This is a genomic window from Thioclava sp. JE_KL1, assembly GCF_009296265.1.
GTDB lineage: Bacteria > Pseudomonadota > Alphaproteobacteria > Rhodobacterales > Rhodobacteraceae > Thioclava.
In genome coordinates, this window is the sequence record NZ_WBJS01000007.1 from 56,990 (window position 1) to 167,527 (window position 110,538).

115 protein-coding genes (2 of these 115 only partly in view) are annotated in these 110,538 nt (G+C 64.2%); 57 read left to right on the forward strand and 58 right to left on the reverse strand.

Annotated elements, in window-relative coordinates:
• The 6 genes from F8R15_RS14305 to F8R15_RS14330 form a co-directional block, all read right to left on the reverse strand.
• A protein-coding gene (locus tag F8R15_RS14305; RefSeq protein WP_216644131.1) for a YcjF family protein crosses the window boundary here: on the reverse strand, positions 1–9 show its 5' portion. It extends 990 nt beyond the left edge of the window; the window shows 9 of its 999 coding nt (coding positions 1–9); its start codon is at positions 7–9; its stop codon lies off the left edge, out of view.
• Positions 6–1,409 carry a YcjX family protein gene (locus tag F8R15_RS14310; protein WP_152845045.1) on the reverse strand — a complete coding sequence of 468 codons (1,404 nt, stop codon included), beginning with the start codon at positions 1,407–1,409 and terminating at the stop codon, positions 6–8. Before F8R15_RS14310 ends, F8R15_RS14305 begins: the two co-directional genes overlap by 4 nt.
• Positions 1,410–1,521: 112 nt before the next feature.
• Positions 1,522–3,000 (reverse strand): NAD-dependent succinate-semialdehyde dehydrogenase, encoded by a 1,479-nt coding sequence (locus F8R15_RS14315; protein ID WP_152845046.1) that lies wholly within the window; start codon positions 2,998–3,000, stop codon positions 1,522–1,524.
• Positions 3,001–3,033: 33 nt separating this feature from the next.
• A complete protein-coding gene (locus tag F8R15_RS14320; RefSeq protein ID WP_152845047.1) occupies positions 3,034–4,044 on the reverse strand; it encodes a P1 family peptidase in 1,011 nt (336 codons plus the stop codon).
• A 63-nt stretch (positions 4,045–4,107) separates the two neighbouring features.
• On the reverse strand, positions 4,108–4,848 hold the full coding sequence (locus F8R15_RS14325; protein WP_152845048.1) for an SDR family oxidoreductase: 741 nt from the start codon (positions 4,846–4,848) through the stop codon (positions 4,108–4,110).
• Between the two features lie 175 nt (positions 4,849–5,023).
• On the reverse strand, positions 5,024–6,469 hold the full coding sequence (locus F8R15_RS14330) for an aldehyde dehydrogenase family protein (protein WP_152845049.1): 1,446 nt from the start codon (positions 6,467–6,469) through the stop codon (positions 5,024–5,026).
• Between the two features lie 199 nt (positions 6,470–6,668).
• Between F8R15_RS14330 and F8R15_RS14335 the strand changes: the two genes are divergently transcribed.
• The 3 genes from F8R15_RS14335 (at position 6,669) to panC (ending at position 9,456) form a co-directional block, all read left to right on the forward strand.
• Positions 6,669–7,601, forward strand: coding sequence for a L,D-transpeptidase (locus F8R15_RS14335; RefSeq protein ID WP_338113658.1), 933 nt, complete (start codon positions 6,669–6,671; stop codon positions 7,599–7,601).
• Positions 7,602–7,795: 194 nt separating this feature from the next.
• Entirely contained in the window at positions 7,796–8,620 is an 825-nt protein-coding gene (gene panB / locus F8R15_RS14340; protein ID WP_083079068.1) for a 3-methyl-2-oxobutanoate hydroxymethyltransferase, read from the forward strand.
• The gene (gene panC / locus F8R15_RS14345) at positions 8,617–9,456 is read left to right on the forward strand and encodes a pantoate--beta-alanine ligase (RefSeq protein WP_152845050.1); all 840 of its coding nucleotides are present in this window, start codon (positions 8,617–8,619) and stop codon (positions 9,454–9,456) included. Before panB ends, panC begins: the two co-directional genes overlap by 4 nt.
• 137 nt (positions 9,457–9,593) lie before the next feature.
• Here the strand turns inward: panC and F8R15_RS14350 are convergent, their stop codons facing one another.
• Positions 9,594–10,874 carry an acetylornithine deacetylase/succinyl-diaminopimelate desuccinylase family protein gene (locus F8R15_RS14350; RefSeq protein WP_152845232.1) on the reverse strand — a complete coding sequence of 427 codons (1,281 nt, stop codon included), beginning with the start codon at positions 10,872–10,874 and terminating at the stop codon, positions 9,594–9,596.
• Between the two features lie 116 nt (positions 10,875–10,990).
• Here F8R15_RS14350 and F8R15_RS14355 point away from each other — a divergent pair, with 116 nt between their 5' ends.
• The 3 genes from F8R15_RS14355 (at position 10,991) to F8R15_RS14365 (ending at position 12,267) form a co-directional block, all read left to right on the forward strand.
• Complete coding sequence (locus F8R15_RS14355) at positions 10,991–11,299, forward strand: hypothetical protein (protein WP_078522055.1); 309 nt, start codon at positions 10,991–10,993, stop codon at positions 11,297–11,299.
• 61 nt (positions 11,300–11,360) lie between these two features.
• Positions 11,361–11,639 carry a hypothetical protein gene (locus F8R15_RS14360; protein WP_134330208.1) on the forward strand — a complete coding sequence of 93 codons (279 nt, stop codon included), beginning with the start codon at positions 11,361–11,363 and terminating at the stop codon, positions 11,637–11,639.
• Between the two features lie 7 nt (positions 11,640–11,646).
• Complete coding sequence (locus F8R15_RS14365) at positions 11,647–12,267, forward strand: DUF1523 family protein (RefSeq protein ID WP_152845051.1); 621 nt, start codon at positions 11,647–11,649, stop codon at positions 12,265–12,267.
• A 105-nt stretch (positions 12,268–12,372) separates the two neighbouring features.
• On the opposite strand, the gene grxD is transcribed toward F8R15_RS14365, so the two are convergent.
• The 6 genes from grxD to F8R15_RS14395 form a co-directional block, all read right to left on the reverse strand.
• Positions 12,373–12,732, reverse strand: a complete 360-nt coding sequence (gene grxD / locus F8R15_RS14370) for a Grx4 family monothiol glutaredoxin (protein ID WP_078522053.1) — start codon at positions 12,730–12,732, stop codon at positions 12,373–12,375.
• Positions 12,733–12,887: 155 nt separating this feature from the next.
• Positions 12,888–13,130: a BolA/IbaG family iron-sulfur metabolism protein gene (locus F8R15_RS14375; protein ID WP_075775791.1), complete on the reverse strand. Its 243-nt coding sequence runs from the start codon at positions 13,128–13,130 to the stop codon at positions 12,888–12,890.
• 78 nt (positions 13,131–13,208) lie between these two features.
• Entirely contained in the window at positions 13,209–14,201 is a 993-nt protein-coding gene (locus F8R15_RS14380; protein WP_172976233.1) for an FUSC family protein, read from the reverse strand.
• Between the two features lie 101 nt (positions 14,202–14,302).
• Complete coding sequence (gene purL / locus F8R15_RS14385) at positions 14,303–16,465, reverse strand: phosphoribosylformylglycinamidine synthase subunit PurL (RefSeq protein ID WP_152845053.1); 2,163 nt, start codon at positions 16,463–16,465, stop codon at positions 14,303–14,305.
• Between the two features lie 141 nt (positions 16,466–16,606).
• Positions 16,607–17,203 carry a hypothetical protein gene (locus F8R15_RS14390; protein WP_078571559.1) on the reverse strand — a complete coding sequence of 199 codons (597 nt, stop codon included), beginning with the start codon at positions 17,201–17,203 and terminating at the stop codon, positions 16,607–16,609.
• A 426-nt stretch (positions 17,204–17,629) separates the two neighbouring features.
• Positions 17,630–18,532, reverse strand: a complete 903-nt coding sequence (locus F8R15_RS14395; RefSeq protein WP_078522049.1) for a LysR family transcriptional regulator — start codon at positions 18,530–18,532, stop codon at positions 17,630–17,632.
• Between the two features lie 157 nt (positions 18,533–18,689).
• On the opposite strand from F8R15_RS14395, the gene F8R15_RS14400 reads away from it, so the two are divergent.
• The 3 genes from F8R15_RS14400 to murI all read left to right on the forward strand — a co-directional run bounded on the left by F8R15_RS14400 (position 18,690) and on the right by murI (position 23,933).
• Positions 18,690–22,100 carry an indolepyruvate ferredoxin oxidoreductase family protein gene (locus F8R15_RS14400; RefSeq protein ID WP_152845054.1) on the forward strand — a complete coding sequence of 1,137 codons (3,411 nt, stop codon included), beginning with the start codon at positions 18,690–18,692 and terminating at the stop codon, positions 22,098–22,100.
• Positions 22,101–22,177: 77 nt separating this feature from the next.
• The gene (locus F8R15_RS14405; RefSeq protein WP_152845055.1) at positions 22,178–23,080 is read left to right on the forward strand and encodes a lysophospholipid acyltransferase family protein; all 903 of its coding nucleotides are present in this window, start codon (positions 22,178–22,180) and stop codon (positions 23,078–23,080) included.
• Positions 23,081–23,120: 40 nt separating this feature from the next.
• Entirely contained in the window at positions 23,121–23,933 is an 813-nt protein-coding gene (murI, locus tag F8R15_RS14410) for a glutamate racemase (RefSeq protein WP_078545045.1), read from the forward strand.
• A gap of 18 nt (positions 23,934–23,951) precedes the next feature.
• On the opposite strand, the gene F8R15_RS21950 is transcribed toward murI, so the two are convergent.
• Positions 23,952–24,767 carry a DUF805 domain-containing protein gene (locus tag F8R15_RS21950; protein ID WP_152845056.1) on the reverse strand — a complete coding sequence of 272 codons (816 nt, stop codon included), beginning with the start codon at positions 24,765–24,767 and terminating at the stop codon, positions 23,952–23,954.
• Positions 24,768–24,870: 103 nt separating this feature from the next.
• Here F8R15_RS21950 and argC point away from each other — a divergent pair, with 103 nt between their 5' ends.
• The 4 genes from argC to F8R15_RS14435 all read left to right on the forward strand — a co-directional run bounded on the left by argC (position 24,871) and on the right by F8R15_RS14435 (position 27,588).
• Positions 24,871–25,899: an N-acetyl-gamma-glutamyl-phosphate reductase gene (gene argC / locus F8R15_RS14420; RefSeq protein WP_152845057.1), complete on the forward strand. Its 1,029-nt coding sequence runs from the start codon at positions 24,871–24,873 to the stop codon at positions 25,897–25,899.
• Between the two features lie 63 nt (positions 25,900–25,962).
• Positions 25,963–26,406 carry a cytochrome c maturation protein CcmE gene (gene ccmE, locus F8R15_RS14425; RefSeq protein ID WP_078522044.1) on the forward strand — a complete coding sequence of 148 codons (444 nt, stop codon included), beginning with the start codon at positions 25,963–25,965 and terminating at the stop codon, positions 26,404–26,406.
• Between the two features lie 85 nt (positions 26,407–26,491).
• Complete coding sequence (locus F8R15_RS14430; RefSeq protein WP_152845058.1) at positions 26,492–27,103, forward strand: holin-associated N-acetylmuramidase; 612 nt, start codon at positions 26,492–26,494, stop codon at positions 27,101–27,103.
• Positions 27,094–27,588, forward strand: coding sequence for a holin family protein (locus F8R15_RS14435; RefSeq protein WP_152845059.1), 495 nt, complete (start codon positions 27,094–27,096; stop codon positions 27,586–27,588). Before F8R15_RS14430 ends, F8R15_RS14435 begins: the two co-directional genes overlap by 10 nt.
• 141 nt (positions 27,589–27,729) lie before the next feature.
• On the opposite strand, the gene metG is transcribed toward F8R15_RS14435, so the two are convergent.
• Positions 27,730–29,439 carry a methionine--tRNA ligase gene (metG, locus tag F8R15_RS14440; RefSeq protein WP_152845060.1) on the reverse strand — a complete coding sequence of 570 codons (1,710 nt, stop codon included), beginning with the start codon at positions 29,437–29,439 and terminating at the stop codon, positions 27,730–27,732.
• A gap of 101 nt (positions 29,440–29,540) precedes the next feature.
• Entirely contained in the window at positions 29,541–30,002 is a 462-nt protein-coding gene (locus tag F8R15_RS14445; protein ID WP_368731054.1) for an N-acetyltransferase family protein, read from the reverse strand.
• Positions 30,003–30,168: 166 nt separating this feature from the next.
• On the opposite strand from F8R15_RS14445, the gene F8R15_RS14450 reads away from it, so the two are divergent.
• Positions 30,169–30,879 (forward strand): YoaK family protein, encoded by a 711-nt coding sequence (locus tag F8R15_RS14450; RefSeq protein WP_172976234.1) that lies wholly within the window; start codon positions 30,169–30,171, stop codon positions 30,877–30,879.
• An 84-nt stretch (positions 30,880–30,963) separates the two neighbouring features.
• Here the strand turns inward: F8R15_RS14450 and rpmE are convergent, their stop codons facing one another.
• Entirely contained in the window at positions 30,964–31,185 is a 222-nt protein-coding gene (gene rpmE, locus F8R15_RS14455) for a 50S ribosomal protein L31 (RefSeq protein ID WP_078522037.1), read from the reverse strand.
• An 11-nt stretch (positions 31,186–31,196) separates the two neighbouring features.
• Positions 31,197–31,574, reverse strand: a complete 378-nt coding sequence (gene rplS / locus F8R15_RS14460; RefSeq protein ID WP_075775806.1) for a 50S ribosomal protein L19 — start codon at positions 31,572–31,574, stop codon at positions 31,197–31,199.
• Positions 31,575–32,033: 459 nt separating this feature from the next.
• Between rplS and F8R15_RS14465 the strand changes: the two genes are divergently transcribed.
• Positions 32,034–32,573, forward strand: coding sequence for a lysozyme inhibitor LprI family protein (locus tag F8R15_RS14465; RefSeq protein ID WP_172976235.1), 540 nt, complete (start codon positions 32,034–32,036; stop codon positions 32,571–32,573).
• Positions 32,574–32,722: 149 nt separating this feature from the next.
• On the opposite strand, the gene trmD is transcribed toward F8R15_RS14465, so the two are convergent.
• The 8 genes from trmD to F8R15_RS14505 all read right to left on the reverse strand — a co-directional run bounded on the left by trmD (position 32,723) and on the right by F8R15_RS14505 (position 38,469).
• A complete protein-coding gene (gene trmD, locus F8R15_RS14470) occupies positions 32,723–33,532 on the reverse strand; it encodes a tRNA (guanosine(37)-N1)-methyltransferase TrmD (RefSeq protein ID WP_152845063.1) in 810 nt (269 codons plus the stop codon).
• Positions 33,525–34,340 (reverse strand): hypothetical protein, encoded by an 816-nt coding sequence (locus F8R15_RS14475; protein WP_152845064.1) that lies wholly within the window; start codon positions 34,338–34,340, stop codon positions 33,525–33,527. Before F8R15_RS14475 ends, trmD begins: the two co-directional genes overlap by 8 nt.
• Before the next feature lie 4 nt (positions 34,341–34,344).
• Positions 34,345–34,851 carry a ribosome maturation factor RimM gene (gene rimM / locus F8R15_RS14480; RefSeq protein ID WP_078522034.1) on the reverse strand — a complete coding sequence of 169 codons (507 nt, stop codon included), beginning with the start codon at positions 34,849–34,851 and terminating at the stop codon, positions 34,345–34,347.
• Between the two features lie 83 nt (positions 34,852–34,934).
• Complete coding sequence (gene rpsP / locus F8R15_RS14485; protein ID WP_078545070.1) at positions 34,935–35,306, reverse strand: 30S ribosomal protein S16; 372 nt, start codon at positions 35,304–35,306, stop codon at positions 34,935–34,937.
• A 45-nt stretch (positions 35,307–35,351) separates the two neighbouring features.
• On the reverse strand, positions 35,352–35,648 hold the full coding sequence (locus F8R15_RS14490; RefSeq protein WP_078522032.1) for a chorismate mutase: 297 nt from the start codon (positions 35,646–35,648) through the stop codon (positions 35,352–35,354).
• The gene (locus F8R15_RS14495; RefSeq protein WP_152845065.1) at positions 35,645–36,187 is read right to left on the reverse strand and encodes a GNAT family N-acetyltransferase; all 543 of its coding nucleotides are present in this window, start codon (positions 36,185–36,187) and stop codon (positions 35,645–35,647) included. The genes F8R15_RS14490 and F8R15_RS14495 overlap by 4 nt, the downstream gene beginning before the upstream one ends.
• Before the next feature lie 4 nt (positions 36,188–36,191).
• Positions 36,192–37,691, reverse strand: coding sequence for a signal recognition particle protein (gene ffh, locus F8R15_RS14500; protein ID WP_152845066.1), 1,500 nt, complete (start codon positions 37,689–37,691; stop codon positions 36,192–36,194).
• Positions 37,692–37,896: 205 nt separating this feature from the next.
• Positions 37,897–38,469: an FMN-dependent NADH-azoreductase gene (locus F8R15_RS14505; RefSeq protein ID WP_152845067.1), complete on the reverse strand. Its 573-nt coding sequence runs from the start codon at positions 38,467–38,469 to the stop codon at positions 37,897–37,899.
• 123 nt (positions 38,470–38,592) lie between these two features.
• Here F8R15_RS14505 and F8R15_RS14510 point away from each other — a divergent pair, with 123 nt between their 5' ends.
• Entirely contained in the window at positions 38,593–39,489 is an 897-nt protein-coding gene (locus tag F8R15_RS14510) for a LysR family transcriptional regulator (protein WP_078540305.1), read from the forward strand.
• A 13-nt stretch (positions 39,490–39,502) separates the two neighbouring features.
• On the opposite strand, the gene F8R15_RS14515 is transcribed toward F8R15_RS14510, so the two are convergent.
• Genes F8R15_RS14515 through F8R15_RS14530 form a run of 4 tightly spaced genes read right to left on the reverse strand, consistent with a single transcriptional unit; the run spans position 39,503 to position 44,369 of the window.
• Complete coding sequence (locus F8R15_RS14515) at positions 39,503–40,699, reverse strand: OpgC family protein (RefSeq protein ID WP_172976236.1); 1,197 nt, start codon at positions 40,697–40,699, stop codon at positions 39,503–39,505.
• On the reverse strand, positions 40,692–42,506 hold the full coding sequence (gene mdoH / locus F8R15_RS14520; RefSeq protein ID WP_152845069.1) for a glucans biosynthesis glucosyltransferase MdoH: 1,815 nt from the start codon (positions 42,504–42,506) through the stop codon (positions 40,692–40,694). The genes F8R15_RS14515 and mdoH overlap by 8 nt, the downstream gene beginning before the upstream one ends.
• 1 nt (position 42,507) lies before the next feature.
• Positions 42,508–42,720 carry a hypothetical protein gene (locus F8R15_RS14525; RefSeq protein WP_078540302.1) on the reverse strand — a complete coding sequence of 71 codons (213 nt, stop codon included), beginning with the start codon at positions 42,718–42,720 and terminating at the stop codon, positions 42,508–42,510.
• Positions 42,717–44,369, reverse strand: a complete 1,653-nt coding sequence (locus tag F8R15_RS14530; protein WP_152845070.1) for a glucan biosynthesis protein — start codon at positions 44,367–44,369, stop codon at positions 42,717–42,719. Before F8R15_RS14530 ends, F8R15_RS14525 begins: the two co-directional genes overlap by 4 nt.
• Before the next feature lie 416 nt (positions 44,370–44,785).
• Here F8R15_RS14530 and F8R15_RS14535 point away from each other — a divergent pair, with 416 nt between their 5' ends.
• From F8R15_RS14535 to F8R15_RS14565, 7 genes are all read left to right on the forward strand, one after another.
• Positions 44,786–47,782, forward strand: coding sequence for a monovalent cation/H+ antiporter subunit A (locus F8R15_RS14535; protein ID WP_152845071.1), 2,997 nt, complete (start codon positions 44,786–44,788; stop codon positions 47,780–47,782).
• Complete coding sequence (locus tag F8R15_RS14540) at positions 47,782–48,120, forward strand: Na+/H+ antiporter subunit C (RefSeq protein WP_078522021.1); 339 nt, start codon at positions 47,782–47,784, stop codon at positions 48,118–48,120. The genes F8R15_RS14535 and F8R15_RS14540 overlap by 1 nt, the downstream gene beginning before the upstream one ends.
• On the forward strand, positions 48,120–49,835 hold the full coding sequence (locus F8R15_RS14545; RefSeq protein WP_152845234.1) for a monovalent cation/H+ antiporter subunit D: 1,716 nt from the start codon (positions 48,120–48,122) through the stop codon (positions 49,833–49,835). The genes F8R15_RS14540 and F8R15_RS14545 overlap by 1 nt, the downstream gene beginning before the upstream one ends.
• 13 nt (positions 49,836–49,848) lie before the next feature.
• Complete coding sequence (locus F8R15_RS14550; RefSeq protein WP_078522020.1) at positions 49,849–50,340, forward strand: Na+/H+ antiporter subunit E; 492 nt, start codon at positions 49,849–49,851, stop codon at positions 50,338–50,340.
• Positions 50,337–50,606 carry a K+/H+ antiporter subunit F gene (locus F8R15_RS14555; RefSeq protein ID WP_078522019.1) on the forward strand — a complete coding sequence of 90 codons (270 nt, stop codon included), beginning with the start codon at positions 50,337–50,339 and terminating at the stop codon, positions 50,604–50,606. The genes F8R15_RS14550 and F8R15_RS14555 overlap by 4 nt, the downstream gene beginning before the upstream one ends.
• 7 nt (positions 50,607–50,613) lie before the next feature.
• Entirely contained in the window at positions 50,614–51,030 is a 417-nt protein-coding gene (locus F8R15_RS14560; protein ID WP_078545094.1) for a Na+/H+ antiporter subunit G, read from the forward strand.
• 101 nt (positions 51,031–51,131) lie between these two features.
• Positions 51,132–51,875, forward strand: coding sequence for a sterol desaturase family protein (locus F8R15_RS14565; protein ID WP_152845072.1), 744 nt, complete (start codon positions 51,132–51,134; stop codon positions 51,873–51,875).
• A gap of 212 nt (positions 51,876–52,087) precedes the next feature.
• On the opposite strand, the gene F8R15_RS14570 is transcribed toward F8R15_RS14565, so the two are convergent.
• Positions 52,088–53,137: an FAD-binding oxidoreductase gene (locus tag F8R15_RS14570; protein WP_152845073.1), complete on the reverse strand. Its 1,050-nt coding sequence runs from the start codon at positions 53,135–53,137 to the stop codon at positions 52,088–52,090.
• 49 nt (positions 53,138–53,186) lie between these two features.
• On the opposite strand from F8R15_RS14570, the gene mnmD reads away from it, so the two are divergent.
• Together mnmD and F8R15_RS14580 are read left to right on the forward strand one after the other, a co-directional pair.
• Positions 53,187–53,861, forward strand: coding sequence for a tRNA (5-methylaminomethyl-2-thiouridine)(34)-methyltransferase MnmD (mnmD, locus tag F8R15_RS14575; RefSeq protein ID WP_152845074.1), 675 nt, complete (start codon positions 53,187–53,189; stop codon positions 53,859–53,861).
• A complete protein-coding gene (locus tag F8R15_RS14580) occupies positions 53,854–54,726 on the forward strand; it encodes a DMT family transporter (protein WP_078604361.1) in 873 nt (290 codons plus the stop codon). The genes mnmD and F8R15_RS14580 overlap by 8 nt, the downstream gene beginning before the upstream one ends.
• 111 nt (positions 54,727–54,837) lie before the next feature.
• On the opposite strand, the gene F8R15_RS14585 is transcribed toward F8R15_RS14580, so the two are convergent.
• Entirely contained in the window at positions 54,838–56,784 is a 1,947-nt protein-coding gene (locus tag F8R15_RS14585; RefSeq protein WP_152845075.1) for a lytic transglycosylase domain-containing protein, read from the reverse strand.
• A 153-nt stretch (positions 56,785–56,937) separates the two neighbouring features.
• On the opposite strand from F8R15_RS14585, the gene dapA reads away from it, so the two are divergent.
• The gene (gene dapA / locus F8R15_RS14590) at positions 56,938–57,810 is read left to right on the forward strand and encodes a 4-hydroxy-tetrahydrodipicolinate synthase (protein ID WP_078522012.1); all 873 of its coding nucleotides are present in this window, start codon (positions 56,938–56,940) and stop codon (positions 57,808–57,810) included.
• Positions 57,811–57,886: 76 nt separating this feature from the next.
• On the opposite strand, the gene F8R15_RS14595 is transcribed toward dapA, so the two are convergent.
• The 3 genes from F8R15_RS14595 to F8R15_RS14605 form a co-directional block, all read right to left on the reverse strand.
• Complete coding sequence (locus F8R15_RS14595; protein WP_152845076.1) at positions 57,887–59,053, reverse strand: flagellar motor protein MotB; 1,167 nt, start codon at positions 59,051–59,053, stop codon at positions 57,887–57,889.
• 199 nt (positions 59,054–59,252) lie between these two features.
• Positions 59,253–59,717, reverse strand: a complete 465-nt coding sequence (locus F8R15_RS14600) for a MucR family transcriptional regulator (protein WP_152845077.1) — start codon at positions 59,715–59,717, stop codon at positions 59,253–59,255.
• A gap of 169 nt (positions 59,718–59,886) precedes the next feature.
• Complete coding sequence (locus tag F8R15_RS14605) at positions 59,887–60,156, reverse strand: MucR family transcriptional regulator (RefSeq protein ID WP_152845078.1); 270 nt, start codon at positions 60,154–60,156, stop codon at positions 59,887–59,889.
• Between the two features lie 321 nt (positions 60,157–60,477).
• On the opposite strand from F8R15_RS14605, the gene F8R15_RS14610 reads away from it, so the two are divergent.
• The 6 genes from F8R15_RS14610 to F8R15_RS14635 all read left to right on the forward strand — a co-directional run bounded on the left by F8R15_RS14610 (position 60,478) and on the right by F8R15_RS14635 (position 65,811).
• Positions 60,478–61,227: a winged helix-turn-helix domain-containing protein gene (locus F8R15_RS14610; protein ID WP_152845079.1), complete on the forward strand. Its 750-nt coding sequence runs from the start codon at positions 60,478–60,480 to the stop codon at positions 61,225–61,227.
• Positions 61,228–61,722: 495 nt separating this feature from the next.
• Positions 61,723–61,983, forward strand: a complete 261-nt coding sequence (locus tag F8R15_RS14615) for a hypothetical protein (RefSeq protein WP_152845080.1) — start codon at positions 61,723–61,725, stop codon at positions 61,981–61,983.
• Positions 61,984–62,223: 240 nt separating this feature from the next.
• Complete coding sequence (locus F8R15_RS14620; protein ID WP_152845081.1) at positions 62,224–62,967, forward strand: sigma-70 family RNA polymerase sigma factor; 744 nt, start codon at positions 62,224–62,226, stop codon at positions 62,965–62,967.
• Positions 62,968–62,977: 10 nt separating this feature from the next.
• Positions 62,978–63,742, forward strand: a complete 765-nt coding sequence (locus F8R15_RS14625; protein ID WP_152845082.1) for a hypothetical protein — start codon at positions 62,978–62,980, stop codon at positions 63,740–63,742.
• Positions 63,743–63,755: 13 nt separating this feature from the next.
• Positions 63,756–65,126, forward strand: coding sequence for a flagellar hook-length control protein FliK (locus F8R15_RS14630; protein ID WP_152845083.1), 1,371 nt, complete (start codon positions 63,756–63,758; stop codon positions 65,124–65,126).
• 10 nt (positions 65,127–65,136) lie between these two features.
• Positions 65,137–65,811: a flagellar hook assembly protein FlgD gene (locus F8R15_RS14635; RefSeq protein ID WP_172976237.1), complete on the forward strand. Its 675-nt coding sequence runs from the start codon at positions 65,137–65,139 to the stop codon at positions 65,809–65,811.
• Between the two features lie 39 nt (positions 65,812–65,850).
• Here F8R15_RS14635 and F8R15_RS14640 read toward each other — a convergent pair whose 3' ends face one another.
• Genes F8R15_RS14640 through flgF form a run of 5 tightly spaced genes read right to left on the reverse strand, consistent with a single transcriptional unit; the run spans position 65,851 to position 69,275 of the window.
• Positions 65,851–66,285, reverse strand: a complete 435-nt coding sequence (locus F8R15_RS14640; RefSeq protein WP_152845085.1) for a hypothetical protein — start codon at positions 66,283–66,285, stop codon at positions 65,851–65,853.
• Between the two features lie 9 nt (positions 66,286–66,294).
• A complete protein-coding gene (gene flgH, locus F8R15_RS14645) occupies positions 66,295–67,050 on the reverse strand; it encodes a flagellar basal body L-ring protein FlgH (RefSeq protein WP_368731055.1) in 756 nt (251 codons plus the stop codon).
• Positions 67,047–67,724 carry a flagellar basal body P-ring formation chaperone FlgA gene (flgA, locus tag F8R15_RS14650; RefSeq protein WP_152845086.1) on the reverse strand — a complete coding sequence of 226 codons (678 nt, stop codon included), beginning with the start codon at positions 67,722–67,724 and terminating at the stop codon, positions 67,047–67,049. Before flgA ends, flgH begins: the two co-directional genes overlap by 4 nt.
• Positions 67,725–67,728: 4 nt before the next feature.
• Positions 67,729–68,514 carry a flagellar basal-body rod protein FlgG gene (flgG, locus tag F8R15_RS14655; RefSeq protein WP_078522000.1) on the reverse strand — a complete coding sequence of 262 codons (786 nt, stop codon included), beginning with the start codon at positions 68,512–68,514 and terminating at the stop codon, positions 67,729–67,731.
• Between the two features lie 23 nt (positions 68,515–68,537).
• Entirely contained in the window at positions 68,538–69,275 is a 738-nt protein-coding gene (gene flgF, locus F8R15_RS14660; RefSeq protein WP_152845087.1) for a flagellar basal-body rod protein FlgF, read from the reverse strand.
• Positions 69,276–69,418: 143 nt separating this feature from the next.
• Between flgF and F8R15_RS14665 the strand changes: the two genes are divergently transcribed.
• The 4 genes from F8R15_RS14665 (at position 69,419) to F8R15_RS14680 (ending at position 75,153) form a co-directional block, all read left to right on the forward strand.
• Entirely contained in the window at positions 69,419–71,200 is a 1,782-nt protein-coding gene (locus F8R15_RS14665; protein ID WP_152845088.1) for a lipopolysaccharide assembly protein LapB, read from the forward strand.
• Between the two features lie 134 nt (positions 71,201–71,334).
• Entirely contained in the window at positions 71,335–72,633 is a 1,299-nt protein-coding gene (locus tag F8R15_RS14670; RefSeq protein ID WP_152845089.1) for a flagellar hook protein FlgE, read from the forward strand.
• Between the two features lie 27 nt (positions 72,634–72,660).
• The gene (gene flgK / locus F8R15_RS14675; RefSeq protein ID WP_152845090.1) at positions 72,661–74,073 is read left to right on the forward strand and encodes a flagellar hook-associated protein FlgK; all 1,413 of its coding nucleotides are present in this window, start codon (positions 72,661–72,663) and stop codon (positions 74,071–74,073) included.
• 12 nt (positions 74,074–74,085) lie between these two features.
• Complete coding sequence (locus F8R15_RS14680) at positions 74,086–75,153, forward strand: flagellin (RefSeq protein ID WP_152845091.1); 1,068 nt, start codon at positions 74,086–74,088, stop codon at positions 75,151–75,153.
• 9 nt (positions 75,154–75,162) lie between these two features.
• Here the strand turns inward: F8R15_RS14680 and F8R15_RS14685 are convergent, their stop codons facing one another.
• A complete protein-coding gene (locus tag F8R15_RS14685; RefSeq protein ID WP_152845092.1) occupies positions 75,163–75,915 on the reverse strand; it encodes a response regulator transcription factor in 753 nt (250 codons plus the stop codon).
• A gap of 152 nt (positions 75,916–76,067) precedes the next feature.
• Here F8R15_RS14685 and F8R15_RS14690 point away from each other — a divergent pair, with 152 nt between their 5' ends.
• The 7 genes from F8R15_RS14690 (at position 76,068) to F8R15_RS14720 (ending at position 80,808) form a co-directional block, all read left to right on the forward strand.
• Positions 76,068–77,225 (forward strand): flagellar basal body P-ring protein FlgI, encoded by a 1,158-nt coding sequence (locus F8R15_RS14690; protein ID WP_152845093.1) that lies wholly within the window; start codon positions 76,068–76,070, stop codon positions 77,223–77,225.
• Positions 77,225–77,542, forward strand: coding sequence for a rod-binding protein (locus F8R15_RS14695; protein WP_134330260.1), 318 nt, complete (start codon positions 77,225–77,227; stop codon positions 77,540–77,542). The genes F8R15_RS14690 and F8R15_RS14695 overlap by 1 nt, the downstream gene beginning before the upstream one ends.
• Complete coding sequence (locus tag F8R15_RS14700; protein ID WP_152845094.1) at positions 77,535–78,029, forward strand: hypothetical protein; 495 nt, start codon at positions 77,535–77,537, stop codon at positions 78,027–78,029. Before F8R15_RS14695 ends, F8R15_RS14700 begins: the two co-directional genes overlap by 8 nt.
• 119 nt (positions 78,030–78,148) lie before the next feature.
• Entirely contained in the window at positions 78,149–78,976 is an 828-nt protein-coding gene (locus F8R15_RS14705; RefSeq protein WP_078521982.1) for a flagellin, read from the forward strand.
• 159 nt (positions 78,977–79,135) lie between these two features.
• Positions 79,136–79,537, forward strand: a complete 402-nt coding sequence (locus F8R15_RS14710) for a flagellar biosynthesis regulator FlaF (RefSeq protein ID WP_152845095.1) — start codon at positions 79,136–79,138, stop codon at positions 79,535–79,537.
• Between the two features lie 15 nt (positions 79,538–79,552).
• Positions 79,553–79,987, forward strand: a complete 435-nt coding sequence (locus F8R15_RS14715) for a flagellar biosynthesis repressor FlbT (RefSeq protein WP_152845096.1) — start codon at positions 79,553–79,555, stop codon at positions 79,985–79,987.
• Positions 79,981–80,808 (forward strand): DUF1217 domain-containing protein, encoded by an 828-nt coding sequence (locus F8R15_RS14720; RefSeq protein WP_152845097.1) that lies wholly within the window; start codon positions 79,981–79,983, stop codon positions 80,806–80,808. The genes F8R15_RS14715 and F8R15_RS14720 overlap by 7 nt, the downstream gene beginning before the upstream one ends.
• 24 nt (positions 80,809–80,832) lie before the next feature.
• Here the strand turns inward: F8R15_RS14720 and F8R15_RS14725 are convergent, their stop codons facing one another.
• The 5 genes from F8R15_RS14725 to fliF all read right to left on the reverse strand — a co-directional run bounded on the left by F8R15_RS14725 (position 80,833) and on the right by fliF (position 85,579).
• Entirely contained in the window at positions 80,833–81,849 is a 1,017-nt protein-coding gene (locus F8R15_RS14725) for a flagellar motor switch protein FliG (RefSeq protein WP_078521974.1), read from the reverse strand.
• A 124-nt stretch (positions 81,850–81,973) separates the two neighbouring features.
• On the reverse strand, positions 81,974–82,795 hold the full coding sequence (gene fliP / locus F8R15_RS14730) for a flagellar type III secretion system pore protein FliP (RefSeq protein WP_253732665.1): 822 nt from the start codon (positions 82,793–82,795) through the stop codon (positions 81,974–81,976).
• Between the two features lie 38 nt (positions 82,796–82,833).
• Entirely contained in the window at positions 82,834–83,235 is a 402-nt protein-coding gene (locus F8R15_RS14735; protein ID WP_152845099.1) for a FliM/FliN family flagellar motor switch protein, read from the reverse strand.
• Positions 83,236–83,886, reverse strand: coding sequence for a FliH/SctL family protein (locus tag F8R15_RS14740; protein ID WP_152845100.1), 651 nt, complete (start codon positions 83,884–83,886; stop codon positions 83,236–83,238). It abuts the gene before it with no gap.
• A gap of 1 nt (position 83,887) precedes the next feature.
• Complete coding sequence (fliF, locus tag F8R15_RS14745) at positions 83,888–85,579, reverse strand: flagellar basal-body MS-ring/collar protein FliF (RefSeq protein ID WP_306461404.1); 1,692 nt, start codon at positions 85,577–85,579, stop codon at positions 83,888–83,890.
• Between the two features lie 156 nt (positions 85,580–85,735).
• Here fliF and fliL point away from each other — a divergent pair, with 156 nt between their 5' ends.
• The 4 genes from fliL to F8R15_RS14765 are packed head-to-tail and all read left to right on the forward strand — an operon-like array spanning position 85,736 to position 88,215.
• On the forward strand, positions 85,736–86,272 hold the full coding sequence (fliL, locus tag F8R15_RS14750) for a flagellar basal body-associated protein FliL (protein WP_152845102.1): 537 nt from the start codon (positions 85,736–85,738) through the stop codon (positions 86,270–86,272).
• A 2-nt stretch (positions 86,273–86,274) separates the two neighbouring features.
• The gene (locus F8R15_RS14755) at positions 86,275–87,228 is read left to right on the forward strand and encodes a flagellar motor switch protein FliM (RefSeq protein ID WP_152845103.1); all 954 of its coding nucleotides are present in this window, start codon (positions 86,275–86,277) and stop codon (positions 87,226–87,228) included.
• Entirely contained in the window at positions 87,212–87,589 is a 378-nt protein-coding gene (locus F8R15_RS14760; RefSeq protein ID WP_152845104.1) for a flagellar motor switch protein, read from the forward strand. Before F8R15_RS14755 ends, F8R15_RS14760 begins: the two co-directional genes overlap by 17 nt.
• Complete coding sequence (locus tag F8R15_RS14765) at positions 87,583–88,215, forward strand: MotE family protein (protein ID WP_152845105.1); 633 nt, start codon at positions 87,583–87,585, stop codon at positions 88,213–88,215. The genes F8R15_RS14760 and F8R15_RS14765 overlap by 7 nt, the downstream gene beginning before the upstream one ends.
• Positions 88,216–88,292: 77 nt before the next feature.
• Here F8R15_RS14765 and flhB read toward each other — a convergent pair whose 3' ends face one another.
• Genes flhB through F8R15_RS14805 form a run of 8 tightly spaced genes read right to left on the reverse strand, consistent with a single transcriptional unit; the run spans position 88,293 to position 94,529 of the window.
• Positions 88,293–89,426, reverse strand: coding sequence for a flagellar biosynthesis protein FlhB (gene flhB, locus F8R15_RS14770; RefSeq protein ID WP_368731056.1), 1,134 nt, complete (start codon positions 89,424–89,426; stop codon positions 88,293–88,295).
• Between the two features lie 10 nt (positions 89,427–89,436).
• Positions 89,437–90,198 (reverse strand): flagellar biosynthetic protein FliR, encoded by a 762-nt coding sequence (locus tag F8R15_RS14775; RefSeq protein ID WP_368731057.1) that lies wholly within the window; start codon positions 90,196–90,198, stop codon positions 89,437–89,439.
• A 3-nt stretch (positions 90,199–90,201) separates the two neighbouring features.
• Complete coding sequence (gene flhA / locus F8R15_RS14780) at positions 90,202–92,292, reverse strand: flagellar biosynthesis protein FlhA (RefSeq protein WP_152845107.1); 2,091 nt, start codon at positions 92,290–92,292, stop codon at positions 90,202–90,204.
• Positions 92,293–92,299: 7 nt separating this feature from the next.
• Positions 92,300–93,112, reverse strand: coding sequence for a lytic transglycosylase domain-containing protein (locus F8R15_RS14785; protein WP_152845108.1), 813 nt, complete (start codon positions 93,110–93,112; stop codon positions 92,300–92,302).
• A complete protein-coding gene (gene fliQ / locus F8R15_RS14790; protein WP_078521954.1) occupies positions 93,112–93,381 on the reverse strand; it encodes a flagellar biosynthesis protein FliQ in 270 nt (89 codons plus the stop codon). Before fliQ ends, F8R15_RS14785 begins: the two co-directional genes overlap by 1 nt.
• A gap of 16 nt (positions 93,382–93,397) precedes the next feature.
• On the reverse strand, positions 93,398–93,718 hold the full coding sequence (locus F8R15_RS14795) for a flagellar hook-basal body complex protein FliE (protein WP_078604329.1): 321 nt from the start codon (positions 93,716–93,718) through the stop codon (positions 93,398–93,400).
• Positions 93,719–93,725: 7 nt separating this feature from the next.
• A complete protein-coding gene (flgC, locus tag F8R15_RS14800) occupies positions 93,726–94,136 on the reverse strand; it encodes a flagellar basal body rod protein FlgC (protein ID WP_078522122.1) in 411 nt (136 codons plus the stop codon).
• Between the two features lie 21 nt (positions 94,137–94,157).
• Positions 94,158–94,529, reverse strand: coding sequence for a flagellar basal body protein (locus tag F8R15_RS14805; RefSeq protein ID WP_198453236.1), 372 nt, complete (start codon positions 94,527–94,529; stop codon positions 94,158–94,160).
• Positions 94,530–94,615: 86 nt separating this feature from the next.
• On the opposite strand from F8R15_RS14805, the gene F8R15_RS14810 reads away from it, so the two are divergent.
• On the forward strand, positions 94,616–95,965 hold the full coding sequence (locus F8R15_RS14810; RefSeq protein ID WP_152845109.1) for a FliI/YscN family ATPase: 1,350 nt from the start codon (positions 94,616–94,618) through the stop codon (positions 95,963–95,965).
• A gap of 21 nt (positions 95,966–95,986) precedes the next feature.
• Here the strand turns inward: F8R15_RS14810 and F8R15_RS14815 are convergent, their stop codons facing one another.
• The 3 genes from F8R15_RS14815 to F8R15_RS14825 are packed head-to-tail and all read right to left on the reverse strand — an operon-like array spanning position 95,987 to position 100,326.
• Entirely contained in the window at positions 95,987–97,843 is a 1,857-nt protein-coding gene (locus tag F8R15_RS14815) for a hypothetical protein (protein ID WP_152845110.1), read from the reverse strand.
• Positions 97,840–99,186 carry an FkbM family methyltransferase gene (locus tag F8R15_RS14820; protein ID WP_152845111.1) on the reverse strand — a complete coding sequence of 449 codons (1,347 nt, stop codon included), beginning with the start codon at positions 99,184–99,186 and terminating at the stop codon, positions 97,840–97,842. The genes F8R15_RS14815 and F8R15_RS14820 overlap by 4 nt, the downstream gene beginning before the upstream one ends.
• A gap of 3 nt (positions 99,187–99,189) precedes the next feature.
• On the reverse strand, positions 99,190–100,326 hold the full coding sequence (locus F8R15_RS14825) for a hypothetical protein (protein ID WP_152845112.1): 1,137 nt from the start codon (positions 100,324–100,326) through the stop codon (positions 99,190–99,192).
• A gap of 231 nt (positions 100,327–100,557) precedes the next feature.
• Between F8R15_RS14825 and motA the strand changes: the two genes are divergently transcribed.
• From motA to F8R15_RS14840, 3 genes are all read left to right on the forward strand, one after another.
• Positions 100,558–101,427: a flagellar motor stator protein MotA gene (gene motA / locus F8R15_RS14830; RefSeq protein ID WP_078545191.1), complete on the forward strand. Its 870-nt coding sequence runs from the start codon at positions 100,558–100,560 to the stop codon at positions 101,425–101,427.
• 7 nt (positions 101,428–101,434) lie between these two features.
• Complete coding sequence (locus F8R15_RS14835) at positions 101,435–101,866, forward strand: flagellar FliJ family protein (RefSeq protein ID WP_078540255.1); 432 nt, start codon at positions 101,435–101,437, stop codon at positions 101,864–101,866.
• A gap of 79 nt (positions 101,867–101,945) precedes the next feature.
• Positions 101,946–102,338: a DUF805 domain-containing protein gene (locus F8R15_RS14840; RefSeq protein WP_152845113.1), complete on the forward strand. Its 393-nt coding sequence runs from the start codon at positions 101,946–101,948 to the stop codon at positions 102,336–102,338.
• Between the two features lie 62 nt (positions 102,339–102,400).
• On the opposite strand, the gene ileS is transcribed toward F8R15_RS14840, so the two are convergent.
• Positions 102,401–105,385 carry an isoleucine--tRNA ligase gene (gene ileS / locus F8R15_RS14845; RefSeq protein WP_152845114.1) on the reverse strand — a complete coding sequence of 995 codons (2,985 nt, stop codon included), beginning with the start codon at positions 105,383–105,385 and terminating at the stop codon, positions 102,401–102,403.
• A gap of 413 nt (positions 105,386–105,798) precedes the next feature.
• Here ileS and F8R15_RS14850 point away from each other — a divergent pair, with 413 nt between their 5' ends.
• The 6 genes from F8R15_RS14850 to tolB all read left to right on the forward strand — a co-directional run.
• Complete coding sequence (locus F8R15_RS14850; RefSeq protein ID WP_244176581.1) at positions 105,799–106,494, forward strand: hypothetical protein; 696 nt, start codon at positions 105,799–105,801, stop codon at positions 106,492–106,494.
• A complete protein-coding gene (ybgC, locus tag F8R15_RS14855) occupies positions 106,484–106,885 on the forward strand; it encodes a tol-pal system-associated acyl-CoA thioesterase (RefSeq protein WP_078521933.1) in 402 nt (133 codons plus the stop codon). Before F8R15_RS14850 ends, ybgC begins: the two co-directional genes overlap by 11 nt.
• A gap of 115 nt (positions 106,886–107,000) precedes the next feature.
• Entirely contained in the window at positions 107,001–107,696 is a 696-nt protein-coding gene (gene tolQ, locus F8R15_RS14860) for a protein TolQ (protein ID WP_078521931.1), read from the forward strand.
• A 2-nt stretch (positions 107,697–107,698) separates the two neighbouring features.
• Positions 107,699–108,178 carry a protein TolR gene (gene tolR, locus F8R15_RS14865; RefSeq protein WP_078540251.1) on the forward strand — a complete coding sequence of 160 codons (480 nt, stop codon included), beginning with the start codon at positions 107,699–107,701 and terminating at the stop codon, positions 108,176–108,178.
• A gap of 19 nt (positions 108,179–108,197) precedes the next feature.
• On the forward strand, positions 108,198–109,427 hold the full coding sequence (locus F8R15_RS14870) for a cell envelope biogenesis protein TolA (RefSeq protein ID WP_152845115.1): 1,230 nt from the start codon (positions 108,198–108,200) through the stop codon (positions 109,425–109,427).
• 102 nt (positions 109,428–109,529) lie between these two features.
• Positions 109,530–110,538, forward strand: partial view of a Tol-Pal system beta propeller repeat protein TolB gene (gene tolB / locus F8R15_RS14875; RefSeq protein WP_152845116.1) — the 5' portion only. It continues 314 nt past the right edge of the window; only the first 1,009 of its 1,323 coding nucleotides appear in the window; its start codon is at positions 109,530–109,532; its stop codon lies off the right edge, out of view.

Here is a 110,538-nt window from a genome sequence, read left to right on the forward strand (position 1 = left end):
TTTTTTCATAGCTTGTCCCCGATCAGGAAATCGGCCGCGCGGTCGAGCCGGATATGCGGTGGGCCTTCGCCGGGTCGCAGGATCACCGGGGCAGGGGCGAAGTTCATGATCGAATAGTCTTCGTCGAGCCACGCGGAGGCCCCTTGCGCCGCGGGCGAGAGAAGCTGCGCCGGGTCGGCGGGCAATTCGCCGGGATAGAGCGCGACCGATTTGCCACTCTCCAGCCGCCCGCGCACCGCCTGCAACTCCGCCCCGTCATGCGAGAGGGTTTCTTCCGTGGTGCTGCGCAGCGCCGCGATCGACAGTGCGAGAGTCTTCGCGCCCGCGAAATCGGCGCGGTCCTTGGCTTCGCGCAGAAGCGCGCCGGTGATCGCGGTCAGGCGGGCGTGTTGGGTGTGGTGCAGGTGATCGGCCTTGGTCGCGGCGAAGAGGATTTTCTCGACCCGCTTGCCGCCGATCAGCGAGGTCAGCCAGCTTGCGCGTCCCGGGCGGAAGGCCGCCAGAATATCGGCCATCGCCTGACGCAGATCGTCGAGCGCGGCCGGGCCGGAATGGATCGCGCCCAGTACGTCGACCAGCACCACCTGCCGGTCGATTTTGGCGAAATGGTCGCGGAAGAAAGGGCGCACCACCTCGCGTTTATAGGCGTCATAGCGGCGCTCCATTTCGCGTCGCAGCGAGCCACGCGGGGCCTCACCCTCGGGCAGCGGCGCGAAGGTCAGCGCGGGCGATCCGGCCATCTCGCCGGGCAGCAGGAAGCGCCCCGGTGTGCAGTCGGAAAACCCCGCATCGCGCGCCTCGGTGAGGTATCGGGTGAAGCCTGCCGCCAGCGCCTTGGCCTGCGGCTCGGTGAACTCCGCCGTGCCATCCGTCGCCTCGGACTGCGCCAGATACTCCGCGCCTTGCGGACGGCTCGGCAGACGTGCCAGCGCCTCCGCCGACCACTCGGCATAGCTTTTGTCCATCAGCCCGAGATCGAGTAGCCACTCGCCGGGGTAATCCACGATGTCGAGATGCACGACGCGCGGCCCGCGCACCGCGCCCAGCATCCCGCGCGGCTGGATGCGGAAGGACAGCCGCAGCTCCGAGACGGCGCGCGTGCCGTCCGGCCAATGCGGCGAAGGGCCGGTCAGCGCGGCGAGGTGGCTCTCATAGTCGAAGCGCGGGACGGTGTCGTCGGGCTGCGGCTGCAGGTAAGCGGCGGTGATATCCGACGCAGACCCGAGCGCAGGCATCCGACCGCGATCCAGCAGGTTCGCGACCAGCGAGGTGATGAACACGGTCTTGCCCGCGCGCGACAGACCCGTCACGCCGAGCCGGATCACCGGTTCGAACAGCGCCTCCGAGACCGAATGGCCCATGCCCTCGATCCCGCGCGTGATCCCGTCCGCAATGTCGGAAATGCCCAAAGCTCGGCCCCTCACTCTCGTTCACGGACAAGATAAGCAGCGGAGAGTGTTAATGAAAGAGAGGGCGGACACGCGGCCCGCCCTCTGCGTTATTATCGGCTCTGGATCGGCCTCAGACCGACAGGCAGATATATTTCATCTCAAGGTAATCCTCGATCCCGTGATGCGAACCCTCGCGGCCCAGGCCGGACTGCTTCACGCCGCCGAACGGAGCGAGCTCGGTCGAGATCAAGCCGGTGTTCACGCCGACGATCCCGTATTCCAGACCTTCCTGCACGCGGGTGATGCGCCCCACGTCGCGGGCGTAGAAATAGCTCGCAAGGCCGAAGATCGTGTCATTGGCCTTGGCGATCGCCTCCTGCTCGGTCTCGAACTTGAAGAGCGGGGCGACGGGGCCGAAGGTTTCCTCATGCGAGACCTTGGCTTCCTGCGTGACCCCGGTCAGCACGGTCGGCTGGAAGAAGGTGCCGCCCATCTCGTGCCGCGCGCCGCCGGTGACGATCGAGCCGCCATGATCGAGCACGTCCTGAATATGTTCCTGCACTTTCTTGACCGCGTCCTCGTTGATCAGCGGGCCGGCCTCGACGCCTTCCTTCAGACCGTCGCCCACCTTGAGAGCGTTGACGGCCTTGGCCAGCTTCTCGGCGAAGGCGTCATAGACCCCGGATTGCACATAGATGCGATTGGCGCAGACGCAGGTCTGACCGTTATTGCGGAATTTCGACGCCATCGCGCCTTCGACCGCCGCGTCGAGATCGGCGTCGTCGAACACGATGAAGGGCGCGTTGCCGCCCAGTTCCATCGAGCATTTCATCACTTGATCCGCGGCCTGACGCAGCAGGATGCGCCCCACCTCGGTCGAGCCGGTGAAGGTCAGCTTGCGCACGCTGTGGTTCTCGCAGAATTCCTTCCCGATATCGGAGGCTTTCGCGGAGGTGATGACCGAGAGAATGCCTTTGGGCAGGCCCGCCCGTTCGCCCAGCACCGCCATCGCCAGCGCCGAGAGCGGCGTCTCCGAGGCCGGACGGCAGACGAAACCGCAGCCCACGGCGAGCGCCGGGCCCGCTTTGCGCGCGATCATCGCGTTGGGGAAGTTCCACGGCGTGATCGAGGCGGCGACCCCGATCGGCTGCTTGATCACGGTGATCCGCTTGTCGCGCTGATGGCCCGGGATCGTCTCGCCATAGACCCGCTTGGCCTCTTCGCCGAACCACTCGATGAAGCCCGCGCCATAGGCGATCTCGCCCTTCGCCTCGGCGAGCGGCTTGCCCATCTCGGCGGTCAGGATCGCGCCGAGATCGTCCTGGTTCTCCATCATCAGGTCGTACCATTTGCGCATGATCTGCGCGCGTTCCTTGCCGGTGCGCGCGGCCCAGTCCTTCATCGCCTCGTCAGCGGCAGCGATGGCGCGGGCGGTTTCGGCGCGGCCCAGATCGGGCACGGTGCAGATCACGTCGCCCCGCGCGGGGTTGGTCACGTCGAAGGTGGTGCCGTCATCGGCATCGACCCATTCGCCCGCGACGAGGGCCTTGGTCACCAGAAGCGAGGGATCCTTGAGGATGGATTTGAGGTCGGTCTTGTCGTCGAGCATGATGTCCTCCGAAGGGCTGGATGGGTCGTCCGGTCAATGCGCCGGGCTTTTCGATGTTCCGTAACGGCTGCGCCAGCAGGGCTGCAGATCGCCGGGGTGTTCTTTGGCTTCATAGATGGCGCGGGCGATGGCGCGGGCAAGCACGCAAGACGCCGCATGGCCAAGCTGGAACGGATCGCGGACCGGATCGGCCAAGGGCTTCTCGCCGGTCGCGGCAGCGAAGATCAGATCGCCGTCCATCGGCGTATGCGACGGCACGATGGCCCGCGCCATGCCGTCATGGGCGGCCGTGGCCATGCGCTGCGCCTGCGCCTGGGTGAGGGCGGCATCGGTCGCGACGATGGCGATGGTGGTGGCTTCGCCTTGGCGTTTCATCGGTTCGGGTTCGGCGGTGGAATGGTAACGATGTGCGACACCCAACCCGCCGAACTCGCCCGCGACTTCCCAAGGCGCGGCCCAGAAATGCGGACCCTCGCCGACGGTCACCGAGCCAAGCGCGTTCACCGCCACCAGCGCGCCGACGGTAAAGCCGCTCTCCAGCACGGCCGAGGCCGACCCGAGCCCGCCTTTGAAAGTCCCGGTCATCGCGCCAAAGCCCGCCCCGACGCTGCCGAGCGCGAACCGCTCCGTGGCCGCCTCGAGCGCCGCGCGCCCGAGCCCGGGATAGGGCGTCTCGGTCCAACTCTTGTCGCCACCGTTGAGCAGATCGAACAGGATCGCGCCGGGCACGATCGGCACGCGCTGATCGCCCACCGCGAATCCGCGCCCTTGCGCGCGCAGCCCTGCCATCACCCCGTCGCAGGCGCCCAGCCCGAAGGCCGAGCCGCCCGAGAGCACCAGCGCATCGACCTCCTGCACCAGCTTGTCCGGCGCGAGCAGGTCCGTCTCGCGCGTCCCCGGCGCGCCGCCCATCACCTGCACCGCCGCCGTGAAGGGGCGCTCGCCCAGCAGAACGCTCACACCCGAGCGCAGGCCCGCATCCTCGGCATTGCCCACGCGCAGCCCGGCGATATCGGTGATCAGATTGTTCGGCCCTGCCTTCATCTTCCTCTTGGTCCAAATATCCTGGGGGTTTGGGGGCAACGCCCCCAACTCAATGCTCTGCGCTCAGATACACCGCCCGCCATCGACCTCCATCGCGACGCCGGTGATCATGCTCGCCTCGTCGGAGCACAGGAACAGCGCCGCATTCGCCATGTCCTCGGGCGTCGAGAACCGCCCCAGCGGGATGGTCGAGAGAAACTTCGCGCGGATCTCCGGCGTGTCCTCGCCCATGAAGCTTTTCAGAAGCGGGGTCTCCCCGGCGACCGGGTTGATCGCGTTGACGCGCACGCCGGAGGGCGCAAGCTCCACCGCCATCGCGCGGGTCGCGGTGATCATCCAGCCCTTCGAGGCATTGTACCAGCTCAGGTTCGGTCGCGGGCTGATGCCGGCGGTGGAGGCCACGTTCAGGATCGCGCCCGCGCCGCGCGCTTTCATCCCCGGCACGATGTGGCGTGCGGTCAGGTAGACCGATTTCGCGTTCACGCTGAGGACGCGGTCGAACTCCTCCTCGGTCACCTCCTCCATCGGCTTGGGCAGATGGGTGGTCCCTGCGTTGTTCACGAGAATGTCGATCTGCCCGAACGCCTCGCGCGCCGCCTGCGCCAGTGCGGCGACATCCGCATCGCGGCTGACATCCACGGTGCAGGCCACGCCGCCGATCTCGTCGGCGATGGCCTGCGCGGCCTCGGCGTTGAGATCTGCGACCAGAACCCGCGCACCCTCGGCGGCGAAGCGGCGCGCGATCCCCGCGCCGAAGCCCGAGCCCGCGCCGGTGACGATCGCGCTTTTGCCTTCCAGTCTCATCGGTGCTCCTCCTCGGGGCCTACTGTTGTCGCAGGACACATCGGGTGCAAGGGGGCTCTGCCCCCCCGGTCTGCCAGCCCTTCGCTTGCGCTTCGGGCGTTCGCCGGGGTGTCCTTCCACTGGAAGGCCGCTGATCCCGGCTCACCCCCGGGATATTTCCGCCAAGCCGAAACCCTTAGCCATGCCAGGCGGCGACGGTTTTCAGGGTGGAGAAGCCGTAGAGCGCCTCGAACCCTTTCTCGCGCCCGTGCCCGGATTTGCCGATGCCGCCGAAGGGCAGCTCCACGCCGCCGCCTGCGCCGTAATTGTTCAGGAAGACCTGCCCCGCGCGCAGGCGACGGGCGAGCCGCATCGTTCGTCCGCCATTCTCGGACCAGACCGAGGCGACGAGCCCGTAGTCCGTGCCGTTCGCGATGGCGACGGCCTCTTCTTCGTCCTCGAAGGGAATGACGATCTGCGCCGGGCCGAAGATTTCCTCCTGCGCGAGTCGATGCGCGCCGTGACCACCGCCGATCAGGGTCGGCGCGACGTAATGACCGCCTGCGGGGACATCCTCGGCGATCCGGCCTTGCGCCGCGATAGTGAGGTCGGAGGCGAGCGCCAGATAGCCCTCGACGATCTGTTTCTGCCGCCCCGAGATCAGCGGGCCGAGGTCGTGATCGCCGAGCGCGGGCCCCGCCGTCAGGCTCCGATAGCGCGCGGCCATTTTCTCCAGCACCTCGTCATAGCGCGAGCGCTGCACGAGGATGCGCGACGAGGCCGAGCAGGTCTGCCCGGCGTTCTGGATGCCTGCATTCACGAGGAAGGGCAGCGCGCGGTCGAGATCGGCATCGGTGAAGACGAGCTGCGGGGATTTGCCGCCAAGCTCCAGCGTGACGGGCACGGCATTCACTGCGGCGGCGGCCTGAATGCGCTGGCCGACCGCGACCGATCCGGTGAAGGAAATATGCTGGATGCCGGGATGGGCCGAGAGCGCGGCCCCGGCCTCCTCTCCCAGACCCGGCACGATATTGAGCGCCCCGGCTGGCATCCCCGCTTCTTGCGCGATCCGCCCGAAGGCCAGCGCGGTGAGCGAAGCTTCCTCGGCAGGTTTCACGACCGCCGCATTGCCCATCGCCAAGGCGGCTGCGACCGAGCGCCCTATGATCTGCATCGGGTAATTCCACGGCACGATATGCGCGGTCACGCCATGCGGCTCGCGCAGCGTGTAGGCGGTGTAGCCGTTGAGATAGGGGATCGTCTCGCCCATCACCTTGTCGGCGGCGCCGCCATAGAATTCGAGATAACGCGCCAGTGCCGCCACATCGGCACGCGCCTGCGTCAGCGGTTTGCCGACATCGAGCGCCTCGATCACGGCCAGATCCTCGGCATGGGCCAGCACGAGGCCGGACATCTTCATCAGGAGCCGCCCGCGCTCTGCCGCGCTCATCTGTCCCCAGTCGCCTGCAAACGCCGCCTGAGCGGCCTCGACCGCCGCATCGATCTCCGGCTTGCCGCCCCGGGCGATCTGCGCCATCTCGCGCCCATCCGAGGGGCATTCCACGGAAAGGCGCGCATCGGGCTTGCGCCAGACGCCTCCGATCAACATCTCCTCGGGGTCGAACCAAAGCGGCAAACTCATGCGCGGCACCTCCTCTTGTCACGCGATTTCGCAGCACGCTCGGCGCGCGCGCGCGGAAAATCAAGAGGGCAGGAATCTGCCGGGGCGAGCCTGATCACATTCATGTGAGTGTGAGTGGAGGGAACTTTCCCCTATCTAGCCCCTTGAATGACGGAACCGGGCCGAAGGCCCACCGGAAAAAGAGACAGGAAAATTGCAAGTGACCGCGAGTTATTCGACGCTCAAACGCGCAATCCGCCCGGCCATGCTCTTCGGGCTGGCTGGCATCTTGGCTGCCTGCGCGAGTGCGCCGGAACAGCGCTATGCGCAACCGACCCAGTCGACGAAGGCCGTGCCCGCCGAATATCAGGCGCGCGAAGATGACGGGAAAACCATCCCGGCGATCAGTCCGAAATATCTGGTGGAGCGCAACCGCCGCCAGGTCGTGCCCTATCACGGGCCCGAGGCTGTCGGGACGATCGTCGTCGATCCCTATGCGCGTTTCCTCTACTACATCACCGCGCCGGGCAAGGCAGAGCGCTACGGCGTCGCAGTCGGTCGCGATGGCAAGACCTTCTCGGGGGATGCCACGATCAAGCGCAAGCAGGAATATCCGAGCTGGACGCCGACGCAGAACATGATCCAGGAAGATCCCGACCTCTACGGGCCACTGAAAGACGGTCTGCCGGGTGGTCTGGACAACCCACTGGGCGCGCGTGCGCTCTATCTCTACCAGGGTAACCGGGATACCTATTACCGCATCCACGGCACGATGGATCCGTCCTCGATCGGGCGTGCGACCTCGGCTGGCTGTATCCGTCTGTTCAATCAGGACATCATCGACCTGTTCGCGAAAGTGCCGAAGGGCACGCCGGTGAAGGTGCGCAGCCGCGCCGAGAGCCTCGAGATGGAAGGTCCGGTCGTGCAGCTGCATTCGGGCTATGTGGTCTCCGCCTATAATCAGGTGGCGATCAACGAGGACGAGGCCGCGTGGAAAGCGGGCCAGATCCCCGATCAACAGAAGGTCGAAGAAGAGCAGCATCAGGCTTCGGTCGCGATGGCCCAAGAGGTCGGCGGCTCGGGCGAGACTGCCAGCTCCACCGTCGATTGCGGCTATTCCGGCACCGGCACCTGCGTCGATACCACCAACTGATCGAGCCGATCTTTTCGGAAAAAAATTCACGGCGCGGGGGCAACCTTGCGCCGTTTTTCTTGGGTCGCGACGCCTCCAGAACCGCGCCAAATGACGCGATACGCGCCCCGATGCCGCAGCGTTTGCGCGTTCACGTCTTTCCTTGCGGGCCGGGTGACGCTAGGACTCGCGCGCAAGCAGATCAGGAGGATGCCATGAGCGTCACCGGAACCACGCGGCAGAAAATGCCCGCAGATATTCTCGCGATGAAGGGCGGCGCGCCGATCGTTTGCCTGACCGCCTACACCACGCCGATTGCGAAGCTGGTCGACAGCCATTGCGATCTCGTGCTGGTCGGCGACTCGGTGGGCATGGTGCTCCACGGGCTGCCCTCGACGCTGGGCGTCACGATGGAGATGATGATCCTCCATGGCCAAGCGGTCGCACGCGGCCTCTCGAATGCGCTGATGGTGATCGACATGCCGTTCGGGTCGTATGAGGAAAGCCCGGCGCAGGCGTTCCGCAGTGCTTCGCGTCTGATGGCCGAGACTGGCGCGGGGGCGGTGAAGCTCGAAGGTGGGGCGCATATGGCCGAGACCATCGCTTTCCTGACCGCGCGCGGTATCCCGGTGCAGGCCCATATCGGGCTGACCCCGCAATCGGTGAACACGCTGGGCGGTTACAAGGTGCAGGGCCGCGGCGACAGCCGGGCGCGTCTGGTCAAGGATGCGAAAGCGGTGGCCGAGGCCGGTGCGTTCTCGGTGGTGCTGGAGAAGGTGCCGCAGGGGCTGGCCGACGAGATCACCGCAATGGTCGCTATCCCCACCGTCGGCATCGGCGCGGGCGCGGGCTGCGACGGGCAGGTGCTGGTGGTCGATGACATGCTGGGCCTCTTCACCGATTTCAAACCGAAATTCGTCAAGCGCTTCGGCCAGCTCGGTCAGGAAGCCGAAGCCGCCGTCGCCGATTACGCAGCCGAGGTGCGCGAGCGCAGCTTCCCGGCAGCCGAGCACAGCTTCGCCGATGAGGTGAAGAAATGACGCAGGTGATCCGCAAGGCCGCTGAACTGCGCGACAAGGTGGCGGCGTGGAAACGCTCGGGGATGCTGGTCGGTGTGGTGCCGACGATGGGTGCGCTGCATGACGGCCACCTCAGCCTCGCCCGCGCGGCGCGCAAGCAATCGGACCGCGTGATCGTGACGGTCTTCGTGAACCCGATGCAGTTCAACAACGCCTCCGATCTCGACAAATACCCGCGCGACGAGGCACAGGATCTGGCGCTTCTGGAAGCCGAAGGGGTCGATGTCCTCTTTGCGCCGGGCGTGGACGAGGTCTATCCCGACGGCTTCGCCACCACCGTGTCCGTCGCGGGCATCACCGAGCCGCTGGAGGGCGCGTTCCGTCCCGGCCATTTCGACGGCGTGGCGACGGTCTGCTCGAAGCTCTTCGGCATGACGCAGGCGGGGCGCGCGTTCTTCGGCGAGAAGGACTGGCAGCAATTGCAGGTGGTCCAGCAACTTACCCGCGATCTCAACATGCCGATCCGCATCATCGGCTGCCCCACGATCCGTGAAGAAGACGGTCTGGCGATGTCCTCGCGCAATGTGCGGCTGACGGAAGCCGAGCGCGCATTGGCGCCGCGCCTGCATTCGGTGATGCAGGAAGCGGCCGCGAAGATCCGCGACGGTGTACCGGTCGAAGGCGCGCTCAACGACGCGAAAACCGAGTTGAAAGACGCGGGCTTCGGGGCGCTCGATTATCTCGAACTGCGCACGGTCGACGGGCTGAAACCCGCGACGGATCTGTCGCAACCGGCGCGGATGCTGGCCGCGATCTGGCTGGGCGATGTGCGCCTGATCGACAATATCGCCGTCTGATCTCTCGAGGGGGCGCTGCCCCCGCGGCTCCGCCGCCCCCCGGGATATTTCGACAAGAGCGAAGAGGGAGGAAAGCTGCTTCCCCTTGGTCCAAATATCCCGGGGGGAGGCGCGGCACGCGCTGAGGGGCAGAGCCCCTAAGACCCCAGCAGTTCCGCCATAACCAGCGCCATGACCGTCGCGCTGTCGGTCATATCCTCGATTCCGACCCATTCGTCGGGTTGATGGGCGAGCTCCAGAAGCCCCGGCCCGTAGGCGATGCAGTTCTGAAGCCGCCCGATCCGGTCGATATGTTTCTGATCATAGGTGCCGGGAGAGACGACGTAAGCCGCCTCGCGCCCCAGCACGGCCTCGATCGCGGCGGCGGTGGAGCGCACGATCGGCGCGCCCTTGTCGGTCATCGTGGGCTGCACCTCGAACAGGTCGCGGATTTCGTAGCGGAAGCTCGGACGCTGGGCTTTCACGCGCTCCATCAGGTCGGTGATTTCGGCCTTCACCTCCGTGAGGTCTTCCTCGATCAGAAAGCGGCGGTCGATCACGATGCGGCAGCGATCAGCGACGCAGGGCGTGGGCAGGCCGGTGTAATCGGCCCCTTCTTCCGGCGCGCCGCCATGGATCGAATTGACGTTCAAGGTCGAGGCCCGCGCGCCTTCGGGGATCACGGGCATCTCGGTCTGCTTGCCCAGAAGGAGGGGGTAGAGCGTCTCCTCCATCTCGGTCAGAACGGCGCTCATATGGCGGATCGCGCTGTCGCCGAGAAACGGCATCGAGCCATGCGCGATACGGCCATGGGTCTCAACCTCGGCCCACCAGACGCCGCGGTGACCGAGGCAGATCTGGTCCTTGTGCAGCGGCTCGGGGATGATGACATGCTGCACGCGGGCGGGATCGAAGCGGCCTTGCTCGGCCAGATAGGCCACGCCGCCATAGCCGCCCGATTCCTCGTCGGCAGTGGCGGAAATCTCGATGCTGCCCGCGAAATCGGGGCAGGTGTCGAGGAACGCCACTGCCGCGATCACAGAGGCCGCCAGACCGCCTTTCATGTCGCAGGCGCCGCGCCCGTAGATTCGGTCTCCGTCGATCTCGGCGCCGAACGGGTCGCGGGTCCAGCCATGGCCGATCTCGACGACGTCGTGATGCGAGTTGAAGTGCACGCATTCGCCAGGGCGCGCGCCCTCGATGCGGGCGACGAGGTTCCAGCGCGGATAGGTCTCGCTGTCGCCGGGCGTGTTATGGGCGCGGATCAGTTCGGTCGTGAAGCCGCGTTCTGAGAGATAGGCGGCGAGAAAATCGCAGACCTCGCGGTAATTGCGCCCCGGCGGATTCAGCGTCGGAATGCGTATCAGTGCCTGCGTCAGCGCGACCAGATCATCGCGTCGCGCGTCGATGGCAGATTTCAGGCGGTTGGCGAGGTCCATACCCAAGGCTAGCGCCGTGCGCCGCCACGGGCCAAGCGAAAACGCAAGGATTGAAAACACATGGCTTTTAGCACCCGCGCGCGCTATTGCGGTGCAAATTCCTACGGAGGGACCGGATGAACCTGTTCTTGGCCTTCGCGCTCGTGCTTTGCATTGCGGTCGGAGGGTGGCTGTCGAAATACGACTGGGCGAAGCTTTTGGCGCTGGTGCCTGTCGCGATGATCGTGCCCGCTTTCTACATGACCGGCACCGCCTGCGGTGCGGGCTTCGTGCTGCATTTCTTCTCCGACACGGCAAGCTGCTCGAACGGCTATGTGCCGCGCCAGATGTTCGCCGCGACCTATGTGCTCGCGCTGATCCCGGTCGCGGCTTCGGCCATCGTGATCAAGCTGATCCGGATCGGGATGGCGCGCCGGAAGGGCTGATCTGGTCAACCGCGCCGCCGCGGCCTAGGCTTGCGACAGCGAGGGGCAAGGAGGGCGCGCGATGCTGGCCTTCATTCGACTGGCGATCTTCGGGCTGATCGTGCTGACGGTCCTGTTCTGGCTGGTGCGTCTCTATGCCCGGTCGGTCCGGCGCGAGGCGCTGGAAGAGGATTGGAACGAGGCCGCTGCCGAGGGCCGGGCCGAGACCACGCGCGATACCTTCGTCGAGGCCGGGATGCGGGACTACGAGAAAAGCCTGCTGCGCAAGCTGATCTGGCTGGTCTATGTCCTGCCGATCGTCGTGGTGGGGCTCATTATCTATCTGATGAATTACAGGTGAAAATCCGATGCGTTACGTGAAATGGGGTTTCTGGCTGGTCGTGATCGGCTTCGTTGCGGTGTTCCTGCATTACAACCTGCCGCGCCATGACATCGTGCGGATCGTCGGCACCGAGGTGCGCCGCGTCGATTTCGGCGAGAACTCGATCTTCTGGGCCGCGCCCGACGTCGGCACCGCGACCGCGACCAGCCGCGACGTGCGCTTCATCAACTCGGTGCGTCCCAACGGCAAGACGCTGGTCTTCCGCAACGAGGATACCGGCTGGGGCTGGCCGCCCTATTTCAAACTCGACAGTTCGGACCTGCAGGCGCAGGCGGAGTCGCTGATCTCGACCTCGGCCGATCCGATCTGGGTATCGGTGACGCGATATGGCTGGCGCTCGCGCTGGCTGACCATCTATCCGAATGCCGTCGGGCTGAAGGTCGTGCCGGGGCCGGATACGCGGATCATTCCCTGGGGCATCATCATCCTGACGCTTCTGGTCATCGTCTTGCTGACGATCCGGGCGATGTGGCTGCAGTTCCGCCAGCGCTCGATCGACCCGCTATTCGAGGATGCGAGCGAGGCTTGGGACGATGCCGAAGAGGGCGCGAAGGGCTGGTTCGACCGCTTTATCGGGCGCAAGTGAGACGCGGGTGCCGGGCCGCCGGGCCGCGCCCAACTCGGACCGACACTGAAACGCAAAAGCCCCGCCACTGGAGGGCGGGGCTTTCGATAATCAGGTGATCTGCGCTTAGGCGTTGGCGGCGCGGATCTGCTCGGCGGCGTCCTTGTTGAAGCTCACGCCCTTGGTCTCGAACAGCTGGTCCAGCTCGCCCGAGAGGGTCATCTCGGTGATGATGTCGCAGCCGCCGACGAATTCGCCTTTGACGTAGAGCTGCGGGATGGTCGGCCAGTCCGAATAGTCTTTTATGCCCTGACGGATGTCCTGATCCGCGAGCACGTTGACGTCCTTGTAGGTCACGCCCATGAAGTTGAGCACGCCCGCGACGCGGCTCGAAAACCCGCATTGCGGCATGTCCTTGGTGCCCTTCATGAAGAGAACGACGTCATTCTCCGAGATTTGCTGGGCGATTTGGTCTTGCGCGTTCATCTTCCGTATCCTTCGGTTTGCCTTCGCCGCGACGGAGTCCGCGAAGGCCATGTTTCAAAAGCCGGGGAATGCCCCGGAAAAATATCCAAAACACCCGGAGCCCGCGCCCGATCGCGTAGAGCAGCAGCAACGCAAGCCCGAGTGTATCCATCGTGTCATTCGGGCGCTTTGGTGGTCAAAGCGAGCGCGTGCAGCACTCCGTTCGGCCCGTCCATCGCCCCTTTGAGCGCGGCATAGACCGCGCGCTGTTGCTGGACGCGGTTCTTGCCACGGAAGCTCTCGTCGATGACCTCCGCTGCCCAATGATTCCCGTCCCCGGCGAGATCGGTGATCGTGATCTTGGCATCGGGGAATTCCGCCCGGATCAGGGCTTCGATGTCATGGGCTTCCATTGCCATAAATAGGGCTCCTCGTCCTTTGCCGCAAACTTAAGTGGCGCGGCGGCTGGCTGCAAGGGGATGCGCGGGGGCGCGAACCTATGCGGTGGCCGCTGGCGGGTGCAATCGCGAAAGGAAAAACATGAGCGTCGCGATGACCACGCTGCCGATGAACATCGCGGCGGCTCCGGCGGCCGTCACCGGCAGGGAATGGCCCGGCGCGCCGATCTCTCCGGCGAGCAGGAAACACATGTTGATGTCGATCCCCATCAGCGTGGTCCGGGGATGGGCGCGCAGCAGCGCACCGCCTGCGATGAAAGCGAAGGCGAGGATCAGAAGCTCGGTCTGATCGCCGCCCGACAGATGGGTGAGCCCGCGATAGGCGACGGCGGCCAGGACGCCAAGCGCGACACCGGGCACAAGGAAGCGCACGGCGGGGCGCGGATTCGGCATGGAGCCCAGCACCGAGGAGAAGACGATCACCGAAAGCGCGGCGGCTGTTGCGGCGGGGTGGGTGAAATGGGCGTCGATCAGGGTGGCCCCGCCGGTGAGCACCGCCACCGCCGCCATGCGCAGCCAAAGCTGCTGCACGAAATGCGGGTTCGGGCGCGGCGGCATCGGCGCGCGACGGGCGGGCGTGAAGAGCCAGTTCACCGCCGTCACCGAGATGACGCCCAGAAGGGTGCAGGCGACCCGGTCGAGCGCGAGCGGGATCGCATCCGCCCCCATCCCCAGCGCGGGCATCACCACCACGCCGATCGTGATCGCCATCAGCGTGAAGCCATAGGCCCAATGCGTCCCGATCCGGTAGGCGATACCGACGCCGATGGCCGCCGTGAGTGCCACGGTCAGTGCGATTCCCGGCACGGGCAGCCATGTCAGAGCCGCGATCCCGATACCGGCGCCGACCAAGGTGCCTGCGACCCGCAGCACTGCGCGCAGGGCCATGTCTTCGCGATGGGGTTGGATCACGACCCAGACGGGCATGGCCGCCCAATAGATATTGGTCAGGCCCAGTAGCCGGGCGGCAGTCAGGGCAAGCGTCGCGGCGAGGAACAGCCGGGCGGCATAGGCAAGGGTGGAACTGGTCAAAGCGGGAACCTGAAATCGGTGGATCGCCGCGACATTAGCTTGTGCGCGGGCGGTCAGGAACCGCCCGGCGCGCATGTCCGCCCTGCGTCAGATCACAGAACTCAGGCGTCGATCGCCGCTTTGAACGCGCTGCGATAGAGGGCCGACAGCTCCTCCAGCGGGGCGCTGTCCGAGCCGAAGCCGACCGTGTCGCCGCCGAAGCGACCCACGGTGTAAAGCGGCACCTCGGCGCGGCGGGCGGCGACCATCAGCGCCTCTGCCTGATCGAAGGAGCAGGCCACGAGGTAGCGGCCCTGATCCTCGCCGAAGAGCGTCGCGATGTCGTCAGCCTCGAGCGTGACACCCAGACCGGCCTCTTCCGCCATCTCGAAGGCTGCGAGTGCGAGCCCGCCATCCGACAGATCGCTTGCGCCTTTGACCAGCGCGCGGTTCTCGCGCAGGAACTCGCCATTGCGTTTCTCGACGTCGAGATCGACCTCGGGCGCGTCGCCCGACTCGAGCCCGAAAGCTTCAAATGCCAGCGCGGATTGATCGAGGTGCCCCTTGGTTTCGCCGATCACCATCGCCACGTCACCCGCCGTCGGCAGGCCCGCGATCAGCTCGTCGAGCGAACTCAGCAGACCGACCGCGCCGATGGTCGGGGTGGGCAGGATGCCGGTGCCGTCGGTTTCGTTGTAAAGCGAGACGTTGCCCGACACGATCGGCATGTCGAGCGCGCGCACCGCGGCGTCGATACCTTTGATGGCGCCCACGAACTGACCCATGATCTCGGGCTTTTCGGGGTTGCCGAAGTTCAGGTTGTCGGTGGAGGCCAGCGGCTTGGCGCCCACGGCGGTCAGGTTGCGATAGGCTTCGGCCACCGCCTGCTTGCCGCCCTCGAACGGGTTCGCCTTGACGTAGCGCGGGGTCACATCGGCGGTGAAGGCCAGCGCCTTGTCGGTGCCGTGCACGCGCACGACGCCCGCCCCGAGACCCGGACGGCGCACCGTGTCGCCCATCACCTGCGTGTCGTATTGCTCGTAGACCCAGGACTTATGCGCGTAGTTCGGCGAGCCGATCAGTTTCTTCAAAGCATCGATCGCGCCGATCTCGGGCAGCGCCTCGCCCGCGGTCGCGACGGGCGTCTCGATCCAGGGGCGATCATATTCGGGAGCTTCCGAGGACAGCTTCGACAGCGGCACGTCGGCTTTCACCTCGTTGCCATGCATGATCAGGAAGCGGTCTTCTGCGATGGTCTCGCCGACGATGGCGAAGTCGAGATCCCATTTCACGAAGATCTCGCGTGCGATGTCTTCCTTCTCGGGGTTGAGGACCATGAGCATCCGCTCCTGGCTCTCCGACAGCATCATCTCATAGGCGGTCATCGCGGCTTCGCGCTGCGGTACCGCGTTGAGGTTGAGCTTCACGCCCAGCCCGCCCTTGTCGCCCATCTCGACCGCCGAACAGGTCAGGCCCGCGGCCCCCATGTCCTGAATCGAGATCACCGCGCCGGTCTGCATCAGTTCGAGACAGGCTTCCATCAGGCATTTCTCGGTGAAGGGGTCGCCGACCTGAACGGTGGGGCGCTTCTCTTCGATCGTGTCGTCGAACTCGGCCGAGGCCATGGTCGCGCCGCCGACGCCGTCGCGACCCGTCTTGGCACCCAGATAGACGACCGGCATGCCGATGCCGGACGCGGCGGAGTAGAAGATCTTGTCGGCATCCGCGAGGCCCGCCGCGAAGGCATTCACGAGGCAGTTGCCGTTATAGGAGGGGTGGAAGCGCACTTCGCCGCCCACATTCGGCACGCCGAAGCAGTTGCCGTAGCTGCCCACGCCCTCGACCACGCCTTTCACGACATGGGAGGTTTTCGGGTGGTCGGGCATGCCGAAGCTCAGGCTGTCCATCGCGGCGACCGGGCGCGCGCCCATGGTGAACACGTCGCGCAGGATGCCGCCCACGCCGGTCGCGGCGCCTTGGTGCGGTTCGATATAGGAGGGGTGGTTGTGGCTCTCCATCTTGAAGACCACGGCCTGCCCGTCGCCGATATCGACGACGCCCGCATTCTCGCCGGGACCGCAGATGACCTGATCGCCCTCGGTGTGCAGCGTGCGCAGCCATTTCTTCGACGACTTGTAAGAGCAGTGCTCGTTCCACATCGCCGAGAAGATCCCGAGCTCGGTGAAAGTCGGCTCGCGTCCGATGATCTCGAGGATCCGGTCGTACTCGTCGGGTTTCAGGCCATGGGCTGCGATGAGATCAGGCGTGATCTGCGGCTCGTTCATGAGGATCCTCCGGCATCGGCTTCGCCGCCCCTATTAGGCGAATATGTGCAGGGGGAAAAGAGAGGCCGGACGTTGCGGAAAGAAAAAACGCGAGGCCCGAAGGCCCCGCGTCGTAAAAGCGCGTATCAAGTGTCGCCCGGATTACGAGCGCATGTCCACCTGCGTCTCGAGATTGGTCAGCAGTTCGGACACGGTCCAGCCGAGTTTAACCTGACCATTGGCGGCTGCGCCTTTCGGCACGTTGATCTTGAACAGCGACACGGTGGTGTCGAGCTTCGGCGAGGTGCGGATATAGACGGTGTCGTAGCCGTCATTCGCTTCGACCTTCTCGATCATGCCGATGATGTTGCCATCGACGCTCATCGCCTTGTCTTCGGCATTGGCGGCGGTTTTCATGCCCGTGATGCCGGCTTCGTCGGTCAGCTGGCGCTGCGCGGGGATCATTTCCTCGCCCATCGAGGTGCTGTCGAACATCGCGGTGCCGGTCTTCACGTCGGTGATGCCGTACTGGTCGGTCGACTCGAAGGTGTTCGAGGAGGTCACCGCGGGCGGCGTGCCCGTCGAGGTTTCCTGCCCCGGCACCGCGCCAACACGATAGTCGGCGATGCCGTAATATTGGCCGTCACCATTATTCGTGGAGGGCACTTTCGACAGGTCGAGGGCCGAAGCCGAACCTGCGATGGTCATCGCGCCAAGAAGAGCGGTCGAAGCGGCAAAGATGTTTTTCGCGGTAGTCATAACAGTATCCTTTCAACTGGTTACTCAAGTGCTGCGCCGTTGCTGGCGTCGGGAAAGGAACGGGCTGAGCTGCCGAAAGTTCACTGAAATTTTTGTGAACGAGATCGTGGAATTTTAAATGAACCTAAGGGGATATTTGCGCGTAGGGCGGGGCTTGCGCGGTCGCGAGTGCGTGAAGTTGCGTGAGGTCGGGGCTGTTGGGAGGGGCTCTCGCGCCCTGCGTGAAAGCCGCATCTGGGCGTTGGGCAAAAAAAAGGCCGAGCAAAGCTCGGCCAAAGTCCAACAGGGAGGTAGAAGGTGCTGCGCCTTTCGGCACGGCCAACCCTTCTGAGCCTCATTTATGGGCAGTTTGTTAACGCATCAAGGGAAAACATGCTGCGGACGCATCATGGCCGGTATGCGTTGCGGTAAAGTCGCGGTGCAACCCTAGGTTGAATCGCCCGCCTGAAAGCGCCGATAGTTGGTGATTTCTTCCTGAATGAAGTCGCGGAACGCGGTCACACGGCGCGACGAGCGTAGCTCTTCGGGGTAGGCGAGGAAGATCGGGATCTCGACCGATTCCAGATCGGGCAGCACCCGCTGCAGGTCGTTGAAATCGGCGGTGAGGTAGTCGGGCAGGATGCCGATGCCGATATGGTTCAGCACGGCTTGCAGCACGCCGAAGTAGTTGTTCACCGTCAGCGTCGAGCTTTGATCGAAGGCCAGAACCTGCCGCGCGAGCTGCGCGCCCGCCTGCACCTGCGGGGTGCGCGGGGTCTGGCAGATCAGGCGATGCTTGCGCAAATCCTCGATCTTTTCGGGCGAACCCCATTTCGCGAGATACTCGGAGGTCGCGTAGAGCCGCATCCGGATGTTCAGCAGGCGTTTGCGGATCAGGTCGGCCTGTGCGGGCTCTTTCATGCGCACGGCGACATCGGCCTCGCGCATCGGCAGGTCGAGAACCCGCTCCTCCAGCATGAGGTCGATTTTCAGATCGGGATACTTCTCGTAGAGCTTCGTCAGGCGCGGCGCGAGCCACAGCGTGCCGAAGCCCGTCGTGGTGGTCACGCGCAGCTCGCCGAACACTTCTTCTTCGCTGTCACGGATGCGTGCGGAGGCGCTATCGAGCTTTTTCGCCATCGACGAGGTGGCCTCGAACAGCAATTCGCCCTGCTCGGTGAGAATCAGTCCGCGGGCGTGACGGTGAAAAAGAGTCGTTCCGAGGGCCTCTTCGAGCGCCCGGATCTGTCTGCTCACGGCAGATTGAGACAGGTGCAGTGCGTCGCCGGCATGAGTCAAAGACCCTGCATCGGCCACTGCGTGGAAGATTCTGAGCTTGTCCCAATCCATCAAGGTCACTTTCGCTTTATCATCTGCTGTTCCGCGCAAGTTTCTTTACATTAATCTCGAGGATTTACGAAACCGCTAAGTAACAATTTTCCGCTTTCTAGGTCAGATATTATGACCTACCATGTCTCCATGCCCAGTTAGCAAGGGGAGGTGCTTAATGGGAAGGCAAGAAATATCCCTAGCGGATCGGTTCGACCTTACGAAATCTCCGGTTTTGCTGAACGGGACGCAGGCTTTGGTGCGTCTCGTTCTGGCTCAGGCCGCGCGCGACAAGGCGGCGGGACTGCATACGGCCGGCTATGTGACAGGCTATCGCGGTTCGCCGCTCGGCGCTGTCGATTTGCAGATGGCGCGCGCCAAGACCGTGCTGGAAGAGAGCGATGTTCGCTTCGAGCCGGGCCTAAACGAAGACCTCGCGGCCACCGCACTGTGGGGCTCGCAGCAGGCGGAATTGCGCGGCGAAGGCAAATATGACGGCGTTTTCGGCCTCTGGTACGGCAAAGGGCCGGGCGTCGATCGCTCTGGCGATGTGATGCGCCACGCCAATATGGCGGGCACGTCGAAATACGGCGGCGTCCTGATGGCGATGGGCGACGACCACACCGGCGAATCCTCGACCGTGCTGCATCAGTCCGACTGGGCGATGGTCGATGCTTACATGCCGGTTCTGTCGCCCGCGGGCGTTCAGGAAATTCTCGATTTCGGTCTCTATGGCTATGCGCTGAGCCGCTTCGCCGGGGTCTGGGTCGGTCTGAAAACGATGAAGGATACGGTCGAAGCGACGGCAGTCGTCGACGGCGATCCCTTCCGTCAAGATTTCGTGATCCCGGACTTCAAGATGCCCGAAGGCGGGCTGAACATCCGTCTCGGCGACACGCCGGTGGCGCAAGAAGCGCGGATGATCGACTTCAAACGCTACGCCGCCGAGGCCTTCGCTCGTGCGAACCGCATCGACAATCGCGTCTGGGGCAAGCCCGGGGCGAAGATCGGTCTGGTGGCGGCAGGCAAGAACTGGCTCGACCTGACCCATGCGCTCTCGCTTCTGGGGATCGACGAGGCTCAGGCCGAACGGCTCGGCATCACCACCTACAAGATCGGCCAGACCTTCCCGCTCGACATGACCTCGTTCCATGAATGGGCCGAGGGGCTGGAGCTGATCATCGTCGTCGAGGAAAAGCGCAAGCTGATCGAGGTGCAGGTCAAGGAGGCTATCTTCGACGACCGTCGTGGTCGCCGCGTCTATGGCTGGCACAAGGGCGACACCTGGGAGAATGGCCGTCAGGTGGAGCTGTTCCCGACGCGCTATGCGCTCGACCCGGTGATGATCGCGCGCAAACTGGGTGACATCTTCATCGAAGAGGGCCGCGGCACGGATGCGATCAAGGCAGGTATCGAGAAGATCGAAGCCGCCCAACGCGCCGACAACGCGCCCGAAATTGCGACCCGCACGCCGTGGTATTGCTCGGGCTGTCCGCATAACAGCTCGACCAAAGTGCCCGAGGGCGAGCGCGCCTATGCCGGGATCGGCTGTCACTACATGGTGCAGTGGATGGGCCGGAACACCGAAGGCTTCACCCATATGGGCGGCGAGGGCGTGAACTGGGTCGGTGAGGCTCCGTTCTCGACGCGTGAGCATATGTTCCAGAACCTTGGCGACGGCACCTACAATCACTCGGGTGCGCAGGCGATCCGGGCGGCTTTGGCGGCCGGTACCAACATCACCTACAAAATTCTGTTCAACGACGCGGTCGCGATGACCGGCGGTCAGGAGAACGAGGGTGGGCTGACCGCGCAGCAGATCGCGTCTGAGATCGTGGCGATGGGCGTAAAGCCGGTCGTGGTGGTCTATGACGAGAAGGAAGAGCTGGACCTGTCCACCTTCCCCGCGGGCGTCGAGAAGGTCGAACGGGCCGAATTGATGGCCGTGCAGAAACGTCTGGCGAAGACGAAAGGCGTCTCGGCGCTGATCTATGTCCAGACCTGCGCCGCCGAGAAGCGCCGCCGCCGCAAGCGCGGCAAGTTCCCCGATCCGGACAAGCGCGTCTTCATCAACACGGATGTCTGCGAAGGCTGCGGCGATTGCGGGGTGCAGTCGAACTGCGTCTCGATCGTGCCGGAAGAGACCGAGCTGGGCACCAAGCGCGCGATCGACCAGTCGTCGTGCAACAAGGACTTCCGTTGCCTCGACGGGTTCTGCCCGAGCTTTGTGACGCTGCACGGGGCGAAGGTGAAGAAGGCCGAGGCGCAGGCGCTCGACCTGCCGGACCTGCCCGAGCCCACACTGCCCGCGATCGACGGCACTCATAACGTGGTGATCACCGGCGTCGGCGGCACGGGCGTCGTGACCATCGGCGCGGTGTTGGCGATGGCCGCGCATATCGACGGTAAGGGCGCGGGCATGATGGAGATGGCCGGTCTCGCCCAGAAGGGCGGGGCGGTGCATATCCACCTGCGCATCGCGAACAAGCCCGAGGATATCTCGGCGATCCGTGTCGCCGTGGGCGAGGCCGATTGCGTGATCGGCGGCGATCTGGTGGTCTCCGCCGGAGCCAAGACGCTGGGGTTGATGACGACGGGCCGCACCGGTGCGGTCATCAACAGCCACGAGATCGTCACCGGCGAGTTCACCCGCAACCGCGACTTCCGCCTGCCGGGCGAACAGCTTCGGCTAAGCCTCGAGGCGCGGCTGAAGGACCGCGTGGCCTTTGCCGATACGTCGGAACTGGCGCGGCAGATGCTGGGCGACTCGATCTACTCGAACATGGTGGTGCTGGGGGCTGCGTGGCAGCAAGGCTACGTGCCGCTGAGTCTCGAGGCGATCTTCGAGGCGATCGATCTGAACGGTGCCAAACCCGCCGAGAACAAGCGCGCCTTCGATCTCGGGCGCTGGGCGATGGCTTTCCCGGCAGAAGCCGAGAAGGCGATGGCGGCGGAGGTCGTGAAGGCCCCGGTCGATCCGGTCGAGTTCCGGGCCAACCATCTCGTCGACTACCAGAACAAGCGTCTCGCGAAGCGTTTCCGCAAACTGGTGGACGAGGCACCGTCGGAGCTGCGTGAATCCGTCGCGAAGGGCTATCATAAGGTCTTGGCCTATAAGGACGAATACGAGGTCGCGCGGCTGCATCTGTCCACGGCAGAGAAGGCGCGGGCCGAGTTCGAGGGCGATTTCGAGATGCACTTCCATCTCGCCCCGCCGATCCTGTCCAAGGAAGGCTCGGACGGTCGCCCGAAAAAGCGCGAATTCGGCCCCGGCATGGAGCGCAACTTCCGTCTTCTGGCGAAGCTCAAGGGACTGCGCGGCACGCCGTTCGATCCCTTCGGCTATGCCACGGAGCGCAAGATGGAGCGCGCGCTGATCAAGCAATACGAGGCCGACATGGCCGAAGTGCTGCCCAAGGTCACGCCGGCGACGATGGAGATCGCGCGCGAACTGGCCGAGCTGCCGCTGACCATCCGGGGCTTCGGCCCGGTCAAGGCACAGGCCGAGCAAATGGCGGCGAAGCGGCGCGAGGAATTGCTCGCCGTTTTCCGCGCAGGCGGTACTCCGCAGAAAATGGCTGCCGAGTGAGGGCTGTCATCTGAGTGTCGTACCTTCGTGACATGGCGCTGGCAGAGTGAAGCCAGCCCATGTTGCCGAGGTTCGAGATGACCGCCACCCCGATGGCCCCCCGGACGCCTGTCCGCCACGCCACACAGGAAATCTCATATGCTTGGTCCGCGCGCTCGAAAGGCGCGCGGGTTCTGATCCGCGCGATGGAGAACGCGACCGGGCGGATCGGTCTGATCAAACGCGCACGCGGCTACGAGCACGACATCGCGCAAGGCGCGGATTTCTGGCAGGTGATGGCCGAGCGCTACGGGCTGCAGATCGATGTGACCCGCGGCGCGCTGACGAATATCCCGCAGACCGGGCCGTTGGTGCTGATCGCCAACCACCCTTACGGCATTCTCGACGGGTTGATCATGGGCCTGTTGCTGTCGCGCATCCGCGGCGACTTTCGCATCCTCGCCCATAACGTCTTCAAGCGCGCCGAAGAGATCGACCGGATCATTCTGCCGGTGGATTTCTCCGAGACCAAAGACGCCATGAAAGCGAACCTTCGCACCCGCGCCGAGGCCCTGCGCTACCTCGGCGACGGCGGTGCGATCGGGGTGTTTCCGGGCGGCACGGTCTCGACCGCGGCCAAGCCCTTCGGTGCGCCGATGGATCCGGGCTGGCGCAATTTCACCGCCAAGATGATCGCGAAATCCGATGCGACCGTGGTGCCGGTCTTCTTCGAGGGCCATAACAGCCGTCTGTTCCAGCTGGCGAGCCATCTGCACTACAGCCTGCGCATGGGGCTGATGATCCGCGAGTTCAAACGCCACGCCAGTCGCCCGGTGCGGCTCTGCGTCGGTGAGCCGATCCCGCAGGTCGATCTCGCACCGCTGCGTGAGAGCCCGAAACAGATGATGGATTTCCTGCGCCGTGCGACGTATGACTTGTCGCCGACTCCCTTGAAGTCTTACGGCTATGGCTTCGAGTTCGAGGCGAAATATAGAAACTGACCGGCGCCTGTTGCGGCCCGGACGGGCGAGGGGCGCGAGCATGGCAGTAGGCGTTTTCGATTCAGGTCTGGGCGGGCTGACGGTCTATGATGCCTGCGCCAAGCGGCTGCCGGACATGGCCTTTTGCTATTATGGCGATAACGCCCATGCGCCTTACGGGGTGCGCGATGCCGATGACATCTTCAACCTGACCTGCGCGGGCGTCGAGCGCCTGTGGGAAGAGGGCTGCGATCTGGTGATCCTCGCCTGTAACACCGCCTCTGCCGCCGCGCTGAAACGGATGCAGGAGACCTGGATCCCCGAGGGCAAGCGTGTGCTGGGCGTCTTCGTGCCGATGATCGAGGCGCTGACCGAACGCAAATGGGGCGACAACTCCCCGCCGCGCGAAGTGGCGGTGAAACATGTGGCGCTGTTTGCGACGCCCGCGACGGTGGCGAGCCGCGCGTTCCAGCGCGAACTGGCCTTCCGCGCGATTGGGGTCGATGTCGAAGCGCAACCCTGCGGCGGCGTGGTCGATGCGATCGAGACCGGCGACGAGATTCTCGCCGAGGCGCTGGTGAAGTCCCATGTGGAGGCGCTCAAGCGTCGGATGCCGAAGCCCGAAGCCGCGATCCTCGGCTGCACCCATTACCCGCTGATGCAGAAGACCTTCCAGGAAGCGCTGGGCCCGAGCGTGGACGTCTACAGCCAAGCCAATCTGGTGGCCGAAAGCCTCGCGGATTACCTCGAGCGTCGCCCCGAATTCAGAGGCGCGGGCACGGAATCGAAATTCCTGACAACGGGCGATCCGGCCTCGGTCTCGAGCCACGCGACGCAATTCCTGCGCTACGCGATCCGGTTCGAGGCGGCCTGAGCCGCCGCGCCTCAGGGGTCAGCCGAAACGGTTTTCGCCGTATGTACCCCTGAGCAGCATGAAGACGAAGAGCATGATGCCCCAAACCAGCATCAAAATGGCCCAGAGCATCGTCAGCATCCCCATCGACGCGAAAATGGCGTCCGGGTCTCGGATGCCCGAGGAGATGGCGAGGAAGGCGATCACGAAGCCCCCCAGGAAGCTCATCAGGATATAAAGCCCGAACCACCAGCCAGAGCGGTTGGTGTCATGTAGCCGGCGCACCGTTACCGAGACCGAGGGCAGGAAGGTCGCGATGGAGATCACCGCGCTGATTGCCGCCCCGTCCTGACCCATCGAGGCTTCCGCAAGGCCGCCTGCGAACCCTGCGAGCGTCACGAACAGCACGAACCACCAATATTCCGACCGGCTCGCCCGGCCTTTGAAGGTCACGTATTTCCGGAAGCAGACCTTGATCGCCTCGAAGAAGCCGCGCGAAGGCGCCCCGGCATACATCCCGTCCGAGCCAATCCCGCGCTTCGCGCGCTCGCGTTCGATCGAGGCATCGGCATAGGCGCGGGGATCGGCGGAGGAGAGCTTGCCCTCCTGCTGATGGCGCTGCGCAATGCGGGCCGCGTAATTCGTCGCGCCGCTATGCGGGTCGGCGCCCGTGGCCGAGGTTTCCCGCGGGCGTCGGAAGAAGTGATCGCCCGCAGGCTCCCATCCTTCCATTCCGTCTTGCCAAACCATCGTTTCGGGCTTGATACGACCTGCCCGCACCATATCCGTCATATGTTCTGCGGGGAACGGACCGACGGGATCTTTCCCATCGGCGTAATACCACTGCTCTGCCACGGCCTGCCTCGTTCACTGTCGGTCGTCACCCCGGTTCACACGGAGTTTATTTGAGTGTGAGCTTAGGGTAAGGGAGAGCCGAGCGACAAGCGCGGAGGTTGATATGACGAAGAAAATCGCGATTCTGGGCGCATCGGGCTACACCGGCGCCGAACTCGTCCGGCTGATCGCCACCCATCCGAATATGGACATCGAGGCCCTCTCGGGCGAGCGAAAGGCCGGTATGGCGATGGGCGACGTGTTCCCGCATCTGCGCCATCTGGGCCTCCCCGATCTGGTGAAGATCGACGAGATCGACTTCTCGAATGTCGATCTGGCCTTCTGCGCGCTGCCGCATGCGACCTCGCAGGCGGTGATCAAGGAGCTGCCGCGCGATCTGAAGATCGTGGACCTCTCGGCCGATTTCCGGCTGCGCGATCCGGCCGAATACGAGAAGTGGTACGGCAAGCCCCATACCGCGGTCGAGCTGCAGAAAGAGGCGGTCTACGGCCTGACCGAGTTCTACCGCGATGCGATTCGCGACGCGCGGCTGGTCGCGGGCACGGGCTGTAACGCCGCTGCGGGTCAATTCGCGATCCGCCCGCTGATCGAGGCCGGGGTGATCGACCTCGACGATATCATCCTCGATCTAAAGAACGGCGTGTCGGGCGCGGGCCGCTCGCTGAAGGAAAACCTGCTGCACGCAGAGCTGTCGGGCGGTGTCGCCCCCTATTCGCAAGGCGGCAAGCACCGTCACCTTGGCGAATTCGATCAGGAATTCAGCGCCTTGGCGGGCCGCCCCGTGATGGTGCAATTCACCCCGCATCTGGCACCCTTCAACCGGGGCATCCTCGCCTCGGCCTATGTGAAGGGCGAGCCCGAGGCCGTCTACAAGGCACTGACAGACCGCTACGCGGACGAAATCTTCATGGAGATGCTACCTTTCGGCGCAGTTCCGTCCACCAGGTCTGTAACTGGCTCCAATTATGCCCATATTGGTGTATCAGGAGACAGGATCCCCGGGCGCGCGCTCGTGGTCGTGGCTATCGACAACCTCTGCAAGGGGTCGTCGGGACAAGCGATCCAGAACGCGAACCTCATGCTCGGGCTGGAGGAAAGCGAAGGGCTGATGCTCGCCCCCGTCTTCCCTTGATCCGCGTCAATGGCACGGCCGGCGCGGTAAGGTAGACGAAGCGGCATCTCAGGAGGCGAAGAGATGAAGAGTCTGAAGAAGAAACGTCGTATCCAGGTGCTCAGCGTTGCGGCGCTGGCCTTGGTGATCGCGACCGGCACGATCGGGTACTCGATGCGGAGCGGCATCAACTTCTTCCGTGCGCCTTCGCAGCTTGCCACCGAACCGCCGCAGCCCGGCGAGGTGTTCCGCCTTGGCGGGCTGGTCGAGAAAGGCTCGCTCAAGCGCGGTCAGGGCGAGGTCATCGAATTCAAGGTCACCGATGGCGGCGCTACCGTTCCGGTGAAATTCGCGGGCGTCTTGCCGGACCTCTTCAAAGAGGGCCAAGGCATGATCGGTACGGGCAAGATGGAAGGCGACACGTTCGTGGCCTCCGAGATTCTCGCCAAGCACGACGAGAATTACATGCCCAAGGAAGTCGTCGACGCGCTGAAGGAACAGGGCGTCTACGAGGGCCCGTCTTCCTGATCGCACCCCCGGCGAACGCTCTCTTTTAGCACTCTTAATCGCACGGCCCGAGCCTGCCTGACGTTGTCATCAACGGAGGCAGGCCATGAAATCGGTCACCCAGATCGCGGCGGAGATCGTCGCGCGCGAAGGCGGTTATGTCGATGATCCGGACGATCCGGGCGGTGCGACCAAGCACGGCGTCACGCTCGGAACCCTGCGCCGGTTGGGGCGCGATCTGACCGGCGATGGCCGGGTGGACGAGATGGATATCCGCGCGCTCGACCCGGGCCAAGCCGCCGAGATTTTCATCGAGCATTACTACAAGAGCCCGCGCATCGACCGGTTGCCGCCCTCGGTGCAGGCCTCGGTCTTCGACATGTATGTGAACGCAGGCGGCAATGCGGTTGTCATCCTGCAACGCCTGTTGGGCGATATGGGCCAGCGCGTCGTGGTGGACGGGATCATCGGCCCGCAGACCATCGCCGCCGCCGAACTCGCCGATGCAGCCGCGCCCGGCTACTTCGCCGATGCCTACGGGATCGCGCGGCGCAACTATTACTACCGGATCGCCGATGCGCGCCCCGCCAGCCGCAAATACGCGACGACGCGGGCGGGCAGGAAGGGCGGCTGGATCCGCCGCGCCGAGGAGTTCATCTCGCCGCGCTTTCACCTCACCGAGGGCGAGCATCGCAAGCGGGTGGCGAAATGGGCATGATCGAGAACCTGTTCGGCGGCGCAGGCGCAGTGAAGGCGGCGGGCGAGGCCGCAAGTTCGGTGGCGGAGGTCTTCGTGCCCAATGCCACGAAGAAGCTCGAGGCCGCGCAGGCCGCCTATCTCGCAGCGCTGCAGGAACACGGGGCGGAGTTCGAATATATCCGACCCGGTCGCTTCGATCGCATCGTCAACGGCCTCAACCGCCTGCCGCGCCCGGTGCTCGCTTTCGGGATCGTCGGGCTTTTCGTCTATGCGATGCTCGACCCGGTCGGCTTCGCGCAACGCATGGTGGGCTTGGGCTACGTGCCCGAGCCGCTTTGGTGGCTACTCGGCGCGGTGGTCAGCTTCTATTTCGGCGCGCGCGAGGCGCATTACTTCCGGATGAAGAAGGCGCCGGCGGTGCCTCCCGCTGCGCTCGCCGCCACTTCGTCAGAGGAGAACGCCGCACTCTCCGCCTGGCGGGCGGGCGAGAAACCGACCGGGTAGGGGGCGCTGCCCCCGCTCCCTGCGGGAGCTCCCCCGGGATATTTGAGGCAGTTGGAAGAGGGCAGGTCTTTGATTCCAATTGCCGGAAATATCCCGGGGTGAATTCGCGAAAGCGAAGAGGGGCGGAGCCCCTGATGCGTCTCAGTCGCGGGTGCCTGCGAAGCGTTCCTGCCACTCTTCGCGCTCGTCATCCGTGATCTTGCGGAAGAGCACCTCGGGTGTGGTGAAGGCATGACCTGCGGGCAGCGCCTCGAGCGCCGTTTTCACATCGCCCGGCCAGCCGCGATCCGCGTTGCCCATCGCCTCGAGCATGTTCTTCGCCGCATCGGGAATGAAGGGCGCCGAGAGCACCGCGTAGATCGGGATCAGGTTCAGCGCGAGCCGTGCGATGGCCGCCGCTTGATCGGGGTCGGTCTTGAACACCGACCACGGTGCCGACGCCTGCAGGTATTCGTTGCCCGCGACCCAGATTCCGCGCAGCTCCATCGCCGCCTTGCGGATATCCTTCTCTTCCATATGCGTCTCGTAGGCGCGGATGCGGGTGGTCAGATCCTCGATCAGGGCCGCTTCCTGCTCGCCCCAGCTTCCGCCTTCCGGGATCGCCTCGCCGAATTTCGAGCGGGTGAACTTGGTGATCCGGCTGACGAAGTTGCCCAGCACATCGGCAAGGTCCTTGTTCGCCGAGACCTGGAAATTCTCCCAGGTGAATTCGGCATCCGCGCTTTCGGGCGCGTGGGACAAAAGCCACCAGCGCCAGTAATCGGCGGGCAGAAGCTCCAGCGCCTGATCCATGAAGACACCACGCCCGCGCGAGGTCGAGAACTGGCCGCCATCGTAGTTCAGGTAGTTGAACGACTTGATGTAATCCACGAGCTTCCACGGCTCGCCCGAGCCGAGGATCGTCGCGGGGAACGAGAGCGTATGGAAGGGCACGTTATCCTTGCCCATGAACTGGGTGTAGGTGACGTCGTCGGCGCCCTTGTCGGTGCGCCACCAGCGCTCCCAATCGCCGCCCGTCTTCTCGGTCCATTCCTCGGTCGCGGCGATATATTCAATCGGCGCGTCGAACCAGACATAGAAGACCTTGCCTTCCATGCCCGACCACGGCGCACCCTCGAATTGCGCGGGCACGCCCCAGCTGAGGTCGCGGGTGATGCCACGGTCCTGCAGCCCGTCGCCGTCATGGAGCCATTTCTTCGCGATCGAGGTGGTCAGCACCGGCCAGTCGGACTTGCTGTCGATCCACGCATCCAGCCGATCCTTCATCGCCGATTGGCGCAGGAACAGGTGCTTGGTCTCGCGCATCTCCAGATCGGTCGAGCCGGAAATCGTGGAATGCGGGTTGATCAGGTCCACCGGGTCGAGCTGCTTGGTGCAGTTGTCGCATTGATCGCCGCGCGCGCTCTCGAAGCCGCAATTGGGGCAGGTACCTTCGATATAGCGGTCGGGCAGGAAGCGCCCGTCGGCCTTGGAATACATCTGGGTTTCCGAGACTTCGCGGATCAGCCCGGCCTCGGCCAGCTTCACCGCGAAATGCTGCGTCAGGCGATGGTTCTGCGGGCTGGACGAGCGCCCGAAGTGATCGAAGCTGAGCCGGAACCCTTCCGCGATCTTCGCCTGAACCTCATGCATCTCCGCGCAGTACTCGGCGACCGGCTTGCCCGCTTTCGCGGCGGCCAGTTCGGCGGGGGTTCCGTGCTCGTCGGTGGCGCAGATGAACATCACCTCGTTGCCCCGCGCGCGCTGGTAGCGGGCGAAGAGATCAGCCGGCAGCTGCGAGCCCACGAGATTGCCGAGGTGCTTGATGCCGTTGATATAGGGAATGGCCGAGGTAATGAGATGGCGCGCCATGTAGGACCCTCTTGCTGTGGAGCGTTTGAGCGCGGGTTTACTAGGGAATCATGGGAAGGGCTAGGGGGGAGCGGCGAGACGCACCTCTTGCGGCTTTGCGATCAGTCGAGCGTGTAGACCTTGCCGATCGCACCGTCGGTTTCACGCCATGTCTCGAAGCCCGCTTGGCCGTAATAGGCAAGCGCAGCGGCGTTCTCTGCGCCGATATAGGCTTCGATCTTCACAAGGGCTGCGCCGCGTGCCGCGCTGAGGCTCCAAGCCCACAGTCTGCGCCCGACACCGCGCCGGACCGCCGAGGGGCGTACATGCGTGCCGATGATGCCCCAGCCTTCCGGCGTCTCGTAGGGATTGCCCGCACGCGCATGTTTGAGCGACTGGAGCCCGAGGGCATGGCCTTCGTCATCCTCGCAGATCGCGCAGCGGATGAGGTCGGGATGCTCCAGATAATGCGACCGCACGAATTCCGCGTCGCTGGCTTTGCTGCGCTGGCCCGAGCTCACCAGCTCTTCGAGCACGTCGGCCAAGGCTGCGGCGTCTGCGGGCGTGGCGTTTCGGGTTCTCACGGGCGGCTCCTATCAATTGTCTGAAATCGCGCGTGACTGTGGAAGCGGGGCCTTTCGGGGGCAAATCACGAAACGAGGCGCCACGCGCGACGCCTCCAAGACTTGCTTTTGCGCGGGTGGCGTCGATAGTCGGGGCGAGAGACTGAGCGAGCGTAGGGGGCAAGCGGTGCTGATACATGCCGGAGACGATCGGAGCGTTTCGATCGACCTCGCGCTGGCGGTCTGGCTGGCGCTGGTCGCGGGCGCGGTGAATGCGGCCGGGTTCCGGGCGCTCGGCTATTTCTCGGCCAACATGACCGGGAATGTCTCGACCGCGACCGACCTGCTTGCGCTGGGGCGGTTCGGCACGGCGATCTGGTTCCTGCTGCTGCTTCTGGCCTTCGTCTTCGGGGCATTCGCCTCCGGGGTGCTGATCGACGTGGGGCAGCGCCGGCGGCTGCATGGGATCTACGCGCTGTCGATCCTGCTGGAAGCCGCGCTGCTGATCGTGCTGACGATCCTCGACATGGTCTGGGCCGCGGCGATGAGCGAGCATCTGATGATGATCGGGCTCAGCTTCCTGATGGGGCTGCAGAACGCGGCGAGCACGAAAATCTCGGACGGGCGGGTGCGCACGAGCCATGTGTCCGGCATCGCGACCGATCTGGGGCTTGAGCTTGCGGCGCTTTTGCCGGGCGCGCGCGATGCGGAGACCAGGCAGGTGCTGCGCTCGCGGCTCCTGCTGCATGTCGCGACGCTGTGCTCCTTCTTCGCGGGCGGGATTGCAGGCGTGCTGGGCTACGAGCGCATCGGCCCGATGGTCTTCGCGCTGGCAGCAGCGCTGCTGATCGTCATCGCCGTGCCGGAACTGCGCAAGGTCTATCGCGGGGGGCGGTGACCCTCGCGGCTATGCACATGACGACACACATGAAAAAGGGCGCCCGCGAGGCGCCCTTTTCCGTAACAGTCATGCAGCTCAGGCTCAGAAGCCGAGGCCGGCATATTTGTTCTTGAACTTCGACACGCGACCACCGGTGTCCATGAGGCGCGACGAACCACCGTTCCACGCCGGGTGCGAGGTCGGGTCGATGTCGAGGGTGAGGGTGTCGCCCTCGGAGCCCCAGGTCGAGCGGGTCTGATACTCGGTCCCGTCGGTCATCTTGACGGTGATCGTGTGGTAGTCGGGATGGGTTTCGGCTTTCATCGTCCCGCTCCTTATTTCGCAGCTTTGGGCTTGTAGTGGGTGTCTTCGGCGATACGAGCCGACTTACCGCGACGAGCGCGCAGGTAGTACAGCTTGGCGCGACGCACGCGGCCACGGCGGACCACTTCGATCGAGTCGATGTTGGTCGAATACAGCGGGAACACACGCTCCACGCCTTCGCCGAAGGAGATCTTGCGCACGGTGAACGAAGCCGCCAGCGTGTCGCCGCCCTTGCGCGAGATGCAGACGCCTTCATAGGCCTGCACGCGCGAACGGGTGCCTTCGGTCACTTTGTAGCCGACGCGAATGGTGTCACCGGCTTTGAAATCCGGGATGGTCTTGTTGAGCTCGGCGATTTGTTCCGCCTCGAGCTGTGCGATCAGGTTCATCGCAACGTCCTTTCACATGCTCACGGTTTGTCCCGTGAAGGTTTCGCCGCCTCAGAGCTCCGCGTCTTCATCGGGTCCGGTCGCCTTTTCAGGGTCGCGCCCGCGGGAGATTTCAGGTCGTCTTTCGCTTTTTGCGCCCTTCGCCGGTGCCGTGACGCGGACCGAAGAAGGCTCCGCCGGGCGACAGCAAAAGGGTCCGAGGGCCGATTCCGGCTCCAGACCCGCGCGTATTACGGGGAAATGGGTAACGGATCAAGGGGGAAGTGGGGGCGTGGCTGCGATGTGTTGGCTAGCCTGCTTTAAACCATATTTTGCTCCATCGGCATCCCCATGACAGCGTTCAACAAATCAAACGCTTGACCTCTCCGCCTCGTCCGGCAAATTGCCTATAGACAGAAGGCCAATTTGTGCATGCCGGGTCACATTCAATTTCAATCAAGTTATTTTAAGGAAATACCGATGCTGAGACAGGTGGCGATTTTTTTGGGTCTAGCGATTGCCGGAAGCGATGCGCAAGCAAATGACTGGGATGCAGCCGCAGCTGAGTACAATAAGTCATATCTGCAAGTTGAAGATTGTTTCGCACGCGAGCCGATCGATCGAGAAGCTTGTGTCGTTGCAGGCATTCACAAGTGTGTACGAGATTTGGAGGGAGTGCTCGAAACCAAAGGTCTCCCCATTCCCGGAGGAGCTGCGGTGTCTCCTCACGAGTATTGCAACTACATCGGCTTGGACCGCGCGGACGAGCACTTGAATGCTGTGTATCAACGCATACTGAAGCAAGGCCCGGAGCGCCCTCATGACAAAGAAGCGGTCGCTAATCTGCGCGCCGCTCAGAGGCTTTGGCTTCAGTTCGCGAATGCAATGTGCTCCGGAGAGAATATCGTTGGCTGGCACGCTGGGGGCTCGGGCTGGGGGGCGATAACGGCTGAATGCACTACGCGCCTTTCGATCCAGCAAGCTGCGAACTTAGAAGACTACTTCACCATCGAAAACTGAGGCTGGTGGAGACTGGATCGGTTGAAGGTAGGTCTTCAATAAAGAGATTTATGTCTTGGGTTTATAGCGAAGAGTCGGCAGTCGCCGGGTGTGCCCTATACATTGGCGGGATGTCTTTCTTGCCATCGGCAAAAGGTATCTAGCCCCCCTCACTGCCCACGCTTCTCCCACAAATCCGGTCGCCGTTCCTGCGTGAGCTTTTCGCTCATTTCGCGGCGCCAGTCTTCGATCTTCTTGTGGTTGCCCGAGGTCAGCACTTCGGGGATCGAGCGGCCTTCCCACTCGGCGGGGCGGGTGTATTGGGGATGCTCCAGCAGCCCGCTGGAATGGCTTTCCTCGACCGCGCTCTCGGCATTGCCGAGCACGCCGGGGAGCAGGCGCACGGTGGCGTCGATCAGCACTTGGGCGGCCACCTCGCCACCCGTCAGGACGAAATCGCCGATCGAGACTTCCTCGACGCCGAAATGTTCCAGCACGCGCTCGTCCACGCCCTCGAACCGCCCGCAGAGAAGCGTCATGCCGTCGGCCTCGGCAAAGCGGCGCGCCATCTCCTGCGTCAGCGGCTTGCCGCGCGGCGAGAGATAGACGACCGGCCAGCGCGCGCGGTCATCCGGCGTGCCGTGGGCGGCCTGCTTGAGCGCCTCGCCCACAACATCGGCGCGCAGCACCATCCCCGCGCCGCCGCCGGCGGGGGTGTCGTCGACGTTGCGGTGTTTGCCGATGCCGAAGGGGCGCAGGTCGATCGTCTCGAGCGCCCAGAGGCCCAGATCGCGGGCGCGACCCAGAAGGCTCAGGCCCAGCGTGCCGGGGAAGGCTTCGGGGAAGAGCGTGACGATCTTCGCGGTCCACGCGCCTTTGAGCCGCGGCGGCTCGTCCATAAGCGAACTGGGCTTGCGCGTCGGCGAGATCGTCAGGCGGCCATGCGACTTGGTCGCGAGCTTGGGTTTGTCGTCACTCATCGGATTTCGCCTCTGCCTCTTCGCGCCATGCTGCCCGCAATATGGCGCGCTTTTTCTCTTTTGTAGCCGCGCGCGGCAACCCTTCGCCGTTGATCGCGGCGAGTTGGTCGGCCAGCGCCGCCCGGTCCACCCTCCGCGGGCGTGCATTGGCTGTGATCCCGAGGCCCAGCGACGCGCGCACCTCGGGGGGGACGCCCATCAGATCGAGGAGCGGCGTCAGCGGGCCGTGGGGATTGGCACGGGCTTCGTCGAGCATCACCCATGTCACCGGGGCGGGGTCCACAGTGCTCACGATCTCGCGCAGAACGGGGGCGAGGTCGAAGCCCGACAGCCGGGTGCGGAAGGTGTCGAGCGAGTCCGTCAACATGCCGCTGCGCACATGCTGCCAATGCAGGCTCTCGATCCACGCGGTCTTTTCGCGGGTGGTCAGAAACAGCTGCAACTCCAGCGCGTCTTCGTATTTTGCCTGGAAGACCTCGGCCAGTGCGCCCATCAGGGCGGGCGTCGCGGAGTAGTCCAGCACGCCATCGCGGCCCGGCATGTGGCCTGCGAGCCCTTCGATGGAAATCACAGCCTGCGTGGTGTCTTCGGGGAGAGCGTCGGCCCAATTGGCCAGCGCGGCCTGATAGAGCCCCAGCTCGAACGGGTCGCGAGTCAGTGAAAAGGCGCGGGCGGCGGCGGCGGCATCGGGAATGTCTTCGCGGAGCGCAATCGCCCAGTCGGGCAAATGGGCGCTGACTTCGCGAAGTCCGGTCTGGATCGTGGAGGTTCCGGTCTTGTGAAAGCCCGGATGGACGATCACACGCATCCGATTACAGATCCTCGGGCGGGTCGGCGACGATACGCTGCGCGGCGAGGTCCACGGTCGGCACGATGGCCTTGGTGAAGGGCAGCAGCAGCGCCTGTTTGCGACCGGGCGCGAAGATTTCGAGGATGTCGCCCGCGCCGTGATTGTGGACCGCGCGCACGGTGCCGATCTTGGTGCCGCCGGTATCGACCACCGTCAGCCCGATCAGGTCGGCATGGTAGAATTCGTCGTCAGGAAGCGAGGGCAGCTTGTCGCGGTCGGCCCAGAGGGTCACGCCCCGCAGCGCATCGGCCTCTTCCTTCGTGGCCACACCCGACAGCCGCGCGCCCAGCCCGTTCTTCAGACCTCGCGTCAGCGTCACGTCGAACTGGCGCGCGCCGTCTTCGGTATAAAGCGGGGCATAGCCCACGATATCCTCGGGTTCGGCGCAGAAACTCTTGAGGCGCACTTCGCCCTGCACGCCGAAAGCTCCGGCGATGGCACCCACGCAGACGCGTTCGGGTTGGGTCATGATGCGATCCTCTGTGCTAGATCGGATGGGGCAGGGGCCGGGCACATATCGCGCCCGGCCCGCCAGCCATCCATAGCTGCCGATTATTCTTCGGCGGGTGCTTCTTCAGCGTTCGCCTCGGCGGCCTTGGCGGCACGCTGTTCGGCGCGCTCCTGGGCTTTCTTGCCCGGAACGGCTTTCTTCATGTTGGCGCGGGTCGGCTTGCTGCGCTCGCCAGCTGCTTCGAGGAAGCGCGCGATGCGATCGGTCGGCTGCGCGCCCTGGTCGAGCCAGTACTTCACGCGCTCGATGTTCATCTTCACGCGGTCTTCGCTGTCTTTCGGCAGCAGCGGGTTGTAGGTGCCCAGCTTCTCGAGGAAGCGGCCGTCACGCGGCATGCGCGAGTCGGTAGCGACGATCGAATAGAACGGACGCTTCTTGGAACCCCCACGAGCGAGGCGGATTTTCATAGCCATGTCAGTTGTCTCCTTTGGATGGCTGGTGATGGGCCGGATGGCCCGTCATTTCTGGAATTTCTCGTGATGCCGGATCACTTCCGAAATCACGAAATTGAGGAACTTCTTCGCGAATTCCGGGTCGAGCCCGGAATCGCTCGCCAGCTTTTCGAGCCGGGCGATCTGCTTGGCCTCCCGATCGGGATCGGAGGGCGGAAGGTCGTGCTCTGCCTTCAGCTTGCCGACGGCCTGCGTCTGGGCAAAGCGTTCGGCCAGCGTGTAGATCATCACCGCATCGAGCCGGTCGATGCTGTCGCGATGCTCTTTCAGCAACTCAGCGGCACGGGTGGTTGCATCGCTCATGCGGCGGCCTCCTTCGGTGCGGGGTGACGCCAGACGACGATCGGCGGCTCCCCGGGATAGGCGGCCTGCGGGTCGGGGCGCGCGCCCAGACGCTCGGCCAACGCGGTCGAACGGGTGTTGTTCGGGTCGATGTAGCTGACCGCGGTGGACCATTTCAGGTCGCGGAACGCATGGGCGATCACCGCGCGCGCAGCCTCGGCCACGTAGCCCTTGCCCTCGGCGTCTTGCGACCAGACCGACCACGCGATCTCGGCCTCGGGCCAGCTCTCGGGCATCCAGGGGCCAAGCGCCCCGAACCCCTGATCCGAGCCGCGCTCGGTCATCACGAACATGCCCCAGCCGCGCAGAACCCAATGGCCGGTGATCGCAGCGAAGCTGCGCCATGCGGCTTCCGGGGTCGGCTCTTTCACCGGACGGAACCAGTGGCTGCGCTCGGACATGTAGAAATCGCGCCATGCCGCCCAATCCGCAGCCTTCGGAGCGCGGAGCACGAGACGCTCGGTCTCGAGAACAGGGGTGGGGGAGAGCGCGACGGTCATCGGATTACTTCTTCTTGCCGAAACCCGACAGGCCCGGCGGCAGCGCGCCGCCCAGACCGGGCATGCCGCCCTTGGGCATCTTGCCGCCCATCGCTTTCGCGGCGGCTTCGACCTCGGCGGGATCCATGTTGGCCAGATCCGGCGCGCCGCCGCCCTTGCCGCCCATCATCTTCATCGCCTGTTTCATCATGCCGCCCTTGCCCATCTTCGAGAGCTTCTTCATCGAGTCGGACATCTGACGGTGCATCTTCAGCAGCTTGTTGAGGTCGGACACCTCGAGGCCTGCGCCCGCCGCGATGCGCTTCTTGCGGCTCGCCTGAAGGATCTGCGGGTTGGCGCGCTCTTTCTTGGTCATCGAGTTGATGAGCGCGATCTGGTGGGTGATCGTCTTGTCGTTCAGGCCCGCATCTTCGGCCTGCTTGGCGTATTTCGACATGCCCGGCATCATTCCCATGACGCCCTGCATCCCGCCCATCTTGATCATCTGATCGAGCTGGTTCTTCATGTCATTCATGTTGAACAGGCCCTTCTGGAAGCGCTTGGCCATGCGCTCCGCCTGTTCCTGTTCCAGCGTCTCCTGCGCGCGCTCCACGAGGGCGACGATATCGCCCATGCCGAGGATGCGGCCCGCGATACGCTCGGCCTCGAAGGTCTCGAGCGCGTCCATCTTCTCGCCCAGACCGACGAAGCGGATCGGCTTGCCGGTGACCGCGCGCATCGAAAGCGCCGCACCGCCACGACCGTCGCCGTCCATCCGGGTCAGCACGACGCCCGAGACGCCGACCTTCTCGTCGAACTCGGTCGCGACGTTGACCGCGTCCTGACCGGTCAGGCCATCGACGACGAGGAGCGTCTCACGCGGGTTCGCGACATCGCGCACCGCCTGAACCTCGTCCATCAGCACTTCGTCGATATGCAGACGGCCCGCGGTGTCGAGCATGTAGACGTCATACCCGCCGAGCGTCGCTTGCTGCTTCGCGCGCTTGGCGATCTGCACGGCGCTCTCGCCCTTCACGATCGGCAGCGTGTCGACGCCGATCTGGGTGCCGAGGATCTGCAGCTGCTCCATCGCCGCCGGGCGGTTGGTGTCGAGCGAGGCCATCAGCACGCGCTTGCCTTCGCGGTCCTTGAGACGCTTGGCGAGCTTGGCGGTGGTGGTGGTCTTACCCGAGCCCTGCAGGCCGACCATCAGGATAGGCGCGGGCGGGTTGTCGATCTTCAGCGCATCGGCGGCCTCTTCGCCCGCGAGCATCTTGATCAGCTCGTCATGGACGATCTTGACGACCTGCTGGCCCGGTGTGACCGATTTGGTGACCGCGGCGCCGGTGGCCTTGCCCTCGACCGATTTGATGAACTGGCGGGCGACCGGCAGCGAAACGTCGGCTTCGAGAAGCGCGACGCGCACTTCGCGCATGGCCGTTTTCACGTCATCGGCGGAAAGCGCACCTTGTTTGGTCAGCCGGTCGAAGACGCCACCTAGGCGCTCTGATAGACTTTCGAACATGGGCCACCCTCCTGTGATTGGGGCCGGGACAAACGACAAGCGCACCAGTGGGCGCAACGCGCTGACTGGTGGCGATCCCGACCTCATGCCGGGACCGGAGGGATTCGTCCTCCGGGGAAATCTCGCGTGAACTATGACAAAGGCCCCGCGGAGTCAACCACGGGGCCAGTCTGGGGAGGTAGGAACGTCTTTGCAGACTGGGGGATCAGGCTGCGAGTTCGATGATCTGGGTTTCGGCCTTGGCGATCGCCGCCTCTTCATCGAGGTTCACGCCCTCGGCTGCGACCACGGTCACGTCGGTGATGCCGATGAAGCCCAGAACCTGCTTGATGTAGGGCGTCGCGAAATCAAAGGCGGAGCCCTGCGGCACGCCGCCCGAAGAGTAGGCGATGACAACGCGCTTCGGACCGGCGAGGCCTTCGGGGCCAGCCTCGGTGTAGCGGAAGGTCTCGCCCACGCGGCAGATCATGTCGATCCAGTGCTTGAGCGGGCCGGTGACGCCGAAGTTGTAGACGCCGCAACCGATGACGATCGTGTCGGCGGCCTTGAGTTCGGCGATCAGCTCGTCGGACAGGGCGAGCAGCTTTTTCTGCTCGTCGCTGCGCTGGTCGGCCGGGGTGTAGGCTGCGCCGATCCATGCTCCGTCGATGGTGGGAATGGTGGTCGCATCGCGGGTGGTGACGTCGCCGCCGATCCGCTCGATGATCTTGTCGGTGAGGCGTTTGGAGATCGACGCGTCGCCCTTGATGGAGCTGTCGATACGCAGGGTCTTGGTCATGGGGAGGACTCCGTAAAACGTGTTCGATGTGGGGTCGTGAATTTCGTTCTGCACCTTACTTGTCTCTTGCAATCTAGAACGCAACGGGCATGATCGAGCAGATTATGTTCACGGATGCACAGCATGAGCTTTGACAGTTGGGATGAAATTCGCACCGCTTTCCACGTGGCGCGCATCGGCACCGTCTCGGGGGCGGCAGAGGTTTTGGGCGTTCACCACGCGACGGTGATCCGCCATGTCGATGCCTTGGAAGACAAGCTGGGCACGAAGCTGTTCCAGCGCCATCCGCGGGGCTACACGCCGACCGAAGCGGGGCAGCAATTGCTCTCCGTGGGGCAGGCGACAGAGGATCAGTTCAGCCAGCTTGCCGCCCGGATCGCGGGGGCAGGGGACGAAGTGACGGGCGAGCTGATCGTGACGTCGCTGACCGCGGTTTCGGTGCTTGTTCTGCCCGCGATGGAAAAGCTCTTGGGCGAATATTCCGGGCTGCGTCTGCGCTATCTCACCGATCAGCGCGTGTTCCGGCTGGAATATGGCGAGGCGCATGTCGCTATCCGCGCCGGCAACCGCCCGACCGAGCCTGACAACGTCGTACAGTCGCTGGGTCGGATGCAGAACGCGCTCTATGCGAGCCACGCATATGTCGAGCGCTTCGGAATCCCGCGCTCCAAGGAGGAGCTTGCCAAGCATCGCTTCGTCTCGAACGACAACCGCGACAGCCGCGCGCCGTTCTACCGTTGGCTGCGCGACAACGTGCCCGACGAGCAGGTCGTGTTCCGCGCGAACGAGCATGAAAGCCAGGTCGATGCGATCAAGGCGGGTCTGGGCTTGGGCTTCCTGACCGTGCCGATGGGCCGTGCCGATCCGACGCTCGAAGAGGTGGTGAAGCCTTACGATACCTGGGACACCAACCTGTGGCTGGTGACCCATGTCGATCTGCACCGGACGCCGAAGGTTCAGGCCGCCGTGAAAGCGATCAAGGAACAGGCGGCCCGTTCGGACGGCCTGATCCTGAGCTGACTTCAGAACTGAGCTATTCGGCTGCGTGCAGCCGCACGGGGGCCGGTGCCGGTTCGGCCTCTTCGCGGGCCTTCCGGCGTCGCGCCACGGCCTTCGCGCCGAAATTGTCGCGCCCGTAGGCGAAGGCGAATTGCAGCGCGAGCCCGCCGAAGATCAGCAGCGTATCCTGCCAGAACCCGCCCGGATGCACCTGCTTCAACGTCTGGCCCGCGATTGCCAGCACCGTGCCGAGTGCGAAGATCGGCAGCGAGTGACGTCCCAGCATCCGGATCGGCTCCAACACGCGCGCCTCGGCGATGCGCGGGATGATCCCCGGCAGCGACAGGATGTAGGCGAGCGCCAGCAGGTGCGACAGGCGCGGCAGCGACACGAAGGTCTTGTCGAAACCCGCGATGAAGAAGGGCACGTTCCATTGGCGCAACTGCCAGACCGCGTGGCCGAAATTCTTCAGCATCCAGCCGTTGTGGATCCACACGAAGGTCAGCGCCAGCCAGCCCGCCGCGAGCGCGATGATCCAGCCTTTCACCGGCACGAGCCGCTTGCCTTGGCGCAGCGACAGCCCGGTCAGGATGCCGAGGCTGAACACCAGTTGCCACGCCAGCGGATTGAAGAACCAGCCGCCTTCCATCGGATAGTTCGGCAGGTTCAGCCGGAACAGCCCCGTCGCCACCCAAAGCCCGACCGAGGTCGCCAGCAGCGCCAATTTGCTGCGCTGTCCAATCCGGATCAGCGCGGGCGCCATCAACAGGAGCGCCATATACATCGGCAGGATGTTCACATAGCCCAGCTGGTGGCCCAGCGTCGCGATCCCGATCAGGAAGCCGAACGGGTCGGTGCCATAGATCTTCATCGCGTTCTTGGACAGCATCGCCTCGTTGCCCCAGAACTGCACGGCGGCCGAGACGATGGCGATCGCCCAGACGGCGGTCAGGATATGCACGAGATAGAGAAGCCACGCCCGGCCCCAGAGCCGCGAGGTGCCTTCCCAGTTCAGCCCCTTCGCGAGCGCCGGACCGTAAGCCAGTGCGGCGGCGAGGCCGGACATGAAGACGAAGCCCTCCGCCGCATCCGAGAAGCCCAGATTGCGGGAGGTGAAGTTCTCGTAAAGATTGCCCGGGATGTGATCGATATAGATCATCACCAGCGCGAGGCCGCGGAACAGATCGATCCGCAGGTCGCGCCCGGGTTTCATCAGCGCGATATTACGCATGTGCGGGGCTCCGGTGAGGGGCGTCCGCGAAGCCGGCGCGGTCGCCCTCGGGGGTCGGGAAAGCGTTTTCCCAGCGGGTGAAGATCGCATCGTGCAGACGCAGGATGCGCGGCGTGTCGATTTCGCTCGGTACCAGCATCAGCTGCGAGCGCGACGGCTGCGACGACCACGAGATAAGCCACGGTGCGGCGATCATCGGCAGCCCCACCGGCAGCAGCCAGAACAGCAGACCCGGCGCGAGCCACCATGTGACGGCAAGGCCCGCAGCCCCGATGGCGACGATCCACCACGCCGCGTTGAACCCGTCGGCCACGCTCAGCCGCCCGTCACCACGGTTGTTGGTGGGCCAGCCGCCATCCGCGCCGAACAGCACCTGAAAGACCGAGCGCGTGGCGAAGGCCAGTAGCACCGGAGCCGTGAGCGAGGAGAACAGCAATTCGCCCAGCGTCGAAGCGAAGGCGATGTTGCCGCCGCCGAAGCCCCGCGCGGTGCCGTTCATCGCCGCACGCGCCGCGATCAGCAATTTCGGCACCAGCAGCAGCCCGAAGATGCCGATGGCGAGGCCGATCGCTTTCGAGGCCTCCGACGGCGGGAAATAGGGGAAGGGCCAGTAGGGCTCGGGGAAGTAATCCGGCGGTGGCACGAACAGGGGCGCCGCGACCGAGGCCACGAGAAAGCCCAGCCAGAACAGCGGCGCGATATAGGCCATGATGCCCTGCGCAAAGACGAACCGCGACCAGCCGCGCAGCCCCGGTGCGCCGATGATGCGCGCATGTTGCAGGTTGCCCTGACACCAGCGGCGGTCGCGCTTCGCGTGATCGACGATATTCTCGGGGCCTTCCTCGAAGGAGCCTTCCAGATCGTCGTCGAGCCGCACCAGCCAGCCGTTGCGCGCCAGAAGTGCTGCCTCGACATAGTCATGGCTCATCACATGCCCACCGAAGGGCGGTTGGCCCGTCAACGCGGGCAGGCCGCAGCTTTCGGCGAAAGCGCGGGTCCGGACGATGGCGTTGTGGCCCCAGAACGGGCCGGTCTTGCCCTGCAGCATCGCAAGGCCGCGCGCGAAGACGGGCGAGAAGAAGCTGGCCGAGAATTGCATCGCACGGGCGAAGCGCGAGCTTCCCCGCACCACTTTCGGCAGGGTCTGCAACAGGCCGAGACGCGGTTCGGCCTCGATCCGGCGGATCATCTGCAGGATCGTCTCGCCTTCCATCAGGCTGTCGGCATCAAGGATCAGCGCGAAATCATAGGCCGCGCCCGAGCGGGTGATGAAATCCTCGATATTGCCGGCCTTCTTGCCCACGTTGTTGGTGCGGCGGCGATAGAAGAACCGGCCAAGCGCGTCACGCTCTTCCACGAGATGGGCGAAAACCTGCACCTCGCGCTGGGCGATGTCGTCCTTGCGGGTGTCCGAGAGGATCGCGAAATGCACCTCCGCGTCGTCGCCGGTCGCGGCGAGCGAGGCATCCATCGCGGCCACGCGCGAGAAGGTGGAGACCGGGTCTTCGTTATAGACCGGCACCAACACGACCGTACGGCCTTGGATGCGCGCATGCGGGTCCACACGCGGCGGCGGCTCGGCGCGCGAGGTCAACCCGATCAGAGCCTGCACCGCGCCCCAGGCGAGCCAGAGCGTCGAGATCAGGATCAGAAGCGCGCGCACGACGTCGAGCGTCTGCAAGCCGTCGGCCTGGCCGAACTGAATGAACAGAACGAAGGCGCCGATACCCGCAAGCGCAGCGAGCCCGAGCGCCAGAGCGCGCAGGCCGATCAGCAATGCGCCGCGAGGACGCGCGAGCGCGGACATGTCAGGTGCCTTCCCCGACCGGGCGGCGGGTCAGCATCCGGGCGAGCCGGGTGCTCAGCCGAAGATCGGGTTCGATCTGTTGGGCAGGCATGGCCATCGGGGCCACCGGCAGCGCGGCGGGCCCGGCAACGAGGTCTTCGGGCGATAGCCGGCGCTGGGCGCGCGGCTGGTCGGTCAGCGCCGGCACTTCCGGCAGCGTCAAATGTGAAATCATGTTTTGGTCCACTGGTAGAGCCAGGTCTCGGAGAGGTTCCGTCCAAAACCGGCAAGAGTGGCAGAGAGTTCCACGGGCGCGTCGCCATCGGCGGAAATATCCAGCACGAGACGCCAGACATTGTCCTGTTCGACCTTCGAAAGGGTCTGCGTTTCGATCTTGCCCTTGTTCGCGTGGGTGACCGGTTTGATTTCGTCGACGGCCGAGGCCGGCAGGCGCGAAATCTCTCCGCCCTTGAAATCAATGACGAATTTCCGGGTGCCCTTGGTGTTCTCGACGCCCGAGACACCGCCGGTCCCGGCCCATGTCTGGTCCACATAGGCACGCTGATCGCTCGGATCGGGGGGCAGATCGCCCCATTCCAGCCGATAGGCGAATTCCAGCGCATCGCCTGCCTTTGCCGGAGCTTCGGGCACCCAGAAAGCGACGATATTGTCGTTCACCTCGAGTTTCGAGGGGATCTCGACCAGCCGAACCATGCCCTTGCCCCAGTCGCCCTGCGGCGTCACGCGGACCGAGGGGCGGCGCTCGTAGCGGGCCGAGGCGTCCTGATAATGATCGAATTCGCGCTCGCGCTGATAGAGGCCGAAGCTCTGCGGCGCACTCTCGGCGAAATAGGAGGAGGCGAGCTTGTTGGGGTTCTGCAGCGGGCGCCACAGCTTGTCGCCATCGGCCTGTTCGATCGCGAGCCCGTCGCTGTCATGCACGCGCGGACGGTAATCGTCGAAATTATGCCGGTTGCGCGGTCCGTAAAGGAACATCGAGGTCAGCGGCGCGACGCCGAGCTGCTGGATATCCTCGCGGATGAAGAGCCGCGCGGTCACGTCCACCGAGGTCGCCTCGCCCGGGGTGATGACGAATTTGTAGGCCCCCGTCAGCGAGGCCGAATGCATCTCGGCGAAGACGGTGATCGAGGTCGCGCCCGAGGCCGGGGTCTCGACCCAGAACTGGGTGAAGCGCGGGAATTCTTCGGCGACGGAGACGCCGGTGTTCACGGCAAGCCCGCGGGCCGAAAGGCCATAGGCCGAACCCCGGCCGAGCGCGCGGAAATAGGACGCGCCCTGGAACGCGATCAGTTCGTCCATGACATCGGGGCGGTTGAGCGGCGTGTTTAGCCGGAAGCCCGCGATGCCCGGCAGATCGGCATGTTCGGGGACGATCTTGCGGGCTTTGCTCTGGTAGATGAAATCGTCGGTCGAGAAGTTCATCGGGCTCGCTTGCCCGTTTTCGACGCTTGAGAGATGCACCGGCTCTTTGAACAGCCAGCCCAGATGGAAGGCCTGCAACTCGAAGCGCGTGTCTTCGATATTCTCGAAGCGCGACTTGTCCGGGTCGAAGCGGATCATCCGGTAGCTGTCGTAATCCAGCTTGCTCAGGAAATCGGCCGAGCTGGTCTCGGGCGGAACGGCGTCTCCCTTCGCGGCCTTCTGCATCCGTGCCGCGAGATCGTCGAAAGAAAACGGCGATTGCTGCGGTGCGGCGGGGGTCGGGGCGGGCGCGGTGGAGGGTTCGGCCGGGGCGGCGCTATCTTGCGCGCGCGCATGACCGGGCCAGCCTCCCGCGGCGGCGAACGCGCCAAAAGCGGAACCGGCGGCGAGGAGCTGTCGGCGGGAGAATTGGGGCACTTGCACAGTGCGGGGATTAGGCATCTGTTTCCCTGCGATTACAGTCGCTTCGCACGGAGAAAAACCACCGTGCTGCGTTTTGCATAGCCACATGCCTGGAAAAACTGCAAGAGGGTAAGCGAGGCCGCTCGGGCGGACAGGGCCGAGCCATGCGATTCTCGCATAACATCGCCCATCCATGCATCGAAAAGCGCGATTTCCCGCCGATTCAGCGACATTTGTGCTGCAGAATGCCGCATGTGCAAAATGGCGGGAGAGGGGCCGATCGGTGCCGCTTTGAGGCGGCCTCCGCACAATGCCTTGCGATTCTACTCAGGAAACGCCGTCGCGAAGCTTGACAGACATGCCCCCTGTGCGCAGGTAAAGTAATGCTTGCGCGGGGGGAGAGTGCGGTCGCATCCATCGCCCCAAGGCCCGCCAAAGAACGGACCGGAGAGAAGATGTCGCCTGCCTTGATCGCCGCTTTGCCCTTCCTGGGCGCAGCCATGCCGTCGATCCTTATCCGCACCGGACGCACCAATGCCGCCGCGGTTTCGGCCCTGTTCACGGGGCTGGCGCTGCTCGGATTGTTGCTGAACCTGCCGACCGTAATGGCGGGTGGTGTCGTCGAGACCAAGATCGACTGGCTGCCCTGGCTGGGCCTGAACGTGAATTTCTGGATCGACGGTCTGGGGATGCTGTTCGCGACGCTGATCCTCGGGATCGGGCTGCTGATCATCCTCTATGCGCGGTTCTACCTGTCGAACAAGGATCCGGTCGGTCAGTTCTACACCTATCTGCTGCTATTCCAGGGCGCGATGGTGGGCATTGTGCTGTCCGACAATATCCTGCTTTTGCTGATCTTCTGGGAGCTGACCTCGCTTAGCTCCTTCCTGCTCATCGGCTATTGGAAGCACCTGCCCGCGGGCCGTCAGGGCGCGCGCATGGCGCTGACCGTGACCGGTCTGGGCGGCCTGTCGATGATCGCGGGGATGCTGATCCTCGGAAATATCGCGGGCAGCTACGACATCTCGGAGATCCTGCAGCACAAGGACGCCATTCAGGCGAGCCCCTATTACATCCCCGCGCTGCTGCTGATCCTCGGCGGCGCGTTTACCAAATCCGCGCAGTTCCCGTTCCATTTCTGGCTGCCGCACGCGATGGCGGCGCCGACGCCGGTCTCGGCCTATCTGCACTCCGCCACGATGGTGAAGGCGGGGCTGTTCCTGATGGCGCGGATGTGGCCAGTGCTCTCGGGCACGCCGGAGTGGTTCTATATCGTGGCGAGCGTTGGCCTGATCACCATGCTGATCGCCGCGAAAATCGCGATCTTCAAACACGACATGAAGGCGCTGCTGGCCTTCTCGACCGTCTCGCATCTGGGGCTCATCACCTTCATGCTGGGGCTGGGGACCGAGGCGGGTGCGTTGGCCGCCGTGTTCCACATCATCAACCACGCGACCTTCAAGGCGGCGCTGTTCATGTCGGCGGGCATCGTCGATCACGAGGCCGGCACGCGTGACCTCACCCGCATTTCGGGGCTGCGCAAGCTGATGCCGATCACCTTCGTGATCGCGACCATCGCGGCGCTGTCGATGGCCGGTATTCCCTTCTTCAACGGCTTCCTGTCGAAAGAGATGATGCTGGAGGCTGCCGCACATACGAAGTGGCTCGACAATAGCTGGCTGATCCCGGTGCTGGCCACCATCGCAGCGCTGTTCTCGGCGACCTACGCCTTCCGCTTCATCAGCCACGGCTTCTTCGGCCCGCCGCCGGAGGATCTGCCGAAGACCCCGCATGATCCGCCCTTCGGCATGTGGATCAGCCCGGCTTTCCTCGCCTTCCTCGTGATCGCGATCGGTCTGTTCCCGATGGCGGTGGCGGGCGGCTATGTCCAGATGGCGACCAATGCGGTCGTCGGTGGCGGCTATCACATGCACGAGCTGAAGATCTGGCACGGCGTCACGCCCGCGCTGATCATGTCGGCCATTGCCGTCACCGGCGGTATCGCTCTGCTCGTCGCGCATCGCCCGTTCCAGCGCCTCTGGGACGCGACCCCGCGCCCCGAGGCCAAGGTGATGTTCGACTGGGTAGTCACGAAGGTGCAGAGCCTCGCGGCGTGGATCACCCAAGGGCTGCATACCGGCGCGATGGCGCGTTACCTGATGTTGTTCACGATCACCGCGGTCGGCGTGGGGCTCTATGCCTTCATGAGCGGCACGCTAGGGCCGCAGACCCGTGCGCTGACGCCGGTGAACGGCGCGGCGGTGACCTCGTGGCTGCTGCTGCTGACGGCCACGATGTGTATCGTCGCCTTCCATCACAACCGCATCCTCGCGCTGGTGCTGATCGGGATCGTCGGCCTGACCGTCTCGATCTCCTTCATCTTCCTCTCGGCGCCCGACCTCGCGCTGACGCAGATCTCGGTCGAGATCGTGACGACGGTGCTGATGCTTCTCGCGCTGAACTTCCTGCCCAAGATCACCTCGATCGAATCCAGCCGGATGAAGATCGGCTTCGACGTCGGGCTTTCGGTCGCGGCGGGCGTCGCGGTCTCGGGGCTGATCTATGCGCTTCTGACCCGCGATTTCGCCTTCCCGACGATGTCCGGCTACATGCTCGACAACAGCTACAACCTCGCGGGCGGGGACAACGTGGTGAACGTGATCCTCGTGGACTTCCGTGGCTACGATACGTTCGGCGAGATCACGGTGCTCGGCATCGCCGCGCTGGTGATCTTCGCGCTGACCGAGGCGCTGCTGCAGGGGGCCTCCTCGCGCAAGCTGATCGCTTGGCGCCCCGACGTGCCGCGTGGCGGCGACAAGCACCCGCTGATGCTGCTGATCGTGACGCGGGTGATGATGCCGATCGCGCTGGTCGTGGGGCTCTATATCTTCCTGCGCGGCCATAACGAGCCCGGCGGCGGCTTCATCGCCGGTCTCGTCGTCGCGATCGCGCTGGTGACGCAATACATGGCTTCGGGCTTTGCGTGGACGCAGGCGCGCCAGAAGGTCTATTACCACGTGCTGATCGCGTCTGGCGTGCTGGTCGCGGGGATCACCGGGGCCGGGGCCTTCTTCAACGACATGCCCTTCCTGACCTCCGATTTCGGTTATGTGAAGCTGCCCGGCCTCGACAAGTTCGAGCTGGCGACCGCCGCGGGCTTCGACCTCGGCGTGTTCCTCGGCGTCGTGGGCTCGGTGATGCTGGCGCTTGGCGGGCTGAGCCGCCTCGCGCGCCGCGCCGCAATGGGCGAGGAAGGCGGCGAGGAGGGCGCGCATATCGCGGCCGAGAAGCCGGAGGCCCGCGTGCTCGCGCCGCTCTCGGCCGGGCCCTATCCGCCCGAAGCCAAAGTGCCGCGCCGCTGGTGGAAGACCGCCCGCGCCGCGCGCGAAGCCACCCAGAACGAGCGTGACACCGTGCACGAGAACAAGAAGACCAACGGGGGCGATCACTGATGGAAGTGCTCGTTGCATCGGCCATCGGCGTGCTGACCGCCGCCGGCATCTACATGATCCTGCGTCTGCGCACCTTCCCCGTGGTGGTGGGCATGTCGCTGCTGTCCTACGCGGTGAACGTGTTCCTGTTCGCCACGGGCCGTCTGGTGATCAACCAGCCGCCGATCCTGCGCGACGGCGTGACCTCCTATACAGACCCGATCCCGCAGGCGCTGGTCCTGACCGCGATCGTGATCTCCTTCGGGATGACCGCGGTCGTGGTGATGCTCGCGCTTGGCGCCTTCATCGAGGCGGGCAATGACCGCATCGACCTCGAGGAAGAGGAGGACGGCCAATGATGGAGCATTGGATCATCGCGCCCGTCCTGATCCCGGCGATGCTCGCGCCGCTGATCGTGCTGTGGATGCGCTACGATCTGGTCACGCAGCGCGTGGCCTCGATCCTCGGCATGTCGGCGCTTCTGGTGCTGGCCATCGTGCTGATGGTGTCGGCGTCGATGGGCCCGCCCGAGGTCTATCGCCTCGGCAACTGGGAGCCGCCCTACGGCATCGTGCTGGTCCTCGACCGGCTGTCCGCGCTGATGCTGCTGCTGACCTCGATCCTCGGCCTCGTGATCGTGCTTTATGCGATCGGCTCGGGCTGGGACAAACGTGGCTGGCATTTCCACTCGCTGATGCAGTTCCAGATGATGGGGATTAACGGCGCCTTCCTTACGGGCGACGCGTTCAACCTGTTCGTCTTCTTCGAGGTTCTGCTGATCGCCTCCTACGGTCTGATGATCCATGGCGGCGGGCGCGCGCGGCTGAAATCGGGCGTACAATATGTGGTCTATAACCTCGCAGGCTCCACGCTGTTCCTCTTCGCGCTGGGGACCATCTACGCGACGGCAGGCACGCTCAACATGGCGGATCTGGCGGTGAAGGTGGCCGAGATGCCGACCGAGCAGACGGCGCTGATCAAGGTCGGTGCGGCGCTTCTGATGTTGGTCTTCGCGGTCAAGGCCGCGCTGGTGCCGCTGCAATTCTGGCTGCCCGCGACCTACACGAACGCGCCCGGCCCGGTGGCAGCGCTGTTTGCAATCATGACCAAGGTCGGCACCTACGCAATCGTCCGCGTCTATACGCTGATCTTCCCGATCACCGGCACGATCGGCACGCTTGCCCATGACATCCTGCTGCCTTCGGCCTTCCTGACGATCGCGATCGGGATGATCGGCATTCTCGGCGCTCGCGATATGGGCCGCACGGTCGCCTATGCGGTGATCGGCTCGGTCGGGACGATGATGCTGGCATTTGCGCAATTCACCCAAGGCGCCACTTCGGCGGGCCTTTACTACATGATCCACTCGACGCTGACCGCCGGCGCGATGTTCCTGATCGCCGATCTCGTGCGCGAGCGGCGCGGGCGCTGGGGGCTCGGCTTTACCGATGCGCCACTGATGAAGAACCACGGGCTGATGGCGGGCATGTTCTTCATGGGCGCAATCGCGATGGCCGGGATGCCGCCGCTCTCGGGCTTCCTCGGCAAGCTGATGATCCTCGATGCGACGCGCGGCCAATGGGCGCTTTGGGCGACGGTTCTCGTGACCTCGCTGATCGCCATCGTGGGCTATGCCCGTGCGGGTAGCCAAGTGTTCTGGCGCTCCTACGCGGTCGAGGCCGAGGAGGACGATCTGCCGCCCGCGCCGAAGGATGCGAGTTCTCCGGGCCTCGCCTTTACCGCGACCGGTATCCTGCTGGCCGGGTCGGTGGCGCTGACCGCGCTGGCCGGACCTGCGAGCACCTGGCTGCAGGGCACCTCCGCGCAGCTGTTCACGCCGTCGCAATATATCGACGCGGTTCTCGCCGGCGCGGAAGAGCGCGCACAGGAGGCGGCACGCATCGGCGCCCATGAGCATGGCCATATGGAAGTGAGCGAGGAAATGCAGGCCGAGGACGGCCATGGCGGCGACACCAGTGCCGCCGACCCGCATGCCGACGCTCAGCCCGCCGATCAGGCCGACACCCACACCGGAACCGAGACGGGGCAGGACGCCCCCGCCGCGGCGCATTGAGGGGAGCAAAGAGATGATCCGCAAGATCCTTCCCCACCCCTACCTGACCGTCACGCTGGTGATGGTCTGGCTGATGCTGGCCAATAGCTACACGCTCAATTCGCTGGTCTTCGCGATCCTCGTCGGTCTCGTGATCCCGTGGATCACCGCACCCTACTGGCCCGCGCGCCCGCGTTTCGCGAAGCCGCTGAAGATCATCGAGTACATCTTCATCGTGATCTGGGATATCATCGTCGCGAATATCACCGTGGCGAAGATCGTGCTCTTCATGCCCAATTCCAAGCTGCACCCCGCCTGGGTCACGGTGCCCCTCGACATCGTCACGCCCGAGGCGGTGACGGTGCTGGCGGGCACGATCACGATGACGCCCGGGACGCTGACGGCGGAGCTGGCCGCCGACGGTCACTCGCTGCTGGTCCACGCGCTGCATGCGCCCGACGCCGACGAGGTGCGCGACGAGATCAAGTCCCGCTACGAGGCCCGCCTGAAGGAGATTTTCGAATGATCACCTATGCCCTGATCTTCGCCATCGCCTGCTATTCGCTGGCGCTGCTGTTCAACCTCTACCGGGTCGTCAAGGCGCCGGGCGTGACCGATCGGGTCCTCGCGCTCGACACGATGGCGATCAACGCGATCGCGATGATCGTGCTGTTCGGCATCTGGGAGGGCACGGCGCTCTTCTTCGAAGCGTCGATCCTTTACGCAATGACGGGTTTCGTGGCGACGGTCTCCTTCGCCAAGTTCATCCTGCGCGGCGACATTATCGAGTGAGGGCGTGATGGAACTGTTCTGGGACATCCTGATTTCCGCGCTGCTCGTGATCGGCGGCATTTTCGGTCTCGTCGGCAGCTTCGGCCTAGTCAAACTGCCCGACCCGATGACCCGCCTGCACGCGCCGACCAAGGCCGCGACGCTGGGCGTGGGCGCGATCCTGATCGCCTCGATGGTCTGGTTCGCGGTGAAGCAGGGCCACCTGACCCTGCACGAGCTGATGGTCACCATCTTCATCTTCCTGACGGCCCCGATCACCGCGCATTTCATCTCGAAGGCCAATATCTTCCGCGACTGGCCAGCCGAGAAACTGCCGAAGCCCGCAGGCGAGGGCGACTGGGCGGTGCACACCGCCGACGCCGATACCTCGAAGGGCGAGCTGGCGGTTGAGCGCGAAAAGAACATCCCGCACGAGAACGACTGACGACGAGAACGAAGGACTGCCCCTGACGTTGCGAAACGCTTTGACGCGCGCGTAACCCGTGGCAGGCTTATCCGCGGAGGAGATTTCGGGAGACTTTCGCGATGCGGATGCGGCTGATGCTGTCCCATCTGTCGATCTGGGTGATGATCGCAGTCGTCGCCGCGGCGGCCTATTGGACCGCGCAGGGGCCTTGGTGGCTCTGGGCGGTTGCGCTGCTGGGGATCCCGGCGCAGATGCTCAACGAATACGGGCTGCATCGCTATATTTTCCACATGGCGCCACCGAAGCGGCAATGGGCCTTCAACTGGCTCTACCGGGTGCATTATGGCCACCACGAATTCCCGACCTGCTGGCCGCTTCTGTTCGCGCCGCTCTCGGTGATCGTGCCGGTTCTCGTGGGCAATACCGCGCTTCTCTGGGCGGTGCTGTCGCTGATCGGCGTGCCGTATGCGTTCGATATCGCCGTGGCCGTCGTGCCGCTTGGCGGCGCTGCGACCTTCCTCGCCTATGAATGGTTCCACACCACCGCCCATGTCACCGTGAAGAAGACCGCGATCGAGCGCCATGTCTCGACGCTGCACAACCAGCACCATTTCCGCGACTTCTCGAAATGGTTCCACGTCACCGCGGGCGGCGAGGTGATCGACCGGCTGATGGGCACCGCGATTTCGCGCGATCAACTCAAGACCCAAAGCCGCGTCGAGTTCATCCGCACGCTGGGCCTGCGCCCCGACGACCCGCGTCTGATCGCGGCGCGGGAGAAATTCGCGCCGCGCTTCGGGATCACCGAGGCAGAGGTCTCGCGGGCGGGGCATGTTGGAGGGGGCGCTGCCCCCGCGCGCTGACGCACGCCCCCCGGGATATTTCCGCCAAGAGGAAGTTAAACCTTCCGTAACCAGAATCGCCTGACCCTGATTTCGCGGAACAGGCGGGGACGCCGATGGCCGCGCAAGGGGAAGCGCCCGGCCTGCCGCTCGCAACCGGGTTCGAGCCGGGCGTTTTTCTTCCTCTTGGGACAAATATCCCGGGGGAGGCCGCAGGCCGGGGGCGGAGCCCCTTACAGGTTATCGGTCACGCGGAATCCTTCGGGGATCGTGTCGCGCCCCTCCAGCACCAGATCGACCATCACCTCGGCCACTTTCGGCGCCATGCCGAAGCCGATCTTGAACCCGCCATTGGCGATGAAATGCCTTGGACGGTCGGGCCAGTCACCCAGCATCGGCGCGCGCGACTTGGCGCGCGGGCGCACCCCGGCCCAACGGTCGATCACCGGGGCTTCGGCGAGGGGCGGGCATAGCACGCGGGCCTTCTCGATCAGCGCGTCGAGTTGGGTGTCGGTCGTGTCTGGGGCGTCGAATTCGCGCTCGGAGGTCGACCCGATCGCGACCGTGCCGTCTGAATGGGGAATGATGTGGAGACTCTCCGCGAAGAGTTGCGGCACGTCACCAGCCGCGTATCGGAAGAGCGCCGATTGGCCCTTCACGCCGGTGCCGACAGTTTTGCCGACCACCGCGTTCAACTCTGCCAGACCTTCGGCGCCGGTCGCGTGGATGACCGGACCAACCTCCTCGGCCTCGCCGATCACGATCTCCGCGCCCATCGCTTTGAGCGCCGCGACCAGCGCGGCCCCGGCGGCGCGCGGATTGGCGCGCGCCGTGAGCGTGTCATGGATCACGAGCCCGGTGGGCGAGGGGGGCGCGAAGGCGCCGAATTCCGCAGCCTCGGCCACGCGCCATGTGGCGAAGCCCTGCCACAGCTCGGCCGCCCCTGCCGCTCGCTCTTTGGCGCGTGCGATCTGCGCCTCGTCCGCCAGCGGCTGCAGCCGCCCGAGACGCGCATAGCCCGGATCGCCGCCACCGATGCGCTGCACGTCCGCCCAGAAGGCTTCCGCCATGCGCAGGCTCTCGAATTGGAACTGTTTCTTGGGGTTCCAGTTCTCCGGCACATGCGGGGCGAGCGCGCCGACATGGCCGCCCGAACTGCCCGCACCGATGCGGCTGCGCTCGATCAGCCGGACCTTCGCGCCGCGCTTTGCTGCCTGATACGCGATCGCGAGGCCGAAGATGCCGCCGCCGCGCACGGTTATGTCGTGTCTGCCGCTTGTCATTTCGCGCCTCCTGCTTCAAGGCTGGGCCGGAGACTGTGGACTATCCCCGATGAACGCCCCTGACCAGAGCAAAGCCGATCTCGATTGGCGCGATGACCTTGTGCCGGTCTCGCGGCGGTTCGACGATCCCTATTTCAGCCTTGCGGGCGGTCTGGACGAGACGCGGCATGTGTTTCTGGCGGGCAATGATCTGCCCGCGCGGCTGCGTCCCGGCTTTCACGTGGCCGAGCTGGGCTTCGGCACGGGGCTGAACCTGCTGGCGCTGCGGCTGGTCTGTCCCGAGGACTGCCCGATCCGCTTCACTTCTTTCGAGGCCTACCCGATGGAGGCGGACGAGATCGCACGGGCGCTGGACGCATTTCCGGAGGTCGCGCCCGTGGCCGGTCCTTATCTGAAAGCCTGGGCTGCAGGGCAGCGCCAGTTTCAACTCGGTCCGATCGCGGTGGAGATCATCGAGGGGGACGCCCGCACGGCGCTTCCCGCTTGGGCGGGAAAAGCCGATGCGTGGTTCCTCGACGGGTTCTCGCCCGCGAAGAACCCCGAGCTTTGGGGCGACGATCTGATGGCCGAGGTCGGCGCCCATACGGTGCCGGGCGGCTCCTTCGCGACCTATACGGCGGCAGGCTTCGTGCGCCGGGCCCTCGAGGCCGCGGGCTTCGAGGTCAACCGCAGCCCGGGTTTCGGGCGCAAACGCCACATGTCGCGCGGGGTGAAACATGGTTGAACAATCGACCCGCCGCGGCATCGCGCTGATGGTCGCGGTGACCTTCATCTTCGCGCTTCAGGACGGCATCTCGCGCCATCTGGCCGAGACCTATAATGTCTATATGGCGCTGATGGTGCGGTTCTGGTTCTTCGCGGCCTTTGTTCTGGTGATCGCGGCGCGCAGCCCCGGTGGGATCAAGCGGGCGACCCGCTCGGGCCTGCCTTGGGCGCAGGTGATCCGCTCGCTCATCCTGATTACCGAAGTGGTCGTGATGGTGCAGGCCTTCGTCTATCTCGGGCTCGTCCATTCCCATGCGGTTTTCGCCTGCTACCCGCTGCTGGTTGCGGCACTGTCCGGGCCGGTGCTGGGCGAGAAGGTCGGCTGGCGGCGCGTGGCGGCGATCGGGGTCGGCTTCATCGGGGTGCTCATCATTCTCAAGCCCGGCTTCGGCGTCTTCTCTCCCTACGCGCTGATCCCGCTGGCGGCGGCGACGCTGTTCGCGCTCTACTCGCTGATGACGCGCTATGTGGGCCGCGTGGATCCGGCCTCGGTGTCCTTCTTCTACACCGGCGTGATCGGGGCGCTGGTGATCACGGCAGTCGGCATCTGGCACTGGGAGAACATGATCGCGTCGGACTGGGCGTGGATGGTCGTGCTGTGCTTCACCGCCGCGACCGGGCATTTCCTGCTGATCAAGGCCTATGAAGTCGCCGAGGCCTCGGCGATCCAGCCCTTCGCCTATCTTCAACTGGTCTTCGCCTCGACGCTGGGCGTCGTCGTCTTCGGCGAGTCGCTGGAGTGGAACGTGGTGATCGGCGCGGGGGTCGTGGTCAGCGCGGGGCTCTTTACCCTATGGCGCGCGCGGGTGGCCCAAGAGGCGTGACCGCCTCTTTCGGCTTGGTTCAAATATCCCGGGGTGAGGCCGTCAGGCCGAGGGGGCAGCGCCCCTATCCTCTTTTCATTTGTCGCCCTGCGGCGACGGGGGCAGCGCCCCTCAATCTTTCACTTCACCGCGCAGGATGTCGGTGAACTTCACCTCAGCCTTGCCAAGCCGCGCGCGGTAGGGCGGGATCGCCTCGGAGACGCGCATGACGTAGTTGCGGGTCTCGGTGAAGGGTATCATCTCGACCCAGTCGATCACGTCGACCGTGCCGATCCGCGGATCGCCGCGGTCCTCCATCCAGCTCCGCGGACGTCCGGGCCCGGCATTGTAGCCCGAGGCGACCAGCACCGAAGACGGCCCGAACTCGTCGCGCAGCTCGGCCAGATAGGCGCCGCCGAGCTTGAGGTTATAGGTCGCATCCGTCGTCAGCCGCGCCTTCTCGTAGGGCAGGCCGGTTTTATCCGCCATCATCTTCGCGGTGCCGGGCATCAACTGCATCAGGCCCTGAGCGCCCACTGGAGAGCCCACGCCGATCGCGAACTGGCTTTCGCGCCGGGCGACCGCGAGGACGACTTCTTCCGGCACGCCCAGATCATGGCTCGTCAGCCCCGGGATCGGCCAGAGCGCCTGCGCGATGATCTCGCCCTTCAGCGCGGCGCGTTTGCCGATGATCAGCGCCAGATAGGTGTCATCCTCTTCCAGCGCGTACTTCGTGAGCGCGCCGAAATTCCCCGGCCCGAGGCTTTCCTCGAGGTGCAGAACGAAGCGCGCGCCCAGCTCGTTTTCCCCCGCCTCGTAGAGAAGCTGCGCGGCTTTGAAGACGGAAGAGTGGCGCAGCTTGTAGCGCCGCCAGTCGGGCAGCTCGGGGCCCTTGGCGAAATTCGCGGGCAGGGACAGGTTCAGCCGCTCCGCCGACAGCAGCCCGTAATAGGCGTCCTGATTTTCCGCGCCTTTGCGCCATGCGGCCTTGGCTTCGTCGCTGCGGCCCAGAACCTCCAGCGCGCGGCCTTGCCAATACCATGCCCGCGACGACGAGATCGGCCCGTCCACCGCTTTCTCGAGATTGTGGAAATGGCTGTAGGCCGTATCGGCACGGCCCAGTTTCAGCGCGGCATAGCCCGCGACCCATTCGAGATCGGCGTAATCCGCGCCGCCCGGTTTCAGGTGGTGCGAGGAGGCCAGATCATAGGCGCGTTGCGTATTGCCCGCGCGCAGGTCCCAGCGCGACTGATAGCCGCGGAGCGTCGCCCAAAGGTCGGGGTCTTCCAGATCGATTGCGGATTTCGACCGCTCGAGGATCAGCTCTGCCGCGCCGTCTTCCAGCCCGGCGCGCCAGCGCCACATTGCGCGGTCGCGGGCAAGCCCTGCGGAACGCTCGACCATGTATTGGGGCACGGCGGCGACGAGATCGTCCACGCCCTGCTCGCGCGCCTGCAGGGCGATCCGCGCCTCGGCCACAGCCTTGGTGCCGGGCGTGACCAGACCGATCATCCGGCGCGCGTCCGAGAGATGCCCGCGATCGAGCATGTTCTGCATCCGCCCGCCATGATCGGCGGAGATGAGCGACGGGTAGTCGGCCAAGAACTTCGCCTGCTCGTCTTCGTCCATTGGCAGTTGGCGCCATGCGGTCTTGGCGACCTCGGCCGCCAGCGTCTTCTGGCCCAAGGCGAGATGCGCACCAATCAACGCCAGTGCGCCGGTGCCGGTCTGCGGCGGGCCGAGCTCGAAATAGGCGATCACCTCGCGCGGCGGGATGCCGTCGAGCGTGGCCTCGCCCTTCTCGCGCAGCCACGGCATGCCGGGCCAATCGGCGCGGCGGGTGGCGAAATCGAGATAGTCGGCGAAGTCTCCTTCGCCGTCGCGCAGGCGTTTCCACTCGATGACATCGAAGCCCAAAGGACCGACGCGGCGCGCGAGATTTTCGGCCTCGTCCCAGTTGCCGGAATTGGCCGCGGCGAAAGCATCGGACAGCGCCGAACTCGCGGCGCGAAGCGCGGCCGGCGAGAGCGCGAAACTCGAAGCCGCAAGTGCGGCGAGGAACTGGCGTCGGATCATCATGGCTGCTCGTGGTCGCGGGTTTGTCCCTTTGCTACGGGCCTCTCACAGATGGGGATGAATCACAAGTTGGCAACCGTCGCGCAACCGCCTATAACCCGGCCGATTTCCGCCGGGACGACTCACCTTCCCGGCCCAACAAAAAAGGAGCGTGTCATGTTCAAAGGGTCTCTTCCCGCACTGGTCACGCCGTTCAAGGACGGCGAACTGGATTTGGACACGCTCAAGAAACTCGTCGAGTGGCATATCGACCAGGGCAGCCACGGCCTCGTGCCGGTCGGCACCACCGGTGAAAGCCCGACGGTGAGCCATGCCGAGCATATGACCGTCATCACCGAGGTCGTGAAAGCCGCGAAGGGCCGTATCCCGATCATCGCGGGCGCGGGCTCGAACTCGACCGCGGAAGGCGTTCGACTGATCCAGCACGCAGCTGAAACCGGGGCCGATGCGGCGCTCGTCGTGACGCCTTACTATAACAAGCCGACGCAGCGCGGCATGATCGAGCATTACCGTGCGCTGCACGATGCCTGCGAGCTGCCGATCGTGATCTACAACATCCCCGGCCGCTCGGTGATCGACATGATCCCCGAGACCATGGGCGAGCTGGCCAAGCTGCCGCGCATCGTCGGTGTGAAGGACGCGACCGGCAAGCTGGAGCGTGTCTCGATGCAGCGCGCGACCTGCGGTCCGGATTTCATCCAGCTGTCGGGCGAGGACGCGACCGCGCTCGGCTTCAACGCACATGGCGGCGTGGGCTGCATCTCGGTGACTGCAAACGTCGCGCCGAAGCTTTGCGCCGAGTTCCAGGAGGCGACGCTTGCGGGCGATTACGCCAAGGCGCTGAGCTATCAGGACAAGCTGATGCCGCTGCATATGGCGATCTTCCTCGAGCCGGGTGTTGCGGGCGCGAAATACGCGATGTCGAAGCTGGGCATGTGCTCGGCCGAAGTGCGTCTGCCGCTGACCGAGCTTCTGCCCGAGACGAAGACTGCGATCGACGCCGCGATGGCGCATGCGGGTCTGATCTGAGATCCCAATCCAAGCGAACAAAGAAAAACGCCGGCGCGATTAAGTTCGCGCCGGCGTTTTTCTTTGAAGGGGAAGCTTATTGCAGAGCGCTGCGCAGATCGTCCATCGCGACGGAGCTGAATTTCTGCGGCTGTTCCGACGTGCTCGGCGCGGCGGGTGCAGCGGGCGCTGCGGCTTCGGGGGCCGCGTGTTCGACTGCCGGGGCCGGTTGCGAGGCCGTGGGCTCCGCCTTCGCCTCGAGCCGCGGTGCCGCCGTATCGGTCGGCGCGGGCGCATCGGCCATCGGCTGCAGATAGGCGAGGGTTACGGTGATCCGGCGGTTGGAGGGATCGCGGGGTTCTGCCGGTTTCAGCGGATCGGTGTCCGACAGGCCCGAGACGCGGGTGATACGCTCCGGAGCGACCCCAGCCGTCACGAGCGCCCGGCGCGTCGCATTGGCGCGGTCCGAGGATAGTTCCCAGTTCCCGTAGGTGCCGCCCGCTTTCTGATAGGGCACCGAGTCGGTGTGGCCCGCGATCAGCACGTCATTGGGCAGATCGGAGAGGGCCCGCCCGAGCTGATCCATCAGCTTCAACGTCGGCCCGTCGATCTTCGCGCTGCCCGAGGCGAACATGGCTTTGCCAGCCTGATCCACGACCTCGATATTCAGCCCGTCCGGCGTGCGCCGGAACAACACGTTCTGCTGCAGCGGGCGAAGGTCCGGGACGTGCTGGATCGCTTGCGTGATCCGGGTCTGAAGCGTCTCGAAGCGGGCGTCGTCGATAGCATGCGGCGTGGCGGCGGCTGCGGTCTTGGCGTCGGTTGTGTCGCTGGCTTTAGTCGTGGCCGTTGCCGCAGCTGCGAGCTTGTCCGTCGTCGCGTCGGGCATGGTGTCCTCAGACTTGCCGGAGGCGTTCGCCATTTCGGTGGACGGTTCGGTCGCGCTTCCGACACCGGGATTGGCGGGGATGGCATCATTGGCACGCGAGGCGTTCAGGACGCCTTTCGGCCCGATCGTCTCGCCAGCGAGCGGACCGGTGCCACCGGGCGCCTGCATCGAGATTTTCGCCGGCGCGAAGTAATCGGCGATCCCGGTCAGTTGGTTCTCGTCGGAAACGGACAGGATCCACATCAGCAGGAAGAAGGCCATCATCGCGGTCATGAAGTCCGCGTAGGCGACTTTCCACGCTCCGCCGTGATGCTCGGATTCGTGATCGTCATCGCTCCGCTTCACAATGATCGGCGCTTGGTTCGACCGTGCCATGGATTGCCCTTTCCCACCTCGCCGACCGGAGCCAGCTGTATTCTCAGGGCATACGTCTTCTGCAGCCCCTGACTGTGGGTTGTCGGATTAAAAATGGGCCAAAAGAGGGCGATAATCGTTCATGATCTGGAAACAAAGCCGCGCGATGGTGGCTTTGGAAGCGTTTTCGGGCGGCGCGCGTTGTGCGGCCCGCGCGCGCTCAGGCGTCGTGAAGCGAAGCTTCGAGGTCGTCGCGGCTGTGCTTGCCTAGGCCGACTTTCTTGGCATAGGCCGCTTTGCGCGCCGAATAGCTGGGGGCGACCAGCGGCATATCCGCGGGCAGATTGAACAGAGTTCGATACTCGTCTTCGCTCAGCCCGTGTTCCGAGCCGAGATGGCGTTTGAGCATCTTGAAGCCGCGCCCGCAGCACAGGCAGAAGACCTTGTCCTCGGTCACCGCGTCTTCAATAGGAAGTGCGGGTTGCGGCCGCGTGGGACTGGCGCTCGCGGCGACCGTATCCACTGCGTGAGAGGCGCTTGCCTCGCCCAGCTCCTCGCCAAACTGCGCGGAGAGCTTCGCCACGAGGTCGACCACTTGATCCGCCGTTACATCCGCGCGGGCGGCATAGGCGGCAGCCACTGTCGCGATAATGTTAGCTGCATCCGTGGGCCGATCCTTCGACATGTGGTCTCTCCAATGCTTAAATTTTGCACTATCCCCGGATTAGTAGAGAAAGTTACGTGCAACATGCGTTTCTGTCAACAAATGCGAGTGTCTGTGCTTGGGTTTCCTGCAAATACATATTTTCTGCGCAGGATTGTTCTGTTGAGTGCTTCGACTGTCCTGGCGGTGATCAATGCAATTTGTCGCGCGTGCGCCAACGATGCTTGGCGAGCTGATAGTCCGGAGCGCTCGTAGGATAGTCCGGCGGCAAATCCCATTTGGCGCGATATTCCTCGAAGGTCATTCCGAGCAGGTTTTTAAGATGACGCTTCAACATCTTGATCGGGCGGCCCGTCTCCAGGCAGATCAGCCGATCAGGAAAGACACTCTCCGAAATCGGCACTGCCGGGGTGCGGGAAGTCGCTGGCTCGCCGGCGCAAGCCGGGGATTGTTGCGTCATGTCTACTCTCACATGGTTTTGTTCTTAGGAGAAAGATTGAAGAAATTCTTAAAGTTAGGTCAAAGAAATCCAATTTTTCCGCTGAACGTCCGTCGATGCGTCCTATTTCAAGGCATAGGCTGGACTTGTCTGGCAAAAACACGTGAATTATCGCATATCGCAGGGATAATAATTCGAAAATGCAAAGATGTCAGGCTCGGCGGATTTACGCTTCGCCTTCCAGTGTGACGCTCGGTGTTATTCGAAAGTGACAGTGCGACGGGGGAGGGCGTAAGACCGTGTCTCGCCCCGAAAGCGCTGAGGGATACGGGGAGTTGCCTTTTGTTTGGCTCAGACGCCATGCGAAGACAGAACGTCATCATCGTAGCGGAAGAAGGCGCGAAGCAAGGACAGTTGTCCGACTTCTTTCGCGCGTGCTGCGGCTGGGAGGCTTTGCCCTTCGCGACTGCGATGGAAGCGGAGCAATATATCCTGCTGCATGGACCCCCATGCATTTTGCTGATCAGCCTCACCGACGCAGAGCGTGCCGCCGATCTGATCCGAACTGCGCGCGTCAGTACGAAGGAGAGCCTGATCTTCTTCGTCGACTCAACTCCGGACGGAGAGCTTGCTGCCGAGATGATTCTGGCGGGCGCCGATGATGTGATCCGACAGCCTTATTCTCAGAGGGAATTGGCCGCGCGTCTCTGGCTTCGAGCGGGCAACAGTCTGCCCATCAGCTTCCCGAGCGAAGAAAAGCGGGTCGCTCGCCTCAAGATCGACGAGGAAAACCGCCTGACCGGCCCTGATGCCGTCGAGGCGGTGCAGCTTACCCCCACGGAGGGGGAGATCATGATCGAGCTGATCCGGAGCGGCGGACGAATCGTCACGCGGGACGCGCTGTCGCGACGAATCGACAACTGCATGTGGGTCTATGGTGATCGCAAATTCGACGTTCACATCACCAAGATTCGCAAGAAGCTGCGTGACGCGTTCGGCGAGAGATATGTCGTGGAAACAGTGCGTTCGGCTGGTTACTCGTTCTACGAGATCCCCGTCGGGAAGTCGCGCAGCCTTGCAACTTCAGATTGAGTTATTGAGCCTCTGGGACTGTTTTAGCGGTAGCCGCTGTCAAGCTATTAATTGTTAACATCTCGGCGACTGATCGTGAGCACACAATCTGTGGTCGCACCATCGACAAGCTGTGGATGGTTGAGGGGGTGCCTACAACCGATAGTGTTTGAACCTATGAAAAATAGGCTTTCCAACACTTCGCCCGTTGTCGGTCTGGGGATAACTTGGCGGTCACCGGCTCGCCACCTTCACGTAGAATTTATCCTTACTCGCCTTACGGTTTAACAATCCTTAACCTTACCGGATCGTGAATCACTGGTAATCTGCCGTTACTGGAATTTGGGGACTCGGGGATTAGGGATGTCCATGAAAAATAACGATTTGTTAGCGCAGATTTGGGAAGGTTCGGTGACGCAAGCGTCATCGGGCGCAGGGTCTCAGGGAAGTTTGGTGGCGGCTGCGCTTCTGCCTGCGCACAGTGTTTTGCTGCGCTCGACTCGCAAGGATGCAAGCTTGCTCGTGCTGCCCGAAGCCGAAGAGCTTCTGCCGGGTATCTCGCTTGGTGATATCCTTGCAGAAGAGCTTGGAATCGAGGTGCCTTATGGAAGCCTCGTGGTGATCGAGCCGACGCATGTCGCAGGGGTGAAGCATGGTTTTGGGGACCGTGCGATCGACCTCCGGCTGCCGGCGATGGCGTCGCCCGCACGCGGTGGCTTTTCGCTGCACGAAGATGCGCGGGATCGCGGCGCGACCGCGACGGGCAGTCACCTGTGAGCGCGAAGGCCGTGGAAAACGGTCGCGATGCGTTCTGCGCTCGGTTGGCGGACCGGGCCAGTCTGACAAAGTCATGAGAATGCCGCGCCGTCTCGAGAGGCGGCGCGGCCTCCCGCGGCATTAATCCGAGATTAACCAGAAAAGCCTCCGATTAACTTGCCTTTAATCAAGTAAAGCTTTCTCCAAACATGCCCCCGTGGTCTTCTGTTCTTCAAGGATAGAGCGGATAGAGGCGGAGTAATGTTTGCATTGAGCTTCCGTGCTGCACTTGATGCGCCATTTCTGAATGTTGAAGAAGAACGGCAGGCCATCTCGCGCTGGCAGGAATATGGGGATCGGGACTCTCTCGAAATTCTCCTGCGCTCGCATGTCCGTCAGGCCTATGCGCAGGCGCGTCGCTGGGCGACCAATCCGGTCGAGCTCGAAGACCTCGTGGCGGAAGGGATCATCGGTTTGATGCGTGCCGCCGAACGGTTCGATCTGACGCAGGATGTGCGGTTCTCCACCTATTCGCACTGGTGGGTGATGACCTGCGTCCTCAATGCGCTCGCGCGGATCAAGACGGTGATCGATGTGCCGGCGCGGGTCTATCTCGATGCGCGGATGGGGCGGCTCGACAATCCCGAGGCGAGCCAGCTTCTGACCGGACTGGTGGCGCTGGATGCCAAGTCGTTCGACGACAGCGATGCCGAGATGATGGAAATGATGCGTAGCCCGGACCTCACACCCGAGGAACAGACTTTGGCCGCATCCGCGGCGCGCGCGGCGCATGAGGTTCTGGAAGATGCGCTGGACGATCTGGATGCGCCGGATCGCGAGATGGTGCTGCGGCGCAAACTGCAGACGCCGCCGGAGTCGCTCGACGATCTGGCGCGCGATCTCGGAATCAGCCGGGAGCGCGCTCGGCAAATCGAAAAGCGCGCGCTCATCCGGTTGAAGCGATGCCTTGAAAAGCGCGGGTTCAGCCCTGCGATGCTGAACTGAGAGGGCTGGGATGGCACGTCATCTGATGATCGCAGGACATGGGCGCGCGGGCACGACGCTGTTCTACAATATGCTGCGCGAGACCCTCAAAGGGTTCGAGATCCCGCCGCGCGAGACCAGCGCACTGTCCACGATCGGGCAACCGGGCGACTGGGTCAGCAAGCGGCCGCTGGATATCTTCCAGATCGCGAATATCGCGCGGGCCAATGTCCGCAACAAGCGGATCGATCTGATCGTGCCTCTGCGCGATCCGCGCGACATCCTCGTGAGCCGCCACTCGGCGGTGCCGGACGATTACTTCATCTCGTCTGATGCGATGTATTTCATCGGCGGCGCGGATGCGCCGGCGCCGGTCATGCCGGGGCTGCTGCAGATCCACGAGGCGATCGCGATCGTGCTGAAATCCGGCATTTTCCCGCAAGGCGTCTTCCTTCTGAAATACGAAGACCTTGCCGATGATCCCGACAGGATTCAGGAGAAGTTGCGCGATGCGCTCGATCTGCAATTCGAGGGGCGTTTTTCCGATTTCGGTGCGGCCGAGATCCCGGAGGATTTGAAAGGGCCGCTCAACGGCGTGCGCCCGGTCGAGAAAGCCCGCGCGAAGTGGCGCGACGAAGAACATCGGGCGCGCATCTGCGATCAATTCTCGCGCTTCCCGGTGCTGTTCGATCTGCTCGAGCAGCTTGGCTACGAAAAGGACCGCAACTGGTTCGCGCCCTTTATGGAGTGGCAGGCGGCGTCGGGGCGCCGGAGCAAGCGCTTGGGCTTGGTGTGAAGAGGACGATGAGATGGACGCGATAGCTGCGACATTGCTGAAGACGACGGCCTCTGGCGCAGGGGCCGGGCGGAAGCCGTCATCGGAGGCGACCGGCTTCGGATCGCTTTTGCAGGGCGCGCAACCGGATGCGGGTAGTGCCGCGAAGGCGGGGGCGTCGGCGGTGGCCGCTTCGCCCAAGGGTGCGACAGCGGCGATCCTTGCGGGGAATCCCGCGCTTCAGGCCGATCTGGCCGGGACGCTGCAGAAGGTTCGGGATGGTGCGCTGGCAGCATTGGCGCAAGGCAAGCCGATCGGGGCGGTGCTGAAAGAGCTGGGCACGTCGCTCGCGGCGGTGCTCGCAGAGTTCGACGCCACACATGGCACGAAATTGCAGGAAGCTCTCGCCCAAGCGCTAAAAGGGGTGCAGCTGCAAACTGGCGGCGCGGAGGCAAAGCCTGCCTCGGATCATGCGCACGAAAAAAGCGACACGATTGACGAGGTTTTCGCGAGCCTTCTGGTCTCGCTCGGTCTGCAAGCGAAGCCGCCTGAGCCCGCATCGCCGCAAAAGGGCGGCGCGCAACCCTCGTCGGTAGCGGGGCTCATGCCCGCGCATTCTGCGGGCGACCTATCCTCTCCGGCGGGGCAGCCGAAGCCTGAGGCACCGCAGACGCAGTCGCAGATCATCACATCCGTTCCGCAGGGGCTGGCCGGGGCGGTGCCCGCGCCACTTGCGCCGGAGGTCCCGCAGAACGACATGGACCCGCGCGTGCGCGCCGTTCTGGAAGCGGCCGCGAAAGGCGCGGGGAAGACCGGCAAGGCCGAGGCGCAGGCCGCACTGCTGCCCACCGAGCCGAGCAAAGGCGAGCCCAAACCGGCTCAGCCATTCGCCGAGGCCGCCCGCGCCGGGGCGCTGCCCGATGCGGCCGTGGCACGGCTCACGCAGCATGACGCAAGTCACGCAGCCCGCAGCGAGGCGGCGGCGCAACCGGGGCAGACAGCCCAGCCCTCGACGCGCTTTGCGGCGTTTGTCGCGACGCAACTCCGCCGCGCCGATCTGCAGGAGGGACGCACCCGCGTGGCCCTGACCCCGCGCGGGCTGGGCGATATCGAGATCGACGTGGAGCGCGACAAGCGCGGTCAGGTCAACGTGGTCGTTCGGGCCGAAAGCCCGGCGGTGCTAAGCGCCTTGCGCGGGGATCGCGAGACGCTCGCGGCGATCCTGGCGGGGCAGGGCCTGCAGATGGATAGCGGCGCGCTCGATTTCGAGCAATTCGGCGGTCATGGCGAGGGCGAAGAAGAACGCTCCTCCGGCCAAGGCGCGAGCATTGACGAAGACGTCCCCGTGCTGGGCGCCGATTGGCAGCCCACCATCGACGACGGACAACTGGATATCAGGACCTGAGGAGCCACAGATGAGCATCTCCCCGACAAGCACCACGCCGACCGCGGCCACGACCGATGCCGCGACGAACACCGCGCAGTCGAAGCTCTCGGCGGATTACAACAGCTTCCTGCAGCTTCTGACGGCGCAGATCAAAAATCAGGACCCGCTGAAGCCGATGGACTCGACGCAATTCGTCTCGCAGCTGGCGCAGCTCAGTCAGGTCGAGCAATCGGTGCAGACCAATACCAACCTCAAGACGATCGACGCCAAGTTGAGCGCGATCGGCGGGATGTCGGATGTGGCCCTGATGGGCAAGACGGTGTCGCTCGCCTCCGACCGGATCGAGCTGCGCGACGGTCAGGCCAGCACCAGCTACGAGCTTGCCGCACCCGCCGACAAGGTGACCGCGATCATCAAGACGGAGGACGGGACCGAACTGCGCCGGATCACAGGCCTGCCCGGACGTTCGGGCGAGAAGATCGCGCTGAACTGGGATGGGCGCGATTCTGCGGGGTTGCCGGTGCCCGATGACACGTTCCGGGTCGAGATCGAGGCGCAGGATGCCGATGGCAATGCGGTTTCCTACGACACCTATCCCAGCACGCAGGTCGAGCAGGTGCGCTTCTCGTCGCAGGGGCAGTCGCTGGTTCTGCGCAATGGCGAGGAAGTGCCCAGCTCGCTCATCGTTGCGGTGTCGGGCTGACGCGAGTGTCCCCCTGCGCGGTGCGCGGCGGCGGAGTTCCTATCCTTGCTTGAATGGTGCCGCGCTGTTCACCTTCGCCGACTGTAGGCGGGGCACACGGTCCTTGAGGCCACGCTCGAGCAGCGGGACGAGGTCGTCAGGCGTGACCGTATCGGGGTCGAAGATCCGATTATCCGCGAGTCTGGTCAGCAGATCGAGCGTCTCGTCGCGCAGTTTCGGCACGAGCGCCGGTCCATCGGGAAGCTCTTTGCCCTTCAGCACCAGCGTCACATCGACCGTCAGATAGCTGACCGCGCGGGCCCGGAAGATCGGAACCGTGATCGCCCCCAACGCGATGTCGCGCGGGGCAGGCTCGGGCGGGGCTTCGGGCGCTTTGGGCCCCGGCGCGATCTGGCTGCCGCCAAGATAGCCCAGGCCCGCCGCGACGATCGGCACCACCACGATGAGCAGCACGAGTGTTCTCCAGCGCGGCATCGGTCGCGCTCAGTAGGGCAGGACGACGTCGAGCGCGTCTTCCCCGTAGCGGGGCTGTTGCACCTTGCTGATCTGGCCGCGCCCGCCATAGGAGATGCGCGCCTCGGCGATCTTCTCGTAGGGGATCGTGTTGTCCATCCGGATGTCTTCGGGACGGATGATCCCGGCCACACGCAATTCGCGCAGCTCGTGATTGACCTTCACCTCCTGGCGTCCGGCGATCACGAAATTCCCGTTTTGCAGCTTCCGGATGACGAGGGCCGCGACCTTGAGGCTGATCGTCTCGTTGCGCTTGATCGAGCCGCTTCCGTTGGAGGTCGATTGCGAGCTGAGATCGACGATATTGCTGCCCGTGGGCAGGTCTTTCTCGCTGACGCCGGGCAGGATCTTCGCGATCTTGCCGCCATAGCCGAGGAAGGTCGGGAAGCCTACGCTCTGGCTGCCGTCGCGGCTGCGCTGGGAGGCGTTCTGAAGCTGCGCCTCGTCGTTGATGTCGATATCGACGGTCAGCAGATCGCCCACCTTGTCGGCGCGCTGATCGCCGAAGAAACCGGTGGAGCCGGTCTGCCAGAGCGAGGCCGCCTCGGCCCGCTGCGGAACGCGCGCAGGCTCCAGCGGCGGCATCGGGACGCTGACCCGGTTCACCTCGGGGATCGTGTCGCCATCGACGACCATGTCGCTCACTTTCGGGTCGCGCTCAAAGGCCGTGCCGGGACCGCAGGCGGCCAGCGCGAGCATCGGCAGGATGTAGAACGGATGTCTCACTTCTGAATCTCCACTTTGCCGTCGGGCTTGGCGATGCCTTCGACAATCTTGTTGCTCACGAGATTGACCACGCGCACCGACTGATCCGCATGGGCGTCGGAGATCGCCTTGCCGGGCGCGGTCAGCGACATCGGGCCTTTCGAATATTCGATCGAGACCGGGTCGCCGCGCGAGATGATGACCGGCTCGGTGATCGACTGGCTCATCACCGGACGCCCGCGCGCCAGGACCCGGCGCACCTGCATCCCGGCCAGATGGTCGAGCTGCGTCACGGCATAGGCGCCGACTTGGCCATAGGGCAGGTCGACCATCTGGAAATCATCGCCCGACAGGATGGCGCCGGGGAGGATTTGCTGCGTCGGGACAGGAACGGGCACGTTCAGCAGTGCAAGCCCCGCGAGGCGCCGCACATCGCCCGACGCCTCGACCGCATTCGCGAGAAACTGCCCCGTGGAGCGATCCATCCAGAAATCGCTGATCATCTCCGCATCGCCGGGGTCGCTGTCTTGCAGCGTGATCTCGAAATGACCGCTCGGCGGCATCTCGAGGCCCCAGGATTGTTCTGCCTTCTCGGCGATCAGCACCCGCACGGATTCCGCGCCCGCGGGACCGGCAAGAAGCGCGGTGACGAGCGTGGCGAGAACGGCGGTCGCGGAGGCGAATTTCGGGATCATGGCATCACTTGATCTGGTTCGAGGTGGACATCATCTGGTCGGCCGTCTCGATCGCCTTCGAGTTCATCTCATAGGCACGCTGCGCCGAGATCAGGTCGGTGATCTGCTGGATGATGTTGACGTTGGAGCTCTCAAGGTAGCCCTGTCGCAGGATGCCGACGCCCGGATCGCCCGGCAGCGCCTCGGTCGGCTCGCCCGAGGCGGTCGTCGCCTGCAGAAGGTTGTTGCCCAGCGGTTTCATCCCCGCCTCGTTGACGAAGGTCGACATCGTGATCTGGCCGATCTGCACCGGGGTCGGGTCCTTGCCGACATAGGCCATCACGAGACCCTGCTGGTTGATCTCGACATTGGTGGTGTTGGCCGGGACGTTGATCCCGGGTGCGACCTCATAGCCGTCCATCGACACGATCTGGCCCTCGGGGCTCAGCTGGAAGGTGCCGGCCCGGGTGTAGGCCTGACTGCCATCGGGCATGTTGAGGGTGAAGTACCCGCCGCCGTCGATCGCGAGATCGAGCTGGTTTTCGGTCTGCACCAGCCCGCCTTGCGTGTTGAGCCGCACCACGCCCGCGCTTTGCACGCCGAGGCCGATATCCACGCCCACAGGGCGCGCGGTCCCGTCAGCGGAGGTCAGCGAGCCTTCGCGTTGCAGCGACTGGTAGACCAGATCCTGAAACGCGGCGCGGCTGCTTTTGTAGCCGGTGGTGTTGGCGTTCGCGATGTTGTTCGAGATCACGTCCACATTGGTCTGCTGAGCCAGCATCCCCGTCGCGGCAATTCCAAGTGCTCTCATGCTTCAGCTCCTTTTCGCGCCGGTCAGACTTTGCCAAGCCTGCGCAGTGTTTCCTGACGAAGGGTGTTCTGTTCATCCATCAACTTCACCGCCCGCTCGTAGGAGCGCTGGATGTCCATCATCCGGGTCATCTCGACCACCGGCTGGACATTGCTCTCTTCGACGAAGCCCTGAGCGACCTGCGTCGTGTCAGACGGGGTGAAGGCGGGGGCGGCACCTCCGGGCGCGGCAAAGAGGCCGCCGCCCAGACGGTTGAAGCTCTGGATGTCGGGCACATTGAACATGCCCAGCGTGCCGATGGTGCCGCTATTGGGCCCCGAGATCGTGCCATCGCGGGAAATGGTGATCTTCTCGCCCGGCGGGATCGCGATCGGCGCGCCGCCCCGGTCGAGAACCTTGTTGCCCGTCAGCGTCACGAGATTGCCCTGCGGATCGACGGCCAGCCGCCCGTCGCGGCCAAATGCCGTCTGGCCCGCGGGCGTCTGGTAGGCGAACCATCCATTGCCATTCAGCGCCACATCGAGCGGATTGGACGTCTTGGTCAGCGAGCCCTGACGGTCATCGAGATAGGATCCCTTGTCGAGCACGTAGCTCACGTCATCCTCGGGGCCCGCATTGCCCTTCGAGTTATAGCTCTCGGTCAGCGAGCGTTCGGCCTTGAAGCCAGCCGTGTTGGCATTGGCCATGTTGTTGGCCGAAATGTCGAGGCTGCGCCACAGCGTCGAAGCGAGGGATAGAGAGACGTAATTTGAGCTATCCATGAATTTCCGTCCGCGAGAATGGATCTTGTGGCTTTGTGCTTGGATCGCTGCCGATTTCCATTCAATAATGTTTGCTAATCTTGGAATAATCAATACTATTCTTTAAGACGAGAAGGAATTCTGGTGCGTTTGGGCAAGAGGTGATGGAATTGCGAGGCGGTTTCCCCTTCATGGGCGGCGTTTTGGCGCTCTGTCTTCTGTGTGGCGGTGCCGCGGCGGAGACGCTCCCCGCGCCTCCCCCTTTCGACTTCGCGCAATACACGCAGGCGGGGTTCCTCGCGGATCGCGATGCGCTGGCCGCTGGCGTCGCCACAGCCGAGCCCGGGCCGTCGCGCGCCATTGCGCGGCTCGATCTCGCGGAATTCTATCTTGCCCATGTCATGCTTCCCGAGGGGCGCTCGCTGCTGGGCGACGAGATGCCCGATGGTTTGATCCCGGCAGAGCAGGCCCGCTGGCGCGCAATTTCGGCCGGGTTCGATATCATGGACGGGAAGGGGGTGCCGACTGGCACGCTCCTGCCGAATGTCGACTGGGCGAACTGGCAGGACTATCACCTCTGGGCGGCGCTGAACGCGATCACGCAGGGCGACGCGGTGGAGCTTGAGGGCAATCTCGCGGGCGCGGCTGACCGGCTTCCGACCTATCCGCCCGTTTTCGTTGAGGCCTGTCTGCCCGCGCTTCTGGAAGGCGCGATCGCGGTCAAGAAATGGCCGCTGGCCCAGCGGCTGAGCCGGGATTTCGACGGCTACCCCGAGCTTAAATCGCAGCCGGTCTATAGCTTCCTTATTGGGCGGGTGGCGGAGCAGTCGCATCATCCCGACAAGGCCTATGCCGCGTATCGCGAAGCGGCGAAGGGGCAGGATCGCTATGCGCAGCGGGCGCGGCTTGCGTTGGTCAGTCTGGGGCTCGAACATGGAGCTCTGACGCCGGACCAAGGTTTGTCGATGCTCGCCGAGGCTAACCTTGCGTGGCGCGGCGACAGGTTCGACCTGCAGGCACTCGAACAGCGCGCGCATTTGGGCGAGGCCTCCGGCCACGATGTGGATGCGCTGATTGCCTATGGCGAGATCCTCACCCGGTTCCCCGAGCGTCCGCAAGCGCGCGCGGCGGCGCAGGCCGCCGACAAGCTGCTCAAGGCGTTTTATGCGAAGGGCGCGGCGGGGAAGATTTCGCTCACGGATTTTGCCGAGGGGCATCAGCGGTTGGAGGCCTATTACGAGGTCCGTCCCGATTTTCAGACCTATGCCGAGCAATTCGCGGATCGCCTGCTGGAGTTGGGCGCGACGACTCAGGCCGCCACGGAATATCGCAAGATCCGGGAAGCTCTGAGCGCACAGCGCAAGGACAACCCAGAGGCAGTGTCGCAAGACAAGATGGCCTATCTGGCGCTGCGCGAGGCGGAGGCGCTTGCGCGCGGGGGGCAATTCGCCCGCGCTGCCAAGGTGCTGGAGGCCTCCGAGCGCCCCGCCGATGCGCAGGAGCTGAACCAGTTCAATGCGCTACAAGCCCGCGTTCTGGCCGAGGCCGGGAAGACCGACGCGGCCTTGCAGGCCAAGGTCACCTCGCACTCGGTCGATCATCTGCGGCTTCAGGCGCGGCTCCACTGGAAGAAGGGTGATTGGAAGGCGGCGACCCGGTCCTATCGCGAGTTGTGGAAGAAGGCCCCGGACGATTTCTCCGAGACCGACGCGGTCGAATTGCTGCTGGCCGCTTACCGCTCCGGCGATCTGACCACGGCCCGCAGCGTCGCCGAGGTCTTCCCGCGTCTGGCGGGACGTGAGGATCTGAACAAGCTCGTCGCGAGCCTTCTGGCGGAGCCCGCCAAGCTCAGCCCGCTGATGGACGCGGCTGCGCGGGACCGGCTGCGCAAGGCGGATGACGCGCTCGAGATGGTTGGGTCGGAGGCGAAGCAAGCTGGCGGGTAGATATCTTTGCTATGCATTGCTCCGCACCAACATCGTCAAAGACAAAAACGCAGATATTTTTAACTTCAGTTAAACATCGGTCGCATATCTCCTAGATAGCACCCCCTTCTCTTCGGACATGAGAGGATAAAACCATGAGTATTTCGAGCGCGATGCAGACCGGCGTGAGCGGCCTGAACGCAAACTCCGTCGCCGTTGGCGAAATTTCCGAGAACATCGCGAATGCGAATACCACGGGCTACAAGCGCAGCTTCGCCCAGATGGTGACCATGACGCCGAGCGGCGGGCTCGATGCACCATCGGGTGTCAATGCTGTCGTGTCCTCCGACGTGACGAACGGGGGCGCGGTGATCCCCACCAGTTCCGCAACCGATTTCGCGGTGAACGGGAACGGGTTCTTCGTCGTGTCTGGCAGAGCCAATACGAGCGTCGAGTCCGATTACGTCCTGACGCGCGCCGGGTCGTTCAAGCCCGACGAGAATGGCGATCTTGTCAATTCGGCAGGCTATTTCCTCTCGGGCTACCCCTATACCGACGGCACGCTCGGCTCGATCGACGGCAACAGCTTCAATGGGCTGAAGACGGTGAACGTGACCGATGCGACGCTGAGCGCGAAGGCGACGACCACGGTCAGTGTGCAAGGCAATCTGCCCTCGCAGGAAACCGGAAACGCGACGCCGGGCGCACCGTTCACCTCGTCGTCGCAATATTTCACGCCGCTCGGTGCGGCGAAGCGGCTCGAATATTCCTGGCAGCCGACCTCGACCCAGAACCAGTGGGACGTCACCGTGTCGGATGGCGACGGCGTTCCCTACGGTCAGGTCACGGTCGATTTCGCCGCCAGCGGGCCCAATGCGGGTGCTCCGGTCAGCTATTCCGGCGTGACCAATCTCGCCACGGCCCCCGGTGCCTTCTCGATGGACACGACCACGGGCGTCATGAGCCTGACGATGAATGACGGTGGCACGACCCAGCCGATCGATGTCGGGCTCGGTGCGCTGAACAGCTTCGACGGGATGACCCAGTTCGCCGGCGATTTCACTCCGCAGAAATTCGACACCGACGGCTCGTCCGCCGGCGCGCTGACCCGGATGGAGGTCGATGATACCGGCACGATGTACGGGATCTTCGATAACGGCCAGCGGCAGGCGCTCTACAAGATCCCGCTCGCCCATGTGGCGAACCCGAACGGGATGCAGGAGGTCGATGGCGACGCCTATCGGCTGACCCGCAACAGTGGCGACTTCACGATCCACAAGGCGAACGAGGGCCCGGTAGGCACGATTTCCTCGGGGACGCTTGAAGGGTCGAATGTCGACATCGCGCAGGAATTGAGCGATCTGATCCGCACCCAGCGCGCCTATTCCACCAACGCGAAGATCGTCACCACGATGGACGAGATGCTCGACGAGACCACGCGTCTCAAACGCTGATCGTCACGCTGAGAACGGAGTAAACCCATGAGCCTCACGGGCGCCCTCCAGGCGAGCACGAGCGGTCTGCGCACGGCGCAGATGCAATCGGAAGCGACCTCGCGCAACATCGCGAATGCCAGCACCGAGGGCTATGTGCGCAAGGAGTTGCCGCAGGTCACGACCTCGGGCGGCCTGGTGCAAACCGGTGAGGCGCGGCGTGAAGTCGACGCCTCGCTCAACCGCATGTATCGGCAGCATTCCTCGGCGATGGCGCGCGAGCAGGCGATCTACGAGGCGGTGGGCGAATATACCGCGACGCTGGGTCAGCCGGGCGACGGTCTGTCGCCCGCGGACCGGCTGACCGATCTGCGCAGCTCGATGATCGCGCTGGTGAACAATCCCGGCAGCAATGCGGCGCAAAACGGCGTGGCGGCCTCCGCGCAGGAGATGGTGACCTCGCTCAACCAAAGCAGCGACATGCTCGCGCGGGTCGGCGGCGAGGTCGATATGGAGATCAAATACGACGTCTCCGATTTCAACGAGACGCTGCACAAGATCACCTCGCTCAATAAGCAGATCTCGGACGCGCCGCCCGGCTCGCTCGGAGCAGCCGATCTGGGTGACCAGATGGATGTGCTGGTGGAAAAGGCGTCGAAGCTGATCGACATGCAGGTGCGCCGCTCCACCGATGGGCGCGCGACGCTCTACACGGCCGGGGGCACGCCGCTCGTCGATGGGAGTCAGGCCAGCTACATCACCTATGATCAGGTGGCCGGAAAGCTGTTCGCAGGTAAGACGGAGATCACCCCGGACTCCACCGACGCGCGCGGCTTCCAGAATGGCAGTCTCGCCGGTCTGTTCGCAGTGAAGAAAGACGTTCTGCCGCGTTTCCAGCTTCAGCTCGATGAGATGGCGCGGGGGCTCGTGCAGGGCTTCGAGAGTGCGGACGCCTCGCTCGCGCCGGGGCAGGCGGGGCTCTTCACCGATGCAGGCGCAGCCTACGATCCCGCAAATCTCGAAGGGTTGGCGGGCCGGATTTCGGTCAATGCGGCGGTGGACCCCGCGCAGGGTGGGCAGCTCTCGCGCCTGCGCGACGGCATCGGCGCCACCACGCCGGGCGCTGCGGGAGATTCCACTCAAGTGGAAGCCTTCGTGTCGATGTTCGACGATCCGCTTTCGGCGGACCCGGCCACGGGGCTGGAGACGTCGCTGTCGCTGCGCGACTATGGAAGCAACATGATCTCGGCGCAGGAGTTCGAGGGCACCCGTGCGCAGGAACGGTTCGCCGCCGCGCGCACCGCCGCCGAGACGGTGAACGGCACGCGCCAAGGCATTCAGGGCGTGAACATCGACGATGAGATGCAGAAGCTGATAACGATTCAGCAGAGCTATGCCGCGAATTCGAAGATGATGACTGCCGTCATGAAGATGATGGACACGTTGCTTGAAGCCGTCTGAGGAGACTGAACGATGATCCCCCTAATCCGGAATTCGCTGTCGACCCTGCAGATGAGCGTGATCTCGCGGCGATCGGTCAGCCGCACCACGGCCGAGTTGCAGCGGACGAGCGACGAGGTCGCGACCGGGCGCAAATCGGATGTCTACGCGGATATGGGGGCGAAATCGGCCTTCGTGCTCGCGCTGGAAGATCGCGCGACGACCAATTCGCATTTCATTACCTCGAACAAACTCCTCGGGAGCAAGCTGGATATGATCGCATCCAGCGCGTCGACGGCGCGCGGGGCGGCGCAGGATGTGCTCGGTCTCGCCGTCGGCAACCTCGAGCGCCCCGGCGCCTCGGCGGCGACCCTGCAGCAAAGCGCGCGCGCCGCCCTCGACACCATCATGACGAGCCTGAATGTCTCTCTCGACGGGGAGCATCTGTTCTCCGGCGTGGCCTCGGACAAGCCCGCGCTGCGGGGCTATGACGTGGCGAACGGTGCGACGGGCCTCTCGGCGGGAGACGTCCTGTCGGGTATCGTGGGCAGCGGCCCCGCGGATGCGACCCAGGCGGCGACGATGCTGTCGCAGATCGACAGCGTGTTCGACGACACCAATGCCGATCCGACGAAACGCTACAGCTCGACCTTCTTCCAGGGCGACGCGACAGCCGGGACGCCGCGCAAAACGGCGCTGATCGGAGATGGCGAGACGCTGGATTACGGGATGCAGGCGGACGATCCGGAGTTCCGCAGCCTGATCAAGGGGCTTGCGCTGTTCGCCTCGACCGACGTGTCGAAGATCAAGGATCCGGACGCATATAAAAGCTGGATAGCCGCCGGCGTCAAAGCGCTGAGCGATGGCGTCGAAGGGCTGCGCAACTCCGAGACCGCGCTGGGTGCGAAGCAGAAGCGGCTCGACATCAAGCTGACGCAGCAGCAATCGATGGATTCGGTGCTCAAAAGCCGCCTGTCGGATTACGTTTCGGTCGATCCCTATGAGGCCGCGACCCGGATGACCGCGCTTCAGACACAGCTCAACGCGAGCTACAGCGTGGCGGCTCAGATGTCGAAACTGTCGATCCTGAATTATCTCTGAGCCGCGCGTTTATCGCGCGGCTACCGTGCCCCGCGCGTCGGTTTGCTCATAGGCTGCGAGCTTCACGTCTCTCGTGCTTTCCAGCTCACTGAACTTGTAGCCACGACCGTAGACCGTCTCGATATATTGGTGGCCGCTATCGGCCGCATCGGCGATCTTCTTGCGCAGCTTGCAGATATAGACGTCGATGACCTTGTCGAAGGGCTGGTCGTCGCTCATCCCGTAGACCGCATCATAGATCGCGCCTTTCGCAATCACCTTGTTCGCGTTCAGCGCCAGGTGCTGGAAGATCGCGTGTTCGCGGTTCGACAGCTTCAGCCGCGCGCCCGAGACCAGCGGATCGCGCCCGTCGAAGAAGGCGGTGATCTCGCCGACGCTGATGCTCTCGGCGGCGTGGCCGTAGGAGCGGCGGATGATCGAATTGATCCGCGACACCGCTTCGATCCCCTTGATCGGGCTGACCATGACGTCGTCGGCCCCGGCATCGAGCGCTTCCGAGGCATCGCGTGAGTTCTTAAAGTCGCGCATCACCAGAACCGGATTGCGGCAGCCGCAGCTACGGATGGCCCGGATATAGTCGGTCACTTCCGGGCAGTCGCCGATCAGGATCGCCCGCGTGTCGACGCCCTTCTGGTTCAGCGTACTGAGATCGGACGCGAAGAAGGATGCGGGGACGAGGACGGGTTGCAGCCCAACGCTCTCCAGCTCGCTGAGCAGGCCGCGAACGCGGCCATCGCGAGGCTCAAAGACGTAAATATTCATGCAGGCCTCCATCCCGGGCAAGTTTCTCGCACAAGCGGCAAGATCACGCTAAGTTGCCACAAAGGATTAGTCAAGAATAGTACTGATTTATATTGGACACTATTTATGTTTTGCTTTAATTTAGCGGAATGTGCTGGTGATGTGAGGAAACTATGCTTGCTTCTTTGCGCCGAAAAGGTAATCGGGCGTCGTTTTCTCGCGCCGGGGTTCGTGGGGCGCTCGTCGCGCTCTCCGTCATTGCAGGGACGCTCTGCGCGATCCCGGCCGCCGCACAGGTCCGCATCAAGGATATCGCTAGTTTCGAAGGCGTTCGTGAGAACCAGCTCGTGGGGTATGGTCTCGTGGTCGGTCTGAACGGCACCGGCGACACCCTCAACGGCAGCCCCTTCACCAAGAAGTCGATCGAGGGGATGCTCGAACGGCTCGGGGTCGGCAATCTCTCCGGCGATGCGATCAAGACGAAGAACACGGCTGCGGTGATGGTGACGGCGAAGCTGCCGCCCTTCGCCCGCCGCGGCTCGACGATCGACGTGACGATCTCCTCGCTCGGCAATGCCGACAGCCTGCGCGGCGGCACGCTGATTGTGACGCCGCTCGTCGGGGCGGATGGCGAAATTTATGCCGTGGGGCAGGGGCCGATCTCGGTCGCGGGCTATAGCGCGAAGGGCAACGCGGCGAGCATCGTGGACGGTGTGCCGACCGTCGCGCGGATGGAGAACGGCGCGATCGTCGAGAAAGAGATCGATTTCGAATTGAACTCGATGAAATCTGTGCGCCTGTCCTTGCGGGAGCCCGATTTCACGACCGCGTCGCGCGTCGCCGGGGTGATCAACGACAAGCTCGGCCACAACACCGCGCAGATGCTCGACCCCTCCACCATCGAGGTGCAGGCGAAGGGCAAATACGGCGTGCCGGAGTTGCTGGCGATGATCGAAAACCTGCCCGTCACGCCCGACTCCGTTGCCAAGGTGGTGGTCGACGAGAAATCCGGGACCATCGTGATCGGCTCGAATGTGCGGATCGATCAGGTCGCGATCAGTCAGGGCGGTTTGACCGTGAAGGTCAAGGAAAGCTACGCGGTCAGCCAGCCGAAGCCGATCTCCATCGGGGAGACGGTAGTTGTGCCCGAAACGGATGTGCAGGTCGAAGAGCGAAACACTCAGTTCAGCGTGCTCCAGGGGGGCGATGTCAGCCTTCAGGATCTCGTGGACGGTCTCAACGCGATTGGTGTAGGTGCCCGGCAGACGATATCGATCCTGCAGGCGATCAAGGCCGCGGGTGCGCTTCATGCCGATCTGGAGATCATCTGATGAACCCGCTCGATCCGTCGAAGCCGTCGCTCTCGGCCGCGTCGCTCAAGGCGCCTGCTGCCTCCGGTGCAAAGGCGCAGGATGCGAAGGAGATCGCCAAGAATTTCGAGGCGACCTTTCTGCAGCAGGCCGTGGGCGAGATGATGAAGACCGTGAAGATGGGCGGTCTCGATGGTGGCCACGCTGAGGAGATGTGGAAGTCCTTCCTCGCACGCGGCATCGCGGATGAGATCGCCGCCTCCGGCCGGACCGGGATCGCGCAGAGCGTCGAGCGGATGATCGGCGCCTATAACTCGAACGGAGAAGACCATGGCTGATGAGACCCCGTCGCGTTTTCGCAAACGGATGCAGGCCCGGCGCGAGATTTCCGCCGAAGGCCCCGTTCTGACCGACGAGGACGATGCGAACCTCGCCGCTTTCGAGGCGAATATCGATGCGACGCTCGATCTGCTGCATGAGGAAATCGCGGCGGTCGAGGCGGGGCATCTCGACCGCGTCACCGAGCTTTATGATCGCAAGGCGGACCTGCTGAAGCGGATCGAGTTGAAGATCCCCGTGATCGAGCCGTTTCTGGAAGCGTCTGAGGATGCCGCGCCCGCGCTGCGCGAGAAGCTCCGCCAGCTGAAGACCGCCGTGCAGGACAACAGCGTTCTGCTGTCGCGGATGTCCGAGGCGACCCGGGACATCGTGCGCGAAATCGAGAAGATCCGGAACCGGCACAGTCTCGATGGTCTCTATGGAAAGAGTGGCAAACCGGTCACAGGACAGGACGGTCCGCAGATGCATATCGATAGGGAATTCTAGATTTCGCCCAAACGTTAACCCGCGCTTAATCTTCGGCCCAAAATTCCTCTCCACGGCTCGCGCCGTTTTTCTGTCAGAAGACGAAAACAAATATCTTTCAGAATGAGGAGTGACTAGAAATGTCGTCCATTCTTACCAATACCTCCGCGATGAATGCTCTTGCGACCCTCCGTGGGGTCAACAAGGGTCTCGAAGACACGCAGAACCGCATTTCGACCGGCAAGAAGATCAACTCGGCGAAAGACAATGCCGCATATTTCTCGATCTCGGAATCGATGAACAGCGACAGCGGCATGTACAAGTCGATCAACGAAGGTCTGACCCTGACCAAGAACTCGGTTTCGACCGCACGTCTTGGCGCAGAGTCGGTGAAGGATCTCGCCCAGCAGTTCGTCGAGCGTGTTTCGTTCGCCCAAGGCGACGCGGTTGATCATGCTGCGGTTCAGAAGGAACTCCGCAGCATCGTCGATCAGATCGGCACCACGATCAGCCAGGCGACCTTCAACGGCGACAGCCTCGTCGACGGTTCGGCCAACGTGACGGTCGTCACCGGGATCAGCCGCGCAAGCGGTTCCTTCGCGACCACGTCGATGACCTTCCAGGCGGTCGATCTCTCTTCGCTTCAGGCGACGCTGAGCGGGATCGATATCTCTGGTGGTTCGGCGGCGGTTCTGACCAGCGCGCTGACGAGCGCCCAAAGCGCTCTCTCGACGGCGATCGACAACGCGACCTCGCTCGGCGTGGCGGAGAAGTCGCTGGAATCCCAGCAGGACTTCCTCGGCAAGCTGACCGACAAGCTCGACACCGGTGTCGGCAACATGGTCGATGCGGACATGGAGAAGGAGGCGGCTCGCCTGCAGTCCTACCAGGTCCAGCAGCAGCTCGCGACGCAGTCGCTCTCGATCGCGAACCAGGGTCCTCAGAACCTTCTGAGCCTGTTCCGCTAAATCGTGGCGATGAACTGAATGGAAAGGCCCCGTATGTTGCGGGGCCTTTTCTTTTGCCGCGCTTGGGTTGTCTTTTCCGGCAAAGTTTAAAAACGCCTTTAACCGCGCCGTGCTAAGTTCGGGCAAAGAGAACAAAAGAATATCGAGAGGAGAGCTTGCATGAGCGTCGCCGCGTATAAGCGAACCATTTCCGAAACCGAGTCTCCGCGGCAGATCGAGCGTCGTATCCTGTCCCGCGTCACCGGCGAGCTGGAAGCCTTTCTGGCCGACTACGACAGCGCGTCGCAGGCCGGGCGAGGGGCGATCCTCGCGCAGGGTCTGCGCACTGCGCTCTGGGAGAACGAGCGCATCTGGACCGCACTGCGCGATGACCTCGCGGAGCCGGCGAACCAGTTCCCCGCCGATCTGAAAGCGGCGCTTATCTCGCTCGCGCTCTGGGTCGAGCGGGAGACGCAGGTCGTAATGGGCGGCGGCGGCGCGGTCGCTCCCCTCGTCGAGGTGAATCGCAACATCATCCGGGGGCTCAGCGGCGACGCGGGCGAGCCGGTGGCTGCGGAATAAGAAGGGGCGCGGGTCATGGCATTACGACTGACGTTGAAACCGAACGAACGGATCGTGGTCAATGGATGCGTGATCCGAAATGCCAACCGTCGCCAGACGCTTCAAATCGAGAACACCGCCGACGTGATCCGGGCGGAGGATCTGCTGGATGAAAACTGCGAGCCGACCCCGGTGAAGCAGGCTTATTTTCTGATCCAGACCGCGCTGATCCGCGTCGATACGCGCGACACGCTGGTGCCGGTCATTCAAGAAAAGCTCGCCGATCTTGCCACGATCTTCAGCGCTCCCGTGGTCGGCGGCGTCTTCGAGGCCGCGAACTGGGTCTCCCAGGGCGATTACTACAAGGCGTTGAGCGCGCTGCGCCCGGTCATGCGACGCGAAGAGGAGCTGTTCGCGCGCCTCTCCGGAGATGCGAGCCCGGCGGTGGCGCTGGAGGGGGAAGAATGCTGACGATTTCGGGAATGAGCAGCCGCCTCGCGCTGAACCTGATCGACCGGACTCAAGCCAAGCAGCTGGACCAACTGGCGGCAGAGCCGCAACATGCCCGCGCGATCAGCCGTTTCCGCGAGAATATCGCGGATATCCATACCGCAGCCGATCTGGTGGGCAATTACGACGCCTATAGTTTCGTCATGAAAGCCTTCGATCTGGAAGACCAGATGTTTGGTAAGGCGATGATGCGCGAAATCCTGTCGAGCGATTCCGCCGACAAGACCTCGCTGGTGAACAAGCTCACCGATCCGCGATTTCGCAAGCTCTACGATGCGCTCGGATTCACTAATGGCGGGACGGCGAATACCAATACCTCCTCGACCGCGTGGCAGGACAAGATCGTCGATCAATATGTCAGCCAGCAGTTCATCAATGGCGAAGGCGAGCAGAACGCGACCGTCGGGTCCGTGCTCGAATTCCGTCAGAAGCTCGATGGCGTCAAAACGTGGTATTCGGTCCTGAAAGACAAGGATACGGCGCAGTTCATGCGCACGGCATTGGGTATCCCGAATGACGTGGTGAAGCTCGATGTCGAGCGGCAGAAACAGATCTTCGAGGACAAGTTCGACATCGCGAAGCTCAAGGACCCGAAGGAGGTCGACAATCTGATCTCTCATTTCGTCGCCGTGTCCGATGCGCAGAGTTTCGCAACGAATGGCGCGGGGAGTGCTGCGGTGACGCTGATGCAGGGCGCGGTTCAGGGCGGCTCGGGCCAGTTCGTGCCCGCGACCTTCGATCTGACCGCGATCGCGACCTTCTCGGCCTCGCGCTACCGGTAAGCCTGCCTTGTATCGCGGCTCACCTCAGTCGATAATCACGTCGTCATCGTCGAGCGGGATGCGGATTTCGTCGTCGCGCGACAGCTCCAACGCATAGTCCACCAGCGCCGATTGCGCCTCTTGCACTTCGCGCCCGCGCACTGGGCCCATCGCAGTCATTTCCTCGTTCAGCATGTCGCGCGAGCGGGCGGGCAGGGCGCTCAGGAAGTAATCGCGTACCTCTTTCTTGGCCCCGCGCAAGGCGAGCGGAAGCGTTTGCCCTTCGACCCCGCGCATGACTTTGACGAGGCTCTGCTGGTCGAGCTTGCACAGATCGTCGAAGGTGAACATCTTCGCTTTGATTGCGCCGAAGGCATCCGGGATGCGCTTCTCCAGACGCTGGGTGATGTCGTCGAACAGCTTGCTGTCGAGCTTGTTGAAGAGATCGGCCATGCGCTGCTGCGGGTCCGGCCCGGTGTTGCGCGTCGCCGAGCTCATGAACTCTTTCTGCAGCGTCTCCTCGATATTCTGGAAGACATAGCGCGGGACAGTGTCGATGCCGATCATCCGCTCCAGCACCTCCATCATGCGCTCCTCGCCCAAAAGCGGCAGCACCTTCGAGGCCACCTCGGGCTTCACCTTGCTCAGGATCGCCGCGACCGTCTGATCGTGCTCTTCCTTCAGGTAATTGGCGATGACCTGTTCGTTGAGCGCAGAGAAGTTCTCCCAGATATTGCGACCCACCAGCGGGCCCTGGATCTCCTGCATGATGTCGCTCACCCGATCCTCGGGCAGGAAGCCTTTGAGCATGCTTTGCGCCATTTCCATCGACCCGACGATACCGCCGCCATCGCCTGCGGTTTCCATGAACTCGCTCATCACCTCTTCCACGACATCGGCGGGAATCGTGCCCAAAGACGAGATCGCGTGGGTGATCGAGTGGATGTCGTAATCGTCGAGCCTCTGCATCAGCCCGGCGCCATGCTTCTCCCCAAGGCAGAGGAAAAGGATTGCCGCCTTCTCGGGGCCGCGGAGTTTCTTGTAATCCCGGGAGGTTTTCATCGTCGGCGCTCGATCTGTTTTGAGGTCTCGGCAAGAATAGCAGTCTATCCTTGTATTCTCAATCAGGATCGCGCGCTATTCTTTTGCGTGAAGCATTTTCTAAGGATAGGGACGGCGCCGAGGCTTAGCCGCCCCCGCCATAGGCAACATAGGATTGCATCATGCTGCCTGCGAGCATGTACCAGCCGTCGATCAGCACGAAGAAGATCACCTTGAAGGGCAGCGAGATCATCACCGGCGGCAACATCATCATGCCCGCACTCATCAGCACCGAGGCGACGATGAGGTCGATCGCGATGAAGGGCAGGTAGATCAGGAAGCCGATCGTGAAGGCGCGCCGCAGTTCGGAGATCATGAAGGCAGGGACAAGGGTGCGCCAGCTCGCCTCCTCCGCTGTTGCGGGGGCGGGCGTCTCGGGCGTGGGTTCGGCGTTTTGCCCAGCTTCGTTGTCGCGGACGAGATCGGCGAAGAGCTTCAGATCCTTCGGGCGCGTATTGGCAAACATGAAGGCCTTGAACGGCGCGCCGATCCCGACGAGCGCCTGTTCCTCGGTCACCGTGTTGTTCAGAAGCGGCCGCAGCCCGCCGGTCCAGGCATCGTCGAAGACCGGCTGCATCACGAAGAAGGTCATGAACAGCGCCATCGCGCTCAGCACCATGTTCGGCGGCGTCTGGTTCAGCCCCAGAGCGGAGCGCAGCATCGAGAAGACGATCACGAAGCGGGTGAAGCTGGTCATGACGACGAGGACGCCCGGCGCGATGCTGAGCACGGTCATCAGCGCGATCAGCTGGATGATCCGCCCGCTCAGGCTGGCCGCGGCGTCGCTGCCCGGGGCGGCGTTGTTGAGCCCCTGCGCCAGATCGCCAAGCAAGCCGCCCGCCTCCTGCGCCTCGGCGCCGCCGCTGAACGCGAGCGACGCGGCGAGGGTCAGGACGAAGAGCGGCAGGCCAGCCTTCACTGTCAAAGATCGCTTCGCGAGGGTGGTCATCGTGTCGGGACGTAGTCTTTGACGATCTCGGTCAGGGTGACGCCGAGGCGGTTCTCGCCCACCTTCACCAGATCGCCGCGCGCGACGAGCCGGTCATTGATCACCACGTCCACCGGCTCGCCGATCTTTTTCTCCAGCTCGATGACTGAACCGCGGCTGAGGTTGAGCAGCTGCGAGATCGGGATGCGGCTCTGGCCCAGAACGATCTGAACCGAGAGCCCGACATTGAGCATCGCGTTGACGTTCTGCCCGTCACCGTCGCTCGCGGCCTGCTTGTTGGCGAGGCTGTGCAACAGACTCTCCGCGGCCGCAGCGCGGGCTTCGTCCTGCGTCGGCTGCGCTTCGGTTTCCGGCGTCTCAGGCGGTTGCGTGGATTCGGGCGTATCGTTGTCGGACATTTACACGGCTTTCCTGATTGGTGTGGCTTGGGGGGAGACGGTCTGGCGCAGAGCGATGAGGATGCTGCGGCAGACCGACTCGAAGCTGTAATCCATCACGCCGTCATCCCAGTCGGCATGGATGTCGCCATCGGCAAGCGCCGGGTCCGCGACGATGTTCAGGGCGGGGCTGTTCGGCCCGGCGCTGGCCTCGATCACCGGTGTCAGCCCCGCGACATTGGCAGGGGAGAGGCGGATCGTGAGGCTCGGTTTGCGCAGCGCGATTTCCATCGCCCGCCGGATCTGCGTCTCGACCCGCGCGGTCGAGCAGTTCTCGATGAATTCGGGAAAGACCTTCTCGCAAACGCGCAGCGCGAAGCCGCAAAGGTGCCGCTCCAGAGCGGCCTGATGGGCGAACTGATTGCCCAGAAGCGTCGCGATCTCAGGGGCGAATTTCTCCAACGCCTCGGTCTGGCGCGCCTCGAGCGAGGCCATGATCTCGGCGCTGGCCTCGTTGCGGCCCTGCGCACGGCCCGCCTCGAACCCCTCGGCGCGCGCAGCCGCCGCTGCGGCATCGAGATCGGCCTGGGTGAACACTTTCAGCCGTTCGGCGGCGCGGCGGGCATCTTCCGCCTGCAGCTCTTCATCGAAATCGCGCTGGAAAACCGTCATCTCACGCCTCGTTCAACAGCCAGCCACGCAGGACCTTCAGGGCCTCTTGCGGCTCGTCTTCGGCGATCTTCTGGATCGCGGAGACCTTGCGTTTCAGGATCGCACCGCTGATCGCGAAATTGGTGATCAGTTCATCATCCCCGGCGGGGTCGTAGCGCTCCGCACGTTGGACGGGGGCTGCGGGCTCGGCGGCCTCCTGCGTGCGGGGTGCGACGGCGTTGGCGGGCGTTGCGGGCAGGTTGTTGCTCGCCGGCGCCGCTGCTTCCGCCTCGCCCTCGGGGGCTGCGAGCGCCCCGGCGCCGGGCGCCTCGCTCAGCCGAGCGCGTTCGCGGTCGGCCCGGTTCAGCAGGGGGCGCAGACCGAAGACAAGCACCGCGACCACGATCAGCAGGGCGAAGACCCAGCGCAGGATCGAGACGATATTGTTCGACAGGCGCTGCATCAGCGTCGGGCCAACCGGGCCGCCGACCTCCATCGAGTAATCGATGAAGCGCAGGCTATCGACGGAGACGGTATCGCCGCGGTTCTGGTCGTAGCCGATCGCCGATTTCACCAGCGCAGTAAGGCGGGCGATTTCTTCCGGCGAGCGCTGTTCGTATTTCAGCGAGCCGTCGTCCTGCACGTTGTAGATGCCGTTCACCAGCACGGCGACCGAGACGCGTTGCACCGCACCGGCTTCGGTCGTGGTCTCGCGCCGGGTGTTGCCGATCTCGTATTGCACCGACTCGCCGTTCTTGCTGCGGCTGTCGGTCGTGCTGCTCGCACCCGGACCGCCAAGCGCGCCGGGGATGTTGTTGCCGGTGTTCACGCCGGAATCGCCGTTCTGCACGCCCTTCTGCTGCTCGGCATTGTTCTGGGTGGAGCGAACGACCTGCTGATCGGGGTCGAAGCTTTGCTGCACCACGACTTCGCGCTGGTTGGACAGGTCGACATTGACCTGCACGCGGGCGTTGCCCGCACCGACGCGCGCCGTCAGGATCTGCTCGATCGAGCGCGCCATCCGGTCTTCGGTCGCGGCCTTGTTCGACTGGAGCGTCGCTTGCCCGGCCGCATCGGAGTTCTCCGCAAGGATCGTCTCGCCGCTGGCCGAGAGTACGGTCACCCGGTTGCCGTCGAGATTGGGCACCGCCGCCGCGATCAAATTGCGAATCGCCAGCGCTTCCTTGCGGCTGATCCCGCGAGAAGAGGCGGCGCGCACGATGACGCTCGCGCTCGGATCGGGGCTGGTGCGCGAGAAGGCTTCGCGTTCGGGCAGAACCAGATGGACGCGGGCGCTGCGCACCCCGTCGATGGTCTGGATCGAGCGCGCCAGCTCGCCCTCCATCGCGCGCAGCCGGTTCACATGCTGCATGAAGGTGTTCATGCCGAAGCCGCTCGCATTGTCGAACAGCTCCCAGCCGGGTTCACCATCCACGGGCAGATTCTTCTCGGCCAATGCCATTCGGGCGCGGGCGATATCGCCCTCGGGCACCGACACCGCGCTGCCATCCGCGGATAGTTGCGTCTTGAACCCTGCCTGTTCGAGCGTGTCGACGATTCCCGCGGCGCTGGAGGGTGAAAGCTGGCTGTAGAGCAGCTTGTAGCTCGGGGCCGTCACGACCGAGAGGCCGAAGACCAGCGCGAGAACGCTGACGACACCGACAGCCCCAAGCATCAGGAGCTTGCGCCGTCCTAAGGATTGAAGGTTCTGCAAGAATTGCTGCACGGCGAACACCAGTTATTCTTAATTGATCCTGTAGAGGCTATTCTATCTTTGTATTGCAAGTAAAGTGCGGATGTATATACTTCACGACATCCAGTTGAGATCGGATTTTATCTTTAAATTCGACGAAGAGAGGCGCGATAGCCGATGATTGATGCGGCCATTGATGAAGAAGAGGTTGCCGAGGCACCCGAAACGCGCTGGCGGACCTTGCGCGACCATAAGCGTCTCGTCATGGCGGCGGGTGCGCTCGCGGTCGTCGCCATGTTCTGCGGTGGCTTCGTGGCCTTCGGCGGCGTCTCGGCGCTCACCGGGGGATCCGCTGCAGAATCGGCCGGGCATGGGGCCTCGGGCGCTGCTGGCGCGGATGCGCTGCTGGATTTCGACGACATCGTGGTGAACATCACCGAGACGACCGCAGACGGCACGCCCGCTGCGCGCTACCTCAAGATTCACCTCGCGCTGGTCTATCCCGAATCGCCGGATGCCGAGGCCAAGATGGCCGAGAAGAAACCCTTCATCCGCGACACCTTCACCGGGTTCCTGCGTCAGATGACGGTCGAGGATCTGCGCGGCAGCATCGGCCTCATCAAGCTCAAGGCGGAACTGCTCAAGCGCGCCCGCGCGGTCGTGGGCGACGACACGCCGAGCGAAATTCTCATCAGCGATCTGGTGGTGCAGTGACGATGGCGGAACAGGCGGACATGGCGAGGGCGGCCACGACAACGGCAGAGGTCGAAGACGAGATCATCCGCATGTCGATGCTCAATTACGAGCGTCTGCCGATGCTGGACGTGATCTTCGAACGCTTCGTTCTGTCCTTCTCCAGCTCGCTTAAATCGCTGACCGGCTCGGTGCTGGATGTAACACTGGGCGAGGTCGAATACCTGCCCTTCGCCGACGCGATGAAAAGCCTGCCCAAACATGGTTTGATCGCGGTTGCGCAGGCCGATCCCTGGGATGACCAGTTTATCCTTTCGCAAGATCCGGTCTTCCTGTTCTCCGCGCTCGAACTGATGCTAGGCGGACAGCCGTCGGGCCGGGCGAAGGATGCCAAGCACGGTTTCACCACGATCGAGCGCCGAATGGGCGAGCAGGTCGCCGAACGTATCCTTGCCGATATGGCGGTGGGTTTCCGGCAGATTTGCGAAGTCTCATTCCAGGTCGACCGGATGGAGAGCAATCCGCAATTCGCCAATATCGCCCAGCCCAACAGCCCGACGGTCCGCGTGCCGCTCAAGGTCAGTCTCGACGGCTATGATGGCGAGGTCCACCTGATCCTGCCCTATGCGACGCTCGAGCCGGTGCGCCCGCTGCTCACCAAGATTTTCTTCGGGGATCGGCTCGGCGCGGATAGCTCGTGGCGCACGCAGCTGAAACAGAAGATCGAAGGGTCGTCGGTGGCGCTTACCGCGCAGCTGCACGAGCTGGTGGTGCCGATGCGCGAGATTCTGGACTGGAAAGTCGGGGACACGCTCGATCTGCGGATCGACGACAGCCATCCGGTCCTGTTGCTCTGTGCTGGGAGCCCGGTTCTCGAAGGCGAAATGGGCAAGAAGCAAAACGGGTCGATGGCACTGAAAGTGACCGCGAACCTCATGGGAAAGGACGAGTGGAGCAATGATGTCGATGCTGATTAACGCGATTATTCTCGTGTCTCTTGCCGGGCTGATGGCCTATGGCGTGGTCATCACGCGGCGGGTGAAAAAGCTCATGCTCGTTCTCGAAGAGATGGAGCCGCTCGTCGCGGCCTTCTCCGCGGCCGTGGACAAGTCGCAACTCTCCGTCGAGGAGATGAAGGACGCGGTCGCCGAGGCGCAGAAAGCGCCGGCGCCCGAACCGTCAGCCGCGCAAGAGGCCGCGCCCGCCCTGACCTTCAACTCGCGCCGTGCCGCGCCGAAAGCGCCGATGGGGCTGACCCGTGTGACCGGCAAGGCCGAGCTGGTGAAAAGCTTCTTCGAGCAGACCCGCGTGCGCCGGGAGGCGCAGGGCCAATGGTGAAGGGCCGTCCGCTTCAGGTTCTCGTGGGCGTATTGCTCCTCTCTGGCGGTGCTAAACTCGCGACCAGCCTTCCCTCCGACATGATCCCGTTCCCGGATTCGCTGTTGCAGGCCGCGCTCGCAAGCGGGGCGGAAAAGGACGCCGCCGCGACGCCGGCGCGCGATGCCTCCGCCGATGCGACCGGCGGCTGTGGACCGACGCCGGAAGATCTGTTGATGTCCGTGCGGCAGGAACGTGACCTCCTCGCCGAGCAGAAGAAGAAACTCGACGCCCGCAGCGCCGAGATCGAGCTTGCCAAGCAGGGGCTCGACACCCAGTCGCAGCATCTGACCGAGTTGAAGGACAAGGTGACCAAGCTGCTCGACAAGGTCGACAAATCGCATAGCGACGACGTCGATCGCCTCGTGTCGATCTACAAGAACATGAAGCCCGCGGCGGCGGCGTCGATCATGAACGACCTCGATATCGAGGTGACGGTCATGGTGCTGGCCACGATGAAGGAGCGCGACGTCGCCCCGATCATGGCCGAGATGAACCCGGTGCGCGCGCGGGCGGTCTCCAAGATCATTCTCGAGCGCTCGAAGCTGCCGGGCGACCAGAAGCTGGTGAACGTCAAGCTCAACTGAACCGCGCGGGCGTCATGCTCCGTGCATCGCGGCGCAGTTGTTGCTGATTGGGGAAAGGGGGCGCGCAGCCCCCTTTTTTAATCTTCGTCGACCCGCAAAACCGAGCCCTTCGGCGGCGCACGGCGAATGTTGCGGCGCAGGTCCATGACGTAGCCGATGATCTCCGCGACCGCCTGCCAATGCTCGACCGGCACCGTGTCATCCACGTCGATCGTGGCGTGAAGCGTCCGGGCGAGGGGCTTGTTCTCGACGATCGGCACCTCGTTCTCGCGCGCGATCTGGCGGATGCGGGCAGCCACGGCATCGGCCCCTTTCGCGACGCAGACCGGCGCGGCGTCGCTGCCCTGTTCATATTTCAGCGCCACGGCGTAATGCGTCGGGTTCGTCACGATCACGCTCGCGGTCGGCACCGCCTGCGCCATGCGTTGACGGGCCCGCTGGCGCGCGATCTCGGCGCGGCGGCCCTTGATCTGCGGATCGCCCTCGGAATCCTTCATCTCGTCACGGATTTCCTTGAGTGACATGCGCAGCTTGCGCCGCCATTCGAACCGTTTCCAGATGATATCGCCGATGGTGATCGGCACGAGAAAAACCATCGCCGCGCTCAGCAGCCAGCTCGCCCAATGAGCCGCGTAGCTCGGGATATGCTCTGGCAGGAAATTCTCGCCCTGCCAGATCCCGGTGACCGCGCGTTTGGCGACCCAGAGCGCCAGCGCGCCGATGACCAGAACCTTGGTGATGCTTTTCGCGAATTCGACCAGCGCGCCGGGCGAGAACATCTTCTTGAGCCCCCCGAGCGGCGAGAGCTTCGACAGTTTCGGCTTCATGCGCTCGGACGAGACCACGGTTTCGCCCTGGATCAACACGCCGAAAACCGCGGCTAGAAGCATCACCCCGAAGATCGGGGCGGCCCATCCCGCGATCTCGCTGAAAAGCAGGCTGAGGATGTCGCCAATATCGCGCGCACCTGCCGATCCCTGGCCGATCGTCACCTGGCCCGCCCCGGCGAAGACCTGACCGAGCGACGTCATCGCCCGGCCCGCGACGACCGGAAGGATGAACACCACGATCATCAGCAGCGAGAAGACCGACATCATGTTGCCGGTCTCGCGCGAGGAGGGAACATCGCCTTTCTCGCGAGCCGATTTCAGCCGCTTGTCTGTCGGCTCTTCGGTCTTGGAGGATTTGTCCTGTTCGTCGCCTTCGGCCACGGCGCACTCCTTAGGGTATGACGAAAGTGCCGAGCCAGTCGGTGAACTGGCCGAGGAAGACATGCAGCATGCTGGGCGAGGCCGCCGCGAGGATCAGCAGGCCCGACGCGATTAGCGCAGGCGCTGCGACGAAGAAGACTGGCAGCGCGGGCATCATCCGGTTCGCAAGCCCCATCCCGAGATTGAAGATCAGCCCCATGACGAAGAAGGGCGCAGCGATCGCCGCCCCGATATAGAGGCTGGCAGACGCGGCTTTGACGATCTGCTTCGCCATGTCGCCCAGCAGCAGCGTGCCCGGCGGGAAGACGTCGTAGGAATAGAGTAGCGCACGGATGATGATGTGATGCGTATTCGTGACGAAGATCAGCGCAACGCCGGAGATCAGCAGGAAACTCGCGATCATGGTGGAGCCCTCGAATGAGCCGAGGCTCGGCGCGAACGCATTGGCGAGGCCCGAGACCTGCCCGGCCTGATGGCCCGCGAATTGCAGAGCGCTGAACAGCACCCGCGCGGTCAGCCCGATCCAGAGGCCAGTGGTCACCTCGAGGCCAAGGTAGATGGCAAATGTCACGAGATTGTCGGGCTGCATCGGCATCACCGGCGTCGCGGGGTAAAGCGCGAGGCTGAACACCACCGCCATCGCCAGACGGCTGCGGGTCGGCACCTGCATCTCGCCGAAGCCCGGCATGAACATCAGTGCGCTGCCCAGTCGGGCAAACACGATGAAGTAGCCGAAGAGCTGCCCGTCGAGAAATGCGCTGAGCCCGCTCACCCGTCAGGCCCCGATCGTCCCGACCGTCTTCATCGCGGCCTTCCGGTGCACCTCGTTATGCGAGATCACCTGCGTCATCGGGCTCACGCGTTCGAGCATCGAGCGGACATAGCCACGCACTTCCGGCGCGACCATCAGCGCGGGCCATTCGTCGCGTGCCGCGTGGCGCTGGATTTCCTGACGCGCTTCCAGCACGAATTCCTGCACGCGCTGCGGCGACATCAGGAAGGTCCGGTCCTTGCCGTTGATCTTCACCGCCTCGCCGAATTCATGCTCCCATGCCCCCGACATGGTCAGCACCGGCACGAAGCCCGAACCATCCGCCAGCGCGCGGCAGATCTGGTTCGCAAGGCGGGCGCGGACCCGCTCGGTGATTACGGCGGGGTTGGTGCTCGACGGCGCGGCCTCGGCCACCGCCTCGATGATCAGCGGCAGGTTGCGGATCGAGATCCGCTCGGCCAGCAGCGATTGCAGCACCTGTTGCAGCAGAATCTCCGGCGCGGAGTTGGAGATGTCGCTCGCGAGTTTCTGGTAGTCCCGGTCCAGCTCGGCCAGAAGCTTCTTCACCGCGCCATAGGTGAGCAGTTCGGACATATGCTCCTTGATGATCTCGGTGAGGTGGGTGGTGATCACGCTCTCGGGGTCGACGACCGTATGACCCTGCTGTTCGGCCTCGGAGGCGCGCGCCGGATCGATCCAGACCGCGCTCAGCCCGAAGGTGGGCTCCTTGATCCGCTCGCCGGGCAGCTTCACCTGATCGCCGGACGGGTCGATCACCATCACCAGATTGGGACGCAGCTCGCCTTTCGCCGCTTCGACGCCCTGTACGAGGATCGAATAGCTGTTCGTCGGCAGCATCGGGTCGTCCTTGATGCGCACCGAGGGCAGGACGAAGCCGTAATCCTTCATGAAGAGGTTGCGCAGGCTTTTAACCTTGCCAGGCAGGGCGGCATCCATGCTCGAGATCAGCGGCACCAGCCCTGCGCCGAGGCTGAGGCGCAGCTCGTCGAGCTTGAGCTGCTGCTGCGTCGTCTCGGCCGAGGTCACTTCCATCTGGGCCGCGCGGGCTTCCGCCGCCGCCGCGTCGCTGGCGCGCAGGGCGGCCTGTTCCTGCATCACATAGCCCAGCCCGGCGAGCAGCCCGGCCAGCGCGAAAAACACCACGATCGGGAAGCCGGGCAGCAGGCCGATCCCGAACAGCAGCACCGCCGCCATGTAGAGCGCCTTGGGGAAGTTCGAAAGCTGCCCCAGCACCGCCTCGTTCGCCGCGCCTTCGGTGCCGCCTTTCGTGACGATCAGGCCTGCCGCCAGCGAGACCACCAGCGCGGGGATCTGTGTCACGAGGCCGTCGCCGATCGTCAGAACGGTGTAATTGCCCGCCGCCTGAGAGACGCTCAGCCCGTGCTGGACGACGCCGATCAGGATGCCGCCGACGACATTGATCAGCGTGATGATGATCCCCGCCACCGCGTCGCCGCGCACGAATTTCGACGCACCGTCCATCGCGCCGAAGAAGCCGCTCTCGTCCTCCAGCTCCTTGCGGCGGCGCTTGGCCTCAACCTCGTCGATCAGCCCGGCACCGAGATCGGCGTCGATCGCCATCTGCTTGCCCGGCATCGCGTCGAGCGAGAACCGCGCGGAGACCTCGGCGATCCGGGTCGAGCCCTTGGTGATGACGACGAAGTTGATCACCACGAGGATCGCGAAGATCACGATCCCGATCACGAAATCCCCGCCCACGATGAAGCGCGAGAACCCTTCGATGACGCCGCCCGCCGCGCCGGGCCCGGTATGGCCCTGGCTGAGAATGAGCCGCGTCGAGGAGATGTTGAGCGACAGCCGCAGCATCGTGACGACCAGCAGCAGCGTCGGGAAGGAGTTGAATTCCAGCGGCTTCGGGATCCACAGCGCCACCATCAGGATCAGCACCGACAGCGACAGCGAAATCGCGAGGCCGAAATCGAGGATGATTGGCGGCAGCGGAACGAACAGCATCCCGAGGATCAGCGTCACGCCAATCGCGAAGCCGATATCGCGGTTCTTGATGCCAAGCCCTACGAGGTTCTTGCCGAAACTGGTCTGATTTTGGCTCATCGCTCGCTCAATTCGTTCGCGTGAAATTGGGAAGCACGGGTTGCAGGTCGTTGGTCGAATAGATCGACAGCCGCATGTCCTGATCCGCCGTCAGGTCGGCCGACCAGAAGACAGGCAGTTTCCGGCGCGCGGGGCGCGGCGAGGTGCTCGGCGCGGGCGTGTCCACGGGGGCGGCCCCCGCGAGCTGGACGAAATAGTCGCCGCGTTTCTGCGCGACCGCGAGATTGCGTTTCAGCGCGGTCAGATAGGTCTGGCGCGCCTCTGGCGTGAAAGAATGATACGAGCCCGCGGCAATCCACCAATCCCCCGTCCGCCGGTGCAGATCGACCAGAAATCGCGCGGCATAATCCACATTCGCCGCCGGATCGAAGGACTGCGCCAGCGAGTCGAAGGCGTCCGGGTGCCATTTGCGGTTCACCTGCATGCAGCCCGTATCGATCGAGGAGACGCCCGCGGCCTGTTTCTGGCGCACCCACGCCATCGCCGCCTCGCGGCTGTCGAAAATCCGGCCCTCACCCGCGGCGTTGACGCTCCACGGCCAGACGGTCAGGCGCCCTTCGTTGCGAAACCCAGCCTCCTGCAGCCCGATCGCGAGCAGCAGGTTGTCGGGGATTCCGTAGCGGTCCTGCGCCGCGAAAATCTGGCGCAGGCATTGCTGGTCATTGCCGAAGGTGGAGGGGAGGGGCATCGTTGCCTCGGGCACGCTCGGGCGGCTCGAGGTGTAGAACCCCGCCCAGCCTTCGGCCCGTGCGGGGCCAGTCGTGGCGAGGCTCGCAATCGCAAGCGCGGCCAGGGATTGAAACCACCCCGCCCGCGCCATCACGCGGGTCCGTTCATGATGAGATCGAAGACGGTGTCCGACAGGTGCGACAGCGTTGCGTAGATGAAGGGCAGGGCAAGCACGAGACCGACGAAGATCGCGACGATCTTCGGCACGAAGGTCAGCGTCATCTCCTGAACCTGCGTCAAAGCCTGAAAGATCGCGATGCCGAGCCCGACGATCAGCGCCAGCGCAAGAATGGGGCCGGCCCCCATAAGGATCGTCCAGATCGTGTCCGACATGATCGCATAGACATCGGCTTCTTCCATGTCGCCCCCGCCTGCCTCAGATCGGCATCCGCATGATTTCCTGATAGGCCTCGACCAGCTTGTCGCGCATCGCCACCGTGACCTTGACGGTGGATTCCATCGCCATGGTCGCCTCGACAACCTGCTGCGTGCTGGCCTGCCCGGTCAGACCTGCCTGCGCGGTCGTATCGGCCGTGCGCATCGTCTGCACCGCCTCTTCGGCGGCGCCTTTGAGCATGTCGCCGAAGCTCTGCCCGGCGGATTTGGCTTCATGTGCGGAGGCCGGGCCGCCGCTCAGGCTGCGCGAGGCGCCATAGGCGCCCCGGATCGCTGCATTGGAGAGGACTGGATCGCTCATGCTTCACCTATTTCAGAAGGTCGATCATCTCGCGGCGCATCTGGCGGCCGGTCTCGAGCATGTTCAGGTTGGCTTCGTAGCTGCGCGCCGCTTCACGCATGTTGCTCATCTCGATGATCGGATTGACGTTCGGCAGTTTCACGAAGCCCTCGGCATTCGCAGCCGGATGGGCGGGGTCGTATTTCAGCACGAAATCCGACGTGTCGCGGCCGACATCGGTCACATCGACCATCGAGGCGCCCGAGGCGTCATCGACCAGCTCGCCGAAGGAGATGGTCTTGCGGCGATACGGATCCGCGCCCGGCGTCGAGCCGGTCGAATCCGCGTTGGCCACGTTTTCGGAGACGACCTTCAGCCGCTCCCCCTGCGCCCGCAGCCCGCTTGCCGCGATCGCACCGATTGATTTCAGAGGGTCCATGCTCATGGTTGTCTCCTCGCGTTATTCCTTGCCGCTGGCGGCATTGAGAAGTTGATAGGCCTTGCGATAAAGGTTCGCCGCCAGCCGGTATTGATCGGCATTCTCGCTCGCCATCACGGATTGCTGCTCCAGCGCCACGTCATTGCCGTCGAGGCTGCTGTCCCACGCGCCGCTGCCGCCCACGGTTTCGACCGTGGTTTCGTGCAGCGGGCCGCCCGCCGAGCGGTTCGCGTCGCTCTTCTCGAGGAAGCTCTGGAAGTCGGTCACATCCCGCGCGCGATAATTCGGCGTGTCGGCATTGGCGATGTTCTCGGCCAGCACCTTCTGGCGGGCCGCAAGCCACTGCATCCGATCCGATGCGAGGTTAAAAAAGGATATCGTATCAAGTTTCACGTTGGATCGCTCCGTTTTCATGGATAGTATATCGGTATGGGAATTGATTGGTAGGGTTTATCCTTGTGAATACGATTTTTTCTTCCTTGAATTATGCGGTTGATGAGGCCGACGAGGCAAGAATTGTCGGCCATGTCCATTCGGTCACGGGCCTGTCGCTGACTGTCGTCGGGCTCGAACGCGCGATGGGAATCGGTCAGCGGTGCATCGTGCACGGGCGGCGCGGTCCGATTCTGGCGGAAGCGGTCGGGTTGAACGAGGCGGGAACCCGCGTTCTGCCGTTCGGCAGCTGGGATGGCGTCTCGGTGGGAGATCGGGTCGAGCTCGACCAGCACGGCGATCTGATCCATCCCGATGAAAGCTGGATCGGTCAGGTCGTGGATGCGCTGGGTCGCCCGGTGCGCAGGGGCACCGGCTGGACCCCGGGCGAGACGGCGCGCGACCTCAAGGCCGCCCCGCCGCGCGCCTTCGACCGCAAGCGGGTCGGCGCGAAGCTGGAGACGCAGATCAAAGTCTTCGACATCTTCACCCCGATCTGTCGCGGCCAGCGCATGGGTGTCTTCGCGGGCTCGGGCGTCGGGAAATCGACCCTGATGGCGATGCTTGCGCGCAATACCGACACGGATGTGATCGTGATCGGGCTGGTGGGCGAGCGCGGCCGCGAGGTGCAGGACTTCATCCAGAACGATCTGGGCCCCGAGGGAATGGCCCGCGCGATCGTCGTGGTGGCGACGGGCGACGAGCCGCCCTTGCTGCGCCGTCAGGCGGCCTGGACTGCGACGGCGGTGGCCGAGCATTTCCGCGATCAGGGCAAGCAAGTGCTGCTGCTGATCGATTCCGTTACCCGCTTCGCGATGGCGCAGCGCGAGATCGGTCTCTCCGGGGGCGAGCCGCCGACCACCCGGGGCTATCCGCCGACCGTCTTCGCGGAGCTGCCGCATCTTCTGGAACGGGCCGGGCCCGGCGTCGAAGGGGCGGGCGACATCACCGGGCTCTACACGGTTCTGGTGGATGGCGACGACATGAACGAGCCCATCGCCGACACCGTGCGCGGGATCGTGGACGGCCATATCGTGCTCGACCGCCACATCGCCGAGCAGGACCGCTACCCGGCGGTGAACGTGCAGAAAAGCATCTCGCGGATGCTGCCTGACTGCCACACGGATGCAGAGTATCGCATCATGCAGGCGGCCCGGCGTGCGCTGGGGAAATATGCGGATATGGAGGATCTGATCCGGGTGGGCGCCTATCGCCCCGGCGCGGATCCCGACACCGATGCCGCGATCCGGTTCCACCAAAGCGCGACGGTGTTCTTCTCGCAGCGGAAATCGGAGCAGCTTGGGTCGATGCGGGCCTTCGCGGAAACCTACAGGCTGCTACTGGAGGCGGGGTTCGACGTGCCGCTTCCCGAAGAAGTGGATGGCGAGGGCGCGTAAGCCCTCGGTCCTGAGCGCCCCTTAAAGCGCGGCGATCTCGGAGAGCGGACCGCTCCAGTCGCCAAGCTGCGTCTGGCGATGAAGTTGCAGATTGCCATACCAGCGATCCGGGCTTCCGTGACGGCCCCAATACCACATGCAGGCCGCCCCTTTCGGGATCAGCACATGGCTGTCGGGATGCCCCAACGCGCCGCAGACATGGGCGGTGGTGTTGTCGATGCTCACCACCCGGTCGAGCGCCATGATCTGCGCCGCGAACCCGTCGAGATCGGCGAGCTGGTCGATCTCTGGATCGCCGAAAAGTGTCAGATCGGGGCGCGTGCGGGCGGCCTGTGCAAGCTCTGCTTCCCGGTCGCCATATTGCAGGTTCACCACCAGCGCACCCTCGGGCAGCGCCGTCAGCAGGGTGTCGAGCGCGAGGGAGCGATGCGCGCCGGTGATCGGGTCGTTGCTGTGCCAGGCGATGCCCACGACCGGGCCGCCTTGCGCCATCTCGCGGTAGCGGGCGCGGATCGCCTCGACCCGCTCGGCATCCGCACGCAGATAGCCGCCCAGCGACTGTTCCGCGAGCGCCTCGACGCTGAGATAGCGCACCAGATCGCCCACGAAGATCATCTCTTCCGGCGCGACGTTCATCTTGTCGACCTCGGTGGTCTCCGCGAAATCGACGCCAAGGCCGCAGCGCTCGATCAGCGGCTTCATCCTTGCCTCGCCCACGAAAGTCACCTTCGCCCCAGGGGGGAGGGGGGCTCGGTCGATGATCGGCAGCAGCGCAAGCTGATCGCCGATCCCCTGCTCGTCGACCAGAAAGAGACGCTCGCGCGCGGTGAGGCGATCGGGTTCGGAGTTCTCGTAGGGAATACGGCGGCGGTTCGCCTCGGGTTGGCGTCCCGCGTAGTAAGGCGCGCCGCCAGCGAAATCGCCCTGTCCCATCAGGAAGGTGCCATAGGCGCGCTTCACCCAGAGCCCGCCGCCATCGACAAGATGCAGCGCCTCCCGGAAGGCAATATGCGCCTCATGGAACGCCTCGCGGTCGAGGTGGCAATTGGCGGAAAACCCGAGGGCGCGCTGAAACTGGGCCGGATCCTGGAAGCGATGCGAGAGGGTTTCGAGCGCGCGCGGGATGTCACCCAGCGCCCGCAGCGCGGCCATGCGCAGAGTCACGACGTCGTCGCGATGCGCGTTCGTTTTCTCAAGCTCGGACAGCAGGGCGTCGGCTCCGGCGATGAGGCCCTGATAGTCCTGCCGGAAAAGTTTCGCCTTGAGCAACCCGATCCGGTGGGAAAGGGGCTGCGGGGCGAGACGCGCGGCTTCCTCATAGGCGGGCGCGGCCTCGGCGTTACTTTCGCCGGAGGCAAAGGCATCGGCGGTGATGAGCCACATCTCGGCCGTTTTTATGCGTTGAGCCATCTTGCGCAGATTTCGTCCGGCCGTGGTCGACCGGTCGAGCCGCCCCATCAGATCGGCATAAAGGCGGGCCATCGGAACGTCTTCGCTGCCACGCTCGATTGCCTGCGCGAACAGATCGATGGCCGCGAAGATGTCGGCCTTCAAAACCCGCGCTTTGCCTAGCCCCGCCAAACCCATCGCATCGGTGGGCGCGATCAGCAGCGCGCGTTCGAAGAACTGCGCGGCCGCCTCCGCTTCGCGGCGATCCAGCGCGACGGTGCCAAGCACGAGCCACGGGTGGCGGTTGGCCGGGTGGGTCTGGCTGACCTCATGCGCCAGTCGCGCGGCTTTCGGGCCGTCGGCCGCAGCCAGCGCCTCATAGGCTTCGTGCATCGTCAGTGCCGCGGCGCCATCAGCGATGCCGTAATACTTCGACGCCTTGGCGGTCCGGGCGCGCCGGTCTCTGCGCGAGAGGGTTGTCTGGGTCATGCGCGTTCCCTCGGAATGGCGAAGTAGTCGATCGAGTGGACGTAGAACACGCTGTCGATCAGCACGTAGTCATGCGCGCGGCACCACTCCTGCGCGAAGGCAAGGAGATTGTCGCGGCGGGTCTCGACCCAGATCAGCGGGCGGTCGCGCGCGATCAGCGCCTCGGCCCCGGCGAGCACATCGAGCTCCATCCCTTCGGCGTCGATCTTGAGGAAATCGGCGCGGGCATCGGTCATCAGCGCGTCCAGTGTCACGACCTTCAACTCGCCCGCCTCATCGGCGACCAGTGTCGTAGCCCCGAGGTTGTTTTCCTCCGTCGTCTCGGCGCGGAAACTACCCTCCGCACGGCCCACGCCGAAGCCCATGCCGCGCCGGTCGATCAGGTCTCCGATCCCGTTTGCGGCGATATTGCCGTCCAGAAGCGTCAGCGCCGCGGGGTTCGGCTCCACCGGATAGATGCGCGCCGGGTCCAGATGCTGCGCATACCAGACGACGTGATTGCCGATATTCGCGCCGACCTCGACAATATGCGGGTGCGCCACGCCGATCAGATCGCGCAGCTTCTCGAGCGAGCTATCCTCGAAGAACCGCCCCTGCAGATGGGTGTTCTGGATGATGTCGAGCGGGTTGGTGATCTGCATCTTCGCAGCCACGCCCTGATAGTCGAGCTGCGCCCAGACCGGATCGCGCTCGACCGCGTCAGCCCACATCCGTTCGACCTGCCGGGCCCAATCGGCCCCCGTCGCAGAGCGCGGACCGGTGGAATGCTGGTCGCGGCGATTGACGAAGAAAATCTCGGGGCGTTTCGCGCAATTCCCCGTCTGCCAGAGTTGCAGGTAGAGCTTGTAATCCTCGCCCGTATCCATCGCTTCATCGAAGCCGAAGCGCGCGACCAATTCGGTGCGGATGAAGGCGCCGATCTGAACCGCGAAGAAGGGGGGCGTGGCGAGAAACTCCGCGTAGGCGGAAATCTCGGCAGGCTGGCCGTCGCGCAGCTGCGGCTCGCCCGCCGCGTCGAATTCGCAGATCAGACCCCAAAGCGCGTCGAGATTAGGCTCCGCTGCAAGGCGCGCGCCGAAGGCCTCGAAGGCATTCGGGGTCAGCACGTCGTCCGCATCGAGGAAGAAAATCCACTCGATGCCTGCCTTCTGTGCCTGCCGGATCGCGGCGTTGCGGCGCGCAGACCGGCCGTGAAGCCCTTGGGTGTCGTCCATCGCGTAGTGATGGATCTGGTCGAACGGGCCCTTGGAAAAGCCGATCGCGGTCTCGACGGAGGGCGCGCAGCTCTCTTCGAACAGCGCGCGGTGGCCGGGGCCGATGGGGGTGATGATGGCGCAATCCATGGCTCAGCGCTCCTCGCCGGTTTGTTGATCCGTAAGCGACTGGAAGACGGATTCGCGGATCGTATCGAGCGAGACCTTCCGCGCCTCGCCATGGCTGAGCGCGGGCGTCAGGCCGAGTTGCAGCGCCAGCGCCGAGAAGAAGATCAGCGCCGCACCGCCCAGCATCGTGCGCATCTGCGGCTTCGCGCCCGCGCGCTTCGCCGGGAGCTTGCCTGTCTCTTCGCGCAGCGGTGCGGCGAGGGGGGCGGCCGGTTGCTTCGCGGCTTCGGGAGCGATGAAGATAAAGTGGTCGAGCGCGGTCAGTCGCGCCGAAAGCTGGGTCCGCCGTAGGGTCGCAAGAAGCGAGGCGGGAAAATGGTCTGCGGGGGCGTGAATCTGACCGGGCAGGGCGGTCGCGCCCTGTCGCGCCAGTTCGGCGACCGGAATGGCGAAGCTGTGCAGATCGTCCCGGAAATAGACGTCCCGCACCCCGAAGCTTTGCGCATCGGCACCGGCGTCTTCGATGGAAATGCGCACGGTGTCGGCGCTCAGGCTAATTTCGCAAGTCGCCATCAGGGCCTCGGCCCGGTGCGTATCGCTCAACCGCCGGAAGCCGGGCGGACCGCCATCTTCGCCGCTAGCGCGCGCGGCCTCTGCGTTGGCACGTGGCGGGGGCGCGGCGATCTTGCTTGCGGGCGGCGTGGTCGTGGATTGCTCCGGGTTCAGCTCCGACAGAAGCCGTTCCACCTCGCGCATCGCGGGCGAGACCGAGGCCGATTTCGCATCGGTCAGCGCTTCCGGGTCGAGCCCCTCATCGGCGGCATAGGCGAAGTTGATCGCGTAATCGCGCGCGATCTCGGGAAGATCGTCGGTCTCATGCACAAGCGACAGGATCTTCTGCTCGTCGGAAAACAGCATCCGCCGGGTCCGGTAACCGTCGGTCTTCGGAATGACGCTGAACTCATCCGCGCGCCAGTTCATCGAGCGCGCGAGTCGGGGCAGGACGCGCTCGGCCTCGCTTGCGTGAAAGACCAGCATCGCGCAGCCGCCTTCCGGGTCGAGGCCCACAGCCAGACACATCTGCTGCGGCCATTGCTGGAACAGATGGCGCAGGTCCTGCTCTTCAAGCAGAAAGGCTATGGCTTCCGCGCTGGCGCTCATGAAATGCCCTGAATGCAAGATCCGTGTTGGATTGAACCTATCTATTCATGGATAATCGGTCAAGTTTCCTTGTTAAGCCTCCGAAATATTCGATTTATGCTTAATCTTGCTCGCAATATCGGCATTTATACTTGACTTAACGGGAGCGTCACCGGAGATTTAGCAAGAATTTCAGGAAACGGCGGCTGTCGGTGAAAGACCGCAGGGCGCGAAACACACGGACAAAGAATAATGACGATCATCCTTGGCCTATTGGCCGTCGTGGGCCTCGTGTTCGGTGGCTTCCTTCTCTCCGGCGGCAGTATGGACGTTCTCATCCACGCTCTGCCTTTCGAAGGGATGATGATCGGCGGCGCGGCCTTGGGCTCTTTCCTGATCGCGAACTCGTTCAGCATGATCCGCCGCTCGGGGCGCGGGCTTGTGAAAGTGATGAAGGGCAGCCAGTGGAAGACGGCGGATTACACCGATCTGCTCAATCTGCTGTTCGAACTGTCGCGGCTTTATCGCAACAAGGGGATCATCGCGCTCGACTCGCATATCGAATCCCCGGAAGAGAGCGAAATCTTCGGTCGCTATCCGCGCATCCTGAAGGACCATTTCGCGATCCAGCTGATTACCGACAGCTTCCGGATGCTGGCGATGAACTTCGATGACAAGTACCAGACCGAGGATGTCATCAACCGCAAGCTCAAGAAGCATCACCGCGAGGTCATGGCACCGGCCTCGGCGCTGCAAACCGTCTCCGACGCATTGCCCGCCATCGGCATCATCGCGGCCGTTCTGGGCGTGATCAAAACGATGGGGGCGATCGACCAGCCGCCGGAAATTCTGGGCGGCATGATCGGCGGTGCGCTCGTCGGTACCTTCCTCGGCGTGTTCCTTGCCTATTGCTTCGTGCAGCCGATGTCCGGGCGTCTGCGCCAGATCGAGGAAGAGGATTCCGCATTCTATGCCGTGATCCGCGATATTTTCGTGGCGCTGGTGAGCGACCACCCGCCGAATATCTGCATCGAGATTGGTCGCGGCAGTATCCCCACCGTCTATCAGCCCGATTTCTACGCCGTCGAACAGGCGCAGAAAGAACTGCCACAGGCGGCGTAAACAGGCGATGGCGCGCAACCGGATCGCGGCTCTGGAGGTGATCGGGCGGCTGCGGCGGCGCGAGCTCGAAGAGCAGGCTGGCGAGCTATCGAAACTGAATGCGCAGGTTGCGCGGCTGGAAGGCGAACGCGATACGCTGACAGAGCGCGCCCGCGCCGAGCTTCACGTCACCTCGCCCGAGACCGCGCCCTATGCGGCCGGGTTTCGCGAGGCGGTGCGCGAGACGGTCTCCTGGCTCGATCAGGAAATCGGCGCGCTGAACGAGCGCCGCGTGCCGCTCGAAGACCGGATGCGAGAGCTGTTTCGAGAGGCGAAGACCTACGACACGCTTCTCGACCGTGCCCGCGCCGAACGGGCAGCGGAGCTGGCAAAGCGCGAGCAGGCACAGGCCGAAGAGCGCACGCTGCAACGCTGGCTGCGCGACAGGGACGCCGTCTGAATCTGCATTGAGGCTGGCGTCGAGAGCGACCCTGCGGCTAAGCTTTCCCTACGGCACATAAACAGAGGGAGACGCTCCGATGGAGTTCAGCGACGCAATCCGCAAATGTTTCTCGAACTACGTGACCTTCACCGGCCGCGCGGCCCGGCTCGAATTCTGGTGGTTCGTTCTGTTCATCTTTCTCGGCAACATCGTCTTCGGCATCTTGGACCGTATCCTTTTCGGTCCGATGATGATGCGGGACGATGCGTCGCTTCTTGGCGCGATCTTCTCGCTCGTCGTGTTCCTGCCCTCGCTCGCGGTGCTGGTGCGGCGGCTGCACGATATCGACCGGACCGGCTGGTGGGCTCTGATCGCGCTGATCCCGGTGATCGGGACGCTGGTCCTGCTCTTCTTTACCGTCCAGCGCGGCTCCACGGGCGGCAACCGGTTCGGGCCTCCGGCTCTGCCGCCGCATCAGATGCCGTCCTGAGGTGACATGAAAAAGGGCACCCGCGCGGGGTGCCCTTCATTCCGTCTTTGGTAGCGGTCTGCTCAGTCCAGCGCCGCATCGCACCGTTTGCAGGTGCCGGGATGCTTATGCCTGCCGACATCGGGCAGGATCTTCCAGCAGCGTTCGCATTTCTCGCCATCCGCCTTCTCGAAGACCACCGAGATGCCCGAAACTTCGGGCAGGCGGTACGCTTCCTGTGGGGCCGGATCGGCGGTCAGCGCGATATCCGAGGTGATGCAGAGATCCTCGAAGGGCACAGATTTCAGCGCCGCAAGAACGTCCGCATCCTCGACATGCACGACAGGTGCCGCCTCGAGCGAGGCCCCGATCACCTTGGCCGAGCGCTGCACTTCCAGCGCCGCCGTCACCACGCGACGGGCGCGGCGGATGCCGTCCCATTTCGCGGCAAGGCTCGCGTCGGCCCAAGCTTCGGGCGTCTCGGGGATGTCCTGCAGGTGCACCGAGGCGTCGTCGCCCGGGAAGCGCGACAGCCACACGTCTTCCGTCGTGAAGACGAGGATCGGCGCGAGCCAGGTCGTCAGGCGATGGAACAGAAGGTCCAGCACCGTGCGCGCCGCGCGGCGACGCAGGCCGTCTTCCGGGTCGCAATAGAGCGCGTCCTTGCGGATGTCGAAATAGAAGGCCGACAGGTCCACCGTGCAGAAGTTGAACAGCTGCTGGAACACGCCCTGGAAGTCGAACGCGTCATAGCCCTTGCGCACCTCGGTATCGAGCTGCGCCAGACGGTGTAGCACCCAGCGCTCCAGCTCCGGCATCTCGGCCGGATCGACGCGCTCGGCGTCGGAGAACCCGTCGAGATTGCCCAGCATGAAGCGCAGCGTGTTGCGCAGACGGCGATAGCTGTCGGCGACGCCTTTCAGGATCTCCGGGCCGATGCGCTGATCCTCGGTGAAGTCGGTCTGCGCGACCCAGAGGCGCAGGATATCCGCGCCGTATTGCTTGATGACTTCCTCGGGCACGATCGTGTTGCCCAGCGATTTGGACATCTTCATGCCCTTCTCGTCGAGCGTGAACCCGTGCGTCACCACGTTGCGATAGGGCGCGCGGCCTTTCGTGGCGCAGGCCTGAAGCAGCGAGGAGTGGAACCAGCCGCGGTGCTGGTCGGTGCCCTCAAGGTAGACATCGGCGATGCCATCCTCGGTGCCGTCTGCGCGGTCGCGCAGCACGAAAGCATGGGTGGACCCGCTGTCGAACCACACGTCGAGCACGTCGAAGACCTGCTCGTAATCGTCGGGGTTCACCAGACCTTCGAGAACCTTCGCTTTGAAGCCGTCCTCATACCACGCATCCGCGCCCTCGGTCTCGAAGGCGGCGATGACGCGGGCGTTGGCTTCGGCATTGCGCAGCAGGAAGTCCTCGTCGGTGGGCTTGGCGCCCTTCTTGACGAAGCAGGTCAGCGGCACGCCCCAGGCGCGCTGACGGCTCAGCACCCAGTCGGGACGGTTCTCGATCATCGAATGCAGGCGGTTCTTGCCCTTCTCGGGCGTGAAGGTCACCAGCTCCTCGATCGAGGTCAGCGCGCGCTTGCGGATCGTGTCGCCATAGGTGCCCATGCCATCGTCGAGCGTGTGGTCGATCGCTGCGAACCATTGCGGCGTGTTGCGATAGATCAGCGGTGCTTTCGAGCGCCAGCTATGCGGGTAGGAGTGCTTGATCTTGCCCTTGGCGAGAAGCGCACCGGCCCAAGCGAGCTGCTTGATGTTCGACACGTTCGCGGGGCCGTCCTTGCCGTCCGCCGCGACGATCGCCTCGCCGCCGAACAGCGGCAGATCCTTGCGGTAGGTGCCGTCGGGTTCGACATTGTAGGTCATCGGCAGACCGAACTTAAGGCCCATCTGATAGTCGTCGTCACCATGCGACGGCGCGGTGTGCACGAAGCCGGTCCCGGCGTCGTCGGTCACGTGATCGCCCGGCAGGACCGGCACGTCGAAATCCCATTCGCCATTCGCGCCGTCGACGCCGGCATAGGGGTGCGACAGGGTCAGCCCTTCCAGCTCCGCTGCCGACACGTCGCGCACGCGGGTGAAGCTCTCGACCTTCGCCTGATCCATCACCGATTGCGCCAGCGCATCGGCCATCAGCAGCAACTCGCCTTCTTCGGCGGTCGATTTCTCGCCCAGCGTATCGACCCGGTAAAGGCCGTAGGCGATGCCCGGATGGAAGGACACGGCGCGGTTCTGCGGGATCGTCCACGGCGTCGTGGTCCAGATCACGATGCTCGCCTCGTGCAACTGATCGGCCAGCAGCGCCTGATCGGCCGCATCATACTCGACCGCATCCTCGGTCGGCATCGCAGCGTTGCCGCCCCGGCGCACCTTGAAGCGCACCCAGATCGTGTGGCTGGTGTGGTCGTGATACTCGACCTCGGCCTCGGCCAGCGCGGTCTTCTCGACCGGCGACCACATCACTGGCTTGGAGCCCTGATAGAGTGTGCCGTTCATCAGGAACTTCATGAACTCCTCGGCGATCACCGCCTCGGCATGGTAGTTCATGGTCAGATACGGATCGGCCCAGTTGCCATAGACGCCCAGACGCTTGAATTCCTCGCGCTGGATTTCGACCCAGTTCTCGGCAAAGGCGCGGCATTCGCGGCGGAAATCCACCACGTCGACAGCATCTTTGTCGAGACCCTTGGCACGATACTGCTCTTCGATCTTCCACTCGATCGGCAGGCCGTGGCAGTCCCAGCCCGGCACGTAACGCGCATCGCGGCCCATCATCTGCTGCGAGCGGGTGATGAAGTCCTTCAGGATCTTGTTGAGCGCGTGACCGATATGCAGATGGCCGTTCGCATAGGGAGGGCCGTCATGGAGCACGAAGCTCGGGCGGTTGTCCTTCGCGGCCTTCTCGCGCAGGCGATCATAGACGCCGATCTCCTCCCAGCGCGCCAGCCAATCGGGCTCGCGCATGGGCAGGCCCGCGCGCATCGGGAAATCGGTTTTCGGCAGGAAGACGGTGCCGCGATAATCGGGGGCGGTCGTCTCGGTGGTCTGGTCGGAACTCATGGAATTGTCGTCCTTGGGAAAGGGAAGGGCGTGCGCGCGCACGCCTCGGGGCTTGGCGCAATATCCCGGCTACCCTGACGCGTCAGAGCGCCGGGCAGGTAATTCGCGGATATGCAGCCAGCAAGAACATGCCGCCCTTATAGGCGCGCGACCGCAGGGCGGCAAGCGCAGATCAGGAAGGGCTGCCGCCCGTCACTGTGGGGGAGCGAGATGCCGAAGAAGAGGGGGCGCTGCCCCCACGCCCTGTCGGGCGCTCCCCCGGGATATTTGTGCCACGCCGAAATGCCGCTGCAGGCAAGAGCCGGGGAGGCGCGGCAGAGGGGTTGGCCCCTTTCCCCCTCCGTCGTGATCTCTTAGGGTCAGGGCGAAGCGAGGGAGGCGGCATGTCGGAACAGGCAGAGATCACGGGCGAAATGGTGGAGCAGCTCTTCCGGCGTTCCTCCGACGAGTATCTGTTCGCGCGCTGGGGGCGCCCGGTCGTGCCGGTGGTCTTCGGGGTCGAGGCTGCGACGCTGGCGACCGTGAAAGGCGCGGTCGAGGCGGTGGTCGCGCTGGCCGGGCACAAGATGGCCGAGACCGATCCCGAGCTCGGTGCGAACCTGATGATCTTCTTCTTCCGTGACTGGCAGGAATTGCTCGAGGTGCCCAATCTCGATCATCTGATCGACGGGCTGCAGGATCTGGTGATCCGGCTCGACGATCAAGGCGCGAACCAGTATCGCGTCTTCCGCTTCGACAAGGACGGCGCGATCCGGGCCTGTTTCGCCTTCGTGCGGATGGATGCCGGGCTCGACGAGGTGCCCGCCGAGGTGATCGCGCTGAGCCAGGCGGTGCAGATGATCCTGCTCTGGTCCGACAAGGCCTTCGTGAAGCGCTCGCCGCTGGCGGTGGCGCGCGGGGTGACCGTACTGCGCCCCGAGATCGCGGCGATCATTGCGGCGGGCTACGATCCGACGATGCCGGCGGTTGCCAAAGATCCGAGCCACGCGCTGCGCCTTGCCGCCCGCGCAGGTCTGCGTCAGGGCGAGGCCGCAGAGGCGGTGCGGGAATTGTCGCGCGAAGTGGGCGAGGCAGAGCCGGACGATCAGGAGAACGAGAATGGCGCATGAGTTTCCGATCCGGGTCTATTACGAGGACACCGATCTTGCGGGGATCGTCTATTACGCCAATTACCTGAAGTTCATCGAGCGCGGGCGGTCCGAATTCGTCCGCGCGCTGGGCGTGGATCAGGTCGCGCTGAAGGCCGATCACGGCGTGGTCTTCGCGGTGCGCCGGGTCGAGGCCGACTATCTGCGCCCCGCGAAATTCGACGACGAGCTGGTGGTCACGACCGATCTGGTGGCCGAAACGGGCGCGCGTTTCGTGATGGAGCAGACGGTGCAGCGCGACGGCGAGGTGCTGTTCACCGCGCAGGTCACCATCGTCTGTCTCAATGAGGCGGGCGCGGCTCAGCGGCTTCCCGCCGATATTCGCCGGAAACTGGCCCCGAAACTGCACTGAAAAGCGGCGGGGTTTCGCCGGTTACATTGTTGTTATGGCGTTCCCCTTACTGCTGATATAGAATCGCTGGTAATCAGAGGCCCGATAACGTGGCCCCAACCGGCGAGCAGTACCTATGGACCAATCTTCGCTTGCGATGGCGCAGGAGATCGACTTCTCCCTGCTTGCGCTCTTTCTGCGCGCATCGCTGACCGTCAAACTCGTGATGATCATTCTCGTGGTGGCCAGCTTCTGGTCCTGGGCGATCATCATCCGCAAATTCATCGCCTATCGCGCGGCGCGCTCCGAGGCGGAAGCCTTCGACCGGGCCTTCTGGTCGGGAGAGCCGCTCGATGAGCTGTTCGACCAGATCGGCCCCGCGCCCGAGGGCGCGAGCCAGAAGATCTTCGCCGCCGGCATGCTGGAATGGCGTCGCTCGCACCGTCAGGACGGCGCGCTGATCACCGGCGCGCAGGCGCGGATCGAACGCTCGATGGATGTCGCGATCCAGAAAGCCACCGAGAACCTCAATTACGGGCTGAATTTCCTTGCGACCGTGGGCTCGATCTCGCCCTTCGTGGGTTTGTTCGGCACGGTCTGGGGGATCAAGGTCGCCTTCGAGGAGATCGCGATCTCGCAGAACACCTCGCTCGCCGTTGTGGCACCCGGCATCTCGGAAGCGCTTGTCGCGACCGCGCTGGGTCTGCTCGCGGCAATCCCGGCGGTGATCTTCTACAACAAGCTGTCGTCCGATGCCGATCGTATCGCGGGCAACTACGAGGCCTTCGCGGACGAGTTCTCGACCATCCTGTCGCGCCAGTTGGATAGCTGATCATGGGCGCGGGTGTTGCAAAACGCGGATCGGGCGGATCGCGGCGCCGCAGGAGCGGGCGGGGCCGTCATGCCGCGATGAGCGAGATCAACGTCACGCCAATGGTCGACGTGATGCTGGTGCTCTTGGTGATCTTCATGGTCGCCGCGCCGATGATGACGGTGGGCGTGCCGCTGGAGCTGCCGAAGACGGCGGCCAAGGCCGTGCCGACCGAGCAGGAAACGCCGCTGACGATCTCGCTTCAGGCGGACGGGAAAGTCTCGTTGATGAACTCGGAAGTGCCGCAGGATCAGCTGATCGACCGTCTCAAGGCGATCTCGGCCGAGCGTAACAGCAACAAGGTCTTCCTGCGCGCTGACGGCAAGATTTCCTATTCTCAGGTGGTGCAGGTGATGGGCGCGCTCAACGGCGCGGGGTTCTCGAACATCACGCTCGTCACCGATACCGGAGGGCCGCAATTGACGGCGCCTGCGGGGAACTGAGCCCAGGGGGCAGCATCGCATGAACCGTGCGGACAAGATCGGTTACGGCCTGTCGGGCGCGCTGCATGTGGGCGTGCTCTTCTGGGTCATTGCCGGGGGGCAGTGGTTCTTCCCGAAGCCGAACGAGCCGGTGGTGATCAGCCAGGTCGCGGTGATGTCCGAGCAGGACTTCAACACGATGATGGCCTCGGCGCCGAAGGATGCGCCGCAGCCGACGCCGGATTCGGTCGCGCCCACGGCGCCCGATACGCCCGCCGAGACGACACCGCCGCCCGAGACGCCCGCGCCTGAGCCGCAGGCCAAGCCGGAACCCGAGCCGCAGGCGATGCAGCAGCCCGATCCGGCCCCTGATGCGCAGCCCGACGTCTCGGCCCTGCAAGAGCCGACGCCGCCCGCCGAGGTGAGCGACACGCCGCCCGAAATCGTGCCGCCGGTCGAGGAGCCCTCGCCGACGGTCACGCCCGACATCTCTCCCGCGCCGAAGCCGAAACAGGCGCCGCGCGTGGCACCGACCCCTGCGCCCGAGCCGCCGCCCGAAGCGAAGGTCGATCCGCAGGCGCAGCCGCAAGAGGCGCCCAAACCCGCCGATACGCCCGATCAGCCGGTTGAGAAGCCGAAGGAGGCGACCGCGCCGCCGGAAGCTTCGACCGAGATCGTGACCGAAGCGAACAAGACCGAAGACAAGCCGGAAAGCTCTGCGCCGCTGGCCTCGCCGCGTCCGAGCGCCAAGCCGAAACCGCCTGCGCCGAAAGAGACGCAGACGGCCGCCGCGCCCGCCGAGAAGAAGCCTGCCGAGCCGAAACCGGCAGAAACCAAGCCCGCGCCGAGCGAGCCGAAGAAAGTCGACAGCGCCTCGGTCAACGATGCGCTCGCGGCAGCCTTGGGTGGCGAGGGCACGGGCGGCACCGGCTCTGCGCCGACGGGGCCGCCGATCACCGCGGGCGAGAAAGACGCGCTGATCGTCGACATCAAGCAATGCTGGAACACCGGTGCGCTCAGCTCGGATGCGCTGCGAACCACGGTGACGCTGTCGGTCGACATGCAGCCTGATGGCCACCCGATCATCTCCTCGATCAAGCTGGTCGGGGCGACGGGCGGCACCGGCAACGCGGTCGATCAGGCTTTCGAGGCCGGGCGTCGCGCTATCGTTCTGTGCGGCTCGGACGGCTTCCCGCTGCCGCCGGAGAAATACGACCGCTGGAAAACGATCACCATCGACTTCAATCCCGAAAAAATGAGGATGAAATGACGGTGGATCGGCGAGTTTCCGCGCGGTGTCATGGGGTTGTGATGCACGATCGTGCCGCAGCGCGTTACAAACCGGGCAAGACCCGGAAAGGGAGTGTGTGACATGATGCGTTTCGTTCTCAGTTTGCTGGCGGCTGTGATGCTGGCACCCATCGCCGCAACCGCGCAGGATTCCGAACCGCTGCATATCGAGATCACCGACGGTGTGATCGAGCCGATGCCGTTCGCGATCGCGGGGTTCATCCCCGAAACTCAAGAAGCGGGCCAGATGGCGAGCCAGATCACGCAGGTGATCTCGAGCGACCTGACGGGAACGGGCCTTTTCCGCGAAATCCCGAAATCCGCCTATATCCAAAACGTGTCGAGCTTCGATACGCCGGTGAAATATTCCGACTGGCAGGCGATCAACGCGCAGGCGTTGGTCGTGGGCTCGGTCGGGATGCAGGGCGGCAAGGTGGTCGTGAAGTTCCGCCTCTTCGACGTGTTCTCCGGACAGCAGATGGGCGACGGGCAGCAGCTTGCAGCCTCGCCGGCAAGCTGGCGGCGTCTGGCGCACAAGGTCTCGGACGTGATCTATTCGCGCATCACGGGCGAGGGGCCGTATTTCGACAGCCGCGTGGTCTTCGTCTCGGAAAGCGGGCCGAAGGACAACCGCCAGAAACGGCTCGCCGTGATGGATTACGACGGCGCGAACGTGACCTATCTCACCGATGCCTCGACCATCGTGCTCGCGCCGCGCTTCTCGCGTGACGGCACTAAGGTGCTGTTCACCACCTTCGAGACGGGCTTCCCGCGCATCAAGATGCTCGACGTGGCCACCGCCTCGGCGCGGCTTCTGCCGGAAGTGCCCGGCACTATGACCTTCGCGCCGCGCTTCTCGCCCGATGGCACGAAGATCGTCTATTCGATGGAGCAGAACGGTAATACCGACCTGTGGATGATGAATATCAGCTCGGGGCAGACCCAGCGCCTGACGACCTCGCCTGCGATCGAAACTTCGCCCAGCTTCTCGCCAGACGGTTCGCGGATCGTGTTCGAATCCGACCGCTCGGGCACGCAGCAGCTCTATATCATGCCCGCGAGCGGCGGTGACGCGACGCGGATCAGCTTCG

Excerpts from the sequence above, each read along its gene's own strand:
- F8R15_RS14570 (WP_152845073.1), bottom strand. The coding sequence starts at position 53,137 with ATGACAAGCGGCAGACACGACATAACCGTGCGCGGCGGCGGCATCTTC.
- F8R15_RS14620 (WP_152845081.1), top strand. The coding sequence starts at position 62,224 with ATGTTTGCATTGAGCTTCCGTGCTGCACTTGATGCGCCATTTCTGAAT.
- ccmE (WP_078522044.1), top strand. The coding sequence starts at position 25,963 with ATGAAGAGTCTGAAGAAGAAACGTCGTATCCAGGTGCTCAGCGTTGCG.
- F8R15_RS14670 (WP_152845089.1), top strand. The coding sequence starts at position 71,335 with ATGAGTATTTCGAGCGCGATGCAGACCGGCGTGAGCGGCCTGAACGCA.
- F8R15_RS14490 (WP_078522032.1), bottom strand. The coding sequence starts at position 35,648 with ATGAGCGATGCAACCACCCGTGCCGCTGAGTTGCTGAAAGAGCATCGC.
- F8R15_RS14605 (WP_152845078.1), bottom strand. The coding sequence starts at position 60,156 with ATGACGCAACAATCCCCGGCTTGCGCCGGCGAGCCAGCGACTTCCCGC.
- F8R15_RS14600 (WP_152845077.1), bottom strand. The coding sequence starts at position 59,717 with ATGTCGAAGGATCGGCCCACGGATGCAGCTAACATTATCGCGACAGTG.
- F8R15_RS14715 (WP_152845096.1), top strand. The coding sequence starts at position 79,553 with ATGGCATTACGACTGACGTTGAAACCGAACGAACGGATCGTGGTCAAT.
- ybgC (WP_078521933.1), top strand. The coding sequence starts at position 106,484 with ATGGCGCATGAGTTTCCGATCCGGGTCTATTACGAGGACACCGATCTT.
- F8R15_RS14760 (WP_152845104.1), top strand. The coding sequence starts at position 87,212 with ATGTCGATGCTGATTAACGCGATTATTCTCGTGTCTCTTGCCGGGCTG.
- F8R15_RS14360 (WP_134330208.1), top strand. The coding sequence starts at position 11,361 with ATGCTGGCCTTCATTCGACTGGCGATCTTCGGGCTGATCGTGCTGACG.
- F8R15_RS14495 (WP_152845065.1), bottom strand. The coding sequence starts at position 36,187 with ATGACCGTCGCGCTCTCCCCCACCCCTGTTCTCGAGACCGAGCGTCTC.
- F8R15_RS14835 (WP_078540255.1), top strand. The coding sequence starts at position 101,435 with ATGGCGCGCAACCGGATCGCGGCTCTGGAGGTGATCGGGCGGCTGCGG.
- F8R15_RS14625 (WP_152845082.1), top strand. The coding sequence starts at position 62,978 with ATGGCACGTCATCTGATGATCGCAGGACATGGGCGCGCGGGCACGACG.
- F8R15_RS14680 (WP_152845091.1), top strand. The coding sequence starts at position 74,086 with ATGATCCCCCTAATCCGGAATTCGCTGTCGACCCTGCAGATGAGCGTG.
- fliL (WP_152845102.1), top strand. The coding sequence starts at position 85,736 with ATGATTGATGCGGCCATTGATGAAGAAGAGGTTGCCGAGGCACCCGAA.
- F8R15_RS14435 (WP_152845059.1), top strand. The coding sequence starts at position 27,094 with ATGGGCATGATCGAGAACCTGTTCGGCGGCGCAGGCGCAGTGAAGGCG.
- F8R15_RS14735 (WP_152845099.1), bottom strand. The coding sequence starts at position 83,235 with ATGTCCGACAACGATACGCCCGAATCCACGCAACCGCCTGAGACGCCG.
- F8R15_RS14375 (WP_075775791.1), bottom strand. The coding sequence starts at position 13,130 with ATGGCAATGGAAGCCCATGACATCGAAGCCCTGATCCGGGCGGAATTC.
- F8R15_RS14710 (WP_152845095.1), top strand. The coding sequence starts at position 79,136 with ATGAGCGTCGCCGCGTATAAGCGAACCATTTCCGAAACCGAGTCTCCG.
- grxD (WP_078522053.1), bottom strand. The coding sequence starts at position 12,732 with ATGAACGCGCAAGACCAAATCGCCCAGCAAATCTCGGAGAATGACGTC.
- F8R15_RS14400 (WP_152845054.1), top strand. The coding sequence starts at position 18,690 with ATGGGAAGGCAAGAAATATCCCTAGCGGATCGGTTCGACCTTACGAAA.
- argC (WP_152845057.1), top strand. The coding sequence starts at position 24,871 with ATGACGAAGAAAATCGCGATTCTGGGCGCATCGGGCTACACCGGCGCC.
- ileS (WP_152845114.1), bottom strand. The coding sequence starts at position 105,385 with ATGAGTTCCGACCAGACCACCGAGACGACCGCCCCCGATTATCGCGGC.
- F8R15_RS14350 (WP_152845232.1), bottom strand. The coding sequence starts at position 10,874 with ATGGACCTCGCCAACCGCCTGAAATCTGCCATCGACGCGCGACGCGAT.
- F8R15_RS14315 (WP_152845046.1), bottom strand. The coding sequence starts at position 3,000 with ATGCTCGACGACAAGACCGACCTCAAATCCATCCTCAAGGATCCCTCG.
- tolR (WP_078540251.1), top strand. The coding sequence starts at position 107,699 with ATGGGCGCGGGTGTTGCAAAACGCGGATCGGGCGGATCGCGGCGCCGC.
- F8R15_RS14795 (WP_078604329.1), bottom strand. The coding sequence starts at position 93,718 with ATGAGCGATCCAGTCCTCTCCAATGCAGCGATCCGGGGCGCCTATGGC.
- F8R15_RS14565 (WP_152845072.1), top strand. The coding sequence starts at position 51,132 with ATGCGGATGCGGCTGATGCTGTCCCATCTGTCGATCTGGGTGATGATC.
- F8R15_RS14740 (WP_152845100.1), bottom strand. The coding sequence starts at position 83,886 with ATGACGGTTTTCCAGCGCGATTTCGATGAAGAGCTGCAGGCGGAAGAT.
- F8R15_RS14365 (WP_152845051.1), top strand. The coding sequence starts at position 11,647 with ATGCGTTACGTGAAATGGGGTTTCTGGCTGGTCGTGATCGGCTTCGTT.
- F8R15_RS14705 (WP_078521982.1), top strand. The coding sequence starts at position 78,149 with ATGTCGTCCATTCTTACCAATACCTCCGCGATGAATGCTCTTGCGACC.
- F8R15_RS14580 (WP_078604361.1), top strand. The coding sequence starts at position 53,854 with ATGGTTGAACAATCGACCCGCCGCGGCATCGCGCTGATGGTCGCGGTG.
- purL (WP_152845053.1), bottom strand. The coding sequence starts at position 16,465 with ATGAACGAGCCGCAGATCACGCCTGATCTCATCGCAGCCCATGGCCTG.
- F8R15_RS14465 (WP_172976235.1), top strand. The coding sequence starts at position 32,034 with ATGCTGAGACAGGTGGCGATTTTTTTGGGTCTAGCGATTGCCGGAAGC.
- dapA (WP_078522012.1), top strand. The coding sequence starts at position 56,938 with ATGTTCAAAGGGTCTCTTCCCGCACTGGTCACGCCGTTCAAGGACGGC.
- F8R15_RS14325 (WP_152845048.1), bottom strand. The coding sequence starts at position 4,848 with ATGAGACTGGAAGGCAAAAGCGCGATCGTCACCGGCGCGGGCTCGGGC.
- mnmD (WP_152845074.1), top strand. The coding sequence starts at position 53,187 with ATGAACGCCCCTGACCAGAGCAAAGCCGATCTCGATTGGCGCGATGAC.
- flgC (WP_078522122.1), bottom strand. The coding sequence starts at position 94,136 with ATGGACCCTCTGAAATCAATCGGTGCGATCGCGGCAAGCGGGCTGCGG.
- F8R15_RS14665 (WP_152845088.1), top strand. The coding sequence starts at position 69,419 with ATGGAATTGCGAGGCGGTTTCCCCTTCATGGGCGGCGTTTTGGCGCTC.
- rplS (WP_075775806.1), bottom strand. The coding sequence starts at position 31,574 with ATGAACCTGATCGCACAGCTCGAGGCGGAACAAATCGCCGAGCTCAAC.
- F8R15_RS14690 (WP_152845093.1), top strand. The coding sequence starts at position 76,068 with ATGCTTGCTTCTTTGCGCCGAAAAGGTAATCGGGCGTCGTTTTCTCGC.
- F8R15_RS14720 (WP_152845097.1), top strand. The coding sequence starts at position 79,981 with ATGCTGACGATTTCGGGAATGAGCAGCCGCCTCGCGCTGAACCTGATC.
- panB (WP_083079068.1), top strand. The coding sequence starts at position 7,796 with ATGAGCGTCACCGGAACCACGCGGCAGAAAATGCCCGCAGATATTCTC.
- F8R15_RS14685 (WP_152845092.1), bottom strand. The coding sequence starts at position 75,915 with ATGAATATTTACGTCTTTGAGCCTCGCGATGGCCGCGTTCGCGGCCTG.
- F8R15_RS14825 (WP_152845112.1), bottom strand. The coding sequence starts at position 100,326 with ATGAGCGCCAGCGCGGAAGCCATAGCCTTTCTGCTTGAAGAGCAGGAC.
- fliQ (WP_078521954.1), bottom strand. The coding sequence starts at position 93,381 with ATGGAAGAAGCCGATGTCTATGCGATCATGTCGGACACGATCTGGACG.
- F8R15_RS14430 (WP_152845058.1), top strand. The coding sequence starts at position 26,492 with ATGAAATCGGTCACCCAGATCGCGGCGGAGATCGTCGCGCGCGAAGGC.
- tolQ (WP_078521931.1), top strand. The coding sequence starts at position 107,001 with ATGGACCAATCTTCGCTTGCGATGGCGCAGGAGATCGACTTCTCCCTG.
- rpsP (WP_078545070.1), bottom strand. The coding sequence starts at position 35,306 with ATGGCTATGAAAATCCGCCTCGCTCGTGGGGGTTCCAAGAAGCGTCCG.
- F8R15_RS14635 (WP_172976237.1), top strand. The coding sequence starts at position 65,137 with ATGAGCATCTCCCCGACAAGCACCACGCCGACCGCGGCCACGACCGAT.
- F8R15_RS14355 (WP_078522055.1), top strand. The coding sequence starts at position 10,991 with ATGAACCTGTTCTTGGCCTTCGCGCTCGTGCTTTGCATTGCGGTCGGA.
- flhA (WP_152845107.1), bottom strand. The coding sequence starts at position 92,292 with ATGAGCCAAAATCAGACCAGTTTCGGCAAGAACCTCGTAGGGCTTGGC.
- mdoH (WP_152845069.1), bottom strand. The coding sequence starts at position 42,506 with ATGTCCGCGCTCGCGCGTCCTCGCGGCGCATTGCTGATCGGCCTGCGC.
- F8R15_RS14850 (WP_244176581.1), top strand. The coding sequence starts at position 105,799 with ATGGTGGAGCAGCTCTTCCGGCGTTCCTCCGACGAGTATCTGTTCGCG.
- murI (WP_078545045.1), top strand. The coding sequence starts at position 23,121 with ATGGCAGTAGGCGTTTTCGATTCAGGTCTGGGCGGGCTGACGGTCTAT.
- F8R15_RS14820 (WP_152845111.1), bottom strand. The coding sequence starts at position 99,186 with ATGGATTGCGCCATCATCACCCCCATCGGCCCCGGCCACCGCGCGCTG.
- F8R15_RS14535 (WP_152845071.1), top strand. The coding sequence starts at position 44,786 with ATGTCGCCTGCCTTGATCGCCGCTTTGCCCTTCCTGGGCGCAGCCATG.
- F8R15_RS14515 (WP_172976236.1), bottom strand. The coding sequence starts at position 40,699 with ATGCGTAATATCGCGCTGATGAAACCCGGGCGCGACCTGCGGATCGAT.
- F8R15_RS14390 (WP_078571559.1), bottom strand. The coding sequence starts at position 17,203 with ATGACTACCGCGAAAAACATCTTTGCCGCTTCGACCGCTCTTCTTGGC.
- F8R15_RS14630 (WP_152845083.1), top strand. The coding sequence starts at position 63,756 with ATGGACGCGATAGCTGCGACATTGCTGAAGACGACGGCCTCTGGCGCA.
- F8R15_RS14560 (WP_078545094.1), top strand. The coding sequence starts at position 50,614 with ATGGAACTGTTCTGGGACATCCTGATTTCCGCGCTGCTCGTGATCGGC.
- ffh (WP_152845066.1), bottom strand. The coding sequence starts at position 37,691 with ATGTTCGAAAGTCTATCAGAGCGCCTAGGTGGCGTCTTCGACCGGCTG.
- F8R15_RS14640 (WP_152845085.1), bottom strand. The coding sequence starts at position 66,285 with ATGCCGCGCTGGAGAACACTCGTGCTGCTCATCGTGGTGGTGCCGATC.
- F8R15_RS14595 (WP_152845076.1), bottom strand. The coding sequence starts at position 59,053 with ATGGCACGGTCGAACCAAGCGCCGATCATTGTGAAGCGGAGCGATGAC.
- F8R15_RS14395 (WP_078522049.1), bottom strand. The coding sequence starts at position 18,532 with ATGGATTGGGACAAGCTCAGAATCTTCCACGCAGTGGCCGATGCAGGG.
- flgA (WP_152845086.1), bottom strand. The coding sequence starts at position 67,724 with ATGATCCCGAAATTCGCCTCCGCGACCGCCGTTCTCGCCACGCTCGTC.
- F8R15_RS14505 (WP_152845067.1), bottom strand. The coding sequence starts at position 38,469 with ATGACCAAGACCCTGCGTATCGACAGCTCCATCAAGGGCGACGCGTCG.
- F8R15_RS14320 (WP_152845047.1), bottom strand. The coding sequence starts at position 4,044 with ATGAAGGCAGGGCCGAACAATCTGATCACCGATATCGCCGGGCTGCGC.
- F8R15_RS14815 (WP_152845110.1), bottom strand. The coding sequence starts at position 97,843 with ATGACCCAGACAACCCTCTCGCGCAGAGACCGGCGCGCCCGGACCGCC.
- F8R15_RS14475 (WP_152845064.1), bottom strand. The coding sequence starts at position 34,340 with ATGCGTGTGATCGTCCATCCGGGCTTTCACAAGACCGGAACCTCCACG.
- trmD (WP_152845063.1), bottom strand. The coding sequence starts at position 33,532 with ATGAGTGACGACAAACCCAAGCTCGCGACCAAGTCGCATGGCCGCCTG.
- panC (WP_152845050.1), top strand. The coding sequence starts at position 8,617 with ATGACGCAGGTGATCCGCAAGGCCGCTGAACTGCGCGACAAGGTGGCG.
- motA (WP_078545191.1), top strand. The coding sequence starts at position 100,558 with ATGACGATCATCCTTGGCCTATTGGCCGTCGTGGGCCTCGTGTTCGGT.
- F8R15_RS14545 (WP_152845234.1), top strand. The coding sequence starts at position 48,120 with ATGGAGCATTGGATCATCGCGCCCGTCCTGATCCCGGCGATGCTCGCG.
- F8R15_RS14785 (WP_152845108.1), bottom strand. The coding sequence starts at position 93,112 with ATGGCGCGGGCGGGGTGGTTTCAATCCCTGGCCGCGCTTGCGATTGCG.
- F8R15_RS14585 (WP_152845075.1), bottom strand. The coding sequence starts at position 56,784 with ATGATGATCCGACGCCAGTTCCTCGCCGCACTTGCGGCTTCGAGTTTC.
- flgK (WP_152845090.1), top strand. The coding sequence starts at position 72,661 with ATGAGCCTCACGGGCGCCCTCCAGGCGAGCACGAGCGGTCTGCGCACG.
- F8R15_RS14550 (WP_078522020.1), top strand. The coding sequence starts at position 49,849 with ATGATCCGCAAGATCCTTCCCCACCCCTACCTGACCGTCACGCTGGTG.
- F8R15_RS14840 (WP_152845113.1), top strand. The coding sequence starts at position 101,946 with ATGGAGTTCAGCGACGCAATCCGCAAATGTTTCTCGAACTACGTGACC.
- flgF (WP_152845087.1), bottom strand. The coding sequence starts at position 69,275 with ATGGATAGCTCAAATTACGTCTCTCTATCCCTCGCTTCGACGCTGTGG.
- flgG (WP_078522000.1), bottom strand. The coding sequence starts at position 68,514 with ATGAGAGCACTTGGAATTGCCGCGACGGGGATGCTGGCTCAGCAGACC.
- F8R15_RS14725 (WP_078521974.1), bottom strand. The coding sequence starts at position 81,849 with ATGAAAACCTCCCGGGATTACAAGAAACTCCGCGGCCCCGAGAAGGCG.
- F8R15_RS14540 (WP_078522021.1), top strand. The coding sequence starts at position 47,782 with ATGGAAGTGCTCGTTGCATCGGCCATCGGCGTGCTGACCGCCGCCGGC.
- F8R15_RS14765 (WP_152845105.1), top strand. The coding sequence starts at position 87,583 with ATGGTGAAGGGCCGTCCGCTTCAGGTTCTCGTGGGCGTATTGCTCCTC.
- F8R15_RS14530 (WP_152845070.1), bottom strand. The coding sequence starts at position 44,369 with ATGCCTAATCCCCGCACTGTGCAAGTGCCCCAATTCTCCCGCCGACAG.
- rimM (WP_078522034.1), bottom strand. The coding sequence starts at position 34,851 with ATGACCCAACCCGAACGCGTCTGCGTGGGTGCCATCGCCGGAGCTTTC.
- F8R15_RS14525 (WP_078540302.1), bottom strand. The coding sequence starts at position 42,720 with ATGATTTCACATTTGACGCTGCCGGAAGTGCCGGCGCTGACCGACCAG.
- F8R15_RS14870 (WP_152845115.1), top strand. The coding sequence starts at position 108,198 with ATGAACCGTGCGGACAAGATCGGTTACGGCCTGTCGGGCGCGCTGCAT.
- rpmE (WP_078522037.1), bottom strand. The coding sequence starts at position 31,185 with ATGAAAGCCGAAACCCATCCCGACTACCACACGATCACCGTCAAGATG.
- metG (WP_152845060.1), bottom strand. The coding sequence starts at position 29,439 with ATGGCGCGCCATCTCATTACCTCGGCCATTCCCTATATCAACGGCATC.
- F8R15_RS14405 (WP_152845055.1), top strand. The coding sequence starts at position 22,178 with ATGACCGCCACCCCGATGGCCCCCCGGACGCCTGTCCGCCACGCCACA.
- F8R15_RS14700 (WP_152845094.1), top strand. The coding sequence starts at position 77,535 with ATGGCTGATGAGACCCCGTCGCGTTTTCGCAAACGGATGCAGGCCCGG.
- F8R15_RS14755 (WP_152845103.1), top strand. The coding sequence starts at position 86,275 with ATGGCGGAACAGGCGGACATGGCGAGGGCGGCCACGACAACGGCAGAG.
- F8R15_RS14510 (WP_078540305.1), top strand. The coding sequence starts at position 38,593 with ATGAGCTTTGACAGTTGGGATGAAATTCGCACCGCTTTCCACGTGGCG.
- F8R15_RS14330 (WP_152845049.1), bottom strand. The coding sequence starts at position 6,469 with ATGAGTTTGCCGCTTTGGTTCGACCCCGAGGAGATGTTGATCGGAGGC.
- F8R15_RS14695 (WP_134330260.1), top strand. The coding sequence starts at position 77,225 with ATGAACCCGCTCGATCCGTCGAAGCCGTCGCTCTCGGCCGCGTCGCTC.
- F8R15_RS14555 (WP_078522019.1), top strand. The coding sequence starts at position 50,337 with ATGATCACCTATGCCCTGATCTTCGCCATCGCCTGCTATTCGCTGGCG.